Genomic DNA, 84,446 nt, shown 5'->3' on the forward strand with positions numbered 1-84,446 from the left:
CCGCTACGAACGCAAAGCCGAACACTTCCTGGCCTTCACCGCCATCGCCTGCAGCCTCATCTGCTACCGCAGACTCACCAAATGAGACGACGTCTAAGGCGGGGGCCTCGGGATCGGGAGGATGCCCTAGCCCGAGTGGCGCGCGATCGCGGGTCGGGGCTCGCGACCCCGGGCCGGGCCTCGCGGCGCGGTGGGGGTGGCCGCAGCCCCGCCGGCTGATCCGCGCCGACCGCCGAGCGGCCCGCCGGCCGGCCGGGTGCAGCCCGTCGGGTACCGGCTCGTGGCCCGTGCCTCCGGTGCCGCGCCCGGCGTCGAGGCCGGCCGCTCCCCGGTCAGGACCGTACCCGCGCCACCACACACCGTTCGGTAGCCCCGGTTCCGTTTGGCGAAGTGCCGCGGGAGTGGCCGCACACCGTCGTACGCTCCCTCCCATGCCGCTCACCCTCACCGTCCTCGGCACCGCCTCCCCCCATCCGGGCCCCGACCGGCCCTGCTCCGGCTATCTGCTGTCCGGCGGGGGAGCCGAGGTCTGGGTGGACGCGGGGCCCGGCACGTTCGCCGCGTTGCAGCGGCACACGGATCCCGCCCGCCTCACCGCGGTGTGGATCTCGCACCTGCACGCCGACCACAGCGCCGACCTGCTGTCCGCCGCCTACGCGTTCGCCTTCGGCGGCATGGCCCCGCCCGCGCCGGTCCCGGTGTACGCGCCGGGTGACTGCGCCCGGCGGCTGGCCGGCTTCTTCGGGCGCGCGGACGTCGACTTCCTCAAGGGCGTCTTCGACTTCCGGGACCTGTACGACGGCCACGACGTGCGGCACTGGAACCTCCGCCTCACCGCCCGCGCCGTCGCCCACGACACCGAGGCCTACGGGCTGCGCGCCGAGTGCCAGGGCAGCGTGCTGGCGTACTCCGGCGACAGCGGTCCCTGCCCCGCCCTCACCGAACTCGCCTCCCGCGCGGATCTGTTCCTGTGCGAGGCGGACGTCGACCGCCATCGCGAAGGCGAAGGGCCCGGGCCGGTGCACCTGACGCCGGAGGACGCCGGCCGTATCGCCCGTGACGCCCGCGTGCGGGAGTTGGTCGTCACCCATGTCGGGCCGACGCTGACCCGCGAAGTGGCCGCCGCCCGTGCCGCCGCCGTCTCCGGGCGGCCCACGCACATGGCGGTCGAGGGCGGCACGCGCACCGTCTGAGCCGCCCGCCCGCGCCCCCGCCCGCGCCGACATTCCGTCGCCGTCGGGGCATTGACGAGACGCGGACACCCTCCCTACCTTCGACGCGTCGCACTTCATACGTCATATATGAGACGCGATACATGATCCGTACTCCGTGACAGGTGACATCCGAGAGGGCCGCATGACCTCTGTCCCCGCCTCCGGCCACCCCCCTGCCTCCAGCCCCGTCCCCGTCTCCACCCCCGCTCCCGCCCCCATCCCGTCCCGCACGCAGTTCGTGCTGGACGCGATCAGGCACCGCATCCTCACCGGGCGGCTGGCGCCGGGGCAGGCTCTCGTCGAGACGGAGCTGGCCGCGCTGTTCGGGGTCTCCAAGACCCCGGTGCGGGAGGCGCTGAAGACCCTCGCGGGGACCGGTCTCGTCGTGATGAGCCAGTACAAGGGCGTCACGGTGCGCATGGTGGACGCGGACATGGCGCGCGAGGTCTACGACGTGCGGCTGCTGCTGGAGCCGGAGGCCCTGCGCCGGGCGGTCGGGCGCGGCGCTCCCCTGGAGGCCGCACGGTCGGCGCTGCGCCGAGCCGGCGAGGCCACCGACACCGCCGAACGGTCCCTCGCCAACCGGGAGTTCCACCGCGCCCTCTATCACCCCTGCGGCAACCCGTTGCTGGCCCGGATGCTGGACGAGGTCCGCGACCAGGCCGCCCTCGTCTCCGCCGTCGCGTGGGCGGCCGACCCGTCCTGGGAGCGGGAGGCCGCCGAGCACCGGGAGATCCTGCGGCTCGCGCTCGACGGCGACGCGGACGGCGCCGCCGGCGCCCTGCACGCCCACATCGCGTCCTTCGTGCGGCGTGCCTTCCCCGGGACCGGACCGGCGGCGGGCCGGGAATGAGCAGCGTGATGTTCGAGACCCAACGGGCGGCCCTCGCCGACGTGGTGGCCATCCCGGTGACGCCCTTCGCCGCGGACGGCTCCGTCGACCGGGAGGCCCACCGGACGCTGCTGCGGCGGCTGCTCGACAGCGGCATCGGCACCCTCACCCCCAACGGGAACACCGGCGAGTTCTACGCCCTCACGCCCGAGGAGCGCCGTCTGGTCACCGAGACGACCGTCGAGGAGGCGGGCGACCGTGCGGTGGTCCTCGCCGGCGTCGGACACGACCTGCCCTCCGCGATCGCCGCCGCCCGGCACGCCCGCGACGCCGGCGCCCGGATGGTGATGGTCCACCAGCCCGTCCACCCGTACGTCTCGGCCGCCGGCTGGGTCGACTACCACCGCGCCGTCGCCGACGCCGTGCCCGAACTGGGCGTGGTGCCCTACCTCCGCGACGCCCGGCTGCCCGGCGGCCGCCTCGCCGAACTCGCCGGCCACTGCCCGAACGTCATCGGCGTGAAGTACGCCGTACCGGACGCCGCCCGGTTCGCCGGCTTCGCCCGGGACGCGGGCCTCGACCGCTTCGTCTGGGTGGCGGGCCTCGCCGAGCCCTACGCGCCCTCCTACTTCTCCGCGGGCGCCACCGGCTTCACCTCCGGTCTGGTGAACGTGGCCCCGGCCGTCTCGCTGACCATGCTCGAAGCCCTCCGGTCCGGCGACCACCCGGCAGCCATGAGGGTCTGGGAACGGATCCGCCGCTTCGAGGAACTGCGCGCCGCCCACGGCTCCGCCAACAACGTCACCGTCGTCAAGGAGGCCCTCGCCGCGCTCGGCCTGTGCCGCCGGGACGTCCGCCCGCCGAGCCGGACGCTGCCCGAGGACGAGCGCGCCGAGGTCGCCGCCATCGCCGCCGCCTGGACGACCGGACGGCCGACGTGAACGCACCGCGCAGGCAGCCGGAAGACCTCAGAAGCCACCAGTGGTACGGCACCGACGGGCTGCGTTCCTTCAGCCACCGCGCCCGCACCCGACAGCTCGGGTACCTGCCCGAGGAACACCTCGGCAAGCCGGTCGTCGCGATCCTCAACACCTGGTCCGACATCAACCCCTGCCATGTCCACCTGCGCGAGCGCGCCCAGGCCGTCAAGCGCGGGGTGTGGCAGGCGGGCGGCTTCCCGCTGGAGTTCCCGGTCTCCACCCTCAGCGAGACCTTCCAGAAGCCGACCCCGATGCTCTACCGCAACCTGCTCGCCATGGAGACGGAGGAACTGCTGCGGTCGTACCCGGTCGACGGCGCGGTGCTCATGGGCGGATGTGACAAATCGACACCCGCCCTGCTCATGGGCGCCGCCTCCGTGGACCTGCCCGCCGTCTTCGTCCCGGCCGGGCCCATGCTGCCGGGCCACTGGCGCGACCAGGTCCTCGGTTCCGGCACCGACATGTGGAAGTACTGGGACGACAAGCGGGCCGGCCTCATCGGCGACTGCGAGATGGCCGAGCTGGAGAGCGGCCTGGCCCGTTCCCCCGGCCACTGCATGACCATGGGCACGGCGTCCACGCTCACGGCCGCCGCCGAGGCGCTGGGGGTGACCGTGCCCGGCGCGTCGAGCATCCCGGCGGTGGACTCCGCACACGACCGGATGGCCGCGAGGGCGGGACTGACGATCGTCGGCCTGATCCACCGGGACCGCAGGCTGAGCGAGATCCTCACCCGCGAGGCCTTCGAGGACGCGGTGACGACCGTCCTGGGCCTCGGCGGCTCCACCAACGCCGTGATCCACCTGATCGCCATGGCGGGCCGGGCGGGGGTACGGCTCACCCTGGACGACTTCGACCGCATCTCCCGCACGGTTCCCGTGCTCGCCGACGTCCGCCCGGGCGGGCAGCGCCACCTCATGGAGGACTTCCACTTCGCGGGCGGCCTGCCCGGCTTCCTCTCCCGGATCCCCGATCTGCTCCACCTGGACCGGCCGACCGTCTCGCACGACACCCTGCGCGAGCAACTGCGGGGGGCCCGCGTGCACGACGACGACGTCATCCGGCCCCGCGGCAACCCGGTCGCCGGCGAGGGCGGCGTCGCCGTCCTGCGCGGCAACCTCTGCCCGGACGGCGCGGTCGTCAAGCACATCACCGCCGAGCCCCGCCTGCTGCGGCACACCGGCCCGGCCGTCGTCTTCGACGACTACCGCACGATGCAGCGCACCATCGACGACCCCGCGCTCGGCATCACCGCCGACAGCGTGCTGGTGCTGCGCAACGCCGGCCCCAAGGGCGGCCCCGGCATGCCCGAGTACGGCATGCTCCCGATCCCGGCCCACCTGCTGAGACAGGGCGTGCGGGACATGGTCCGGATCTCCGACGCCCGGATGAGCGGCACCAGTTACGGCACCTGCGTGCTGCACGTGGCCCCCGAGTCGTACGTCGGCGGCCCGCTGGCCCTGGTCCGCACCGGGGACCTCATCACGCTGGACGTCGGGGCCCGCACCCTCCGTCTCCACGTGGACGACGAGGAGCTGGGGCGCCGCCGGGCCGAGTGGACGCCGCCGCCCGCCCGGTACGAGCGCGGCTACGGCGCCCTCTACAACGACCAGATCACACAGGCCGACACCGGCTGCGACTTCGAGTTCCTGGCCCGCCCGGGCACGGTGGCCGACCCGTACGCCGGCTGACCCGCCCCCACTGCCCCTGTCTGCCTGCCGGCCTCCTCGAACCGTGAGGGGGTGCGTCAAGCCCGCGTCATGCGCGAGTCAGGGCAGGGCAATGGCGCGCGGCGGGCGGTGAGTTGTGGCGCCACCGGGTGTGCGTATCGATCCCATAACAGGGCTCGCGGTGTGCTTGTGATGCGCGTAGACAATCCCTGAGCTGGTACATCACCATCCATCACCAGATCCGGAGAACCCATGCGGAAGTCCCTGAGAGCGGCCGCCGTCGCCGCCGCCTGTGCCGTCGCCGGTGCCGGGCTGTACGGCGCGGGCGCTGCCACCGCCGGCCAGTCCACGGCGAACTCCACCCACGAGCCCTACAACATCGGGCAGTTGGTGAAGGACATCGACGCCTACTACGGCACCACCGTCGACGGCAACGGCGTCTACCAGGCGTCCCCCGACAGCCCGTACGCCCAGGACCTGGCGCGCATCGACCACGACGCCGAGCGCTACATCGACAAGGCGGCCCGCAGGGCGCACCGCCACCACGAGAAGCCGGCCGTCGTCTTCGACATCGACGACACGCTGCTGCTCAGCCTCGACTACGAGAAGCGCTACAACTACACGTACAACTCGGCCACCTGGAACGACTACGTCAACCGCGCCGACCGCCCCGCCGTCTTCGGCAGCCCCGCGCTGGTCCGGTACGCCGAGTCCCGGGGCGTCGAGGTCTTCTACAACTCCGGCCTGTCGGAGGCGCAGCGGTCCGCCGCGGTCGCGAACCTGAGGAAGGACGGCGCCGACGTGAACCTCGACGCCGGCCACATGTTCCTCAAGGACGCGGCCAACCCGCCGGCCTACCTGAAGGACTGCGCGGCCCCGGGCGCCTGGAAGTGCACGACCGTGCAGTACAAGTCCGGCACCCGCAGACACATCGAGGACGACCTCGGGTACGAGATCATCGCCAACTTCGGCGACCAGTACTCGGACCTGGACGGCGGCTACGCGGACCGCACCTACAAGCTGCCGAACCCGACGTACTTCGTCTCCTGACGCCGCAGAGCGGGCGGCCCCGGCCGGCCGCTCGTACCGGGCCCCCGCCACCGGCGCCGCCACGCCGTGGCGGGGGCCCGCGCACGCGCGAGGGCTTCGGTCGGCCCGGTCCGGGTGCGCCGGGACCGCGGCCGGCCGGTTTCCGTTACACGGCGAAAACCTGAAACGGGCCCGGCGGGGGCACAATCCAGCCAGCATCCGCACACCGCCCCTCAGCCCCCGAGGAGTTGGACCATGACCGAGACGCAGAAGGCGGACCGGCGTCCGACCACCGCGCCACCCGCTCGCAACCGCGTGGACCGCTACTTCCGGATATCCGAGCGGGGATCCACGTTCGGCCGGGAGATACGCGGCGGCTTCGCCACGTTCTTCACCATGGCCTACATCCTCGTCCTGAACCCGATCATCCTGGGCAGCGCCAGGGACAAGTACGGCCACTCCCTCGACACCGGCCAGCTCGTCACCGCCACGGCCCTGGTGGCCTGCGTGATGACGATCGTCATGGGCGTCGGCGGCAACCTCCCGCTCGCCGTCGCCGCCGGACTCGGCCTCAACGCCGTCGTCGCCTTCCAGCTCGCCCCGCTGATGAGCTGGCCCGACGCGATGGGCCTGGTCGTGATCGAGGGCGCGGTCATCTGCCTGCTGGTCCTCACCGGGCTCCGGGAAGCGATCATGAACGCGATCCCCCAGCAGCTGAAGCAGGCGATCGGGGTCGGCATCGGCCTGTTCATCGCCTTCATCGGCTTCGTCGACGCCGGGTTCGTCAGCCGCATCCCGGACGCCGCGCACACCACCGTGCCCGTGCAGCTCGGTGCCGTCGGGCGCCTCACCGGCTGGCCCGTCCTCGTCTTCTGCGTCGGTGTGCTGCTCACCATCGGGCTGCTCGCCCGCAAGGTGAGGGGCGCGATCCTCATCAGCATCGTGACGATGACCGTCGTCGCCGTCGTCATCGACTCCGTCGCCGACATCAAGAGCTGGGGCCTGACCACGCCCAAGGTGCCGGACGAGATCGTCGCCGCGCCGGACTTCGGGCTGGTCGGCCACTTCAGTCCGGCCGGCGGCTTCGCCGAGGCTGGCGTCCTCACCGCCGTCCTGCTCGTCTTCACCCTCGTGCTGTCGGACTTCTTCGACGCCATGGGCACCATCGTCGGCATCAGCGCCGAGGCCGGGCTGCTGGACGAGAAGGGCCGGGTGCCCGGCATCGGCCGCGTCCTGTTCATCGACGGGGCCGCCGCCGTCGCCGGCGGTGTCGGCTCCGCCTCCTCCAACACCGCCTACATCGAGTCCGCGGCCGGTGTCGGTGAGGGAGCCCGCACCGGCTTCGCCAACCTGGTCACCGGCGGCCTCTTCGGCCTCGCCCTCTTCCTCACCCCGCTGCTCACCATCGTCCCGCTCCAGGCGGCGGCGCCCGCACTGATCGCGGTCGGCTTCCTGATGATGACCCACGTCAAGCACATCGACTGGGACGACTACGGGATCGCCGTCCCGGCGTTCCTCACCATCGTCACCATGCCGTTCACCTACTCGATCACCGACGGCATCGGCGCGGGCTTCCTCGCCCACGTCCTGGTCAAGACGGTGCTGGGCCGGGCGAAGGAGGTCAACTGGCTGCTCTGGGGGGTCTCGGCGCTGTTCCTCGTGTACTTCGCGATCGATCCGGTGGAGCAGGTGCTGGGGGTGAAGTAGGCCGCGGAGGGCGCCCTCCGCGGCCCTGCCTCAACTCTTCAGCGCCGCCTGCATCATCGCCTTGGCCACGGGCGCGGCCAGACCGTTTCCGCTGACCTCCGAGCGCGCCGCGTCCGACTGCTCGACCATCACCGCGACGGCGACCTGCTTGCCGCCGGACTTGCCGTACGAGGTGAACCAGGCGTACGGCGTCTTGCTGTTGTTCTCGCCGTGCTGGGCGGTACCGGTCTTGCCGCCGACGGTGACCCCGTCGATCAGCGCGTTCGTGCCCGTGCCCTCCTTGACCACCGTCTCCATGGCCGACTGCAGTTGCTCGGCGGTCGAGGAGCTGACGATCTCCCGGGTGTCCGCGCCGTCGTCGTAGTCGTGCAACACCTCACCACCGCTGTCGGTGATCTGCGACACCACGTGCGGCGAGACCAGCTTGCCGCCGTTGACTATGGCCGCGGACACCATGGCCATCTGCAACGGGGTCGCGGTGACGTCGAACTGGCCGATGCCGGACAGGGCGGTCTGCGCCTTGTCCATGCCGGAGGGGTAGACGCTCGGGTAGGCCCGCACCGGCACGTCCTGCTTCTGGTCGTTGAAGCCGAACTTCTCGGCCGTCTCCCGCACCTTGTCCTGCCCGAGCTGGACGGCCATGTGCCCGAAGACGTTGTTGCAGGAGTAGCGCAGGGCGACCCGGATCGAGGCGTTCTCGCACGGCGCGGACTTGCTCTCGTTCGGCAGCTCGTGCGTCGTGCCCGGCAGGAAGTAGGGGGAGGGGCTGTCGGTCCGCTCGTCCACGTCCTTGTACAGCCCGCTCTCCAGCGCGGCCGCCGCCACGACCAGCTTGAACGTCGAGCCCGGGGGCAGCGGCTGGCGCAGCGCGCGGTTGGTGAGCGGCTTGTCCTTGTCCGCGTTGAGCGCCTTCCACGCCGACCCGGCCGAGTTCGCGTCGGTCAGCGTGGTGGGGTCGTACGACGGGGTGGACACCGCCGCGAGGATCTTGCCGGTCCCGGGGTCGAGCGCGACGGCCGCGCCCTTGTTGCCGCCGAGCGCGCGGTAGGCCGCCTTCTGCACGGCCGGATCGATCGTCGTGAGGACGTTGCCCGGATCGGCGCGGCGGCCCGTGACGGTGTCCATCACCGTCTTGAGCTTGGCGTCCGTGCCGTTGAGCAGGTCCGTGTAGATGCCCTCCAGCTGGGTGGGCGCGTATGCCTGCGAGGCGTAGCCGGTCACCGCGGCGTACAGCTTGCCGTCCTTGTACGTCCGTTTGTACGCGAGGTCGCCGCCCTTCGTCCGTGCGGAGCCGGTGATCGCGTCCCCGGCCACGATGATGTTCCCGAGCGGCCGCGAGTACGTGGCGATCGCGTTGCGCCGGTTGTGGTTGTCGTCCGCGAGGGCCTTGCCGTCGTAGAACTGCACCCATGTCGCCCTGACCAGCAGAGCGAGCACGAGCAGCAGCGCGAAGACGGACGCCCGCCTGATCGTCTTGTTCATCCCGCCCGGAAGACGAGCGGGAAGGGGTCAATCGTTCCCGGACACCCGGCTTTCTCATCGAGCGTTCAGGAAACCGGATCGCCGGCGGCACCCCGGAAGGGCTCGGACGTGCAGGGTCTCCGTCCGGGAGGGCTCGGGCGTCCAGGGTCTCCGTCCGGGAGGGCTCGGGCGTCGAGGGTCTCCGTCCGGGAGGGCTCGGGTGTGCAGGGTCTCCGCCCGGGAGGGCTCAGACGTCGAGGACCAGGACGACCTCCTCGATCTCCCGGCCGCGTCCGTTGGCGTATCCCCGGGCCCGGACCGACTCGCGGAACCCGCACTTGCCCAGCACCCGCAGCGAGGCGGTGTTGTCGGCCGCCGCACGCGCGTACAGGGGCCGTTCGGGCACCTCGGCGAGCAGGGCCCGCAGGGCCGCCGTGGCCACCCCCCGGCCCCAGTACGCACGGTCGATCCAGTACGTCACCTCGCGCTCGCCCGGCTCGCCGTAGACGGCCGCGCTGCCCGCCACCCGTCCGTCGGACAGGACCGTGCGCACCACGTCGGAGGAGTTCCGCAGCCGGTCCCACTGGGCGTCGAAGGCGGCCCGGTCGCCCGGGTCCGGCGGGCCGAACGCGGCCATCCGGACCGCCTCCGGGTCGGTCATCTGCCGGAAGAACACCGGCAGATCGTCCTCCGCCACGGCCCGCAACGCGATCTTCATGGAACCGACCCTACGACCGCCAGCAACCCATGCCCACGACCGGCGCGAGGCTCCGGACGTCTGCCCCGCGCCGCCTGTTCCCCGGGCCCCGCGCCTGCCTGTGCCCCGCGCCGCCTGTGCCCCGGCGCCCCGCGCCCCCGGTGTCCCGGGTGCGCGGGGCGCCGGCTCAGAGCCTTCGGGTCGCGAGCGTCAGGCGGTCCCGGGCGTCGAACAGCGCGTCCCTGATCAGCTGTTCGTGGGCGGGGGTCAGCCGGGCCACCGGGACCGAGCAGCTGATGGCGTCGCGGGCGGGCGTGCGGTACGGGATCGCCACGCCGAAGCAGCGCAGGCCCAGCGTGTTCTCCTCGCGGTCGACCGCGAAGCCCTGCTCCCGGACCTGGCGCAGCTCCTCGATGAGCTGCTCGCGGTCGGTGATGGTGTGCTCGGTGAGCGCGGGCAGCGTCTCCGGCAGCAGCTTGCGCACCTGCTCGTCGGTGTACGTGGCGAGGATCGCCTTGCCGAGCGAGGTGGAGTGGGCCGGCAGCCGCCGCCCGACCCGGGTGAACGGGCGCAGGTAGTGCTGGGACTGCCGGGTGGCCAGATAGACGACGTTGACGCCGTCGAGGCGGGCCAGGTGGATGGTCTCCGTGGTGTCGTCGGAGAGCCGGTCCAGGGTCGGGCGGGCGGCGGCCACCACCTCGTCGCCGTCGATGTACGACGTGCCGACGAGCAGCGCCCGCACCCCGATGCCGTACCGGGTGCCCGTCGCGTCCGTCTCCACCCAGCCCAACTCCACGAGCGTGCGCAGCAGCATGTACAGGCTCGACTTGGGGTACCCCACCGCCTCCTGGACGGCCGCGAGGGAGTGCATGCCGGGCCGGCCGGCGAAGTACTCCAGCAGCTCAACGGTCCGTACCGCGGACTTGACCTGCGCCCCGCCGCCTGTGTCGCCTGCCGTCATCGCCTCTGACCCCTTCGTTCGACCAGGACCTGGATATTCGCGCACCCAGAAATGTAGTCTCCGAACAGCGTATTCATCACCAGAGACGGCGTTCAGTATATCGAACGCGACTGATCGGTGACCGAGGCAGTGCGGCCTTATTTGGGAGGGACCCGAGGTGGCAGCAGCACCAGTCTGGAGTGTCGACCCGCGCACCGGGAAGCAGCGTGAGCGGGTTGCGGTGGAGGCCACGGCCCGGGAGGTGGACGCGGCGGTGCGGGCGGCCCACGCCGCCCGCGACGGCCTCGCCGACCGGGCGGTCCGCTCCGCGTTCCTGCGCTCGGCGGCCGCCGGCCTGGAGGCGGCCGGGGACGGCCTGATCGAGACCGCCGACGCCGAGACCGCGCTCGGGCCGGTCCGGCTGACCGGTGAACTCGCCCGGACCGCCTACCAGTTGCGGGCGTTCGCCGACATCGTCGACGAGGGCGCGTTCCTCGACGTCGTCATCGACCACCCCGACGACACCGCGACCCCGCCCGTCCCGGACCTGCGCCGCCACAAGGTCCCGCTCGGCGTCGTCGCGGTCTACTCCGCCTCCAACTTCCCCTTCGCCTTCTCCGTCGCCGGCGGCGACACCGCGAGCGCGCTGGCCGCGGGCTGCCCGGTCGTCGTCAAGGCCCACCCCGACCACCCGGCCCTCTCCGAGCTGGTCGCCGGGGTGCTGCGCCGGGCCGCCGCCGAACACGGCATCGCCGAGGGCGCCGTCGGACTCGTGCACGGCTTCGAGGCGGGCGTCGAGCTGATCAAGCACCCGCTGGTCGCCGCCGCCGGTTTCACCGGGTCCGTACGCGGCGGCCGTGCCCTCTTCGACGCGGCGGCCGCCCGTCCGGTGCCGATCCCGTTCCACGGCGAGCTGGGCTCGCTGAACCCGGTGCTGGTCACCGAGGACGCGGCGGCCGAGCGTGCGGAGGAGATCGGCGCCGGACTCGCCGGGTCGATGACCCTCGGCGTCGGCCAGTTCTGCGTCAAGCCGGGTCTGGTGCTGGTGCCGTCCGGCGCGGGCGGCGACCGGCTGCTGAAGTCCCTGACCGACGCGGTCGGGGGCACCGGCGCCGGTGTGCTCCTCGACCACCGCATGCGGGACGCCTTCCTCGCCGGTGTGCGCGAGCGCGCCGAACTGCCGGGCGTGGAGGCCCCGGTGCCGCCGGGCGCGGGCGGCGAGCACACGGTCAGCGCCGGATTCCTGACGGTCGCGGCGAGCCGGCTGGCCGAGCCGGGCGCCGCCGACCTGCTGCTGGAGGAGTGCTTCGGGCCGGTCACCGTGGTCGTCCGCTACGAGGGCGAGACCGAGGCGAGGACGGTGCTGTCGCGGCTGCCCGGGAACCTGACGGCGACGGTCCAGCTGTCCTCGCGGGAGGCGGCCGGTGAGGGCCGGGGTGCGGCGATCCTCGCCGAGCTGACTCCGCTCGCAGGGCGCGTACTGGTGAACGGGTGGCCGACCGGAGTGGCCGTGGCGCCGGCCCAGCACCACGGGGGGCCCTACCCGGCGACCACCTCCACGTCCACCTCCGTCGGCGGCACCGCCATCGAGCGGTGGCTGCGGCCGGTGGTCTACCAGAACGCGCCGGAGGCCCTGCTGCCGAGGGAACTGCGCGACGACAATCCGCTCGGGCTTCCCCGGCGGTTCAACGGGGTCCTCGAGCGGTAGCACCGTGAGCGCGGGGCGGGACCGGCGATCCCTCCTCGGAACATCTGCTGCGACAATCGGACGATGGACGTGGAACTTCCCGAACTCCCCTTCCCCCTGCGGACGTACGGACCCGACGGCCACTGGGTCCACGAGGACGGTGTACTGAGCGGATGGGCCGGTCCCCGGCAGGACCGGTTCGTGCCGCCCACCGGGGAGGCCCTGGACCCCGCCTCCGACGCGCCCCGGCTGCTCGGGGCGCCCGAGGGGGACTTCCAGCTGATCGCGCGGGTCACCGTGGGGTTCCGGGCCGCGTTCGACGCCGGCGTGCTGTACGTCCACGTCGGCGAGCGGGCCTGGGCCAAGCTCTGCCTGGAGTACTCCCCGGACGTCCCCACCGTCTGCACGGTGGTCACCCGGGAGCACTCCGACGACGCCAACTCCTTCACCGTGGACGGCAGTTCGGTGTGGCTGCGGGTCAGCCGGACCGGGCGGGCGTTCGCCTTCCATGCCTCCCGGGACGGGGTCCGCTGGACCTTCGTCCGGCTCTTCACCCTCGGGGACGAGAAGGAGACGGGCGCCGCGCTGGTCGGGTTCATGACCCAGTCCCCGCTGGGGCAGGGCTGCGTGGTCACGTACGACCACATCGAGTTCAGGCCCGCCTGGCCGAGCGACCTGCGAGACGGAAGCTGAGGACGGACGTCAGCGTCAGCAGGACCGCGCTGATGCCCAGACTGAGCCGCATGCCCGCCTCGAAACCGTCGGCCACGAGCGCCCCGAACACCGCGATGCCCAGGCCGCCGGACACCTGCCGGGCCGCGTTGAGGACGCCGGCCGCCAGGCCCGCCCGGTCGGCGGGTACGGCGTCCATCATCGCTGCGGTGAGCGGTGGCACCGTCAGCGCGCACCCCAGCGCCAGCGGGATCAGCAGCGCGGCCACCAGCAGCGGCGGCGTACCGGCGTCGACGTACAGCAGCAGGAGCAGGCCGAGGACGGCGACGGGCTGGCCCACGAGCATCGGCAGCCGGGGGCCGTAGCGGCTCGCGAGCTTGCCCGCGACCACGTTCGTCACCGCGATCAGGCCCGTCATCGGCAGGAACATCAGCCCCGCGGTCAGCGCGGAGTGCCGCTGCACCTGCTGGAAGAAGAGGGAGAAGACGAACACCATGCTGTAGAAGGCCACACTGACCGCTGCTCCCGCCGCGACCGCCGTCGCCACGGTCCTGTCCCGGAACAGGCCGAGGGGCACCACCGGATGGGTCCGGCGCGCCTCGATGCGCAGGAACACGGCGCCCGCGACGAGGGCCACCAGCAGTGCCGCCCCGCCCGCCGTGCCGCCCTCGATCGCCGCGAACGTCAGGGCCGTCAGTGCCACCACCGCCGTCAGCTGGCCGGGCACGTCCAGCGGGGCCGGGCGGGGCCGCGAACGCGGGGCCCGGACCAGCAGCGCCAGGATCACCGCGCCCACCGGCAGGTTGACGAAGAAGACACCGCGCCAGTCCCAGACCGTGGTCAGCGCGCCGCCCGCCACCGGGCCGAGCGCCACCGCCAGCGAACCGCCCGCCGCCCAGGCGGCCACCGCGCGGGCCCGCCGCGCCGGGTCGGGGTACGCCTGCCGCACCAGCGCCAGTGACGCCGGGAGCACGACCGCCGCCGCCACCCCCTGCACGACGCGGGCGGTGATCAGCGGGGCCAGGCCGGGGGCCAGTCCGCAGGCCGCCGAGGCGAGCGTGAACACCGCGGTGCCGAGCGCGAACGCCCGGCTCGCCCCGGCCCGGTCGGAGAAGGCCCCGGTGGACAGCATCAGCGCGGCGAAGGACAGGGTGTAGGCGTCCACCACCCACTGCAGGCCGGACATGCCGGCGCCGAAGGTGGAACCGATCGCGGGCAGGGCCACGTTCACCACCGACGCGTCGAGGCAGATCAGCGCGAAACCGAGCAGGGCGGCGGTGAGGGTGAGGGAGGACGAGGGCCTCCTGGGCTCCAACCCGCCCCCGGTGAGGCCGACTTCCTCGACCTTCGGTATCTGGTTCGTTGACATGGTCTCCATGCTGCGGACCTGCGAGGCCGTACAGTAGTGACCTGAATGCCATGCGTCCGGAGGTTCTGGCCATGCCCGAGCGGCTCGCCCCACACCGCGTCACCGTCATCGCCCCGTCCCCCGTCTCCATGTTCAACCTCGCCATGCCGGAGATGCTGTTCGGCAAGGTCGAGGCGGACGGCCGGCCGGGCTACGAGGTGGTCGTCTGCACGGCCGAGCCCGGGCCCGTGCCCACGACCGGCGGACTCGACCTGTACGTCCCGCACGGTCTGGACGCCGTACGGCAGGCGGACACGGTGGTCGTCGCCGGCACGGGGGCGCCCTTCGAACCGGACCCGCGGATCGTGGCCGCCGTCCGCCAGGCGGCCGCCGACGGCAAGCGCATCGCCTCCATCTGCACCGGCGCCTTCCAGCTCGCCGAGGCGGGCTTGCTCCACGGCCGCCGGGCCACCACCTACTGGGCGCACGCCGACGAGATGCGCAAGCGGTACCCGCACGTCGACCTGCGCGCCGACGTGCTCTACGTGCAGGACGGCCCGATCCTGACCTCCTCCGGCTACGCGGCCGGCATCGACCTGTGCCTGCACCTCATCCGCACCGACTACGGCGCCGCCGTCGCCAACGAGGTGGCCCGCCGCGCCCTGGTCGCCCCGGTGCGCCCCGGCGGCCAGACCCAGTTCACCCAGACCCCGCTGCCACCCGAACGCGGCACCGCCTGTGCCGACACGCGCGGCTGGGCCATGCGCAACCTCGACAAGCCGCTCACGCTCACCGACCTGGCCCGGCACGCCGGAGTCTCCGTCCGCACCCTCACCCGGCGCTTCCACGCCGAGAGCGGGGTCAGCCCGCTGCAGTGGCTGCTGCACCAGCGCATCGAGCGGGCCAAGGAGCTGCTGGAGACCACCACCCTGTCCATGGACCAGTTGGCCGCCGCCTGCGGCCTGGGCACCGCCGACTCGCTGCGCGCCCACCTGGTCCGCCGCACCGGCCTCACCCCGAGCGCCTACCGCGCCCAGTTCAGCCGCCACGGCACCGCCCCGCAGACGGCGGCGTGACCGCGACGGCTCTCTGCGGCCGGGGAATGAAACCCGCTCATTGAATGTTCACGTACCGGCGCCGGGGAGAGCCCCCGTGCCCGTACGACCTGGAGAGCCGGAGAATGCGCGTCGAGATCTGGAGCGACATCGCCTGCCCGTGGTGCTACGTGGGCAAGGCCCGCTTCGAGAAGGCGCTGGCCGCCTTCCCGCACCGCGACGAGGTCGAGGTGGTGCACCGCTCCTTCGAGCTGGACCCCGGCCGCGCCAAGGGCGACGTGCAGCCGGTGATCACCATGCTGACCGCGAAGTACGGCATGAGCGAGGCGCAGGCCCAGGCCGGCGAGGAGAACCTGGGTGCCCAGGCCGCCGCCGAGGGCCTGGACTACCGCACCCGGGGCCGCGACCACGGCAACACCTTCGACATGCACCGCCTGCTGCACCTGGCCAAGGAGCACGGCAGGCAGGACGAGCTGATCCAGATCCTCTACCGGGCGAACTTCGCCGAGGAGCGGTCCGTCTTCACCGAGGGCGACGACCGCCTGGTCGAGCTGGCCGTCGAGGCGGGACTGGACGCCGCCTCGGTCCGCACGGTGCTCGCCGACCCGGACGCCTATGCCGACGCGGTCCGCGCCGACGAGCGCGAGGCCGCCCAGCTCGGTGCGAACGGGGTGCCCTTCTTCGTCCTCGACCGCACGTACGGCGTCTCCGGCGCCCAGCCCGCCGAGGTCTTCACCCAGGCGCTGGCCCAGGCCTGGGGCGAGCGCTCCCCGCTGAAGCCGATCGCCCAGGGTGACGCCGAAGCCTGCGGTCCGGACGGGTGCGCGGTCCCGCAGCACGGCTGAAAGCGCGGGCCGGCTCGGCTGAAACCGCGCGCCGGCACGACTGAAACCGCGGGCCGGCTCGGCTGAAACCGCGGGCCGGCGCGATGGAAGCCGCGGGTCGCGCGGCCGAAACCGCAGGTCGGCGCGGATGTATAAGGCTTGCTCACCGGATTCACGCGAAAATCCGCAATGGACGGCGACTTCACGGGGCCGCAGAGTGGTCCCATGGACACCACGGAGACGTTCGAGAGCCGCGTCCGCGCCGAGTTCACCCCGAAGAGCACGTACCTCAACACCGCGAGCAGCGGCCTGCTGCCCGTCCGTGCCGTCGCCGCCCTGCACGAGGCGGCGCTGCTCCGGGCCGAGGGGCGGCCACTGATCCCGCTCTTCGAGGACGTGGAGGCCTGCCGGGCCGCGTACGCCCGGCTCGCCGGCGTTCCGGCCACCCGGGTGGCGGCCGGCGCCTCGGTCGCCGCGCACACGGGCGTGATCGCGGCCTCGCTGCCCGCCGGCGCTGAAGTCCTCACCGCCGAGGACGACTTCACCTCCGTTCTCAACCCGTTCCACGTCCGCGGCGACCTCAAGGTGCGCACGGCCCCGCTGGAGCGGATCGCCGAGTCCGTCCGTCCGGGCACCGCGCTCGTGGCGGTCGGCGCGGCCCAGTCCGCCGACGGGCGCGTCGCCGACCTGGCCGCCCTGCGCGAGGCCGCCCGTGCGCACGGCGCGCGCACCTACGTCGACTTCTCGCAGGCCGCGGGCTGGCTGCCGATGGACGCGGGGGCCTACGACTTCACCGCCTCGGTCTCCTTCAAGTGGCTGATGGGGCCGCACGGGGCCGCCTTCCTCACCGTTCCCGAGGACTTCGGCGGGCTGACGCCGATACTCGCCGGCTGGGTCGCGGGCGAGGCGCCATGGGACAGCTGCTACGGTCCGGTCGCCCAACTCGCCGGCTCCGCCCGGCGGTTCGACCTCACCTACGCACTGCTCGGCTACGCGGGCCTGCGCCGCTCCCTCGACCTGGTCGAGGAGATCGGCGTGGCGGCGATCCACGCGCACGACGTGGGCCTCGCGGACCGGTTCCGCGCGGGGCTCGCGCGGCTCGGCCACGAGCCGGTGCCCGCACCCGGCTCGGCGATCGTCTCGGTGCCCGGCCTCGGCTCCCGGCAGGCCGGTCTGAGCCGGGCGGGCATCGAGGTCTCCGACCGCGCGGGTTGTCTGCGCGCGGCCTTCCACCTCTACAACACGGCGGCGGACGTGGACCGCCTGCTGGAGGCGCTGTCCGGCTGACACGACCGGGCCGGGGCCTCCCGTCCCACACGAGGAGGCCCCGGCCCGGTGGTCGGGGGTCACTGCACGGTCACGTCATCGCAGGAAGCGTCGCTCCGGGACCCGCGCTCACGTCACCGGAGTGAAGTCCGTCGCTCCGATGAACTCCGGCCGGCGCACCGGCGCCGCGAACGGCTCCACCGCCGTGTTCTCCACGCTGTTGAACACGATGAAGACGTTGCTGCGCGGGTACGGCGTGATGTTGTCGCCGGAGCCGTGCATGCAGTTGCAGTCGAACCAGGTCGCCGAGCCGGCCCTGCCGGTGAACAGCCGGATGCCGTGCTCGCCCGCCAGCGCGGTCAGCGCCTCGTCGGACGGCGTACCCGCGTCCTGCATCTGCAGCGACTTCTTGTAGTTGTCCTTGGGCGTCTCCCCGGAGCAGCCGAGGAACGTCCGGTGCGAGCCCGGCATGATCATGAGCCCGCCGTTGGTGTCGAAGTTCTCGGTCAGCGCGATCGACACGGACACCGTGCGCATGTTCGGCAGGCCGTCCTCGGCGTGCCAGGTCTCGAAGTCCGAGTGCCAGTAGAAGCCGCTCGCGCCGAAGCCCGGTTTGACGTTGATCCGGGACTGGTGGACGTACACGTCCGAGCCGAGGATCTGCCGGGCCCGGCCGACCACCCGGGGGTCGCGCACCAGCTCGGCGAACAGCTCACTGATCTTGTGCACCTCGAAGACCGACCGGATCTCCTGCGACTTCGGCTCCACGATGGAGCGCTCGTCGGCGCGGATCGCCGGGTCGGTGACCAGCCGGTCCAGCTCGGCGCGGTACACCTCGACCTCGTCCGGGGTGATCAGCTGGTCGATGGCGAGGAAGCCGTCGCGCTCGTACGCCTGCAGGTCGGCGTTCGGGATCGGGCCGGGCGTGTCCGGGGAGCCCCAGAGGACCGGGTCCTTGCGCGGGACGGTCACCTCGGTGGTGCCGCGGGTGGGGTACAGGTCGGTGGCGGTGGTCATGGTGGTCACTGGATGTCACACCCCCTCGGGCTCGGTGAGCAGCGGGTAGACGCCGTTCTCGTCGTGGTCCTCCCGTCCGGTCACGGGCGGGTTGAACACGCAGATGCAGTGGAAGTCCTCCTGCACGCGCAGCGTGTGCCGCTCGTGCCCGTCGAGGAGGTACATGGTGCCGGGGGTGATGGTGTACGTCTTCCCGGTCTCGTGGTCGGTGAGGTAGGCCTCACCCTTGGTGCAGACGACGGCCTCGACGTGGTTGGCGTACCACATCGACGTCTCCGTCCCGGCGTAGAGGATGGTCTCGTGCAGGGAGAAACCGACCCGTTCCTTGGCGAGGACGATCCGCTTGCTCTCCCAGGTACCGGACTCGGCCTTGACGTGGCGGTCGGTGCCTTCGACTTCCTTGAACGATCGGACGATCACGGTGGGGCTCTTCCTCCTGGTAGTCGGGCGGGTCAGACGGTTTCCCGGACGGCGCGGGCGAGGATGCTCAGCCCCTCGTCCAGTTCGTCGGGAGTGATGGTGAGGGCGGGCAGCAGCTTGACCACCTCGCTCTCCGGGCCGGACGTCTCGATGAGCAGCCCGAGTTCGAAGGCGCGCCGGGCGATGCGCGAGGCCCGGTCCTTCGCGTGGAACTCCAGGCCCCACACGAGCCCGCGACCGCGGTACTCCTTCACGTCGGCGAGGTTCTCCTCGGTGATGGAGATCAGCGCCTGCTCGACCTGCTCGCCACGGGTGCGGGTCTGCTTCTCCATGGCCGAGCCGTCGGTCCAGTACGTCTCCAGGGCCGCGGTGGCCGTGACGAACGCCGGGTTGTTGCCGCGGAAGGTGCCGTTGTGCTCGCCGGGCTCCCAGACGTCCAGCTCGGGCTTGAACAGGCACAGCGACATGGGCAGCCCGTAGCCGCTGATGGACTTGGAGACCGTGACGATGTCGGGCGTGATCCCCGCCTCCTCGAAGGAGAAGAAGGCGCCCGTGCGGCCGCAGCCCATCTGGATGTCGTCGACGATCAGCAGCATGTCCTGCCGCTCGCACAACTCCGCGAGCGCGCGCAGCCATTCGGGCCGGGCGGCGTTGATGCCGCCCTCGCCCTGCACGGTCTCCACGATCACGGCGGCCGGCTTGTTGAGGCCGGAGCCCTGGTCCTCCAGCAGCCGCTCGAACCACAGGAAGTCCGGGACCTTGCCCTCGAAGTAGTTGTCGAACGGCATGGGCGTGCCGTGCACCAGGGGTACGCCGGCGCCGGCGCGCTTGAAGGCGTTGCCGGTGACCGCGAGCGAGCCCAGCGACATCCCGTGGAAGGCGTTCGTGAACGACACGATGGCCTCGCGGCCCTTCACCTTCCGGGCCAGCTTCAGCGCCGACTCGACGGCGTTGGTGCCCGTCGGGCCCGGGAACATGACCTTGTACGGCAGGTCGCGCGGGCGCAGCACCAGATCCTGGAAGGTCTGCAAGAAGGAACGTTTCGCCGTGGTCGACATGTCCAGGCCGTGGGTGACCCCGTCGCGGGACAGGTAGTCGATCAGCGCCCGTTTCAGGACCGGGTTGTTGTGGCCGTAGTTGAGTGAGCCGGCACCGGCGAAGAAGTCGAGGTACGCGTGCCCGTCCTCGTCGTACATACGGCTGCCCACCGCACGGTCGAAGACGGTGGGCCAGCCGCGGCAGTAGCTGCGCACCTCGGACTCGACGGTCTCGAAGACGCTCAGGTCGGGCTGGGTGATGGTCACGGTGAATCGCTCCTCAGTGGGGGGTGGAGTCGGTCAGCGGGCCGATGCGGTACAGCACTTCTGGATCGTGCGGGCCGTCCGGGAAGAGGTCGGCGGGGAACAGCACCTCACGGGTGACCTCTGCTCCGTGCCGGGCGGCGAACGAGGTGAACAGCCGCTCGGAGGCGGTGTTGCCGGGGCTGATGGTCGTCTCGATCTCGGTGATGCGGCGCTCGGCGGTGAGCCGGGCGGTCAGTCCGTCCAGCAGCGCGGCGGCGATGCCGAGGCCCCGGTGGGCGGAGTCCACGGCCACCTGCCAGACGAGCAGGGTCCCGGGGCGGTCCGGCCGGACGTAGCCGGTGAGGAATCCGACCGGCTCCCCGCCCGCACCGCGCGCCACCGCCGAGGTGCCGGCGAAGTCCCGGCACCACAGCAGATAGCTGTACGAGGAGTTCAGGTCGAGGGTTTTCGAGTCCTTGGCCAGCCGCCAGAGCGCGGCTCCGTCGGCCATCGCCGGTCGGTCGATGAGTAGGTCTGCTGGTGCGGCAGTCATGCGGCACGAATTTAGCGAGGCGAATTAGGAAATGCACGGCTGATCTCGCCGTGCCGCGCAGCGACCTAGACGATATGCCCGATTTGTCATACGGAAAATCGGGACAAAGCTATTCCGCTGTGGAGTGTGTCACAACACGGAAACGCCCGGAAACCTGCCGGAAAACTTCCCCGTTTAGCTCTGCAAAAAGCGGGCAGAAGAAGACGGGAAGCTATCGTCCGGTGAATTGACGGGGAATGTGAAATCCAATTGAATTCCGGCTCCGGTCGTTCCGTCGATTCGTTTGCGCGTAATCCCGGCGCGGCCCTTGCGCCGGGCGTACCCCTGGGTGGGGTGAATCGGCGGCTAGCGCCAGGCCTCGTCCACGGCTCGCAGCGCGCCGATCGGATCCACCGCCACCCCCTGTTCGGCCAGCGCGGCGGCCAGTGCCGTCAGGGAGGCCCGCACCGCCCCCGGCGTCGCGTCGGCCCCGTAGTGGTTGACCCGGATCATCTCCTCGGCCAGCGCGCCCCCGCCCGCGGCCAGCGGCAGCGCCGGATCGCCCGCCAGCGCCCGGGCCACCAGCCGCGACGCGCCCACCCCCGACGGCACCCGCAGCGTCGTGGCCACCGGCGCGGCCTCCGCGGCCTCGTACACGTACGGCTCCAGGCCCCCGCCCAGTGCCACCGCGCCCGCCCGCGTGGCCAGCGCGGCGCGCCGGTGCCGGGCCATCACCGCGGCCGGGCCCTCCGACTCGATGCGTTCGAGGCATGCCTGCAGTGCCAGCATCTCCAGCTGCGCGGGGGCGTGCGGCAGCGTCCTGCGGCCCGCGTCGGTCCAGCGCTCCTTCCAGTCGAGCAGGGAGAGGTAGGAGCGGCGCGGCGCGTTCGGGTTCGCCGCCATCCGGGCCCACGCCCGCTCGCTGACCGAGATCGCCGACACGCCCGCCGGGCCGCCCATCGCCTTCTGCGCCCCGATCACGCACAGGTCCACACCCCAGGCGTCCGGCAGTACCGGCTCGGCGCCCACGGAGGCGACCGCGTCCAGGTAGAACAGCGCGCCCTGCTCCCGCACCGCCGCGCCGATCTCCGCGACCGGGTTGGTGTTGCCGGTCGCCGCCTCCGCGTGCACCAGCGACACGAAGTCGATCTCCGGGTGCGCGGCGAACGCCTCCCGCACCTGCTTGGCGGTCACCGCCGTGTGGAAGGGGACCGAGAGGTCGTGCACGGTCGCGCCGGAGTCGCGCAGCCAGTTGCCGAAGGTCTGCCCGTACGGGCCCGTGATCACGTTCAGGGCCACCGTGCCCGGACCGGCCGCCGCGCGGATCGCGCCCTCCAGCGGCAGCAGCGCCTCACCCTGGGTGATCAGCACGTCCTGCCGGGTGTCCAGCAGGCGGGCCACCCCGTCCTCGATGGCGGCGAAGCGCTCGGCACTCAGCGGAGGCAGGTCGAGGAAGGGGTGGGTCACGGCGGTGCTCTCTTCACTCTCGAGGGTCCACGGGGCCGGCCGGAGGCCGACGGGGACGAGAGTAACTCCCACCCCTCGGCCCCCTGCCGGGCGGCGACTTCTTAGGCCGGGCGGCTCCAAGGCCATCGGTTTGGTTTGAGAGGCCCAAACATCTCCTTATAATCGGAACCCACAGTTCCCTTATAGGAGATTCCCCGCCATGAAAACGCTCCTCGGGCGCCGGACCCGCCTTCTGGCCGCCACCACCGCGACCGCCGCACTCGTGCTCGTCGTGGCCGGCTGCTCCTCCAGCGACTCGGGGAGCGGCAAGACCACCGTCAAGGGTGTCCACCTCGCCAAGGCCGGCCGGCTGACCACCTGCACCCACCTGCCGTACCCGCCGTTCCAGTCGGTGATCGACGGCAAGGTGCAGGGCTTCGACGTCTCCCTGATCGACCTCGTCGCCAAGGACCTGGGCGTCAAGCAGCAGGTGCTCGACACCCCGTTCGAGAACTTCAAGACGGGTGCCTTCCTCAACTCCGGCCAGTGCGACCTGGCCGCCGCCGGCATGACGATCACCGCCGAGCGCAAGAAGAACGTCGACTTCTCCGACCCGTACTTCGAGGCCACCCAGGCCGTCCTCGTCGACAAGAAGAGCGGCGTGAACTCGCTCGCCGACGTCAAGGCCAAGGGCAAGAAGCTCGGTGCCCAGGCGCAGACCACCGGCGAGGACTACGCCAAGAGCAAGGGCTACGACCCGGTCTCCTTCCACTCCTCCGACGCGGTCCTCAACGGCCTGCGCACCGGCCAGGTCCAGGCCGTCATCATCGACTACCCGGTCGTCCAGGGCTGGCTGAAGGACAAGGCCAACGCGGACCGGTTCAAGGTCGTCGACAACCTCAAGACCGGTGAGCAGTACGGCTTCACCGTGAAGAAGGGCAACAAGGCGCTGCTCGACGCCATCAACAAGGCGCTCGCCAAGGCCAAGGCCGACGGCACCTACAAGAAGCTCTACGAGCAGTGGATCGGCCCGTACAAGGCCTCCGCCGCCTCGCCGGCCGGCTCCTGACCCGATGACCGACACGGACACGCAGATCCAGCCGAAGAAGCGGGGCCTCACCCGCCGCCAGAAGCGCCGGCTGTCCCGTGGGGCGCAGTACGCCGTCTTCGTCGCCGCCCTGGTCGCGTTCGCGGCCTCGGCGGACTGGGGGCGGCTGAGGAACCAGTTCGCGCAGGCCCACATCGCCGAGCAGATGTTCCCGGACGTCATCACGGTGGCGCTGAAGAACACCGTGCTGTACACCCTGTCCGGCTTCGTCGTCGGCCTGGCCCTCGGCATGCTCATCGCCCTGATGCGGCTGTCCTCCGTGGGGCCCTACCGCTGGGTCGCCGGCATCTACATCGAGATCTTCCGCGGGCTGCCCGCGCTGCTGATCTTCATCTTCGTCGGCGTCGGCGTACCGCTGGCCTTCCCGGACATCCAGTACCCGGGAGGAACGTACGGCAAGGTCGCCGTCGCGCTCGGCCTGGTCTCGGCCGCCTACATGGCGGAGACGATCCGCGCCGGCATCCAGGCGGTGCCCAAGGGGCAGATGGAGGCCGCCCGTTCGCTGGGCTTCTCGCCCGCCCGGGCCATGGTCTCGATCATCGTCCCGCAGGCCTTCCGCATCATCCTGCCGCCGCTGACCAACGAACTGGTCCTGCTCTTCAAGGACTCCTCGCTGGTGCTGTTCCTCGGCGTCACCCTGGAGGAGCGGGAACTGTCCAAGTTCGGCAACGACCTGGCCAGTACGACCGCCAACTCCACCCCGATCCTGGTGGCCGGGCTCTGCTACCTGCTCGTCACCGTTCCGCTCGGCTTCGTCGTCCGCCGCATGGAGTCCACGTCCCAGGAGGCGATCCGTTGAGCCGCCCGGAGATCCACGTCCAGGGCCTGCACAAGTCCTTCGGCGACAACCACGTCCTGCGCGGCATCGACCTGGAGATCGGCCAGGGCGAGGTCGTCTGCGTGATCGGGCCGTCCGGCTCCGGCAAGTCCACGCTGCTGCGCTGCGTGAACCTGCTGGAGGAGCCCACCGAGGGCAAGGTCTTCGTCGGCGGCACCGAACTCACCGACCCCGACGTGGACATCGACGCCGCACGCCGCCACATCGGCATGGTCTTCCAGCAGTTCAACCTCTTCCCGCACCTGAGCGTCACCGAGAACCTCACGCTGCCGCAGCGCCGGGTCCTCGGGCGGGACAAGGCGACCGCCGCCAGGACCGCCGCCGAGAACCTCGCCCGTGTCGGCCTCGCGGAGAAGGCGGACGCCTACCCGTCCTCCCTCTCCGGCGGCCAGCAGCAGCGGGTGGCCATCGCCCGGGCGCTCGCCATGGGCCCCCGGGTGATGCTCTTCGACGAGCCGACCTCCGCGCTCGACCCGGAACTCGTCGGGGACGTCCTCGCCGTGATGCGCCGGCTCGCCGAGGACGGCATGACGATGATGGTCGTCACGCACGAGATGACCTTCGCCCGCGAGGTCGCCGACCGGGTGGTCTTCATGGACGGCGGCGTGATCGTCGAGGACGGCAGCCCCGACCGGGTCATCGGCGACCCGCAGCACGAGCGCACCCGGCACTTCCTCTCCCGGCTGCTCGACCCGGCCATGGCCGAGGTCGAGGAGGAGAGCGCCGACCGGATGGACGGGGACGAACCGTAGGTCGTTAAGGTGCGATGCATGAGCGATGGCGCCGTGCTGCACGTGAAGGGCCGGGTCCTGGCGGGACCCGACGACGTCCGTGACGAGCTGTGGGTGGTCGGGGGGCGGATCTCGTACGACCGCCCCGCCGGCGCCCGCGACGTCACCACGGTGGCGGGCTGGGCGCTGCCCGGCCTGGTCGACGCGCACTGCCACGTCGGCCTCGGGGCGCACGGCCCGGTCGACGCCGACAGCGCGGAGAAGCAGGCGCTCACCGACCGGGAGGCGGGCACCCTGCTGCTGCGCGACGCGGGCTCGCCCTCCGACACCCGCTGGATCGACGAGCGCGACGACCTCCCGAAGATCATCCGCGCCGGCCGGCACATCGCCCGCACCCGCCGCTACATCCGCAACTACGCCTGGGAGATCGAGCCGGAGGACCTCGTCGCGTACGTCGCCCAGGAGGCGCGGCGCGGCGACGGCTGGGTCAAGCTGGTCGGCGACTGGATCGACCGCGGCCTCGGCGACCTCGCTCCCTGCTGGCCCCGGGCGGCGGTCGAGTCCGCCATCGCCGAGGCCCACCGGCTCGGCGCCCGCGTCACCGCGCACTGCTTCGCCGAGAACTCCCTGCGGGATCTGGTCGAGGCGGGCATCGACTGCATCGAACACGCCACCGGCCTGACCGAGGACCTGATCCCGCTGTTCGCCGAGCGGGGTGTCGCGATCGTCCCGACCCTCGTCAACATCGCCACCTTCCCGCAGCTCGCGGCCGGCGGCGACACCCGCTATCCCCGCTGGTCCGCCCACATGCGCCGGCTGCACGAACGCCGCTACGACACCGTGCGCGGCGCCTACGACGCCGGCATCCCCGTCTACGTCGGCACGGACGCCGGCGGCTCGCTCGCCCACGGCATGGTCGCGGCGGAGGTGGCGGAACTGGTCACCGCCGGCATCCCGCCCCTCCAGGCCCTGTCGGCGACCAGCTGGAGCGCCCGGGCCTGGCTCGGGCGGCCGGGACTGGACGAGGGCGCCCCGGCCGACCTGGTGGTCTACGACGCGGATCCGCGGGCGGACGTACGGGTGCTGGCGGCACCGCGACGGGTCGTGCTGAACGGGCGCGTGGTGGAGTAGCCGGCGAGCGGTGGAGCGGCGGGCGAAGCCGTGAACCGGCGGACCACTCCCGGGGCGCCGGGGAACGCCTGTGCCCGGTGATTCGAAGAGGCGTACTGAAACGCCTCTATCGAGTGAAGTGACCCCGGACGGCTGACCGTTCACCCACAGTGCGGACAAGGTTGACGAGTCCCAAGAACGTTTCGTCTGGGGGTCCCACCGCCTTGAACAGCAACAACTTCCGTATGCCCGCACGCCGTCTCGCCGTCGTCGCGACGGCCGCCGCGCTCACCGCGGCGCCCGCGGCCCTGGGCGCGAGCGCCGCGCACGCGACCGGTGGTCACGGCCGCGCCTCCGCCGTCGTCCTGCGCACCGGGCTCGACGTGTCCCTGCTCAACAAGACCGTCGAGGTCCCGCTCGCGGTCTCCCTCGACGACGTCCGGGCACCGCGGAGCGCCGACCGCGCCGCACTGTCCGCCCGGCTCGACGGTGTGGCCGGCGGCAAGCCGTTCACCGTGCTCGGTGCGGACGTCGCCCAGTCCCGGGCCACCGTGACGGACCGGCGCGCCGAGGGCTCGGTCCGGCTCGTCCACGCCAGGCTGCACGTGCCCGGCCTGCCCCTGCTGTCCCTGATCGAGGCCGACACGGTCACCGCGAGGGCGACCTGCGAGGCCGGCAGGGCGCCGGCCGCCTCGGCGAACGTCCTCGGAGCCGTCACCGTCCTCGGCAAGAGGGTCACGCTGACCGCCGGCGGCCCCGTCGAGGTGAAGGTGCCCGGTGTCGGCGAGGTCCGGCTCGACCTGGCCGCACGGCGGACCACGAGCCGCACGGCCGCCGCGACCGCCCTCGAACTCAAGGTCTCCGTCAACCCGTTGAGGCTCAATGTGGCCGACGTCGAGGGCACGGTCACGCTGGCCAAGGCCACCTGTGAGTCCCCGGCGGCCCCGCCCGCCGGGCATCCCGTGCCGAGCCACGACCCGGCCGCCGACGTCCGTCCCCAGGGCGCCCCGGCCGAGGCCGGCCTCGCGGAGACCGGCGGCAGCTCGGCGACCCCGTACATCGCGGGCGGCGCGCTCGCGCTGCTGCTGGTCGGCGGGGGAGCGGTGACGGCGGCCCGGCGCCGCAAGAACTGACCCCCCGCCGGGCCGGCCCCGGCGTGCCGCGGGGCCGGTCCGGCGCTGCGGGGCCGGTCCGGCAGGGCGCTCAGCCGGCCGGGGCGGCCGGGCCCGGGGGAGGAGTCAGTGCCGCGGACAGTGCGCGCAGGAATCCGTCCGACGTCACCCGGTCCCGCACGGCGATCCGCACCCATTCCGCGCCGAGCCCGGGAAACGTGTCCCCACGGCGCACGGCGTGACCGAGAGCGCGCAACCGTCGCCGTACCGCCGCCGCGTCCGGCATGCGCACCAGCACGAACGGCCCCTGGGCGGGCTCCACGACCCGCACACCGCGCGGCGCGAACGCGGCGAGCCCGGCCACCAGGTGGGCCCGGTCCGCGGCGATCCGGTGCGCCGCGTGGCCCGCCTCCGCCAGCGCCCGCGGTGCCACGCACGCCTCGGCCGCGGCCAGCGCCGGGGTGGACACCGGCCACAGCGGCTGGGCACGCTCCAGCGAGGCGACGATCCCGGGGGCGGCCAGCACGTACCCGATGCGCAGCCCCGCCAGCCCCCAGGTCTTGGTGAGGCTGCGCAGCACGACGAGGCCGGGCACGTCGGTCCGCCCGGCCAGCGCCTCCCGCTCGCCCGGCACCGCGTCCATGAACGCCTCGTCCACCACCAGGACCCGCCCGGGACGGGCGAGTGCGGCGATCACGCCGGCCGGATGCAGCACCGACGTGGGGTTCGTCGGGTTCCCGATCACCACCAGGTCCGCGTCCTGCGGCACCGCCGCCGGATCCAGCCGGAAACCGTCCTCCTCCCGCAGCAGCACCCGCTCCACCGTGTGCCCGGCGTCCCGCAGCGCCGCCTCGGGTTCGGTGAACTGCGGGTGCACGACGACCGGCCGGCGAACCCGCAGGGCGCGGGCGAGCAGCACGAACGCCTCCGCCGCCCCCGCCGTCAGCAGCACCCGCTCCACCGGCAGCCCGTGCCGCGCCGCCACCGCCGCCCGCGCGTCCCGCCCGTCCGGGTAGGCCGCCAGCGACGGCAGGCTGGCGGCGATCTTCTCGCGCAGCCACGGCGGAGGCGTGTCGGCACGGACGTTGACGGCGAGGTCCACCAGCGCGGCCCCGTCGTCCCGCACCTCGGCGTCCCCGTGATGACGGAGGTCGTCCCCGTGCTGACGCACGTCGTCCTCGTGCTGACGCACGTCGTCCCCGTCCTCACGCACGTCGTGCCCGGTGCCGCGGGCGTCCTCAGTGCGCATGGCTGTGCGAGTGCCCCCCGTGATGGTGGTGCCCGTGGTGGTGGCCGTCGTCGTCCGGATGGAAGTGCGGCTGCTGCGGCAGCCCCACCTTGTCCTCGAAGCCCGGCAGCGCGATCCGGTACACGCAGGAGTCGCAGTTCATCCGCAGATCGCCCTTCACGGCCTCCTCGTACCGCTCCAGCACCAGATCCAGCAGCTCCGGCTCCGGCCCGATGACGTCGGCCGAGCGCACCTCCGTCTCCGGATGCGCGGCCGCCCAGCCCTCGGTCTGCCGCCGCACCCGGTCCGGCAGGATCCCGGTGAACAGGAAGTACGGCAGCACGACGATCCGCTTCGCCCCCAGCCGCACGCACCGGTCCAGACCGCTCGGCACGTCCGGCGCCGCCAGCGACACGAACGCCGTCTCGACACCGGCGTACCCGCGGCCCTCCCACAGCAGCCGGGCCGCCTTGTGCACCTCGGCGTTGGCGTCCGGATCCGTCGAACCCCGGCCGACCAGCAGGACGGTGACGTCCGAGCGGTCCCCGGGCGTACGGGCCGAGCCCCCGAGCGCCTCGTCCAGCCGCCGCTCCAGCACGTTCAGCAGCGCCGGATGCGGGCCGAGCGGACGGCCGTAGGTGTACGAGATGCCCGGGTGCCGTTCCTTCTCCCGGGTCAGCGCCGCCGGGATGTCACCCTTGGCGTGCCCGGCGGACACCAGCATCAACGGCACGGCCGCGAACCGGCGTACGCCCTTGTCCACCAGCTCGGCGACCGCCTCGCCCAGCGGCGGCGGCGACAGCTCGATGAAGCCGCCCGCGACGGTCAGGTCGGGCCGGCGGCGCCCCAGCTGTCGCACGAAGTCGCGGAACGCCTCCGCTCCGGCGTCGTCACGGGTGCCGTGTCCGGCGATGAGCAGGGCGGGCGGGGTGGTCACGAGGTCTCCTCAGACGAAACGGGGTGGTACAGCAGGGCGTTGAGCGCGGCGGCGGCCACCGCCGAGCCGCCCTTCTCGGACACGTTGCTCACGGCGGGCAGTCCGCTGTCGCGCAACGCGGCCTTGGACTCGGCCGCGCCGACGAAACCGACGGGCAGGCCGATGACGAGTGCGGGGGAGGCGTCCAGCGTCAGCAGCTCCTCCAGGGCGGTCGGCGCACAGCCGATCACCCACAGGGCGCCCGGGCCGACCTGCTCGTGGGCGAGCCGGACCGCGTGCGCCGAACGGGTCAGCCCCGGACCGGACTTGGCGTCCTTCAGCCGGCACACGGTCTCCCGCCGGGTGATGCCGGCAGCGACCATCTCCACGTCCACGACGACGGGCGCACCGGCGTGCAGCGCCGCGTGGGCCCTGACCAGGTCGCCCTCGTCCATGACGAGATCGGCGGCGTACTCCAGGTCGGCAGCGGAGTGGATGACCCGCTCGACCACCGCCCGGGTCAGCGGCGGGAGGTGCGAGGTGTCCAGGCGGGCGCGCAGCCGCCGGAAGGACTCCTGCTCGATGGGGTGGACCACACGGTTCATCGGGTGCCCTCCCGCCCGGCGGCGGAGCCGCTCACCGGTGCGGCCTCCTGCCAGCGGTAGCCGCGCGGGGTCACCATGCGCCCCGCGACGGTGCGGGTCGCGGTGTTGCCCACGGTGACGACCGTCATCATGTCGACCGTCGCCGGGTCCAGCCCGGCGAGGGTGGTGACCCGGCTGGACCCGTCAGGCCGGGACGCGTTGCGCACGACACCGACCGGGGTGGCCGGCTCCCGGTGCTCGGCGAGGATCGCGAGCGCCTTGGGCAGCTGCCAGTCGCGGCCCCGGGAACGCGGGTTGTAGAAGGTGACGACGATGTCCGCCTCGGCGGCCGCCCGCACCCGGCGCTCGATGACCTCCCACGGCGTGTGCAGGTCGGACAGGCTGATGGACACGTGGTCGTGGCCCAGCGGCGCCCCCAGGATCGCCCCGGCGGCCAGTGCGGCCGTCACCCCGGGCACCCCGACCACGTCGATGTCGTCGGACGCCTCGGCGAGCGCCGGGGAGGCCATGGCGTACACGCCCGCGTCCCCGCTGCCGATCAGCGCCACCGCGTGCCCGCGCCGGGCCTCCGCGACGGCCGTACGGGCCCGCTCCTCCTCCGCGCCGAGCCCGGACTCCAGCACCCGGGTGCCCGGCCGCAGCAGATCGCGGATCTGGTCCACGTACTGGTCGAGCCCGACCAGCACCGAGGCCCGCCGCAGCTCGGCCGTCGCGCGCGGGGTGAGCAGGTCCCGGGCGCCGGGCCCGAGTCCGACCACGGCCAGCCGGCCGCGCCCCGGGCGCCGTACGACGGCACAGGTCGCCCTCGCGGGCTGCCCGTCGGCACGCCGGGACTTCCGCTTGGGCACGAGGAGTTCACCGCCGCGGACCAGCGCGGCCGCCTCGGCGACCGACGGCGTGCCGACGGCCGCGAGGGGCGCGTCGGACGGGTTGGGCACCTCGACGGCCGCCAGCTCCCCTGCGGAGTGGCCCACCAGCGGCACCCCGAGCCGTTCGGCGGCGGCGACGAGGCCGGGCTCCGCCGACTTGGCGTCCACGGTGGCCAGTTCGGCCACGGAACGCGGCGAGAGACCCGCCTCGCGCAGCGCCGCCTCGATCAGCCCCAGCACCTCCTCGGCCGGGGCGCCCTTGGACGCGCCGACCCCGACCACCAGGGACGGCGGCCGGAGCAGCACCTCCCGCTCGCCCGGTTCGACGGCGCGGTCGGTGAGCCGGACGGTGTACGAGCCGTGCGGTGCGGTGGGCAGCGGCGGCAGCGGCCACGGCACCTCCGCCTCCAGCGCGACCGCCTCACCGTCCAGCAGGGCACGGGAGACCGTGGCGACCGCGCCCTCGCAGGGCAGCCCGAGGGTGTCCAGGCCGGGCAGCCCGGCGGCGTCCGTGGCGGTCGTCACGACGGGCTCGGCACCGAGCACCTCACCGACCCGGCGGGCGAGTTCGTTGGCGCCGCCGCCGTGCCCGCCGACCAGCGAGACGGCGAACCGGCCGCCCTCGTCCACGCACACCACACCCGGGTCGGCGCTCTTGTCGCCGAGCAGCGGGGCGAGCAGTCGTACGACCGCCCCCGTGGCGAGGAAGCAGACCAGCTGCCCGCACTCCGCGAACGCGGTCCGCACCGCCTCCCCGACGGGACCCTCGTACACCCGGGTACGGTCCGGCCAGGCCGCGGCCAGCCGGTCCCGTGCCGCCGCCCCCGCCACGGTGGCGGAAATGAGGCCGATCACTGCGCAACTCCTTCACTGGGCAACGGGGTTCTGACACCCCAGAGCAGAAACACCGGATTCGTGGCCGCCAGACGCGTCACGTCACCCGGCAGCGGTGCCAGCCGCGACGACTGCAGCAGCACCCCCGCACAGCCGAACCCGGCGGCCGTCAGCGCCTCGCGCGCCGCCGGCACCCGGTCCAACGCGGCCACGGCGACCACCACGGTCCGCCGGGCCCGCCGGGCACACGCGGTCACGACGGCGGGCAGCTCGCGCCCCCCGCCGCCGACGAACACCGCGTCCGGATCGTCGGCCAGCCCGGACAGCGTCTGCGGCGCCGTGCCGTGCACCACGCGTACGTCCACGCCGTGGGCCCGCGCGTTGTCGTGGACGCGCTGCACCCCGTCCGGGGCCTTCTCGATCGCGACGACGGCCGCGCCGAGCCGTGCGCACTCCACGGCCACCGAGCCCGAACCGGCACCCACGTCCCACACCAGGTCGCCCGGGCGCGGCCCCAGCCGGGCCAGGGCCAGCGCCCGCACCTCGAACTTGGTGATCATCGAGTCCCGGTGCGCGAACTCGTCCTCGTCCAGCGCCCACCGGGCCGGGCCGGACGGCACGCCGGCGACCGTGCGCACCGCGCCGAGGGCCCGTGCCTCGTCCAGGCAGAGCACCACGTTCACCGCCGTACCCCAGTCCCGGGCCGCCGCCTCGGCGGGCGTCACCCGCTCCACGCGCTCCCGCTCCGGGTCGCCGAGCGCGCTGGCCACGACCAGGACCCGGTCGCCGTCCAGCGCGGCACCGAGCTCGGCGGGCCCGGCCCCGGGGCCGGTGAGGACGGCCACCTTGGGGTGCGCCCGGCAGACGTTCACCGCCGTACGCGGATCCCGGCCGTGCGCGCTGACCACGACGGCGTCGTCCCAGGGCAGCCCGATCCGGGCGAACGCCGTGGCCACCGAGGACACCCCCGGCCGCACGTCCAGCAGCCCGGCCCCGAACCGCTCGGCCAGGGCCCGCACGATCCCGAAGAAGCCGGGGTCCCCGGACGCCAGCACGACCACCGGCAGTTCCTTGCCGACGTACTCCGCGATCGCGTCCAGGGCCGGCGCCAGCGGGCCGAGCACGATCCGTTCGGCGCCCCGCGGCGGCCGTACGGCGTCCAGGTGCCGGCGCCCGCCGACCACCAGCGCGGCCCCGGCGAGCACGTCGTCCGCGGCGGGCGCTCCCGTCCCGGTGCCGACGACCGTGATCAACTCTTCGCCCCCCGCTCGCGCAGCGCCCGCCGTGCCTCCGGATCGGCCTTGCGGTACCCGTGGAAGTGCCCCGGGTGGTACAGGTGCGAGCGGGTGCCCTCGGCGTCCAGCGCCGGTCCCACCAGGAACAGCGTGTGCTTCCAGAGCCTGTGCTCCTTGACCGTCTCCTCCAGCGTGCCGATCGTGCACTTCTCGACCAGTTCCTCCGGCCAGGTCACCTGGTGGGCGACGATCACCGGGGTGTCGGTCGGGTAGCCGCCCTCGAGCAGCTCGCGCACCAGCTGCCCGCTGCGCGCCGCCGACAGGAAGACCGCCATGGTCGTACCGTGCCGGGCGAACTCACGGACCTCCTCGCCGGGCGGCATCGGCGTCTTGCCGCCGCCCAGCCGCGTGAGCACGACGGACTGCGCGACCTCCGGGATCGTCAGCTCGCGCCCGGCGAGCGCGGCCACCGCCGAGAACGACGACACCCCGGGCACGATCTCCGTCCCGATTCCGATCCGCGCGCACCGGTCCAGCTGCTCCTGGGTGCCGCCCCACAGCGCCGGGTCGCCGGAGTGGATCCGGGCGACCTTCAGCCCCTCGGCGTGCGCCCGCCGGTAGACGGCGACGACGTCCTCCAGGGACATGGTGGCCGAGTCCAGGATCTCCGCGTCCTCGCGCGCGTGCCCGAGGACCTCCGCCTGGACCAGGCTGGCCGCCCAGATCACCACGTCCGCCTCGGCGATCGCGCGGGCGGCACGGAACGTCAGCAGGTCGGCGGCGCCGGGGCCGGCACCGACGAACGTCACCTTGCCGGTGGGGGCATCGGCCATGGGAAGGGTCCTCTCGTACGGGATCACCACTCGGAAGCGGGTGAAATCTCAGGGTGTGGCGGGGTATGGACGGCGCCGGATGTGCGCGAAGGCACCTCCATCGGATAGCAAGTGCCTATGGCGGTCTTCGTCGCGCTCGGCGCGTTCCTGATGACGCTGGCCGGCGGCTGGACGGCACAGCGCGTGACCGACCGTCGCCATCTCGTCCTGGGACTGGCCGGCGGCCTGATGCTGGGCGTGGTCGGCCTGGACCTGCTGCCGGAGGCGCTGCACGCGGCCGACCGGGAGGTCTTCGGCGTGCCCGCGGCCCTGCTGCTGTTCGTGACCGGGTTCCTGGTGGCCCACCTGGTGGAGCGCACCCTGGCCGCGCGCCAGGCGGCGCACGGCGGCGCCGAGCACGACCACCGGGCGCCCGAGGTGGGCCTGACCGCGGCCGCCGCGATGGTCGGCCACAGCGCCATGGACGGCGTGGCGATCGGCGCGGCCTTCCAGGTGGGCGGCGGCATGGGCACGTCCGTCGCGCTCGCCGTGATCGCGCACGACTTCGCCGACGGCTTCAACACCTTCACCGTCACGAGCCTGTACGGCAACGCGCGCCGGCGTGCGGTCGGCATGCTGGTGGCCGATGCCTGCGCCCCTCTGCTGGGCGCGCTGTCGACCGTCTTCTTCCACATCCCGGAGCCGGTGCTCGGCGGCTATCTCGGCCTCTTCGGCGGCGTCCTGCTCTATCTCGCCGCCGCCGAGATCCTCCCCGAGGCCCACCACGAGCACCCCGCCCGCTCCACCCTGCTGTGCACGGTCGCGGGCGCGGCCTTCATCTGGCTGGTGGTCGGCATCTCCGGCGGCTGACCGCACCGGCGGCCACCCGCCCTCCGGTGCCCCGCACCGCACGCCCCGCGGTCCGGCGCGCCGCACACCTCGCGCCGTGTGCCGCCCGGCCCGCGGCCCGGCGTGCCGCACGCTTCCGCGCCCCGCCCGGCTCACAGTTTCCCGCCCCGGCCGCCGTCCCGGCGCGGGGGCGCGATCAGCGTCGACAGGTACGGCAGCGGCGTCCCGTCCAGCTCGGCCGCCGGCCGCACCGACTCCTCCGGCAGCCCCAGCGCCGAACCCCACACCGCCTCCCCGAGCCGCCCGGTCTCCCGCAGCGCCTCGGCCACCTCGGCCGCCTGCCGCCCGAACTTGTACGCGACGACGGTCCCCGGCCCGGCCAGCGCCTCCTTCAGCACCGCGGAACCGGCCGTGACCGGGACGAGGGTCAGCGGCTCGGTGCCCTCCGTCAGCACCGCGCCCGAGCGCGCCGCGAGGTCCTGCATGGCGGTGATCCCGGGCACGGTCTCCACGACGACGCCCGGCACCAGCTCGGTGATGGTCTGCGCGAGATAGGTGAAGGTCGAGTACACGTTGGGGTCGCCGATGGTCGCGAAGGCGACGGACCGCCGCCGCCCCAGCAGTTCGGCGACCCGCGCGCCGGCCGCGTCCCAGGCCGCCTCCCGGCGCGCCCGGTCGGTCCGCTCGTTCAGCGCGAACACCACCCGGACGACCTTGTCCTCGGGCACGTAGTGCAGCACGGTCGCCTCGGCGCGCCCCCGCTCACCCGAGTCCATGACGGGTACGACGACGACGTCGGCCGAACGCAGCGCGTTGACCCCCTTGACGGTCACCAGCTCCGGGTCCCCGGGACCCACCCCGACCCCGACCAGCCTGCTGCTCATGACGCCTGGCACCTCTCCACGAACCGACGGGCGACACCGGGCTCGGACGCCCAGTGCGTGTGCAGATAACTCGCGTGCACGCCCTGCTGCACGAAACCTTCGACCCGCCGCCGGGGTGTCAGCACCCCCCAGGCGGGAGCCTCACCGGCCCCGGGATCGACGACCGTGCGGTGGAACTCGTGCCCCCGCATCCGCGTCCCGGCCGGCGCCAGCACGCTGTCGCCGACGGCCACGGCGTCCCGGTAGCCGAGGGTCAGCCGCTCGCTCATCCGCGCGGTGGCGTCCAGCACCCCGCACATCGGCAGCCCGTCCAACTCCCGGCACAGATAGAGGAGTCCGGCGCACTCGGCGGCCACGGGGGCACCGGAGAGGGCCAGTTCGGCGACGTCCTTGCGCAGTCGCTCGTTGGCGGACAGCTCACCGGCGTACACCTCGGGGAAACCGCCCCCGATCACCAGCCCGGCCGTGCCTTCGGGCAGTCGCTCGTCCCGGAGCGGGTCGAAGGTGACGACCTCGGCGCCGGCCGCGGCGAGCAGCTCGGTGTGCTCGGCGTAGGAGAAGGTGAACGCGGCGCCGCCGGCGACGGCGACGCGCGGCCCGCTGCCGGGCGCCGGCGCGACCCCGGGGGTCCAGGGGGTCCAGGGGGCGGAGTCCCCCGGCAGCGGACCGGCCGCACGCGCGAGTGCTTCCAGAGCGGCGAGGTCGCACCCCGCGGACACTAGCGCGGCCATCGCCGCCACCGAGTCCACCGCGTCGGTGCGGCGCTCGGCGACCGGCACCAGCCCCAGATGCCGCGACGGCGTCTCCACCGGGGCCGCCCGCCGCAGCACACCGAGGACGGGCACCCCCGCCGAGTCCAGCGCCTCCCGCAACAGCGCCTCGTGCCGGTCCGACCCCACCTTGTTCAGGATCACGCCCGCGACCCGCACCTCGGGGTCCCAGGAGGCGAACCCGTGCACCAGCGCCGCCACCGACCGCGACTGCGAGGAGGCGTCGACGACGAGCACCACCGGCGCCCGCAGCAGCTTGGCGACCTGCGCGGTGGACGCCAGCTCACCCTCCCCGGCGGCCCCGTCGTACAGCCCCATCACGCCCTCGACCACGGCGAGATCGCATCCCCGCGCCCCGTGCAGGAGGAGCGGGGCGACCAGCTCCGGACCGCACAGGTACGCGTCCAGGTTGCGCCCCACCCGCCCGGTCGCGAGCGCGTGGTACCCGGGGTCGATGTAGTCCGGCCCGACCTTGTGCGGGGACACGGCGAGCCCCCGCGCGGCGAACGCGGCCATCAGCCCCGTGGCGACGGTGGTCTTGCCGCTGCCCGAGGAAGGCGCGGCGACGACCAGCCGAGGCACCGACGACCTCACCACTCGATGCCCTTCTGGCCCTTCTGCCCCACGTCCATGGGGTGCTTGACCTTGGACATGTCGGTGACCAGGTCGGCGAAGTCCACCAGCTTCTGCGGCGCGTTGCGCCCGGTGATCACCACGTGCTGCGTGCCGGGGCGGTTGCGCAGCACCTCCACGACCTCGTCCGGGTCCACCCAGCCCCAGTGCATCGGGTACGCGAACTCGTCCAGCACGTACAGCCGGTACGTCTCCGCGGCCAGGTCCCGCTTGACCTGCTCCCAGCCCTCCCGGGCCTTCTCCTCGTTGGTCGCGTTGTCGCCCTGGAGGTCCCGCTGGACCCAGGACCAGCCCTCGCCCATCTTGTGCCAGGCGACGGTGCCGCCCTCACCGCAGGCGCCGAGCACCCGCAGCGCGTTCTCCTCGCCGACCTTCCACTTCGCCGACTTGACGAACTGGAACACCCCGATCGGCCACCCCTGGTTCCAGGCGCGCAGCGCGAGCCCGAACGCGGCGGTGGACTTGCCCTTGCCGACGCCCGTGTGCACGACGACCAGCGGACGGTTCCGGCGCTGCCGGGTCGTCAGCCCGTCGTCCGGCACCACACTCGGCTGTCCCTGCGGCATTACGCGGCCCTCCTCGAAGTCCCCTGCACATCCCGGACCAGCCCGGCGATCGAGTCGGCCCGCAGCTCGTCCAGCGTGACGGCCGTACCGCCCAGCTCACCCGCGAGCCGCCCGGCGAGCCCGAGCCGCACCGGCCCCGACTCGCAGTCCACGACCACCGAGGCGACCCGCCCGGCCGCGAACAGCCGTGCCGCCCGCCCCGCCAGAGCCACCGGCTCGGGCCCGCCGGTGGCGCGGCCGTCGGTCACCACCACGACCAGCGCCCGGCGCGCCGGATCCCGCAGCCGCTCCACCCGCAGCACCTCGTGCGCCTTCAGCAGCCCGGCCGCCAGCGGCGTACGGCCGCCCGTCGGCAGCGACTCCAGCCGGACCGCGGCCGCGTCCACCGACGAGGTCGGCGGCAGCGCCACCTCGGCCGCCGAGCCCCGGAAGGTCACCAGACCGACCTTGTCCCGCCGCTGGTAGGCGTCGAGCAGCAGCGACAGCACGGCACCCTTGACGGCGCCCATCCGCTGCCGTGCCGCCATCGACCCCGAGGCGTCCACCACGAACAGCACGAGATTGCCCTCGCGCCCCTCCCGGGCCGCCTGCCGCAGATCGTCCCGGCGGATCACCAGCCCCGGCCCGGACCGGCCGCGCGCCCGCTGGTGCGGGGCGGCGGCCTGCACGGTCGCCGCCAGATGCAGCTTGGTCAGCGCGCCCCGGGGCCGCCGGGCCCCGGTCGTGCGCCCGTGCTCGGTGCGGGCCCGCGACCGCCGCCCGGCGGCACCCTCGCCGAGGCCGGGCACGCTCAGCACCTTGGTCCGGAAGGGCTCGGCGGACCGTGCCGGTGCCTGCTCACCCGAACCGGCACCGGCGGGCTGCGGCTCGCCGCCCTCACCCGGCTCCGGCCGGGCGGCGGTGTCCCCGCCCCGCGGATCCTCGTCCGGCTCCGGCTGCCCGCCGCCCCCGCCGGGGCCGCCCGGACCGGGATCGTCGTCGCCGTCGTCCCCGTCGGCACCGGAGAACTGCTCCAGCGTCTCGTCCAGCCTGTCCTCGTCCAGGCCCGGCGCGTCGAACGGGTTGCGCCGGCGCCGGTGCGGCAGCGCGAGCAGCGCGGCCTGCCGCACGTCCTCGGCCAGCACATCCGTCCGCCCGGCCCAGGCGGCCAGCGCCGTCGCCGTACGCGCCATCACGATGTCGGCCCGCATGCCGTCCACCTCGAAGGCCGCGCAGGTCGCCGCGATCTGCCGCAGCGCCCCGTCGCCCAGCCGCACCTGAGGCAGCAACTCCCGGGCCGCCACGATCCGTTGCCGGACGGCGGCCTCCTCCTCCGCCCACCGGGCGGCGAAGGCCGCGGGGTCGTCGTCGTACGCCAGCCGGCGGCGCACCACCTCCACCCGCCGGTCCGGCTCGCGGGAGGCCGCGACCTCCACCGTCAGCCCGAACCGGTCCAGCAACTGCGGCCGCAGCTCGCCCTCTTCGGGGTTCATCGTGCCGACGAGCAGGAAGCGGGCCGCGTGCCGCACCGAGACACCCTCGCGCTCCACGTACGAGGCGCCCATCGCCGCCGCGTCCAGCAGCAGGTCGACCAGGTGGTCGTGCAGGAGGTTGACCTCGTCCACGTACAGGATGCCGCGGTGCGCGTCGGCCAGCAGGCCCGGCTCGAACGCCTTGACGCCCTCCGCCAGCGCCCGCTCGATGTCGAGCGCGCCGACCAGCCGGTCCTCGGAGGCGCCCACGGGCAGCTCGACCATGCGCGCCGGGCGCGCCGAACCGCCGCCCGGCTCGTGCGGCCCGTCCGGGCAGGCCGGATCGGGGGCCGCCGGGTCACAGGAGAACCGGCACCCGGGCACGACGGCCACCGCCGGCAGCAGCGCCGAGAGGGCCCGTACGGCCGTCGACTTGGCCGTGCCCTTCTCGCCGCGCACCAGCACACCGCCGACCGCGGGGGAGACCGCGTTCAGCAGCAGCGCGAGCCGCAGATCGTCCTGGCCGACCACGGCCGTGAAAGGGAAGGGGGTGGTCACTGGTCGCCCTCCAAGTCGCCTTCCAGCTCCAGATAGGTGGCGCGCAGCCGCTCCAGGGTCTCCGCGTCCGGTTCGGCCCACAGGCCGCGGTCGGCGGCCTCCAGCAGCCGCTCGGTGATACCGCGCAGCGCCCACGGGTTGGACTTCTTCATGAAGTCCCGGTTCTCCGGGTCGAAGACGTACTCCGCGCTCAGCTTCTCGTACATCCAGTCGTCGACCACGCCCGCCGTGGCGTCGTAGCCGAACAGGTAGTCCACGGTCGCCGCCATCTCGAAGGCGCCCTTGTAGCCGTGCCGGCGCATGGCCGCCATCCAGCGCGGGTTGACCACCCGGGCGCGGAAGACCCGGTGGGTCTCCTCGCCGAGCGTGCGGGTCTTCACCTGGTCCGGTACGGCGCTGTCACCGACGTACGCCTCGGGGCTGGCGCCCGTCAGGTGCCGGACCATGGCGACCATGCCGCCGTGGTACTGGAAGTAGTCGTCGGCGTCGACCAGGTCGTGCTCACGGGTGTCGACGTTCTTCGCGGCGACCGCGATCCGCCGGAACGCGGTCTCCATGTCACCGCGCGCCGCCCGCCCGCCGAGCCCGCGCCCGTACGCGTAGCCGCCCCACACCGCGTACACCTCGGCGAGATCCGCGTCGGAGCGCCAGTTGCGGGCGTCGATCAACGGCAGCAGCCCGGCGCCGTACGCGCCCGGCTTCGAGCCGAAGACACGGGCCGTCGCGCGCCGCCGGTCGCCGTGCGCGGCGGTGTCCTCGTCGGCGTGCGCCTTGACGAAGTTCTCCTCGGCCGGCTCGTCCAGCTCCGCCACCGCACGCACCGCGTCGTCGATCAGCCCGACCACGTGCGGGAACGCGTCCCGGAAGAAGCCGGAGATGCGGACCGTGACGTCGATGCGCGGGCGCCCCAGCTCCGCCAGGGGGACCACCTCGAAGCCGGTCACCCGGCGGGAGGCGTCGTCCCACACCGGACGGCAGCCCAGCAGCGCCAGGATCTCGGCGATGTCGTCGCCCTGCGTGCGCATCGCCGAGGTGCCCCACACCGTCAGGCCCACCGACTTCGGGTACGCGCCGGTGTCCTGGAGGTACCGCTGCACGAGCGAGTCGGCCAGCGACTGGCCGACCTCCCAGCTCAGCCGCGACGGGATCGCCTTGGGGTCGACCGAGTAGAAGTTCCGGCCCGTCGGCAGGACGTTGACCAGACCGCGGGTCGGCGAACCGGAGGGGCCCGCCGGGACGTAGCCGCCGTTCAGCGCCTTGAGGATGTGACCGATCTCGTCGGTGGTGCGGGCGAGCCGGGGGACCACCTCGGTGCAGGCGAACTCCAGCACCGCGACCGCCTCCGCCACTTCGGCGCCCAGGACCTCCCGGACGAGCGGCGCGCACCCGGCGACCGCCCAGTCCCGGGCCTCCATCCCCTCCGCGAACCGGCGGCACAGCTGCTCCAGCAGGTCGATCGCGTCGGCCGCCGAGCGGGCCGGCCCCGCCACCAGGTCCGTCAGCTCCACCGGCACCTTCACCGGCGCGCCCGGCTCGGCGAGCAGCTCCTTCTCCACGAGCCCGAAGTGTCCGGCCAGCGAGGCGCGCAGGCCCGGCAGCGCGTTCGCCTGCCCGCCCCACACCTGCGAGGCACGCAGCACGGCGAGGACCAGGTTCACCCGGGGCTCGCCCACCGGACCGCCGCCGAGGACGTGCAGCCCGTCCCGGATCTGCACGTCCTTGATCTCGCACAGATAGCCGTCGATGTGCATGACGAACTCGTCGAAGTCGTCGTCGCCCGGCTGCTCGTCCACGTGCAGGTCGTGGTGCAGCTCGGCGGCCTTCACCAGGGTCCAGATCTGCGCCCGCACGGCCGGGGCCTTCCCCGGGTCCAGGTCCGAGACGAGCGCGTACTCGTCGAGCAGCTGCTCCAGCTTGGCCAGGTCGCCGTAGGTGTCGGCGCGGGCCATCGGCGGGACGAGGTGGTCGACCACCGTGGCGTGCCCGCGCCGCTTGGCCTGGGTGCCCTCACCGGGATCGTTGACGATGAACGGGTAGATCAGCGGCAGCTCGCCGAGCACCGCGTCCGGTGCGCAGCCGGCGCCGAGGCCGAGGCCCTTGCCCGGCAGCCACTCCATCGTGCCGTGCTTGCCCATGTGCACGATCGCGTCCGCGCCGAAGCTGTTCTCCAGCCAGCGGTAGGCCGCCAGGTAGTGGTGCGACGGCGGCATGTCGGGGTCGTGGTAGATCGCGATCGGGTTCTCGCCGAAGCCGCGCGGCGGCTGGATCATCACGACGACGTTCCCGAACCGCAGGGAGGCCAGCACGATGTCCTCGCCGTCCACGTACAGGTTGCCCGGCGGCTCGCCCCACGCCTCCAGCATGCCCTCGCGCAGCTCCGGTTCGAGCGTGTCGAACCACGCGCGGTAGTCGGCCAGCGGCACCCGCGCGGGCGCCGCCGCCAGCTGCTCCTCGGTGAGCCACTCGACGTCGTGGCCGCCCGCCGCGATCAGCCGGTGGATCAACTCGTCCCCGTTGTCGGGGTATTCGCTGAGGCCGTAGCCCGCCTCCCGGAGCGCGTCCAGGACGCGCACCGCCGAGGCGGGGGTGTCCAGGCCGACCGCGTTGCCGACGCGCGAGTGCTTGGTCGGGTACGCGGTGAACACGAGCGCCAGCTTCTTGTCCGCGTTCGCCTTGTGCGCCAGCCGGGCGTGCCGTACGGCGATGCCGGCCACCCGCCCGGCCCGCTCGGGGTCGGCGACGTACACCGGCACGTCGTCCGGACCCTGCTCCTTGAAGGAGAACGGCACCGTGATCAGGCGTCCGTCGAACTCCGGGATCGCGACCTGCATCGCCGCGTCCATCGGGGAGAGCGCGGCGTCCGACTCGTCCCAGGCGCTCCGGGACGAGGTCAGGCACAGGCCCTGCAGCACCGGCACGTCGAGGTCGGCGAGCGCCCCGACGTCCCAGGCCTCCTCGTCGCCGCCGGCCGAGGCCTGCGAGGCGTGCGTGCCGCCCGCGGCGAGCACGGTGGCGATCAGGGCGTCGGTCCGGCCGAGGATCTCGTACAGCCCGGCGTCCGCGCCGCGCAGCGAACCGCAGTACACCGGCAGGGCGTTGGCGCCGTGCGCCTCGATCGCCTCGCACAGCGTGTCGACGAAGGCGGTGTTGCCGCTCAGCTCGTGGGCCCGGTAGAAGAGCACGCCCACGGTGGGGCGGCCGGCCCGGGCCTCGTACGCGCCGTGCACCCCGAACTCCGGCATCGCGCAGGGCTCCTCGAAGCCCTCGCCGGTGAGCAGCACGGTGTCCGACAGGAACCGGGCCAGCTCGGTCAGGTTCGCGGGGCCGCCCTCGACCAGGTACCTCAGTGCCTCCGCCACGACACCGGCCGGCACGGACGACTCGGCCATCAGCTCGGCGTCCGGCACCGCCTCACCGCCCAGCAGCACGGTCGGCACGCCGGACGCCTTCAGCGCGGCCAGCCCGTCCTCCCACGCCCGCTTGCCGCCCAGCAGCCGTACGACGGCGATGTCGGCGCCCTCGAGGAGGCCCGGCAGCTCACCGGGGACGTCCACCCGGGTCGGGTTCCCGATCCGGTACCCGGCGCCGGAGGCACGGGCCGCCAGCAGATCGGTGTCGGCGGTCGACAACAACAACACTGTGCTCATGCGGGCGCTCCCGGTGGGATGAAAGGCAGTCCTTGCGGCGCGCCGGACTCGATGAGCCGCCAGAGCGCGTCCGTGTCCGCGTGCTGTTCGATCAGGTCGCCGAGCCGGTCGAGCTGCTCCTCGCGCAGCGCGGCGAAGGATGTGTCCGGGGCCGGCACGAAGCGGCGGCCCGCGGCGGCGGCGACCTCGCGCAGGAAGGCCCGCCGGAAACCGTCCGACTCCAGGGAGCCGTGCCAGTGCGTGCCCCACGTCTGGCCGACCCGGCAGCCGTCCAGGAAGGGGGCGCCGCCGGTCACCTCGGCGACCCCGTGATGGATCTCGTACCCCTCGACCTGCTCGCCGAGGGCCTCGCCGACGGGCCGGGCGAGGGTCTTCCCGCGGGCGAACCGCACCCGTACCGGAAGCAGGCCGAGACCGCCGACCTCGCCGGCCCGGGACTCCACGTCGTCCTCGATGTGCTCCCCGAGCACCTGGAATCCGCCGCAGACGCCGAGGATCGGCCGGTGCTCGGCGGCCCTGCGGGCGAGGGCGTCCGCCAGCCCCCGCTCCCGCAGCCACCGCAGCGCCCGTACGGTCCCGCGCGTGCCCGGGACCACCACGAGGTCGGCGTCCGCCAGTTCCTCCGGCCGGTCCACGAACCGCACCACGACACCCGGTTCGGCCGCCAGCGCGTCCACGTCCGTGAAGTTGGACATCAGCGGGACCGCGCACACCGCGACCCGCAGCACGTCCTCGCCGACCGGCGGGGCGACGGCGGACTCCCGCACGGTGCCCCGCAACGACACCCGCAGCCCGTCCTCCTCGTCGATGCCGAGGCCGTGCCGGAACGGCAGGACGCCGTACGTGTGCCGCCCGGTCAGCCCGTGCAGCATGTCGAGGCCGGGCCGGAGCAGGGAGACGTCGCCGCGGAACTTGTTCACCAGGAACCCGGCGACCAGTTCCTGGTCCTCCGGCGAGAGCAGGGCGACGGTCCCGAAGAAGGAGGCGAAGACACCACCGCGGTCGATGTCGCCGACGACGAGCACGGGCAGCCGCGCACTGCGGGCGATGCCCATGTTGACGATGTCGGTCCGCCGCAGGTTGATCTCGGCCGGGCTCCCCGCCCCCTCACAGATCACCGCGTCATACGTGCCCCGCAACTCGGCCAGGCAGTCCAGCACCGTGCCCAGCAGCCGCTGTTGCCGGCCACCGTGGTAGCCGCGCGCGCTCATCTCGCCCACCGGCCTGCCCATCAGCACCACTTGACTGCTCTGCTCGCCACCGGGCTTGAGCAGCACCGGGTTCATCAGCGCGGTCGGCTCGACCCGGCACGCCTGGGCCTGCATGGCCTGCGCCCGCCCGATCTCCGCGCCCTCCCGCGTGACGAACGAGTTGAGCGACATGTTCTGCGCCTTGAACGGCGCCACCTTCACGCCCCGGCGCACCAGCCAGCGGCAGATGCCGGCCGTCACGACGCTCTTGCCGGCGTCGGAGGTGGTGCCGGCGACGAGGAGACCCCCGCTCACTTCCCACGTCCCTTCACGAGTCGGCGCGCGGCGACCGTGGCGCCGAGCGCGAGCAGGCCGACGCGGCGGGACAGCCGTACCGCCCGGTCGATGTCGGTGACCCGCACGGCGCGCCCGGTCCGTCCGTTGAGCACGGGGCGGTGCTCGATCCGGCCGCCGTAGGACAGCGTCCCGCCCAGGCGCACCCCGAGGGCACCCGCGAACGAGGCCTCCACGGGCCCGGCGTTGGGGCTCGGGTGCCGGTGCGCGTCGGCCTTCCAGGCGCGCAGGGCGCCGCGGGGATCGGGCCCGGCCGCCGCGGTGAGCACGGCGGTCAGCCGGGCCCCCGGCCAGCCGGCGAGGTCGTCCAGCCGGGCGGACGCCCAGCCGAAGCGCCGCAGGCGGGCCGACTTGTGGCCCACCATGGCGTCGAGGGTGTTGACCGCCCGGAAGCCGAGCAGGCCCGGCACGCCGCCCACGGCACCCCACACCAGCGCGCCCACGACGGCGTCCGAGGTGTTCTCGGCGACCGACTCGACCACGGCCCGGGCGATCCCGTCGGCGTCCAGCGCCTGCGGGTCCCGGCCGCACAGATGGGGCAGCCGCGCCCGGGCCGCCTCGACGTCGCCGGCCCGCAGGGCACGCCCGATCAGGTCGGCCTCCCGGGCGAGCGAGGTACCGCCGACGACGGCCCAGGTGGCGGCGGCGGTCAGCGCGACGGACGCGACGGGGGAGGGGCGAACGGCGCGTGCCGCCACGGCCCCGAGAGCGACGGCGCCACCGGCGCACACGGCGGTGTGCAGCGCGCCCCAGCCGCGGTGGTCGTGCCACAACGCGCCTTCCACGGCCGTGGCCGCGCGCCCGAACACGGCGACCGGGTGCCCGCGGCGCGGATCGCCGAGGAGCAGGTCACCGAGAAGGCCGGCGGCGGCGCCGTACGCGTAGCAGCGATCGGCACCCATCGGCTCAGCCGGCCGTGGGCACAGGAGCGGGCCTGGTACTGGTCCTTCGGCAGCCGAGCATGGCGATATGGGTCCTCACTCAGGGTGTCCGCGCCCTGGTTCGACGAGATCCGGCGGTGAGAGTTCCTGGCTCCCGGGGTTCTTCCCCGGTGACAGTGGCGGGACCGCGCCGGATTCGCACCGGCTTCCTCTCTTGCCGCCGTACATGGCCCGGGCAGTCCACCACGTGTCCGGAAGGGCCGTCAACCTGCCTTTGACCTGCGCGGGGAGAGTGTGCCCATCCCCACACCGCGGGGCGCCCGAGCATGCCGAAAGGCTCCCCTCCGCCACAACTGGAGGGGAGCCTCGGTGCGTTCGGCCGTGCGCCGGCCACGGTGGTCCTGCCGCGGTGGTCCGGCCGGGCCGGTACGCGACGGTCAGGCCTTGGCCACGATCAGGTAGATGCCGTACGCCACCGCCGCCGCGCAGGCCGCGAAGCAGACGTAGGCGCCGGTGACGGCCGCAGTGGCCGAGCCGCCCTGGGCCGCGGCCTTCTCGCGCCGCGTCAGGCCGTTGATGCCGAGGGTGAACAGGGCGACCAGACCCACCGTGAACACGAGGCTGGTGCCGAAGACGGAGCCGAGAGCCGCCCAGTCGATCTTCATGATTCTTCCTTCAGTACCGGGTGCTCGGGGTCAGACCCTGGCGGCCGGCGGGGTCGCCGGGGCGGCGGGCTTGGGATCGGCGGTCTGCTGCGGGAAGGCGAGGGCGGGATCCTCGGCCAGCACACCCGCCGGGGGCGGGATCACGGCGGCGATGGCGGCCGTCACCACGCCGGCCGGCTCCTCGGCCCCGGGGGCGACGTTGGTGTGGTCGACGACCTCGCGACGGGAGATCTTCCAGATGGTGGCGCTCGCGGCGACCAGGAAGACGGCGACGGCGGCGGTGCCCCAGTCACCCAGGTTCGTGACGGACTCGGCGCCCGCGCCGACCAGCGCGGCGGCCGGAAGGGTCAGGACCCAGGCGACGGCCATGCGGGTGGCGGTGGACCAGCGGACCACACCGCCCTTGCGGCCCAGACCGGCGCCCATCACCGAGCCGGAGACGACGTGGGTGGTGGACAGGGAGAAGCCGAGGTGGGAGGAGGCCAGGATGGCGGTCGCGGCACTGGTCTGGGCCGCGAAGCCCTGGCGCGGCTCCAGGTCGGTCAGGCCCTTGCCCATGGTGCGGATGATGCGCCAGCCGCCGATGTAGGTGCCGAGCGCGATCGCCAGGCCCGCGGAGAGGATGACCCAGGTGGGAGGGTTCGAGCCGGGGGCGATGGAGCCGCCCGCGATCAGCGCGAGCGTGATGATGCCCATCGTCTTCTGGGCGTCGTTGGTGCCGTGGGCGAGGGAGACCAGGCCCGCGGAGGCGATCTGGCCGGCGCGGTAGCCCTTGCGGGTGGCCTCGCCCTCGGCCTTGCCGCCGATGCCGTAGGAGAAGCGGGTGGCCAGCATGGCCGCGACGCCCGCCACGATCGGCGCGGCGACCGCCGGCAGCAGCACCTTGGTGACCAGGGCGTCACCGTGCACGGCACCGAGGCCCGCGGAGGCGACGGTGGCGCCGATCAGACCGCCCATCAGGGCGTGGGAGGAGCTGGAGGGGAGGCCCACCAGCCAGGTCACCAGGTTCCAGAGGATCGCGCCGACCAGGGCGGCGAAGATGACCTCGGGACGGATGCCGGTCTCGTCGACGAGACCCTTGGAGATCGTGTTGGCGACCTCCACCGAGAGGAAGGCGCCCACCAGGTTGAGGGCGGCGGACATGGCCACTGCGATCTTGGGCTTCAGGGCGCCTGTGGAGATGGTGGTGGCCATCGCGTTCGCTGTGTCGTGGAAACCGTTCGTGAAATCGAACGCAAGTGCGGTTATCACCACAATCGCGAGGATCAGCGAGAAGCTTTCCATTTACCCAGGCAATCGTTCGAGGTCGTTGGCTGCTCGAACGTAGGCAACCTGGGTGAACGGAAGATGAACTGGGGCAGGACTGGTGGTGTCCGTGATGACGACTTGCGGTTCCGTCCGCCGTGATCCTGTTCTCGGCGGCCCAGGCGCGCCTTGGTCACCGGGCTCGCGCGAGGGCCTGCAGCCGGGCCGCCGACCCGTTGAAGAGATTTTGGTCACCCGGCAGTCTGCCCTTGCTGGCGTACTGCCAGAACGTCCAGTACCGCCAGCCGCCCGGCAGCTTCCCCGCGGCCGAGGCGCCGTGCCGGGCGATCCACAGGGCGTGGGAGGAGGAGAAGGCGCGGCTGTTGCCGGTGCAGAGCTTCCACCACTGGGTCGTCGTGTAGATCACCGGGCGCCGTCCGGTCTCGTGCTTGATCTCGTCGCTGAACGAACGGATCCAGCGGACCATCTGCTTCCGGCTCAGCCTGTAGCACTTGTGCTTCTTGTCGTACGGGTTGTACTCCATGTCCAGCGCGGGCGGCAGCGTCCAGCCGTCCGCCCGCCAGTCGCCGCCGTGCCGCACGAAGTACTCCGCCTGCCGGGCGCCGGAGGACTTGTCCGGCCGCGCGAAGTGGTACGCCCCCCGGATCAGGCCGGCGTCACGGGCCCCGTCGTACTGCTGTGAGAAGCGGGGATTGCGGTAGCCGGTGGACTCGGTCGCCTTCACGTAGACGAACCGCGCGCCCTTCGCCCGGGCGGCCGGCCAGTCGACCCGCCCCTGATGGGACGACACGTCGTGCCCGCGGGGCAGCTTCGATGACAGAGTCGGAACACGCGTCTGCGTGGAGCCCGACTGCAGGGAGTCCGCCCGGGCCGAGCCCGCTTGCGGGGAGTCCTCCTGAGCGGGGCCCGCTTGCGTGAGGTCCGTCTGCGCGAGGTCGGCGGTCCGCATGGAGTGTGCCTGTCGAGCGCCGGCTTCCCGGGGGTTCGGTGACGCGGCGGCGGTGCCGGTCAGGGCCAGTGCCGCCGTGGCTGCCACGAGGACACCGGCGCGGTGACGGACGAAAGTGCGTTCATGGACCATGCATCGTCTCCCCGAGGTGGCGGGCGGAGGATCACCGGACGGGCAAAAGATCATTGAAGGCCCGGTGCGCCCCGGATCGACGCTCATCCGCGGGGGTTCGCGGCGATTCATAATGTTTTGAGGAGATATTCGCCCGTTCGGGGCAGAGACCCTCAGGGCCGTCCCCCGCGGGGAAACCAGGCCCCCTCCCGTCCCCGGACGGCAGGCCCACTCCCGCCGTCCCCGGGGGGCAGGCCCACTCCCGGCGCGGTCTTGTACGGCAGGCCCGTGCCGCGCGTATCCGGAGGGCAGGCCCGTGCCGCGCGTATCCGGAGGGCAGGCCCGTGCCGCGCGTATCCGGAGGGCAGGCCCGTGCCGCGCGTACCCGGAGGGCAGGCCCACTCCTCGCGCGCGGCCTCGTTCGGCGGGCCCGTGCCGCGTGGCCCGGTACGGCGGGACCGCCCCGCGCTCATCCGGAGGGCAGGCCCGACGTGCGCATCCAGAGGTCAGGCCCGTCGCGCGCACGTTCGGAGGGCAGGCCCGTCCCGCCGTCGGCTCGTGGCTGGGAGGATCGGCGCATGGCTGAGCAGCGACGGGAAACGTCAGGGGAAGCACCGGACGGCGGGCGCCGGGAAGCGGGGCCCGGCGCGGGGGCCGGTGGACCGGGGGAGCCGGCGGCCGGCCCCGCCGCGGCGGACGGGGAGGCGGGGCGGACCTGGCGGGCACTGGTCGCGACGGCACGCCGGACCGTCGCCGACGGGCTGGTCGTCGGCACCTCCGGCAACGTCTCCGCACGCGTCGGCGACCTCGTGCTGGTCACCCCGTCGGGGGTGCCCTACGACCGGCTCACCCCGGACGACATCACCGGCGTCGACCTCTCCGGACGCCAGGTGCTCGGCACCCTGGTACCGACCAGCGAACTGCCCATGCACCTCGCCGTCTACCGCACGACCGACGCCCGCGCGGTGGTCCACACCCACGCCGTGCACGCGACGGCGGTCTCCACGCTCGTGCCCGAACTGCCCCCGGTCCACTACATGACCGGTGCCCTCGGCGGCCCCGTCCGCGTGGCCCCCTACGCCACCTACGGCAGCGACGAGCTGGCCGACAACATGCTCGGCGCCCTCGCCGGCCGCTCCGGCTGCCTGCTGCAGAACCACGGCACGATCACCTACGGCGCCGGCCTCGACCAGGCCTACGACCGCACAGCCCAGCTGGAGTGGATGTGCCGCCTGTGGCTGACGGCGTCCTCCGTGCCGGGCCTGACGCCGTCCTTGCTCACGGAGGCACAACTGGCCGAAGCCGGGGCACGCTTGAAGGGGTACGGCCAACGGAGGTGACCCCTTGCTCCCCAGCCCGCTGCTCCGACGGTTTCTCGACCGGCTCCCCTCGCCCGCCGACCCGCTCTCCCCGCTGCTCGACCGGCTGTCCCCGGGCCGTGGCCCGTCGTCCGTCGACCGGCTCTCTGTGCTGCTCGACCGGCTGTCCCCGGGCCGTGGCCCCTCGTCCGCGCACGGTCCATCGGTCCTGCGCGACGGTGCCCGGTCACCGCGTACCGGCCGGGGACTCCCGCACGCCCTCGCGGCGGGGAAGGTGCCGCGAAGCCTGGTGCCGGCACGGCCGTCACCCCGTTCGGCTCTTCCGCTGGCCGGGGGCCGGGCCCGCCATGACACTGGACGCGTGGGCCCAGGGAAAGCGACCGCCACCGCGATCAGCGCCGTCCTCGCCGCCGGCATGGCCTCCGTGGCGGCGGGCCGGGTCGCCAGCGACGCCGCGCTGAAGGCGCCCGCGGGGCGGCCCTTGCCCACGGAGCCCCGGCTCACCGTGCACGGCACCGAGCCCGGCCGGATCACCCTCACCCGCGATCTGGCCTCCCTGCGCCCCGGCGTCTACGGCCTCGCCGGTGACGGCTCCCACGCCGTCGTCGGGCCGGTCCAGGAGGAGTACCCGCACACGGCCGACACCGTCGTACGCCGCCTGGACCGCGTCACCCACGGCACCTTCGCCCCCGGCGACCAGGTGTGGCTCACCCCGAACCTCTACGTCGGCGATCCGGGCTCCGCGCTCGGCCTCGACCACGTCGACGTCGAGGTGCCCGGTGAACTGGGTGCCCTGCCCGCCTGGTTCCTGCCCGGCCACCGGGACACCTGGGTGATCGCGGTGCACGGCCTCGGCACCACCCGCGAGCAGGCCATGAACCTCATGCACTTCCTGCACTCGCGCCGCCTGCCGGTCCTCGCGCTCGCCTACCGCGGCGACCCCGGCGCGCCACGCTCGCCGGACGGCCTGAACCACCTCGGCGAGACCGAGTGGCGGGACGTGGACGCGGCCATCCGTCACGCCGTCCGCCACGGCGCCCGCCGGGTCGTCCTGCTCGGCTGGTCCACCGGCGCCACCATGGCCCTGCGCGCCGCCGAGCACTCCGCCGTGCGCGAGCGCATCTCCGGGCTGGTCCTCGACTCCCCGGTGCTCAGCTGGGAGGCGACGCTGCGCGCCCTGGCCCGGGCCCGCCGCACCCCCCAGCCGCTGCTGCCGCTCGCCGTGCGGGCCGCGCAGGGCCGGGCCTGCCTGCCGCCCTCCGACGGGACCGGCGCCGTCGAGATCGCCGACCCCGTCCGGCTCGCCGTGCCCACGCTGATCGTCCACGGCCCGGACGACCAGGTGGCCCCGTGGGAGTACTCCCGCCGCCTCGCCCGGCGCCGCCCGGACCTGGTGGCCCTGCACACCGTCTCCCGCGCCCCGCACGCGGCGATGTGGAACGCGGACCCGAAGGAGTACGAGGAGCGCCTGCGCCGATTCCTGACCCCCCTGATGTGAACCCCGCCACCTCACCGCTCCTGGGCCGAGGGCCCCACCCCGGCCTTCCGCCCCCTTCCTCGCGTGCCGGCCCGTCCGGGCCGCGTCCCTTTCTTTCCGGGCCCGGGCCGCTACGCCCGATCCCTACGCGCCACGGGGCCCTCGGCCGCCGCGCCCCCCGGCTGTTCCGCCCGCTCGGCCGCCCCGGCGCCTCCGCACGGACCCTCGCCTCCCAGACCTCTCGCCCCGTTCCGGTTCAGGGCTGAGCCGATGGCCTGATTGCGTCTGCCCGGGCCGCTCCCGGGCCCTTGTCCCGGGCCGCCCCGGCGCCCGCCGTGGCATTCCGTTTGGGTTTTCGGACCGTCAACCGGAAGACTGCACCCGTGACGTCCCGTATCCCGCGCGACTCCAGGCTTCGACTCGTCCGACCGCGACCCCTGGCCGCCGCCCCCAGAGCTGTGAACCAGCGGCGCCCGCGCCGCCCCGCACCCCGGCCGCCGGAGGGCACCCCCGCCCCCGCCGAACTGGCCAGAACGGCACGCACCCGCCTGGCCGGCCCCGTCCGTGTCGCGCGCTGGGCCGACGCCGCTCTCGGCCCCGGCAGCGACGCCGCCACCACCGACGGCAAGGCCACCCTCTCCGCCGCCACCGCCGAACGGGCCGCCGCCGAGCTGGGGCTGAGCGCCTCTCAGGTCCGCGCCGACTGGGACACCGCCCGACTCGCCGGACTGGTCGAGGTGCACGGCGACAGCGCCCGCCCCGGCTGGCGGCTGCGCGCCTGGAACCGCGACGACAGCGCCGTACTGCGCGGCTGGGTCGCCCTCTTCGACGCCTGGTCGCTCGCCCACCCCGAACCCGAGGGACACGAGCCCGCCGCCGTCGCCGAGGTCGTCTCGGCCATGCCCCAGGTGCTCTCGCTCCTCCAGCTGTCCGCCGGGCCGGTCCCGGTCGAGCAGCTGCTGGACCTGCTCCAGCAGCGGGTCACCGAACTGCGCACCGAACGCTGCGAGGTCCCCTACGGGCCCGCCACCGAGCGGCTCGCCGGGTCCCCGAGCCCCGCCGAGCCCGCCCCGGTCGCCGACGCACCGCTCGCGCCCCTGCTCGACTGGGCGCTGCGGGCCCTCGCCTCGGTCGGCGCCCTGACCTACGGCGACGGCCAGGCCACGCTCACGCCGCTGGGCAGCTGGGCGGTCTGGGTCAAGCTGGAGCAGATCTGCGTGGCCGCGCAGAGCCCCGCCGGAAACATCGAGCAGTCGGCCGAGGACATGCTCCGCGGCTGCGCCCAGCTCCGCCCCAACGCCGCCCGCGCCGAGTACCGGGCCTGGCTCGCCGCCCGCCCCGTCGGCAGCGCGGTCACCGAGCTGCTCGACGCCGCCCGCGGCGAGGACGCCCTGCTGCGCGGGCTGGCCTTCGAGGCGCTGCGGGTCGTCGGCGCGCCCGCCGAGCCCGACGTACGGGCCGTCGTGGACGAGCCGGCGCTCAGACCGTACGCCCTGCTCTGGCTGGCCGAGCACGACGGCGTCGACGCGGAGGACGCCCACGAGGCGCTCACCCGCGAGGAGGCCACCTGGCTGTGGGTGGACACCGCCGCGGCCGTCGCCGACCACGGCGAGGCGCCGATGCTGGTCCGGCACCTGGAGTCCGCGGTGCAGCCCACCGTCCCCCAGCTGCTCGACGAGGTCCGCGCCGTGGGGCACCCGCGCACCGTGCAGGTCCTCGTCGCCCTCGCCGCCGCGCATCCCGACCCGGCTCTGGCCAAGGCCGTCCGGCGGGCCGCCTTCCAGGTGCACACCGGGGGATGAGCGGCCGGAGCCCGGCTCAGGCCCCGATCTCCGGGGCGTAGGTGCCGAAGCTCCAGATGTTGCCCTCGGCGTCCCGGGCCGTGTAGTCCCGCGAGCCGTAGTCCTGGTCCGTCGGGGGCATCAGGATCTCCACCCCGTGCTCCACGGCCCGCTCGTGGTGGGCGTCCACGTCGTCCACCACGACGTACACCGCGCAGGGGCCCGCGTCCTTCATCAGCGCGTCGAAACGGCCGCCGCGGCCCTTGGAGCCGATCATCACCGCGCCGCTGCCCTGGACCAGCTCGGCGTGCATGATCCGGCCGTCCTGCGTCTCGTACACCGACAGCTCGGTGAAGCCCAGGGCCTGCGTCAGCGTCCTGATCGCCGCCTTCGCGTCCGCGTACAGCAGCGTGGGGTAGATGCTCGGCCGTCCTGCGCCCGTGCCCGCCATGCCGATCACTCCTTCGTGCGTCGGTCCCGTGGCCTGCCGCCCGGTTTCGCAGCCGCCACCGACGACGCCTCAGCGGAAGGTGTCGCACCGGTCCATGTCGCCGGTCCGGTAGCCCTGTTCGAACCACTGCTGCCGCTGCTGCGCCGACCCGTGCGTCCACGTGTCCGGCGTCACCCTCCCTTGAGACCCCTGCTGGATCCGGTCGTCGCCCACGGCCGCGGCGGCGTTCAGGCCGTCGCGGATGTCGGCGGGGGTCAGACGGGTGATCAGCGGCCGCCCGGTCGACTCGTCCGGGGTGGTCGTCGCGTGCCGCGCCCACACGCCCGCGTAGCAGTCCGCCTGCAGCTCCGTGCGCACCGAGTTGCTGTTCGCACCGGTCAGCCCGTCCTGGGAGCGGCCGAGGACGCCCATCAGATCCTGCACGTGGTGGCCGTACTCATGGGCGACGACGTACGCCTGCGCGAAGGGGCCGCCGGTGGCGCCGAACTTCGTCCGCAGGTCGTCGAAGAAGCCGAGGTCCAGATAGACCTTCCGGTCGCCCGGGCAGTAGAACGGCCCGACCGCCGAGGACGCCGTACCGCACGCGGTGCCGACGCGGCCGCCGAACAACACCGTCGGCGAAGGGGTGTACGTCGCGTGGCGCCGCCGGAACTCGTCCGTCCAGTAGTCCTGCACGCTGTTGACGACCGCCACGATCCGGCAGTCGTCCCGGGTGTTGGCGTCCCGTCCGGTACGGCAGGTCTGCTGGACCTGCTGGAGCGAGGAGGAGGTCGGCCCCGGGGTGTCCCCGCCGGAGGACAGCCCCAGCTCGTCCGGGCCCACGCCCAGGAACAGACCCAGCAGAAGGGCGATCAACCCGGCGACGCCGCCACCGATGGTCGCCCGGCCGCCCGGGATCCGGCTGCCGCGCACATCCTGCACCTCGGAGGTGTCCAGGTTCGCGTCGTCGTCGAACTGCACGCGTCACCGCCCTCCGCCCGCGCCGTCGCGCTCGTCGTCCGGAGCCTTGCGCATCTCTACCCGTCCTGTCCTCGCACCGCCGGACGAACACCCGAACGGGCGACTTGCCGACTCCGCCCCGCCCGGGCACCGGGACCCGCCCACCGGTCACGCCTAGTCTCTGCGTCGATCCAAGGCCGGCGAAAGGGGAAGCGTTGCCCGCCCCGCCACCCGGCCCACCCTCACCCCGTCCCCTCCGGCGTCCGGCCTCGACCACCGCCGCACACCCGCCACCTCCGGGCCCCCACACCAGGGCCCCGGCCCCCACCGGCTCGCTTGCCCCGGCCCCCACCGGCTCACACGCCCCCGCCCGCGACGGCGCCCATGCCCCGGCCCTCACCGGGTCGCACGGCGCGGCCCCTGCCGGCTCCCACGCCCGGCACACGGCCCCTGAGGACTCCCACACACCGCAGCCGGCCCCCGCCCACTCCCACGCCCCGGCTCCCGCCGGCTCCCCCGCCCTGGCTCCTGCCGACTCCTACGCCCCGGTTCCCGCCGGCTCCCGTACCCCGGCTCCCGTCGGCTCCCGCATCCCGCGGACCGCCCCCGTCCCGGCTCCTGCCGACGTCCCGGCTTCCGCCGGCTCCCACGCCCTGGCTCCTGCCGACGTCCCGGCTTCCGCCGGCTCCCACGCCCTGGCTCCTGCCGACGTCCCGGCTTCCGCCGGCTCCCACGCCCCGGCTCCTGCCGACGCCCCGGCTCCCGCCGGCGCCCACGCCCTGGCTCCCGCCGACGCCCCGGCTCTCGTCGGCTCCCGTACCCCGGCTTCCGCCGGCTCCCGCATCCCGCGGACCGCCCCCGGCCCGGTGCGCCGAGTCGCCGGACTTCTTCTCGTGCTCTGCGTCCTGGGCGCGGCGTACGACGCGCGTCCCGCGCCCTACGGGGACCGTCTCGTCCGTTCCGCGCCCGGTGAGCGGCAGTCGTACACCGTGAAATGGACGCCACGCGCACGTGACGGCGCGGTGGCCGCCTACGACACCCGCAGGGGCACGCTGCGGTGGCGGTACGCGCGCGCGGGGCACCGGCCGGTTGCCGTGGTGAGCGTGCGCGGGCAGGTGATCGCCCTCTGGGACGACGGACTGCTCACCGGGACCGACGGCCGCTCGGTGCGCTGGCACCGCGCCCTGCCCGACACCGCCGAGTGGCTCCCGGCCCAGGGCGGCACCGGGGTCCTGCGCCCCCTCGGGCGCGGCATCCTCGCGGTGGTCACCCCGCGCCGCGTCACCGCCTACCGCACCGCCGACGGCGATCTGCGCTGGGTGCTCCCCGCGGGGGAGGGCTGCCTGTTCCGGCCGGAGCGGGCCCTGCACCGCGGGGCCGCCCTGCTCGTCGCCCAGCCGTGCCCGCGCGCCGCCTGGACCGGGCAGGTCGTGGCCGTGGACGACCTGGGCCGGATCACCCCGGACCGCCGGCCCCTCGGCAACGATCTTCCGGGGCGCGGCCCGGACACACGTACGTAGGAAAACCGCTTGCACGCCCCCGTTAGACTTCTCCCCATGGCCATTCTCCTCGCGCATTAGACGGCGGGAACGTCCTCGCCGCCCACCCGCCAATCCCTGTACGCCCTGGAGTCTGTCCGTGATCTCCGCCTCCGGTATCGAGCTGCGCGCCGGTGCGCGCGTCCTCATCGAGAACGCCACCTTCCGTGTCGCCAAGGGTGACCGCATCGGTCTCGTCGGCCGCAACGGCGCAGGCAAGACCACCCTCACCAAGTGCCTGGCCGGCGAGGGAATCCCCGCCGGCGGCACGATCACCCGCTCCGGCGAGGTCGGCTACCTGCCCCAGGACCCCCGCACCGGCGACCTGGACGTCCTCGCCCGCGACCGCGTCCTGTCCGCGCGCGGCCTGGACGTGCTGATCCGCAAGATGCGGGAGAACGAGCAGCGCATCGCCAACGGCTCGGGCGCCACCCGCGAGAAGGCCCTCCGGCAGTACGAGCGCCAGGAGACCGAGTTCCTCACCAAGGGCGGATACGCCGCCGAGGCCGAGGCCGCCACGATCGCCGCCGCGCTCAACCTGCCCGACCGCGTGCTCGGCCAGCCCCTGCACACCCTCTCCGGTGGCCAGCGGCGCCGTATCGAGCTGGCCCGCATCCTGTTCTCCGACGCGGACACGCTGCTCCTGGACGAGCCGACCAACCACCTCGACGCGGACTCGATCGTCTGGCTGCGGGACTACCTGAAGACCTATCGCGGCGGCTTCATCGTGATCTCCCACGACGTCGACCTGGTCGAGACGGTCGTCAACAAGGTGTTCTACCTGGACGCCAACCGGTCCCAGATCGACGTCTACAACATGGGCTGGAAGCTCTACCAGCAGCAGCGCGAGGCCGACGAGAAGCGCCGCAGGCGCGAGCGGGCCAACGCCGAGAAGAAGGCCGCCGCACTGCACTCGCAGGCCGACAAGATGCGCGCCAAGGCCACCAAGACGGTCGCCGCGCAGAACATGGCCCGCCGTGCCGACAAGCTGCTGTCCGGCCTGGAGGCGGTCCGCCAGTCCGACAAGGTCGCCAAGCTGCGCTTCCCGGAGCCCGCGCCCTGCGGCAAGACCCCGCTGACCGCGGAGAGCCTGTCGAAGTCGTACGGCTCGCTGGAGATCTTCACCGACGTCGACCTCGCCATCGACAAGGGCTCCCGGGTCGTCATCCTCGGCCTCAACGGCGCCGGCAAGACCACCCTGCTGCGCCTGCTCGGCGGAGTGGAGAAGCCCGACACCGGCCAGGTCGTGCCCGGCCACGGCCTCAAGCTCGGCTACTACGCCCAGGAGCACGAGACCCTGGACCCCGGGCGCACGGTCCTGGAGAACATGCGCTCGGCCGCCCCCGACATGGACCTGGTCGAGGTCCGCAAGGTGCTGGGCTCGTTCCTGTTCTCCGGCGACGACGTCGAGAAGCCCGCGGGCGTCCTCTCCGGCGGCGAGAAGACCCGTCTCGCGCTCGCGACCCTGGTGGTCTCCTCGGCGAACGTCCTCCTGCTCGACGAGCCGACCAACAACCTCGACCCCGCGAGCCGCGAGGAGATCCTCGGCGCCCTGCGCACCTACAAGGGCGCGGTCGTCCTCGTCACCCACGACGAGGGCGCCGTCGAGGCGCTCCAGCCGGAGCGGATCATTCTGCTGCCGGACGGCGTCGAGGACCTGTGGGGTGCCGACTACGCGGATCTCGTCGCCCTGGCGTGATCGAAAGCCTGATCCACTGAGTATGGATCATTCGGCCGAGCCGTGATCCATCATCTGTGTGAGATCTCCTGGTATCAGGGTGTGTCCTACACGGATTTTCCGGCCGATCCCTTGGCGGTCAAGGGATCGGCCGTCTCGCGTCCCTGACCTGGCCATTCATGGAGCCACCCGTTCGGCCCCGCGGTTCAGGTTCTCTGGAATCCCTCATTCCCCTTGTGGGGATGTGCTCCTGTCGTCACAACGATGTCTCACGGACCTTGCCGAATGGGTGGCCATCACGCCCCGGAGGGGTGATCATGAGGGGACCAGAGCGCACTTCCCATGAGGAGGCACGGGTGGCCGAGACTCTGAAGAAGGGCAGCCGGGTGACCGGCGCCGCGCGCGACAAGCTCGCGGCAGACCTGAAGAAGAAGTACGACTCCGGTGCGAGCATCCGGGCACTGGCCGAGGAGACCGGCCGCTCGTATGGCTTCGTACACCGGATGCTCAGCGAGTCGGGCGTCACGCTGCGTGGGCGTGGCGGAGCGACCCGGGGCAAGAAGGCCGCAACGTCCTGACTCCGGGCGGCCCACCGGCTTCGATGGTGGCCACCCGGTCGGCGGACTGATCGACCGGGTGGTTACTGTGCAGTCACTTAAGCGTGCCCCCGCACGCGAGCGTGCCCATCGCACGTGCTGCTGACCGCACCCATCGGAGGCGCCCCATGGCTTCGCCCGACCAGGACCTCGCCGCTGTACTCGACAAGGACGGCGTACGGCTCACCGTCGACGACACGCTCGCCACGGTGACGCTGACCAACCCGGCCAAGCGCAACGCGCAGAGCCCCGCTCTGTGGCGGGCGCTCACCGAGGCCGGGCGGCTGCTGCCGGGCTCCGTCCGGGTCGTCGTGCTGCGCGGCGAGGGCAAGTCCTTCTCCGCCGGGCTGGACCGCCAGATGTTCACCCCGGAGGGGATCCCGGGCGAGCCGACCTTCACCGATCTCGCGCGCCGTGACGATGCGGGGCTCGACGCGGCCATCGCCGAATTCCAGGAGGCGTTCACCTGGTGGCGACGGAACGACATCGTCTCCATCGCCGCCGTACAGGGACATGCCATCGGTGCCGGGTTCCAGCTCGCGCTCGCGTGCGACCTTCGCGTCGTCGCCGACGACGTGCAGTTCGCGATGCGTGAGACGGCCCTGGGCATCGTCCCCGACCTGACCGGCACGCATCCGCTGGTCGGTCTCGTCGGCTATGCCCGCGCGCTCGAGATCTGCGCGACCGGGCGGTTCGTGGGGGCCGCGGAGGCGGTGGCCGCCGGGCTGGCCAACCTCGCCGTGCCCGCGGACGAACTCGACGCCGCCGCGAGCGACTTGGCGACGGCGCTGCTCGCCGCCCCGCGCGACGCGGTCGTGGAGACCAAGGCGCTGCTGCGGGGTGCCCTCGACCGGACGTACGACGAACAGCGTGCGGCCGAACGGGCGGCCCAGGCCCGGCGGCTGCGGGACCTGGCGGGCGTGGGCGAATGACCCCACGGACCGCCGGCCCATCGGTGTGACGAGCGCCGGGTTCACCGACGTGACGGGCGTCTGGCTCACCGGCGTGACGAGTGATTGGTTCACTGGCGTGACCGGCGTCCGGCTCACCGGCGTGACGAGCGCCGGGTTCACCGACGTGACGAGTGATTGGTTCACCGGCGTGACCGGCGTCTGACTCACCGGCGTGATGAGCGCCTGCCCCGGCGACGTGACCAGCGTCTGGCCCACCGGCGTGACCAGCGCCTAGCTCACGGACGTGACCAGCACCGCCACCGTCGGCCGGTCCTCCAGCGCGTCCCGCACCGCGGCGCGGACCCGCCGGGCCACGTCCACGGTCCGATGGTCCGCGCTCGCGGCCAGTTCGATGCGCACATGCCGGTGCGGCAGCGCCGCCTGCGTCGTGCGCTCCTCCAGACGCACGGGCCGGCCGAGACCGCCGAGCACCCCCGTCAGCGCGACCACTCCCGGTACGGACAGCGTGGCCGCGGCCACCCGGGCCTCCTGAGCGTCCGTGACCTCCCGGGCGGGCGTCGGCCGCTGTGCGCGTACCGCCGGGCCGGTCGCGTCGTCCGCCTCCAGCAGGTCCGTGACCCGCAGGTCCACCGCCGTCACGGCGAGACCGAGCCGCTGGTCCGCGGCCGCGGCCAGCGTCAGCCGCAGCCGGGCCGCCACCGCAGGCAACGGCTCGGCAGCCGCCACCGCGGAGCCCACCGCTCCCGCGATATCCGCCGGTTCCGTGGGACCCTCCGGTCCCGCAAGGTCCGCCGGTTCCGCGAGATCCGCCGCTCCCGCCGGGTCCGCCGGTCGCGTGAGACCCGCCGCTCCCGCCGGGTCCGCCGGTCGCGTGAGACCCGCCGCTCCCGCCGGGTCCGCCGGTTCCGTGTCACCCGCCGGTCCCGCAAGTGCCGCCGCTCCCGCGGAGCCCGCCGATTCCACGAAGTCCACCGGTGCCGTGGAGGCCGTCGTCACCGCGAAGTCCGCCGTCAGTCGCAGTGCCCCCGGCGGCAGCGCGCCCGGTGGAGCCGGTACCACGGACTCGGGCACCTCTTGCGGATCGTCGAGCGCGATCCGCAGCGCACCCAGCCGTACCCGTGGCGCCCCCTCCGCCACCGCCCGTCCGAGGACCGCGACCGCCGCGCTCTCGGCGATCCACGCGCCGTCGCCGGGTCCGCCGAGCGGCACCAGCCTTCCCAGCGCCACCTGTCGCCGTACCGCATCTCTCCAGCTGTCCGCCGTCATTCCTCCAGCCTGCCGTATCCGTGGCGCGCGGCCGGGGAACCTTGCGTACGGTGGCCGGAGGACGACCGAGAGGGACGTGCGGCGATGACCGACATGACGACGACCCCCGAAGGCGGCCACGAGCCGCTGCCGTCGACCCCCGGGGCCACCCGGCGCGGCGGAGGCGATCCGGCGTCCCGGGGCCGGACCACCATCGCCGACGGCGTCGTGGAGAAGATCGCCGGGCTCGCCGCCCGGGACGTCGTCGGCGTGCACGCGATGGGCAGCGGACTCGCCCGCACCTTCGGCGCCGTACGCGACCGGGTGCCCGGCGGCGGCAAATCGGTGACCCGGGGTGTGCGGGCCGAGGTCGGCGAGGTCCAGACGGCGCTCGACCTGGAGATCGTCGTGGAGTACGGCGTCGCCATCGCCGACGTCGCCCGCGCCGTACGGGAGAACGTGATCGCCGCCGTGGAACGCATGACCGGACTCGAAGTGGTCGAGGTCAACATCGCGGTCAGCGACGTAAAACTGCCCGAGGAAGAGGACGAGGAGCCGGAGCCGCGGATCCACTGAGGCCCGGCACCCGCCGCCGCCCGCCCGACGAACCGAGGAGTGCTGCATGAGCATGGCCGTGGTCGGCATGATCGCCGGAATGGCGCTGGGGTTCGCCGGCTACTTCGGTGGTTTCGGCGCCTTCCTGCTGGTGGCGGCCCTGGGCGCGGTCGGCTTCGTCGCCGGCCGGTTCGCGGAGGGGGACCTGGACCTCGGTGACCTCTTCCGCACCCGCGGCGACCGGCGCGACCGGCGCCGGTGACCGCCGTGCGGACGGAGACCGGCACGGCACGCCGACCCCTCGACCTGGTGCCGCCCGGTGAACGCGGCGCCACCCGGATCGCCGACCGGGTCGTGGCCAGGATCGCCGCTCAGGCCGCCCGCGAGGCGCTCGGCCCGACGCCCCCCGGCGCGACGCCCCCGCACGCCACGGTCGTCGTCCACCGGGAGAGTGCCCGCGTCCGCGTCGAGGTCGATCTCGGATACCCCTGCGACATCGGCGCCCGCTGCGCCGCCGTACGCCGCCGGATCACCGAGCGGGTGGGCGCGCTGACGAGCATGGACGTGCCGGAGGTCGCCGTCCTGGTGGAGCGGCTGCACCTGGCCCCGGTGCCCGGCGCCCCGCACGGGAGGACGCCGTGAGCGGGCCCGGGTCGAACGAGGACGCCGTGGGCGGGCCCCCGAGCGAGGACGGCGTCAGTGGGACCCGGCCGAGCGAGGACGTCGTGGGCGGCCCCCGGCCGAACGGGGACGCCGTGAGCGGGACCCGGCCGAACGAGGACGCCACGGGCGGGCCCCTGAGCGAGGACGGCGTGAGTGGGACCCGGCCGAGCGAGGACGTCGTGGGCGGCCCCCGGCCGAACGAGGACGCCACGGGCGGGCCCCCGGACGAGCAAGCCGTGGGCGGGCCCCGGCCGAGCGAGGGCGCCGTGCGAGGAGAGGCCGTTCCCGGCGCCCGTGAGGCCCCGCCGCCCCTTCCCGGTCCCGGCCGCCGTCTGTGGTCGGCGCGGCGGGTCCCGGCGGGCGTCGTCGCCCTGCTCGTGGCGGCCGGTGCGGGCCTGCTCCTGTACGACATCGCCGCCGTACGGGCCGGGCGTCCCGCCATGCGGTGGCGCCGGTTCCTGGCCCGGCAGCTCGCCGAGCGCCCCCTGGACGACGTCTGGGTGCTGACCGGTGCGGGCGTCACCGCCCTGCTCGGCCTGTGGCTGCTCGTGCTCGCCGGCACCCCCGGCCTGCGTGCCCTGTTGCCGATGCGGAGCCCGCACCCGGACGTCCGCGCGGGGCTGCGGCGCGACGCGGCCGCTCTGCTGCTGCGCGACCGGGCGATGGACGTCTCCGGCGTGCGGGCGGCGCGGGTGCGGATGCGCCGCAGGAGGGCGGACGTCCGGGCCGTCTCGCACTTCCGCGACCTCGACGACGTACACGCCGATCTGGACGCCGTGCTCACCGACGCGGTCCGGGGACTCGGGCTGGCCCGCCCGCCCGCGCTGCGGGTGCGCGTCCGCCGGCCCGGACGAAGGGACTGAGGCGGATGCGCGAGGGCGGCGTGAACCGTGTACTGACCGGCCTGGCCGGACTGTTGCTGCTGGCGCTCGGCGGATCGGTGCTGGCCGTCGGCCTGGGCGCACCGCCGCCACACTGGTGGATCCACTCCGGCGCGCACGACGTCCTGCTCAGCAGGGCCGAGCGCACGCGCTGGCGGAGCGCCGGCTGGTGGTGGCCGGCGGTCATCGCCGCCCTGGCGATCCTCGTGCTGCTCGCCCTGGCCTGGTTCGTCTCGGTCCTGCGCCCGCGCCGCCCGGCCGAGATCCTGGTCGGGACCGGCGACGGCGAGGGGGCCCGGCTGCGCGGCCGGGCCCTGCAGTCGGCGCTGACGCAGGACGCGGCCCGGCAGCCCGGCGTGGCCCATGCCCGGATCCATCTGCGCGGCCGGCGCACCGCGCCGACGGCGGCGGCCGGGCTGCGACTGGAGGCGGGCGTGGCCCCGGCGACGGCCCTGCACGACTTCACGGCCCGGGCCCTGGCCCACGCACGCCGGTCCGCCGGGCTGGCGTCCCTCCCGGCGGAGGTACGACTGGGCACCGCCAGGCACCGTGCCGGAAGGGTGACTTGACGGTCGGAGAGAGTCACTCGACCGTCGCCGGGAAGGCCGGCCTCAGAACCCGCGCCGCATACCGCCGTCGACCGGCACCATGATCCCGGTCAGATAGGAGGCCGCCGGAGACAGCAGGAAGGCGGCCACCTTCCCGAACTCCTCGGGCCTTCCGTACCGCCGCAGCGGGATCCGGGACTCGTTGGCGGCCCTGGTCGCCTCCGGGTCCGCGGACAGCCTGTCCAGCTCGCGCACGCGATCGGTGTCGATACGCGCCGGCAGCAGCCCCAGCACCCGGATCCCGCGCGGCCCCAGCTCGTCCGCCAGGGACTTGGCGAACCCGGCGAGTCCGGGCCGCAGCCCGTTGGAGATGGTCAGCCCCGGGATCGGCTCGTGCACCGATCCCGACAGCACGAAGCCGATGACACCGCCCTCGTCCAGCTCGGCCGCCGCCGCGCGAGCCATCCGCACCGCGCCGAGGAACACCGTCTCGAAGGCGTCCCGCCACTGCTCGTCGGTGTTGTCGGCGACGAAGCCGGGCACCGGCCCGCCCACGCTCACCAGCACACCGTCGAAGCCGCCGAAGTGCTCGCGGGCGGCCGCGATCAGCCGCTCGGGCGCCTGCGCGTCGGCGTTGTCCACGGCCATGCCCACCGCGTCGGGGCCCAGTTCGGCGGCGGCGTCGGCGACCCGCTGCTCGTCCCGCCCGGTGATGACCACCTTCGCCCCGTCCTCGACGAGCGCCCGCGCGGCCGCGTTGCCCAGCCCGCGGCTGGCTCCGGTGACGACGTACACCCGGTCCTTCAGTCCAAGATCCATGGCCCTATCCTGCCTCGTCCGCCCCGAACAGTGTGAGAGCGGTGCCGACCAGGCCGATGCGGCCGAACGCCTGCGGGGAGGTGCCGAGCTGACAGCCGTTCGACGGGGTCGTACCGCTCGGCCGGCAGGCCCACGTCGTTTGCACGGACCCACCAGCCGGTCGAACAGCTGCCGGCCCTCCTTCGCCCGGCCGGTCGACCCTTTCCCGGGCGGGGTCAGACGGTGGCCCCTGGCCCGTTTCCGGGCGGGTCACAGGGTGGCGCTTGGCCGGTTCCCGGGCGGGGTCAGACGGTGGCCCCTGGCCCGTTTCCGGGCGGGTCACAGGGTGGCGCTTGGCCGGTTCCCGGGCGGGTCACACGGTCTCGCTCGGCCCGTTCCCGGGCGGGTCACACGGTGACCGGTTCGCCCTTTTCCGGCTGCTCCTGCGCCGTGGCCTCCGCACGGTCGCGGATCTCGCGCCGGACCAGGCACCACCAGCCGACCGGAACCGCCGCGGCGAACAGCCACCACTGGATCATGTACGCGTAGTTCAGCGGGGCGTCCTCGCTGCCCGGGTCGGAGATCTGCTCCGGGGAGCCGCCCTTGGGCGCGGGCGCCGTCTGCTCGACATAGCCGCCGAGCACCTTCGCGCCGAGCCGCGGCGTCTCTGCCGCGCTGTTGATCAGCATGATCTGCCGGTCCGGGAGGCCCTTGACCGTCTTGATGCCGCTCGCGGCCGTCGTCTCGTCGGCCTTCAGCCGTCCGGTGATGGTGGTCCGGCCGGCCGGCGGGGCGGGGATCCGGGGGAAGGCGGTCTGCACGCCGGTCGCGGGGATCCAGCCGCGGTTGACGAGGAGGACGTGGCCGTCCGTGAGGACGAACGGGGTGAGGACGTGGAAGCCGACCTCGCCGTCGGAGCTGGTCCGGCGCCGGACGACGACCTCCTTGGCGGTGTCGAAGGTGCCGGTCGCGGTGACGGTGCGGTACTTCTCGGTCCTGCTCACCGTGTGCCCGGGAGAAGTCAGCTCCTCGACCGGGACCGGCTTGGCGTGCAGGGCGGCGGAGACCAGGTTGTTGCGGGCCGTGCGCTCCTGGTACCGGTGCTGCTGCCAGAAGCCCAGCCTGATCATCGTCGGGATCAGCGCGATCGCGACGAGCGTCAGGATCACCCACTGGCGGGACGACAGGAAGCGGTAGCGGTGCACCCCACGACGTTACCTCCGGAGCGTGGGGTGCGATGACGCGGGTACCGGGTCACACCCGGTCCACCACGCCCGTCCGTCCCTCCGCCCGGGCGCAGTGGGCGCCGCAGTACCAGTGGCCGTCCACCTCGACGCCCTGCCCGATGATCTGCACCCGGCAGTGCTCGCAGATGGGGGCCATGCGATGGATCGCGCAGGAGAAGCAGTCGAACACGTGCACCGCGCCCTGCGCGTGGACCTCGAAGGTCATTCCGTAGTCATTGCCGCAAACTTCGCATGTCGCCATGCGCCACAGAGTGGGTCCTCGCCGAGGCGAGGGGCGAGTGGCCACCGGGTGAGTCGCATGTCAACCACCCGTTCGTCCGATTACCTGCCGGTCGGGGATCCGGTCGCCCGCGCGGTCACTCCCCGGCGGGCTCCACGTCCCGGAGCAACTGCCCGAAGGCCGCCTCGTCCACGATCGGCGTGCCGAACTGCCGCGCCTTGACCGTCTTGGACGTGCCCGAGTCCGGGTCGTTGGTCACCAGCAGGCTGGTCAGCCGGGAGATGCCGGAGGCCACGTGCAGCCCGGCCTCGGTCGCCCGGTCCTCGAGCAGGTCCCGCTCCGTGGACGTGTCGCCGGAGAAGGCCACCCGCATGCCCTGTTTGAGCCGTCCGCCCTCTTCGTACCGGCCGGGGTTGGGGTGGGGGCAGGCGGGGCGCTTGCGGGACGGACGCCAGGTCCCGGGCCGGTAGGCGCCGTAACCGCCGGACGACTGCCGCGGCACCGGCCGGTCCGACCACTCCGTCAGCGGCCGGCACTCCAGCAGGGGCAGCCGTACGCCGCCTGCCGCCGCCGCGAGCAGACTGGGCCGGAACGCTTCCGCCAGCACGCGCGCGTCGTCCAGCGCGTGGTGCGCCCGCTGCTGCACGACCCCGAAGTGCGCCGCCAGCGACTCCAGTCTGAAGTTGGGCAGCGGCAGCCCCAGCTCCTTCGACAGCGCGATGGTGCACAACCGCTGGCGCACCGGGGCCTTGCCGCTCACGCGCGCGTACTCGCGCGCGATCATCTGCCAGTCGAAGACGGCGTTGTGCGCGACGAGCACCCGGCCGTCCAGGCGGGCGGCGAACTCCGCGGCGACGTCCGCGAACAGCGGTGCCCCTTCGAGCACGTCGCTCGTCAGGCCGTGTATCCACACGGGGCCCGGATCGCGCTCCGGATTGACCAGGGTGTACCAGTGGTCCTCCACCTCGCCGCGCGCGTCCAGGCGGTAGACGGCGGCCGAGATGATCCGGTCGTCCCGGGCAAGGCCGGTGGTCTCCACGTCAACGACCGCGTATCCCTGGGGATACGCGGCCGGCCACTGGGTGGGGGAGGACACTGCGGTCGCACGGTCTTCGAGCATGGTCAATGAGGATACGGGCCACGACTGACACCGCGGTCCCTCAGGGGCGGCCCCGGGGCACCGGAACCGTCCGGCCGCTCGGCCGCCGTACACGTGTGCCACCGTTCTGCCGCAGGTGCGCGGACGTCGTGGAGCGGGCGGGCGGGCGGGAACAACGGTCTCGGGCACCAGGGCCCGTCGCCCGGGGCGTCGTTGCCCCGATCGAGGGTTGCGGTGACGGCAATGTGCGGGTGTCGCTCCGTCAGGAGCGGCTCACGGAACCGCCGCAGGAGCCACCGGCCGGCCGGAGCGGCCCGCTGCTCACCGCGGGGGCGTCGCTGCCGGTGCGGTGGCCCGGTGAGTGCGATCCTCCCTGCTGTGACGGAACCCATCCACGACGAGGCCCACGGGGGCGTGCTCGGCTCGCGGCTGAACTGGCTGCGGGCCGCCGTGCTGGGCGCGAACGACGGCATCGTCTCGACCGCGGGACTCGTCGTCGGCGTGGCCGGCGCGACCGGGAGCCGGGCCGCTCTGCTCACCGCCGGTCTGGCCGGCCTGCTCGCCGGGTCGATGTCCATGGCGGCCGGCGAGTACGTCTCCGTCTCCACCCAGCGCGACTCGGAGATGGCCGCGCTGGCCACGGAGAGACGGGAGCTGACGGAGCAACCGGACCTGGAGCTGGAGGAGCTGACCGAGCTGCTCCGGGAGCGGGGCCTGTCCCGCGAGGTGGCCCGCGAGGCCGCCGAGCAGCTCACCGCGCGGGACGCGCTGCGCGCCCACGCCCGCGTGGAGCTGGGGATCGACCCGGACGAGCTGGCCAACCCCTGGCACGCGGCCTGGGCGAGCTTCCTGGCGTTCACCGTGGGCGCGCTGCTGCCCCTGCTGGCCATCGTCCTGCCACCGGCCGGCTGGCGGCTCGCGGTCACCGTCTGCTCCGTCCTGGCCGCCCTCGTCCTGACCGGCTGGACCAGCGCCCGCCTCGGCGCGGCGCACCCGCGGAGAGCCGTCCTGCGCAACGTCGCGGGCGGGGCGCTGGCGATGGGGATCACCTACGCGGCGGGCAGTCTGCTGGGGGCGGTGGGCGTGTGACCGGGGCAACGTGGTGGGCGGTGCGTCGGCGGCGGGGGTCGGCCGCACGGCGGGCAGCCCGCCCGGGAGGCGGCGGGCGGGTGACCGGCGCCGGTCACCCTGGGCGTCGCAAGCCCGGGCCACCGCGTACGGTGAAGTGTGCTCGACCACCCCTTCGAGCGCACCACGCGACCCCGCACGAGAAGGACCCTCGCCATGCGCGCCACCACCATCCACGCCCCGTTCGACATGCGCGTGGAGGACGTCCCCGAGCCCGTGGTGCAGCTGCCCACCGATGCCGTGGTGCGGGTGCTGCGCGCCTGCATCTGCGGCAGCGACCTGTGGGCGTACCGGGGCGAGGCGGCCCGGCAGCCGGGACAGCGCATCGGCCACGAGTTCCTCGGCATCGTCGAGGGGACCGGCTCCGAGGTGTCCACCGTCCGGCGCGGCGACCTGGTGGTTGCCCCCTTCATGTGGTCCGACGGCGTCTGCGACTACTGCCGCGAGGGCCTGACGACGTCCTGTGAGCACGGCGGATTCTGGGGTTCGGTGGGCTACGACGGCGGCCAGGGCGAGGCCGTACGCGTGCCGTTCGCCGACGGCACCCTCGTCCAGCTGCCCAAGGACGCGGCCTCCGACGAGCACCTGCTGTCCGCTCTGCTCACCCTGTCCGACGTCCTCGGCACCGGCCACCACGCCGCCCTCGGCGCGGGCGCCCGCCCCGGTGCCACCGTCGCCGTGGTCGGTGACGGCGCCGTCGGCCTGTGCGCGGTGCTGGCCGCCAGGCGGCTGGGCGCCGAGCGGATCATCGCGCTGGGCCGGCACGAGGCCCGCACCGACATAGCCCGCCGCTTCGGCGCCACCGACGTGGTCGCCGAGCGCGGCGAAGCGGCCGTCGAGGCCGTCCGTGAACTCACCCGCGGCCAGGGCGCGCACGCCGTGGTCGAGGCGGTCGGCACCGAGCAGTCCATGCGGACGGCCGTCGACATCACCCGTGCCGGCGGGGCGATCGGCTTCGTCGGCGTGCCCCACGGCAGCGGCACCGGCCTGGACCTCGGCGTCATGTTCGACCGGAACATCGCCCTGCGCGGCGGTGTCGCACCGGTCCGCGCCTACATCCCCGACCTGCTGCCCGACGTCCTGGCCGGCACCATCGACCCCTCGCCGGTCTTCGACCTGACCGTCGGCATCGAGGGCGTCCCGGACGGCTACAAGGCGATGGACCGGCGCACGGCCCTCAAGGTGCTCGTCACCAACGATCTCTGACCGGTCCCGCCTCCTCGCCGGCGCCCCAACGGGCCGTGTCCGAGCCCCAGGGCACCGGTGGCCTCGTCCGGCCCGCGGGACCGCCCGCGAAGGACACCGGCGACAGGGCGTGCCGCAGCCGGCCGAGCGGGCCGTCCGTCTCGGCCAGCCAGGCGTCCGGACCCTCGTACGGCGTCCCCGCGACCCGCGCCGGCGGGCCGAGGGGGCCGCTCGCCCCGGCCGGCCGGGCGTGCGGGCCCTCGTACGGCGCCCCCGGGGCCGGCGCCGGCCGTATCCCGTCCGTCAGCCAGTGCGCGGTCCGGGCGAGCGCCAGCCGCACGCACCGGCCGTGTCCGTCGTACGACCGCTCGGTCAGCGCCCGCAGCACGGCCGCGGCCAGCAGATAGCCGGTGCCGTGGTCCAGGGCCTGTGCGGGCAGCGCACCCGGCTCCCCGGCCGAGCCCTCGGTCACCGAGATGCCGGTGGCGGCCTGCACCAGGCTGTCGAACCCGCGCCGCCCGGCCCAGGGCCCGTACGCGCCCCAGGCCGAGACCTGCGCCACGACCAGGCCGGGCCGCCGCGCGATCAGCGCCTCCGGGGCGAGTCCGAAGCGGTCGAGGGCGCCCGGCCGGTAGCCGGTGACCACGACGTCCGCCGAGCCGAGCAACTCCTCGAAGCGGTCCCGGCCACTGCCCAGGTCGAGGGTCGCCGACCGCTTGCCGAAGCCCGTGTCGGCGTGCAGGTCCGGCAGCTCGGGCAGCCACGGGGCGTCCACGCGCAGGACGTCCGCGCCGAGCACGGCGAGCGTGCGCGTGGCGACCGGGCCGGCCAGCACCCGGGTCAGGTCGAGGACGCGCAGTCCGGCGGCGGGCAGCAGGGGAGTGGTGGCGGGCGCCGGCGGCGGGAGCTCGCGCGGGCGGGACGTCTCCGGGCGCTCCCGCTCGACCAGCGGCCGGGCTGCCACCTCGGCGCCCTGCTCGTGCGCCCGCCACTCCTGGGGGGTGCGCAGGGCCACGGCGAGGCCGCCGGCGCGGTGGACGGCCTCCTCCGCCGCCAGGGCGGGGAGTTCGGCGAACCGGGCGGCCACGTCCCGTACCGCGGGGTCCGCGGGCAGCCCCAGCGCGCCCAGCAGCCGCGACCGGTGGTGGGGGTAGTTGGCGTGCGTGCGCACCCAGCCGTCGGCCGTCCGCCAGAACCGCGACAGCGGTGCGAAGGCGACCGGGGCCCTTCCGTCGATCCGGAGGAGACGCTCGCTGTGGAAGGCGGTCGCGACCGCTCCGTCGTCGATCTCGACGCCGGGCACCGCGGCGAGCCCCGCCCGGCGGGCCGCCAGTTCCGCGGCCGCCAGCGCACACACGCCGACGCACGCCCGGGCCAGCTGCGGAACGGGAAGGCGCGCCTCGAGCGCGCCCTCCCGCTCCACCGTGGTCAGCCGCGCCAGACGGGCGGGGTCGCCGCCCAGCGCGGACCACGCGTACTTGATGTCAGTCATGACTGCACTATGCAGTATTGACTGAATCAATATGTGTCTCTGCCCGGCCATGGACGACCCGCCCGGCGGGGGTGTCCGGCCGGGCGGGGACGTCCGGCTCCGGCGGGCAGGGACCTACTCGGTCACCGCCGCCAGCGCGTCCGCCGTGCCCCAGCCGTAGAAACCGTTGCGGTTCCGCGTCCCCTCGCACACGGCGTCGACCTTGCCGTCGCTGTTGATGTCATAGGGGTCGGTGCACGGCGTGGCGTCGGCCTCCGCGTACAGCAGGGCCTTCACCAGGGCCGCGGGGGCGTGCGGATGCGTTGACTTGATCAATGCGGCCACGCCGGCCACGTGCGGGGTCGCCATCGAGGTACCGGCCATGTAACCCCACTTGCCGCCGGGCAGCGGGCCCAGGATGAGGCCGCTGGTGGCCGGGGACTGCGGCGCCTGGTAGGCCGTCGAGTCACCGCCGGGCGCGGCGATGTCGACCACGCCGAGACCGTAGTTGGAGAAGGACGACTTCAGGCCCTTGGCGCCGGTCGCTGACACCGTCACGACGCCGGGCAGCTGGGTCGGTATGTCGTAGCACTCGTGCGGGTCGATCACCCGGTCCGACGGGGTGCCGTCGTTCGGCGAGACCGGGTCGGTGATCGAGTGGGAGGCGAGGTCGTAGTTCTCGTTGCCCGCCGCCGCGACGTTGACCGTGCCCTTGCGTTCCGCATACAGCGAGGCCCGGGTGACGGCGTCCACGAGCGCCTTCTGGTCGGGGTCGGAGGCGCAGTTGAAGTACCACGGGTCGGTGTAGTAGCTGTTGTTGGTCACGTCGACGTGGTGCTCGGCGGCCCACACGAAGCCGCAGACCACGGCCTCGGTGTAGAAGTACCCGTTCGGGTTGGCGACCTTGATGCCCGCCACCTTGACGCCCGGCGCCACACCCGTGACGCCCACGCCGTTCTTCGCGGCGGCGATCTCCCCCGCCACGTGCGTGCCGTGCGGGCTCTCCGACGCGCTCGGCCGCCAGGCGCCGTCCGTCGTGTCCGGCTTGCCGGACACGCAGTTGGCGGAGGCCTGCCGGTCGAAGTTGGGCGCGATGTCCGGGTGGGTGTCGTCGACACCGGTGTCGATCACGGCGACCGTGACCCGCCGGCTGCCCAGGGTCTTCTCGTGCGCCTTGTCCGCCTTGATGGCCGGCAGGTCCCACTGGAGCGGCTCCAGCGGGTCCTGACCGTCGGCGGCCCGGACGCCGGCGACCTCCTCGGTGCCCAGCACCTTCGGCGTGCCCACGTCGGTGGTGGACTGGGCGGGCAGGGGCGCGTTGCGGGTGGCCCCGGCGGAGTCCACTCCGCGTACGGTCCGCATCCGCGCGGCGAAGCCGGGATCGGCCGAGTGGACGACGATCACGCCGATCCGGTCGTACGCGATCACCACCGACCCGCCGGCCCGGGTGATCGCCTGCAGCACGTGCGCCGGGACGCCGTGCCCCGGGCGGACGTTGACGACGTAGCTGAGGGCGGGTCCGTCGGCGGTGGCCGAGGGCGCGTCGTCCGCGGCGGAGGCGGTGACGTTCGGCAGGACCGCGAGTGCCGTCGCCAGGGCCATCCCGGCCGGGACGGCGAGTGCGCGACGGTACCGCGACTTGGGCGCTGTCATGGGTCGATTCTCTCCAGTTCGTTCTCGGTACGAGCGTGCCGTGCGGAAAGTCCTCGGGGAACACCCCCGCCGCGACGGCTACCTGACGGCGCGCAGGGCGTTGACGACGCCATAGCCGTAGAAACCGTTGACGTGCTCGTCACCGGCGCAGGTCGCGTCCACGATCCCGTCGCCGTCCCCGTCGTACGGGGCGGCCGGGCAGCCCGGGTTGTCCGCCTGGGCCTTCAGCAGGGCCCGCAGCAGAGCCGGAGTGGCGTGCGGGTGGGACGACTTCAGCAGCGCGGCCACCGCGGCCACGTGCGGAGAGGCCATCGAGGTGCCCTGCAGGAAGCCGTACCGGTCGTTCGGCAGCGTGGACAGGATGCGGCCGTTCTTCGAAGGGGTGTCCGGGATCTGGTACTTGTCACCGCCCGGCCCCGCCACGTCGACGACTCCCTCGCCGTAGCTGGAGTAGTAGGACTTGGCGCCCTTGACGCCCACCGCGCTCACGGTCACCACACCGGGCAGCTGGGTCGGGACGTCGTAGCACTCGTGCGGGTCGACCGTCCGGGTGCCCGGCGTGGAGTCGTCGGGGCTGGAGTCGTCCACCAGCGCGTGCGAGTCCAGGTCGTCGTTGGAGTTGCCCGCGGAGGCCACATTGAGCGTGCCCTTGCGCTGGGCGTACAGCTGGGCCCTGTTGACCGCGTCGACGATGGCACGTTGATCGGGGTCATCCATGCAGTTGTACAGCCAAGGATCAACGTAGTAGCTGTTGTTGGTGACCTCGATGCCGTGGTCGGCCGCGAAGACGAAGGCGCAGACCACGCTTTCCGGGTAGAACAGCGAGGTCGCGTCCGGCTGGGCCACCGTGATGCTCGCGACCTTCACGCCGGGGGCGACCCCCGCCACCCCGACGCCGTTGCGCGCCGCGGCTATCTCACCGGCCACATGGGTGCCGTGGTAGTGATCGGCGTCCGCCGGCCGCCACGCGCCGTACGTGGTGTCCGCCTTGCCGCTGACGCAGTTCGCCGACTGGGCGGCGGAGAAGTTCGGCGCTATGTCCGGATGGGTGTCGTCGACGCCCGTGTCGATCACCCCGACGGTCACACTCCTGCTGCCCGGATCGATCCGCGCGGCCCGGTCGGCGCCGATCGCCCGCAGATCCCACTGGTCCGCCTCCAGCGGCTCCTCGCCCGCCGCCGCGCCCCGGGCGAGCCGCGCGGCCTCCGCCTTGGACAGGACCTGCACCGCGCCCTCGTCCGTGGTCCCCGCGGCGCTCAGCGGCGCCGTGCGGGTGGCACCGGCCGAACTGACCCCGCGCACCGCACGGATCCGTGAGGCGAAGTCCGGGTTCGCGGAGTGGACCACGATCACACCGATCCGGTCGTAGGCCGCCACGACCGTACCGCCGTGACGAGTGATCTCCCCCCGCACGGACTCGATCGTGCGGTGGTCCGTGCGGGTGTTGACCACGTACGCGAGGTTCGGCCCGTCGGCCGCCCGGACCGCCGTGCTCCCGGTGGGCGCGGCGGAGGCCGCCGACGGCAGGAACCCGAGCGAGGCGGTCAGTGACAGAGCGACCGGCACGGCGAGCGCGAGCCAGCGTCTGGAGCGCAGATGAACCATGGGATCTCCACATCGTCCTGGATACGGAACCGCCCGAGACACAGGTGGTGCCCGGGCAGGTACATGGCGAGTGGTGCAGGGCGAAGCTATCTTCCGCGTCCTGTCTCCGAAAGAGCCCCTCGGACTTGAACCGCCCCACGCGTGGCGCCGTGACCGTGAACAGGGGGCCCAGCAGGATCGTGGCCCCCCGGAATCACGGCACGGAGTCGATTCATGACTGCCAGTAACGTGACTCCGTGCAGTCCAGTGAGGTCAGAGAACGCGTACGTCCGTCACCCGAGGAGACTCCGTGGCCACCGAGACACCGCCCCCCGCCACACCGGGGGCCCCGCTTCCCTCCACCGAGGAGTTCGTAGAAGTGCAGCAGAGCGCGGAGTTCGGAGAACTGCGCCACTCCTACCGCTCCTTCGCCTTCCCGCTGACCGTCGCCTTCATCGCCTGGTACCTGCTGTACGTCCTGCTGTCCAACTACGCGGGCGGCTTCATGGGCACCAAGGTGGTGGGCAACGTCAACGTGGCCCTCGTCCTGGGCCTCGCACAGTTCCTCACCACCTTCCTCATCGCCTGGTGGTACGCGCGGCACGCCGCCGCCAAGCTCGACCCCAAGGCCGAGGCCATCAAGTCCCGGACGGAGGGCCGAGCATGAGCCCCGTACCGCACACGCTGCTGGCCGCCGGCGAGGCGAGCCAGCACCGGACGCTGATCATCACGCTCTTCGCGGTGTTCGTCGCGGCGACCCTCGTCATCACCGTCTGGGCGGGCCGCCAGACCAAGGACGCGGCCGACTTCTACGCCGGCGGACGGCAGTTCACCGGATTCCAGAACGGCCTCGCCGTCTCCGGCGACTACATGTCCGCCGCGTCCTTCCTCGGCATCGCCGGCGCCATCGCCCTCTTCGGCTACGACGGCTTCCTGTACTCCATCGGCTTCCTCGTCGCCTGGCTCGTCGCCCTGCTCCTGGTCGCCGAACCCCTGCGCAACTCCGGCCGCTACACGATGGGCGACGTGCTGGCCTACCGGATGCGCCAGCGGCCCGTCCGCACGGCCGCCGGCACCTCCACGATCGTCGTCTCGATCTTCTACCTGCTGGCCCAGATGGCGGGCGCCGGCGTCCTCGTCTCCCTCCTGCTGGGCATCACCAGCGACGGCGGCAAGATCGGCATCGTCGCCCTGGTCGGCGTCCTGATGATCGTGTACGTCACCATCGGCGGCATGAAGGGCACCACCTGGGTCCAGATGGTCAAGGCGGTGCTGCTGATCGTCGGCGCCCTGCTGCTGACCTTCCTGGTCCTGCTCAAGTTCCACTTCAACGTCTCGGACCTGCTCGGCAAGGCCGCCGAGAACAGCGGCAAGGGCTCGGCGTTCCTCGAACCCGGCCTGAAGTACGGCGCCACGGGCACCACCAAGCTGGACTTCATCTCGCTCGGCATCGCCCTGGTCCTCGGCACCGCGGGCCTGCCGCACATCCTGATCCGCTTCTACACGGTGCCCACCGCCAAGGCCGCCCGGAAGTCCGTGATCTGGGCGATCGGCCTGATCGGCGCTTTCTACCTGATGACCCTCGCCCTCGGGTTCGGCGCCGCGGCACTGATCAAACCGGACGAGATCATCGCCTCCAACAAGGCGGGCAACACCGCCGCCCCGCTCCTCGCGCTCCATCTCGGGGGAGTGGACTCCAACTGGGGCGCCGTCCTGCTCGCCACCATCTCGGCCGTCGCCTTCGCGACCATCCTCGCGGTCGTCGCCGGCCTGACCCTGGCCTCGTCCTCCTCCTTCGCGCACGACATCTACGCGAACGTCATCAAGAGGGGCGGGGCCACCGAGAAACAGGAACTCGGCGCGGCCCGCTGGGCCACCGTCGGCATCGGCGCCGTCTCGATCGTCCTCGGCGCCCTCGCCCGCGACCTGAACGTGGCCGGCCTCGTGGCCCTCGCCTTCGCGGTCGCGGCCTCGGCCAACCTGCCGACCATCCTCTACAGCCTGTTCTGGAAGCGCTTCACCACCTCGGGCGCCCTGTGGTCGATCTACGGCGGCCTGGTCACCGCGGTCGGCCTGGTCCTGTTCTCACCGGTGGTCTCCGGCAAGCCGACCTCGATGTTCCCCGACGTCGACTTCCACTGGTTCCCGCTGGAGAACCCCGGGATCATCTCCATCCCGGTCGGCTTCCTCCTCGGCGTACTGGGCACCCTGCTGTCGAAGGAGGTCCCGGACGCCGGCAAGTACGCCGAACTGGAGGTGCGGTCCCTGACCGGCACGGGAGCGCACTGAGTGTTCGTACGGGCGGCCGCGTCGTGCGGGACTGTACGGTCCTACGACGCGGCCCCGCCCCACCTCGTGGGATCGGGCCGCTGTCGGCGTCAGTGGCGTCACGTAGGCTCACAGGTGACGGACGACTCACCGACGACTCAAGGTGACCGGGACGAGTGACCGGCAGAGGGAGGGGGCCCACGTGCTCATCGACACGTACGGCCGAGTGGCCACCGACCTGAGGGTCTCGCTGACCGACAGGTGCAATCTGCGCTGCACCTACTGCATGCCCGAGGAGGGACTGCAGTGGCTGGCCAAGCCCGACCTGCTCACCGACGACGAGATCGTGCGCCTGATCGACATCGCGGTCCGCACGCTCGGCATCGAGGAGGTCCGCTTCACCGGCGGTGAGCCGCTGCTGCGCCCCGGCCTGGTCGGCATCGTCGAGCGCGTGGCGGCGCTCGCCCCCCGCCCCCAGATGTCCCTCACGACGAACGGCATCGGCCTGAAGCGCACCGCGGCCGCCCTGAAGGCGGCGGGCCTGGACCGGGTGAACGTCTCCCTCGACACCCTCCGCCCCGACGTCTTCAAGACCCTCACCCGCCGCGACCGCCACAAGGACGTCCTCGAAGGCCTCGAGGCCGCCCGCGAGGCGGGCCTCACCCCGGTCAAGGTCAACTCGGTCCTGATGCCGGGCCTGAACGACGACGAGGCCTCCGACCTGCTGGCCTGGGCCGTCGAGCACGACTACGAACTGCGGTTCATCGAGCAGATGCCGCTGGACGCCCAGCACGGCTGGAAGCGCGAGGGCATGGTCACCGCCGGGGACATCCTCGCCTCCCTGCGCACCCGCTTCGACCTCACCGACGAGGGCGCGGACGAGCGCGGCTCGGCCCCGGCGGAGCGCTGGCTGGTCGACGGCGGCCCGCACCGGGTCGGCGTGATCGCCTCGGTCACCCGCCCGTTCTGCGCGGCCTGCGACCGCACCCGCCTGACCGCCGACGGCCAGATACGGACCTGCCTGTTCGCCACCGAGGAGACCGACCTCCGCGCCGCCCTGCGCTCCGGCGCCCCCGACGAGGAGATCGCCCGGATCTGGCGGCTGGCGATGTGGGGCAAGAAGGCGGGCGCGGGCCTGGACGACCCGTCGTTCGTGCAGCCCGACCGGCCCATGTCGGCGATCGGCGGCTAGGACGCCTCCGGCGCCTGCCAGTCCGCGAATTCCACGACGTCCTTCAGGAAGCCGCGCACCCCGAGGAACTGCGACAGATGCTCGCGGTGCTCCTCGCACGCGAGCCAGGTCTTGCGCCGCTCCGGCGTGTGGATCTTCGGGTTGTTCCACGCCAGCACCCACAGGGCGGGGGCGTGGCAGCCCTTGGCGGAGCAGATCGGCGTCTCGTCACTCACAGGTTCTCGTCACTCGCATATTCGTCTCGTGTTCGGCGCACGAGAACGGCCCGGAAAAGGCGACGCCGAGCAGCCACGGGGGGAGCTGCCCGGCGTCGGTCCGTCGCTCCGACGGGGGATGCGGAGCGCGTACGCAGTATGTCACGGGTCACCCGCCGCCCGGCACCGGAACTGCAGGATTGATCTGAGCTTTTCTTGAGCTTGCGTGGCATCGTTCCGCTTCCGGCACGCCCGCCGCAGTCGTGCGCGGCCGTCACGGTCACGCCCGCGCGCCACGGTCCTGCCGGCGCGCCATGGTCACGCCGGGGCCGACGGCTCACCCGGCACCCCGGCCGCCGGTTCGGCCCGCACGTCCTCCGCCGCGGGATCCGCCGGTTCGTCCTGGGGCCGCGGCGGCGCGATCGCCGGGCGCATCGGCGCGGTGACGAACGTCGAGGGCAGGGACGGCGGCCGTTCCCGGCCCGCGTTCGCGATCACCACGGCGATGTACGGCAGCAGCGCACCCGCCACCAGGGCCACGATCGCGACGTACCGTTCGACGTTCCACAGCGTGACCGCCAGGATGACGGACAGGGTGCGGATCGCCATCGAGATGACGTACCGCCGCTGCCGGCCCCGAACGTCCTCGGCGAGTCCCGTACGGGCGCCGGTGATCCGGAACACCTGGACGCCTCCGCCGTGCTGTCTCCGCGTCACGTTCCACCATCCGCCCGCATCGGACTCTCCCCGCCCCGTACCGTCGTCCGTTCCCGGCGGGGAGACCGGGCCAGGACACATTCCACGGTACGCCGGGTCGCCGCCGCCCACGAGACCGGGGCGCCCTCCGCCCGGGCCGGCGCCGCCCGCCCCGCACGTACGGGGGAACCCGACGTGCGCCGCACGGCGGGCCGACCCAGACTGACCGTACTGCTCACGTCGAGCCGTACGAGGAGGCAGCCATGGGCTGGTTGTGGGCGATCATCGTGGGATTCGTGCTGGGTCTGATCGCCAAGGCGATCATCCCGGGCAAGCAGCACAGTCCCCTGTGGCTGACCACCATCTGCGGCATCCTCGGCGCCATCGTGGGCAACGCCATCGCCCGCGCCGTCGGCGTCGAGGCGACCCGGGGCATCGACTGGAGCCGGCACATCTTCCAGCTCGTGGCGGCGATCATCATCGTCGCCGCCGTGGACGCCCTCTACATGGCGACACTGGGCAAGAGGAAGCACCAGCGGGCGTGAACCGGGGACCACGCTGAGGACAGGGCCCGGAAGGGGCGCGGCCGCGCGGGCCGCGCCGAAGCACCGCCGTCCGCGCCGGAGCGCGCCCCTCACCGCGTCACCCGGCGACGACCTCCACCGCGGCGAGGTTCTTCTTCCCGCGGCGCAGCACCAGCCAGCGCCCGTCCAGCAGGTCCTCCCTGGCCGGGACGGCGTCCTCGGAGGCGACCTTCGTGTTGTTCACGTAGGCCCCGCCCTCCTTCACCGTCCGCCGCGCGGCGGACTTGCTGGCGACCAGCCCGACCTCGGCGAACAGGTCCACCACCGGACCCAGCTCGGTGACCCGGACGTGCGGCACCTCGGACAGCGCCGCCGCCAGCGTCGCGCCGTCCAGCTCCGCCAGCTCGCCCTGACCGAACAGCGCCCTGGACGCGGCGATCACCGCGGCCGTCTGGTCGGCGCCGTGCACCAGCGTCGTCAGCTCCTCGGCGAGCGCGCGCTGCGCCGCGCGGGCCTGCGGCCGCTCCTCGGTCTGCCGCTCCAGCTCCTCCAGCTCCTCACGGGACCGGAAGGACAGGATGCGCATGTACTTGGCGATGTCGCGGTCGTCCACGTTCAGCCAGAACTGGTAGAACGCGTACGGCGTCGTCATCTCCGGGTCGAGCCAGACCGCGCCGCCCTCGGTCTTGCCGAACTTGGTGCCGTCGGCCTTCGTCATCAGCGGAGTGGCCAGGGCGTGCACGTCGGCGCCCGGCTCCAGCCGGTGGATCAGGTCGAGACCGGCCGTCAGGTTGCCCCACTGGTCGCTGCCGCCCTGCTGGAGCGTGCAGCCGTAGCGCCGGTACAGCTGCAGGAAGTCCATGCCCTGCAGCAGCTGGTAGCTGAACTCGGTGTAGCTGATGCCCTGGTCGGACTCCAGGCGGCGGGCCACGGAGTCCTTCGTCAGCATCTTGTTGACCCGGAAGTGCTTGCCGATGTCCCGCAGGAACTCGATCGCGGACAGGTTCGCGGTCCAGTCGAGGTTGTTGACCATGACGGCCGCGTTCTCGCCCTCGAAGGACAGGAACGGCTCGATCTGGCCGCGCAGCCTGCCGACCCAGCCGGCCACCGTCTCCGGGTCGTTCAGCGTGCGCTCCGCGGTCGGGCGCGGGTCGCCGATCAGGCCCGTGGCGCCGCCCACCAGAGCCAGCGGCCGGTGCCCGGCCTGCTGGAGCCGGCGCACGGTGAGCACCTGCACCAGATGCCCCACGTGCAGGGACGGCGCCGTCGGGTCGAAACCGCAATAGAACGTGACGGGACCGTCCGCGAGCGCCTTGCGCAAGGCGTCCTCGTCGGTGGACAGGGCGAACAGCCCACGCCACTTCAGCTCGTCGACGATGTCCGTCACGGTTCTCGTGTCTCCTCGGGGATCCTGGGGCGGTCGGGTGACAGCCGACTACGAGGTTATACGCCCTGGCTGACAGAGCTCATGTTGAAATCGGGGATCCGCAGCGCCGGCATCGCGGCCCGGGTGAACCAGTCGCTCCACTCCCGCGTCTTCTCCGTGCGCCCCGCTTCCACGGCCCGGCCCAGCAGGTCCACCGGCGACTCGTTGAACCGGAAGTTGTTCACCTGGCCGGTCACCTCGCCGTTCTCCACGAGGTAGACGCCGTCCCGGGTCAGACCCGTCAGCAGCAGCGTCGCCGGGTCGACCTCGCGGATGTACCACAGGCAGGTCAGCAGCAGCCCGTACCCGGTGTCCGCGACCATCTCCTCCAGGGAGCGGTCGGTCCCGCCGTCCAGGATCAGGTTGCCGGGTGCCGGGGCGACCGGCAGCCCGGTCAGGGCCGCGCTGTGCCGGGTGGTCGTCAGGTTCCTGAGCACGCCCTCGCCGATCCACTCGGTGGCGTGCGCCGGCAGCCCGTTGTCGAACACCGACTGGTCGCCGCCCGAGGAGTGGGCGACCACGAAGGGCGGGCACTCGAGGCCGGGCTCGTCCGGGTCGCTGCGCAGGGTGAGCGGCAGCTCGGAGAGCTTCTCGCCGACCCGCGTGCCGCCACCCGGCCTGGAGAACACCGTCCGGCCCTCGGCCGCGTCCCGGCCGGACGCCGACCACAGCTGGTAGATCAGCAGGTCCGCGACCGCGGTCGGCGGCAGCAGCGTCTCGTACCGGCCGGCGGGCAGCTCCACGCGCCGCTCGGCCCAGCCGAGCCGTACGGCCAGTTCGGCGTCGAGCGCCGCGGGGTCGACGTCCTTGAAGTCCCGGGTGGACCGGCCGGCCCACGCCGAGCGCGCGCGGTCCGGCGACTTGGCGTTCAGCTCCAGCGTCCCCGTGGGCTGGTCGTGGCGCAGGCGCAGCCCGGTGGAGGTACCCACGTACGTCGACACCAGCTCGTGGTTGGCGAAGCCGTACAGCTCCCGGCCGCCCGCACGCGCGCGTGCGAAGGCCTCGCCGAGCGCCGGGGCGAAGTCGGCGAACACCGCGGAGGAGGTCTCGACGGGCGCGTCCGTGAAGTCCGGCGACTCGGGCACGCCGCGGACCAGCGGCTGGGCGTCCTCGGCCGGCCCGGCCCCGCGCGCCGCCGCCTCGGCGGCACGGACCAGGGGTTCCAGTTCGTCCGCTGTGACGGCCGACCTGGACACGACACCGGAGGCGGTGCCCTCCCTGCCGTCCACGGTCGCGATCACGGTGAGCGTACGGCCGCGCGTCACACCGTTCGTGGTGAGCGCGTTGCCGGCCCAGCGCAGGTTGGCGGTGGAGTGCTCGTCCGCGATGACGACACAGCCGTCGGCCCGGGACAGCGCGAGGGCCTGCTCGACGACCTCGTGCGGCTTGTTGGTGCGGACGCTCATCGACCGGCCTCCTGCGTGGTGTTCAGAATGTTGACGCTCTTGAAGAGGGCCGAGGGGCAGCCGTGCGAGACGGCGGCGACCTGCCCAGGCTGGGCCTTGCCGCAGTTGAAGGCGCCCCCGAGGACGTAGGTCTGCGGGCCGCCGACGGCCGCCATGGACCCCCAGAAGTCGGTCGTCGTCGCCTGGTAGGCCACGTCCTTCAGCTGTCCCGTGATCCGCCCGTTCTCGATCTTGAAGAACCGCTGCCCGGTGAACTGGAAGTTGTAGCGCTGCATGTCGATCGACCAGGACCGGTCGCCGACGACGTAGATGCCCCGGTCGACCCCCCCGATCAGGCCCTCGGTGGACAGCCCGGCCGGGTCCGGCCGCAGCGAGACGTTGGCCATGCGCTGCACCGGCACATGGGCCGGGGAGTCGGCGTACGCGCACCCGTTGGACCGCTCGGACCCGGTCAGCCGGGCGATCCGCCGGTCCAGCTGGTAGCCCACCAGCGTGCCGTCCCTCACCAGGTCCCAGGACTGCGCCTCGACGCCCTCGTCGTCGTACCCGATGGTCGCGAGGCCGTGCTCGGCGGTGCGGTCACCGGTGACGTTCATCAGCTCGGAGCCGTACCGGAGCTTGCCCAGCTGGTCGAAGGTGGCGAAGGAGGTGCCGGCGTAGGCGGCCTCGTAGCCGAGGGCGCGGTCCAGCTCGGTGGCGTGCCCGACCGACTCGTGGATGGTCAGCCACAGATTGGACGGATCGACCACCAGGTCGTACAGGCCCGGCTCCACGCTCGGCGCCCGCATCTTCTCGGCGAGCAGCTCCGGCATCCGCTCCAGCTCGGCGTCCCAGTCCCAGCCCGTCCCGGTCAGGTACTCCCAGCCGCGTCCGGCCGGCGGCGCGAGGGTCCGCATCGAGTCGAACTCCCCGCTGGACTCGTCCACGGACACCGCCGTCAGCTGCGGATGCAGCCGCACCCGCTGCTGGGTCGTCACGGTGCCGGCCGTGTCCGCGTAGAACTTGTTCTCGTGCACGGTCAGCAGCGAGGCGTCCACGTGGTTCACGCCGTTCGCGGCCAGCAGCCGCGCGCTCCACTCCGCCAGCAGCGCGGCCTTCTCCTCGTCGGGCACCGTGAACGGGTCGATCTCGTACGCCGAGACCCACGTCTTCTCGGCGTGCACGGGCTCGGCGGCCAGCTCCACCCGCTCCTTCGACCCCGCCGCACTGATCACCTGCGCGGAGAGCTTGGCCATGGCCACCGCCTGGGCGGCGACCCGCGCGGCGGCGTCCATGGTGAGGTCCACTCCGGAGGCGAAGCCCCACGTACCGCCGTGCACGACCCGGACCGCGTACCCCAGGTCGGTGGTGTCCGACGATCCCGCGGGCCTCGCGTCCCTGAGCCGCCAGGACGCGCTGCGCACCCGCTCGAACCGGAAGTCCGCGTGCTCGGCCCCCAGCGCACGCGCGCGGGCGAGCGCGGCGTCGGCGAGGGCCCGTAGGGGAAGCGCCGTGAAGGCTTCGTCGATGGAATGAGGCACCGAGGTCTCCCTGCTGTCGTGGCCTGTGGCCTCCGATCATGTCGCGCGAGCGGTCCCGCGGACCACACCCTTTCGGTCCCGGAGCGGACCCGATCTGTAGGGACCCGACAGTGACACCCCCGCGCCACTGTCGGTGCCCGATTGCCCACGGCAGGGGCGCTACCGATAGGTTTTCGATGAAGCCGCCTGTCATCCAGGTGCCCGGGCGGATTGTCCGACCGCATCAGACCGCTATCGAAAGGGTGATCCGTTGAGCCGCTCGGTTCTCGTCACCGGAGGAAACCGGGGCATCGGCCTCGCCATCGCCCGCGCGTTCGCCGACGCCGGTGACAAGGTCGCGATCACGTACCGCTCGGGTGAGCCGCCGGCCGGTTTCCTCGCCGTCAAGTGCGACATCACCGACTCGGAGCAGGTGGAGCAGGCCTACAAGGAGATCGAGGAGCAGCACGGTCCCGTCGAGGTCCTGGTCGCCAACGCCGGCGTCACCAAGGACCAGCTGCTGATGCGCATGTCCGAGGAGGACTTCACCTCGGTCATCGACACCAACCTCACCGGCACCTTCCGTGTCGTCAAGCGCGCCAACCGCGGCATGCTGCGCGCCAAGAAGGGCCGCGTCGTCCTCATCTCCTCCGTGGTCGGCCTGCTCGGCTCGGCGGGTCAGGCGAACTACGCCGCCTCCAAGGCCGCCCTGGTCGGCTTCGCGCGCTCCCTCGCCCGTGAGCTGGGCTCGCGCAACCTCACCTTCAACGTCGTCGCGCCCGGCTTCGTCGACACCGACATGACCAAGGCGCTCACGGACGAGCAGCGCGAGAGCATCGTCTCCCAGGTGCCGCTCGGCCGTTACGCGCAGCCGGAGGAGATCGCCGCGACGGTGCGGTTCCTCGCCTCGGACGACGCCTCGTACATCACTGGAGCCGTCATTCCCGTTGACGGCGGACTGGGAATGGGTCACTGAACACCATGAGCGGAATCCTCGAGGGCAAGCGCATCCTGATCACGGGCGTGCTGATGGAGTCCTCCATCGCCTTCCACGTCGCCAAGCTCGCCCAGGAGCAGGGCGCCGAGATCATCCTGACCGCGTTCCCGCGGCCCACGCTGACCGAGCGCATCGCCAAGAAGCTGCCGAAGCCGACCAAGGTCATCGAGCTGGACGTGACGAACGGGGAGCACCTCGCGCGTCTGGCCGACGTCGTCGGCGAGGAGCTGGGCGGCCTCGACGGCATCGTCCACTCCATCGGCTTCGCCCCGCAGGACGCGCTCGGCGGCAACTTCCTCAACACGCCGTTCGAGTCGGTCTCCACCGCCATGCACGTCTCGGCGTTCTCCCTGAAGTCGCTGACCATGGCCTGCCTGCCGCTGATGCAGAACGGCGGCTCGGTCGTCGGCCTCACCTTCGACGCCCAGTACGCCTGGCCGCAGTACGACTGGATGGGCCCGGCCAAGGCGGCCCTGGAGGCCACCAGCCGCTACATGGCGCGCGACCTGGGCAAGCAGAACATCCGCTGCAACCTGATCTCGGCCGGCCCGATCGGGTCCATGGCCGCCAAGTCCATCCCCGGCTTCGGTGACCTGGCCTCCGTCTGGGACAGCCGGTCCCCGCTGGAGTGGGACCTGAAGGACCCGGAGCCGGCCGGCAAGGGCGTCGTCGCCCTGCTGAGCGACTGGTTCCCCAAGACCACGGGCGAGATCATCCACGTCGACGGCGGCCTGCACGCCATCGGCGCCTGACCGACTCCTGTACGGCGTCGGCGCCTGACCGGCTCCTGCCCGGCGTCGGCGTCCGGCCGGCTCTTGCACGCCATCGGCGCCTGACCAACTCCTGCAGGGCGTCGGCGCCTGACTGCCTCCTGCCCGGCGTCGGCGTCCGGCCGGCTCTTGCGTCGGCGTCCGACCGACGCCGGATCGCGGGCGGGTGACGCGTCCGCCGCCGGGCCGGTCCGGCGCGTCAGACCGGCCCGCGGGCCGACGCGGCACCGGTAGTCGGCCGGGGCCCGCACC

80 protein-coding genes and 1 riboswitch are annotated in these 84,446 nt (G+C 73.3%); of the genes, 39 read left to right on the forward strand and 41 right to left on the reverse strand.

What is annotated here, in order from left to right:
- Positions 1-431: 431 nt before the first annotated feature.
- The 6 genes from ABVB68_RS28920 (at position 432) to ABVB68_RS28945 (ending at position 7,432) form a co-directional block, all read left to right on the forward strand.
- Positions 432-1,193 (forward strand): MBL fold metallo-hydrolase, encoded by a 762-nt coding sequence (locus ABVB68_RS28920; protein WP_353604113.1) that lies wholly within the window; start codon positions 432-434, stop codon positions 1,191-1,193.
- 163 nt (positions 1,194-1,356) lie between these two features.
- Positions 1,357-2,067, forward strand: a complete 711-nt coding sequence (locus ABVB68_RS28925) for a GntR family transcriptional regulator (protein WP_353604114.1) — start codon at positions 1,357-1,359, stop codon at positions 2,065-2,067.
- Positions 2,064-2,987 carry a dihydrodipicolinate synthase family protein gene (locus ABVB68_RS28930; protein ID WP_353604115.1) on the forward strand — a complete coding sequence of 308 codons (924 nt, stop codon included), beginning with the start codon at positions 2,064-2,066 and terminating at the stop codon, positions 2,985-2,987. Before ABVB68_RS28925 ends, ABVB68_RS28930 begins: the two co-directional genes overlap by 4 nt.
- The gene (gene araD / locus ABVB68_RS28935; protein ID WP_353604116.1) at positions 2,984-4,717 is read left to right on the forward strand and encodes an L-arabinonate dehydratase; all 1,734 of its coding nucleotides are present in this window, start codon (positions 2,984-2,986) and stop codon (positions 4,715-4,717) included. The genes ABVB68_RS28930 and araD overlap by 4 nt, the downstream gene beginning before the upstream one ends.
- A gap of 231 nt (positions 4,718-4,948) precedes the next feature.
- Positions 4,949-5,746, forward strand: a complete 798-nt coding sequence (locus tag ABVB68_RS28940) for an HAD family acid phosphatase (protein WP_353604117.1) — start codon at positions 4,949-4,951, stop codon at positions 5,744-5,746.
- Positions 5,747-5,980: 234 nt separating this feature from the next.
- Complete coding sequence (locus ABVB68_RS28945; protein WP_353604118.1) at positions 5,981-7,432, forward strand: NCS2 family permease; 1,452 nt, start codon at positions 5,981-5,983, stop codon at positions 7,430-7,432.
- Positions 7,433-7,462: 30 nt separating this feature from the next.
- Here ABVB68_RS28945 and ABVB68_RS28950 read toward each other — a convergent pair whose 3' ends face one another.
- From ABVB68_RS28950 to ABVB68_RS28960, 3 genes are all read right to left on the reverse strand, one after another.
- Complete coding sequence (locus tag ABVB68_RS28950; RefSeq protein WP_353604119.1) at positions 7,463-8,914, reverse strand: peptidoglycan D,D-transpeptidase FtsI family protein; 1,452 nt, start codon at positions 8,912-8,914, stop codon at positions 7,463-7,465.
- 226 nt (positions 8,915-9,140) lie between these two features.
- Positions 9,141-9,611, reverse strand: coding sequence for a GNAT family N-acetyltransferase (locus tag ABVB68_RS28955; protein WP_353604120.1), 471 nt, complete (start codon positions 9,609-9,611; stop codon positions 9,141-9,143).
- 166 nt (positions 9,612-9,777) lie between these two features.
- Positions 9,778-10,551: an IclR family transcriptional regulator gene (locus ABVB68_RS28960; protein ID WP_353604121.1), complete on the reverse strand. Its 774-nt coding sequence runs from the start codon at positions 10,549-10,551 to the stop codon at positions 9,778-9,780.
- Positions 10,552-10,708: 157 nt separating this feature from the next.
- On the opposite strand from ABVB68_RS28960, the gene ABVB68_RS28965 reads away from it, so the two are divergent.
- Together ABVB68_RS28965 and ABVB68_RS28970 are read left to right on the forward strand one after the other, a co-directional pair.
- Entirely contained in the window at positions 10,709-12,238 is a 1,530-nt protein-coding gene (locus ABVB68_RS28965) for an aldehyde dehydrogenase (NADP(+)) (protein WP_353604122.1), read from the forward strand.
- Between the two features lie 63 nt (positions 12,239-12,301).
- The gene (locus ABVB68_RS28970) at positions 12,302-12,910 is read left to right on the forward strand and encodes a DUF1349 domain-containing protein (RefSeq protein WP_353604123.1); all 609 of its coding nucleotides are present in this window, start codon (positions 12,302-12,304) and stop codon (positions 12,908-12,910) included.
- Here the strand turns inward: ABVB68_RS28970 and ABVB68_RS28975 are convergent.
- Positions 12,870-14,258 carry an MFS transporter gene (locus ABVB68_RS28975; RefSeq protein ID WP_353604124.1) on the reverse strand — a complete coding sequence of 463 codons (1,389 nt, stop codon included), beginning with the start codon at positions 14,256-14,258 and terminating at the stop codon, positions 12,870-12,872. The genes ABVB68_RS28970 and ABVB68_RS28975 overlap by 41 nt on opposite strands.
- Before the next feature lie 50 nt (positions 14,259-14,308).
- On the opposite strand from ABVB68_RS28975, the gene ABVB68_RS28980 reads away from it, so the two are divergent.
- The 3 genes from ABVB68_RS28980 to ABVB68_RS28990 all read left to right on the forward strand — a co-directional run bounded on the left by ABVB68_RS28980 (position 14,309) and on the right by ABVB68_RS28990 (position 17,403).
- Entirely contained in the window at positions 14,309-15,313 is a 1,005-nt protein-coding gene (locus ABVB68_RS28980; RefSeq protein ID WP_353604125.1) for a GlxA family transcriptional regulator, read from the forward strand.
- Between the two features lie 104 nt (positions 15,314-15,417).
- Positions 15,418-16,137, forward strand: coding sequence for a DsbA family oxidoreductase (locus ABVB68_RS28985; protein ID WP_353604126.1), 720 nt, complete (start codon positions 15,418-15,420; stop codon positions 16,135-16,137).
- 204 nt (positions 16,138-16,341) lie between these two features.
- Complete coding sequence (locus ABVB68_RS28990) at positions 16,342-17,403, forward strand: aminotransferase class V-fold PLP-dependent enzyme (RefSeq protein ID WP_353604127.1); 1,062 nt, start codon at positions 16,342-16,344, stop codon at positions 17,401-17,403.
- 108 nt (positions 17,404-17,511) lie between these two features.
- Here the strand turns inward: ABVB68_RS28990 and thpD are convergent, their stop codons facing one another.
- From thpD to ABVB68_RS29015, 5 genes are all read right to left on the reverse strand, one after another.
- A complete protein-coding gene (gene thpD, locus ABVB68_RS28995) occupies positions 17,512-18,399 on the reverse strand; it encodes an ectoine hydroxylase (protein ID WP_353604128.1) in 888 nt (295 codons plus the stop codon).
- Between the two features lie 15 nt (positions 18,400-18,414).
- Positions 18,415-18,819, reverse strand: a complete 405-nt coding sequence (locus ABVB68_RS29000) for an ectoine synthase (protein ID WP_353604129.1) — start codon at positions 18,817-18,819, stop codon at positions 18,415-18,417.
- A gap of 32 nt (positions 18,820-18,851) precedes the next feature.
- Positions 18,852-20,123: a diaminobutyrate--2-oxoglutarate transaminase gene (gene ectB / locus ABVB68_RS29005; protein WP_353604130.1), complete on the reverse strand. Its 1,272-nt coding sequence runs from the start codon at positions 20,121-20,123 to the stop codon at positions 18,852-18,854.
- Positions 20,124-20,136: 13 nt separating this feature from the next.
- Positions 20,137-20,655 carry a diaminobutyrate acetyltransferase gene (ectA, locus tag ABVB68_RS29010; RefSeq protein ID WP_353604131.1) on the reverse strand — a complete coding sequence of 173 codons (519 nt, stop codon included), beginning with the start codon at positions 20,653-20,655 and terminating at the stop codon, positions 20,137-20,139.
- A 345-nt stretch (positions 20,656-21,000) separates the two neighbouring features.
- A complete protein-coding gene (locus ABVB68_RS29015) occupies positions 21,001-22,101 on the reverse strand; it encodes a pyridoxal-phosphate-dependent aminotransferase family protein (protein WP_353604132.1) in 1,101 nt (366 codons plus the stop codon).
- Between the two features lie 199 nt (positions 22,102-22,300).
- Between ABVB68_RS29015 and ABVB68_RS29020 the strand changes: the two genes are divergently transcribed.
- The 5 genes from ABVB68_RS29020 to ABVB68_RS29040 all read left to right on the forward strand — a co-directional run bounded on the left by ABVB68_RS29020 (position 22,301) and on the right by ABVB68_RS29040 (position 27,000).
- A complete protein-coding gene (locus tag ABVB68_RS29020; protein ID WP_353604133.1) occupies positions 22,301-23,149 on the forward strand; it encodes a transporter substrate-binding domain-containing protein in 849 nt (282 codons plus the stop codon).
- A gap of 4 nt (positions 23,150-23,153) precedes the next feature.
- Complete coding sequence (locus ABVB68_RS29025) at positions 23,154-23,987, forward strand: amino acid ABC transporter permease (protein WP_353604134.1); 834 nt, start codon at positions 23,154-23,156, stop codon at positions 23,985-23,987.
- A complete protein-coding gene (locus ABVB68_RS29030) occupies positions 23,984-24,778 on the forward strand; it encodes an amino acid ABC transporter ATP-binding protein (protein WP_353604135.1) in 795 nt (264 codons plus the stop codon). The genes ABVB68_RS29025 and ABVB68_RS29030 overlap by 4 nt, the downstream gene beginning before the upstream one ends.
- 18 nt (positions 24,779-24,796) lie before the next feature.
- Positions 24,797-25,888, forward strand: coding sequence for an amidohydrolase family protein (locus ABVB68_RS29035; RefSeq protein ID WP_353604136.1), 1,092 nt, complete (start codon positions 24,797-24,799; stop codon positions 25,886-25,888).
- Positions 25,889-26,091: 203 nt separating this feature from the next.
- On the forward strand, positions 26,092-27,000 hold the full coding sequence (locus ABVB68_RS29040) for an SCO1860 family LAETG-anchored protein (RefSeq protein ID WP_353604137.1): 909 nt from the start codon (positions 26,092-26,094) through the stop codon (positions 26,998-27,000).
- 70 nt (positions 27,001-27,070) lie between these two features.
- On the opposite strand, the gene cobC is transcribed toward ABVB68_RS29040, so the two are convergent.
- Genes cobC through cobM form a run of 6 tightly spaced genes read right to left on the reverse strand, consistent with a single transcriptional unit; the run spans position 27,071 to position 33,499 of the window.
- Entirely contained in the window at positions 27,071-28,228 is a 1,158-nt protein-coding gene (cobC, locus tag ABVB68_RS29045) for an Rv2231c family histidinol phosphate aminotransferase CobC (protein ID WP_353604138.1), read from the reverse strand.
- A complete protein-coding gene (locus ABVB68_RS29050) occupies positions 28,218-29,144 on the reverse strand; it encodes a sirohydrochlorin chelatase (RefSeq protein ID WP_353604139.1) in 927 nt (308 codons plus the stop codon). Before ABVB68_RS29050 ends, cobC begins: the two co-directional genes overlap by 11 nt.
- A complete protein-coding gene (locus ABVB68_RS29055; protein ID WP_353604140.1) occupies positions 29,141-29,728 on the reverse strand; it encodes a precorrin-8X methylmutase in 588 nt (195 codons plus the stop codon). Before ABVB68_RS29055 ends, ABVB68_RS29050 begins: the two co-directional genes overlap by 4 nt.
- Positions 29,725-31,452, reverse strand: coding sequence for a precorrin-3B C(17)-methyltransferase (gene cobJ, locus ABVB68_RS29060; protein WP_353604141.1), 1,728 nt, complete (start codon positions 31,450-31,452; stop codon positions 29,725-29,727). Before cobJ ends, ABVB68_RS29055 begins: the two co-directional genes overlap by 4 nt.
- Positions 31,449-32,684, reverse strand: a complete 1,236-nt coding sequence (cbiE, locus tag ABVB68_RS29065; protein ID WP_353604142.1) for a precorrin-6y C5,15-methyltransferase (decarboxylating) subunit CbiE — start codon at positions 32,682-32,684, stop codon at positions 31,449-31,451. The genes cobJ and cbiE overlap by 4 nt, the downstream gene beginning before the upstream one ends.
- Positions 32,681-33,499, reverse strand: coding sequence for a precorrin-4 C(11)-methyltransferase (gene cobM, locus ABVB68_RS29070; protein WP_353604143.1), 819 nt, complete (start codon positions 33,497-33,499; stop codon positions 32,681-32,683). Before cobM ends, cbiE begins: the two co-directional genes overlap by 4 nt.
- Before the next feature lie 117 nt (positions 33,500-33,616).
- Between cobM and ABVB68_RS29075 the strand changes: the two genes are divergently transcribed.
- Positions 33,617-34,348, forward strand: a complete 732-nt coding sequence (locus tag ABVB68_RS29075; protein WP_353604144.1) for a ZIP family metal transporter — start codon at positions 33,617-33,619, stop codon at positions 34,346-34,348.
- Between the two features lie 131 nt (positions 34,349-34,479).
- Here ABVB68_RS29075 and cobI read toward each other — a convergent pair whose 3' ends face one another.
- The 10 genes from cobI to ABVB68_RS29125 form a co-directional block, all read right to left on the reverse strand.
- On the reverse strand, positions 34,480-35,211 hold the full coding sequence (gene cobI / locus ABVB68_RS29080; RefSeq protein WP_353604145.1) for a precorrin-2 C(20)-methyltransferase: 732 nt from the start codon (positions 35,209-35,211) through the stop codon (positions 34,480-34,482).
- Complete coding sequence (locus ABVB68_RS29085; protein WP_353604147.1) at positions 35,208-36,578, reverse strand: cobyrinic acid a,c-diamide synthase CobB; 1,371 nt, start codon at positions 36,576-36,578, stop codon at positions 35,208-35,210. The genes cobI and ABVB68_RS29085 overlap by 4 nt, the downstream gene beginning before the upstream one ends.
- Positions 36,572-37,180, reverse strand: coding sequence for a cob(I)yrinic acid a,c-diamide adenosyltransferase (cobO, locus tag ABVB68_RS29090; RefSeq protein WP_353604148.1), 609 nt, complete (start codon positions 37,178-37,180; stop codon positions 36,572-36,574). The genes ABVB68_RS29085 and cobO overlap by 7 nt, the downstream gene beginning before the upstream one ends.
- Entirely contained in the window at positions 37,180-39,189 is a 2,010-nt protein-coding gene (locus tag ABVB68_RS29095; protein WP_353604149.1) for a putative cobaltochelatase, read from the reverse strand. Before ABVB68_RS29095 ends, cobO begins: the two co-directional genes overlap by 1 nt.
- The gene (gene cobN / locus ABVB68_RS29100) at positions 39,186-42,836 is read right to left on the reverse strand and encodes a cobaltochelatase subunit CobN (protein ID WP_353604150.1); all 3,651 of its coding nucleotides are present in this window, start codon (positions 42,834-42,836) and stop codon (positions 39,186-39,188) included. The genes ABVB68_RS29095 and cobN overlap by 4 nt, the downstream gene beginning before the upstream one ends.
- On the reverse strand, positions 42,833-44,341 hold the full coding sequence (locus ABVB68_RS29105) for a cobyric acid synthase (RefSeq protein WP_353604151.1): 1,509 nt from the start codon (positions 44,339-44,341) through the stop codon (positions 42,833-42,835). Before ABVB68_RS29105 ends, cobN begins: the two co-directional genes overlap by 4 nt.
- On the reverse strand, positions 44,338-45,282 hold the full coding sequence (locus ABVB68_RS29110; RefSeq protein WP_353604152.1) for a cobalamin biosynthesis protein: 945 nt from the start codon (positions 45,280-45,282) through the stop codon (positions 44,338-44,340). The genes ABVB68_RS29105 and ABVB68_RS29110 overlap by 4 nt, the downstream gene beginning before the upstream one ends.
- Before the next feature lie 98 nt (positions 45,283-45,380).
- Positions 45,381-45,521, reverse strand: a riboswitch (cobalamin riboswitch).
- 177 nt (positions 45,522-45,698) lie between these two features.
- On the reverse strand, positions 45,699-45,926 hold the full coding sequence (locus ABVB68_RS29115; RefSeq protein ID WP_353604153.1) for a hypothetical protein: 228 nt from the start codon (positions 45,924-45,926) through the stop codon (positions 45,699-45,701).
- Positions 45,927-45,956: 30 nt separating this feature from the next.
- On the reverse strand, positions 45,957-47,210 hold the full coding sequence (locus tag ABVB68_RS29120) for an inorganic phosphate transporter (protein WP_353604154.1): 1,254 nt from the start codon (positions 47,208-47,210) through the stop codon (positions 45,957-45,959).
- Between the two features lie 154 nt (positions 47,211-47,364).
- Positions 47,365-48,048 (reverse strand): lysozyme, encoded by a 684-nt coding sequence (locus ABVB68_RS29125; protein WP_353604191.1) that lies wholly within the window; start codon positions 48,046-48,048, stop codon positions 47,365-47,367.
- Between ABVB68_RS29125 and ABVB68_RS29130 the strand changes: the two genes are divergently transcribed.
- The 4 genes from ABVB68_RS29130 to ABVB68_RS29145 all read left to right on the forward strand — a co-directional run bounded on the left by ABVB68_RS29130 (position 48,043) and on the right by ABVB68_RS29145 (position 52,850).
- Positions 48,043-48,183 carry a hypothetical protein gene (locus ABVB68_RS29130; protein ID WP_353604192.1) on the forward strand — a complete coding sequence of 47 codons (141 nt, stop codon included), beginning with the start codon at positions 48,043-48,045 and terminating at the stop codon, positions 48,181-48,183. The two genes, ABVB68_RS29125 and ABVB68_RS29130, sit on opposite strands and share 6 nt — an antisense overlap.
- Before the next feature lie 647 nt (positions 48,184-48,830).
- Entirely contained in the window at positions 48,831-49,592 is a 762-nt protein-coding gene (locus tag ABVB68_RS29135; protein WP_353604155.1) for a class II aldolase/adducin family protein, read from the forward strand.
- 394 nt (positions 49,593-49,986) lie between these two features.
- Complete coding sequence (locus ABVB68_RS29140; protein WP_503006336.1) at positions 49,987-51,069, forward strand: alpha/beta hydrolase; 1,083 nt, start codon at positions 49,987-49,989, stop codon at positions 51,067-51,069.
- A gap of 362 nt (positions 51,070-51,431) precedes the next feature.
- Positions 51,432-52,850 carry a hypothetical protein gene (locus ABVB68_RS29145; RefSeq protein WP_353604157.1) on the forward strand — a complete coding sequence of 473 codons (1,419 nt, stop codon included), beginning with the start codon at positions 51,432-51,434 and terminating at the stop codon, positions 52,848-52,850.
- A gap of 16 nt (positions 52,851-52,866) precedes the next feature.
- On the opposite strand, the gene ABVB68_RS29150 is transcribed toward ABVB68_RS29145, so the two are convergent.
- Complete coding sequence (locus tag ABVB68_RS29150) at positions 52,867-53,280, reverse strand: VOC family protein (RefSeq protein WP_353604158.1); 414 nt, start codon at positions 53,278-53,280, stop codon at positions 52,867-52,869.
- A 69-nt stretch (positions 53,281-53,349) separates the two neighbouring features.
- Entirely contained in the window at positions 53,350-54,240 is an 891-nt protein-coding gene (ypfJ, locus tag ABVB68_RS29155) for a KPN_02809 family neutral zinc metallopeptidase (protein ID WP_353604159.1), read from the reverse strand.
- 872 nt (positions 54,241-55,112) lie between these two features.
- Here ypfJ and ABVB68_RS29160 point away from each other — a divergent pair.
- The 5 genes from ABVB68_RS29160 (at position 55,113) to ABVB68_RS29180 (ending at position 59,147) form a co-directional block, all read left to right on the forward strand.
- Entirely contained in the window at positions 55,113-55,739 is a 627-nt protein-coding gene (locus ABVB68_RS29160; protein ID WP_353604160.1) for a PQQ-binding-like beta-propeller repeat protein, read from the forward strand.
- 118 nt (positions 55,740-55,857) lie between these two features.
- Positions 55,858-57,456 carry a ribosomal protection-like ABC-F family protein gene (gene abc-f, locus ABVB68_RS29165; protein ID WP_353604161.1) on the forward strand — a complete coding sequence of 533 codons (1,599 nt, stop codon included), beginning with the start codon at positions 55,858-55,860 and terminating at the stop codon, positions 57,454-57,456.
- A gap of 335 nt (positions 57,457-57,791) precedes the next feature.
- The gene (locus tag ABVB68_RS29170; protein WP_010355597.1) at positions 57,792-58,013 is read left to right on the forward strand and encodes a helix-turn-helix domain-containing protein; all 222 of its coding nucleotides are present in this window, start codon (positions 57,792-57,794) and stop codon (positions 58,011-58,013) included.
- 146 nt (positions 58,014-58,159) lie between these two features.
- On the forward strand, positions 58,160-58,963 hold the full coding sequence (locus ABVB68_RS29175; protein WP_353604162.1) for an enoyl-CoA hydratase/isomerase family protein: 804 nt from the start codon (positions 58,160-58,162) through the stop codon (positions 58,961-58,963).
- Positions 58,964-58,988: 25 nt separating this feature from the next.
- Positions 58,989-59,147 (forward strand): hypothetical protein, encoded by a 159-nt coding sequence (locus tag ABVB68_RS29180; RefSeq protein WP_353604163.1) that lies wholly within the window; start codon positions 58,989-58,991, stop codon positions 59,145-59,147.
- A gap of 68 nt (positions 59,148-59,215) precedes the next feature.
- Here the strand turns inward: ABVB68_RS29180 and ABVB68_RS29185 are convergent, their stop codons facing one another.
- Positions 59,216-60,211: a nucleopolyhedrovirus P10 family protein gene (locus tag ABVB68_RS29185; protein WP_353604164.1), complete on the reverse strand. Its 996-nt coding sequence runs from the start codon at positions 60,209-60,211 to the stop codon at positions 59,216-59,218.
- An 84-nt stretch (positions 60,212-60,295) separates the two neighbouring features.
- On the opposite strand from ABVB68_RS29185, the gene ABVB68_RS29190 reads away from it, so the two are divergent.
- The 5 genes from ABVB68_RS29190 to amaP all read left to right on the forward strand — a co-directional run bounded on the left by ABVB68_RS29190 (position 60,296) and on the right by amaP (position 62,858).
- On the forward strand, positions 60,296-60,766 hold the full coding sequence (locus tag ABVB68_RS29190) for an Asp23/Gls24 family envelope stress response protein (protein ID WP_353604165.1): 471 nt from the start codon (positions 60,296-60,298) through the stop codon (positions 60,764-60,766).
- 46 nt (positions 60,767-60,812) lie between these two features.
- Complete coding sequence (locus ABVB68_RS29195) at positions 60,813-61,007, forward strand: hypothetical protein (protein ID WP_353604166.1); 195 nt, start codon at positions 60,813-60,815, stop codon at positions 61,005-61,007.
- Positions 61,004-61,387 carry an Asp23/Gls24 family envelope stress response protein gene (locus ABVB68_RS29200; RefSeq protein WP_503006332.1) on the forward strand — a complete coding sequence of 128 codons (384 nt, stop codon included), beginning with the start codon at positions 61,004-61,006 and terminating at the stop codon, positions 61,385-61,387. Before ABVB68_RS29195 ends, ABVB68_RS29200 begins: the two co-directional genes overlap by 4 nt.
- 200 nt (positions 61,388-61,587) lie before the next feature.
- On the forward strand, positions 61,588-62,271 hold the full coding sequence (locus ABVB68_RS29205) for a DUF6286 domain-containing protein (protein ID WP_503006337.1): 684 nt from the start codon (positions 61,588-61,590) through the stop codon (positions 62,269-62,271).
- Between the two features lie 5 nt (positions 62,272-62,276).
- The gene (amaP, locus tag ABVB68_RS29210; protein WP_353604169.1) at positions 62,277-62,858 is read left to right on the forward strand and encodes an alkaline shock response membrane anchor protein AmaP; all 582 of its coding nucleotides are present in this window, start codon (positions 62,277-62,279) and stop codon (positions 62,856-62,858) included.
- 42 nt (positions 62,859-62,900) lie between these two features.
- Here amaP and ABVB68_RS29215 read toward each other — a convergent pair whose 3' ends face one another.
- The 5 genes from ABVB68_RS29215 to ABVB68_RS29235 all read right to left on the reverse strand — a co-directional run bounded on the left by ABVB68_RS29215 (position 62,901) and on the right by ABVB68_RS29235 (position 66,222).
- The gene (locus ABVB68_RS29215) at positions 62,901-63,656 is read right to left on the reverse strand and encodes an SDR family oxidoreductase (RefSeq protein WP_353604170.1); all 756 of its coding nucleotides are present in this window, start codon (positions 63,654-63,656) and stop codon (positions 62,901-62,903) included.
- Positions 63,657-63,660: 4 nt separating this feature from the next.
- Positions 63,661-63,801 (reverse strand): hypothetical protein, encoded by a 141-nt coding sequence (locus ABVB68_RS29220; RefSeq protein ID WP_353604171.1) that lies wholly within the window; start codon positions 63,799-63,801, stop codon positions 63,661-63,663.
- Between the two features lie 241 nt (positions 63,802-64,042).
- Entirely contained in the window at positions 64,043-64,840 is a 798-nt protein-coding gene (locus ABVB68_RS29225; protein ID WP_353604172.1) for an SURF1 family cytochrome oxidase biogenesis protein, read from the reverse strand.
- Between the two features lie 49 nt (positions 64,841-64,889).
- Positions 64,890-65,123 carry a metallothionein gene (locus tag ABVB68_RS29230; protein WP_353604173.1) on the reverse strand — a complete coding sequence of 78 codons (234 nt, stop codon included), beginning with the start codon at positions 65,121-65,123 and terminating at the stop codon, positions 64,890-64,892.
- Positions 65,124-65,238: 115 nt separating this feature from the next.
- Positions 65,239-66,222: a DEDDh family exonuclease gene (locus tag ABVB68_RS29235; RefSeq protein WP_353604174.1), complete on the reverse strand. Its 984-nt coding sequence runs from the start codon at positions 66,220-66,222 to the stop codon at positions 65,239-65,241.
- A gap of 357 nt (positions 66,223-66,579) precedes the next feature.
- On the opposite strand from ABVB68_RS29235, the gene ABVB68_RS29240 reads away from it, so the two are divergent.
- The gene (locus ABVB68_RS29240; protein ID WP_353604175.1) at positions 66,580-67,290 is read left to right on the forward strand and encodes a VIT1/CCC1 transporter family protein; all 711 of its coding nucleotides are present in this window, start codon (positions 66,580-66,582) and stop codon (positions 67,288-67,290) included.
- Between the two features lie 195 nt (positions 67,291-67,485).
- Positions 67,486-68,535, forward strand: coding sequence for a zinc-dependent alcohol dehydrogenase family protein (locus ABVB68_RS29245; protein WP_353604176.1), 1,050 nt, complete (start codon positions 67,486-67,488; stop codon positions 68,533-68,535).
- Here ABVB68_RS29245 and ABVB68_RS29250 read toward each other — a convergent pair.
- From ABVB68_RS29250 to ABVB68_RS29260, 3 genes are all read right to left on the reverse strand, one after another.
- Positions 68,519-70,006: a CoA transferase gene (locus ABVB68_RS29250; protein WP_353604177.1), complete on the reverse strand. Its 1,488-nt coding sequence runs from the start codon at positions 70,004-70,006 to the stop codon at positions 68,519-68,521. The genes ABVB68_RS29245 and ABVB68_RS29250 overlap by 17 nt on opposite strands.
- Before the next feature lie 114 nt (positions 70,007-70,120).
- The gene (locus ABVB68_RS29255) at positions 70,121-71,638 is read right to left on the reverse strand and encodes a S8 family serine peptidase (protein ID WP_353604178.1); all 1,518 of its coding nucleotides are present in this window, start codon (positions 71,636-71,638) and stop codon (positions 70,121-70,123) included.
- Positions 71,639-71,716: 78 nt separating this feature from the next.
- Positions 71,717-73,243, reverse strand: coding sequence for a S8 family peptidase (locus ABVB68_RS29260; protein ID WP_353604179.1), 1,527 nt, complete (start codon positions 73,241-73,243; stop codon positions 71,717-71,719).
- 289 nt (positions 73,244-73,532) lie between these two features.
- Here ABVB68_RS29260 and ABVB68_RS29265 point away from each other — a divergent pair, with 289 nt between their 5' ends.
- From ABVB68_RS29265 to moaA, 3 genes are all read left to right on the forward strand, one after another.
- Positions 73,533-73,889, forward strand: a complete 357-nt coding sequence (locus ABVB68_RS29265; protein WP_353604180.1) for a DUF485 domain-containing protein — start codon at positions 73,533-73,535, stop codon at positions 73,887-73,889.
- Positions 73,886-75,511, forward strand: coding sequence for a monocarboxylic acid transporter (locus ABVB68_RS29270; protein WP_353604181.1), 1,626 nt, complete (start codon positions 73,886-73,888; stop codon positions 75,509-75,511). The genes ABVB68_RS29265 and ABVB68_RS29270 overlap by 4 nt, the downstream gene beginning before the upstream one ends.
- A gap of 181 nt (positions 75,512-75,692) precedes the next feature.
- Positions 75,693-76,682, forward strand: a complete 990-nt coding sequence (gene moaA, locus ABVB68_RS29275; RefSeq protein WP_353604182.1) for a GTP 3',8-cyclase MoaA — start codon at positions 75,693-75,695, stop codon at positions 76,680-76,682.
- Here moaA and ABVB68_RS29280 read toward each other — a convergent pair.
- Both ABVB68_RS29280 and ABVB68_RS29285 read right to left on the reverse strand, forming a co-directional pair.
- A complete protein-coding gene (locus tag ABVB68_RS29280) occupies positions 76,679-76,897 on the reverse strand; it encodes a hypothetical protein (RefSeq protein ID WP_353604183.1) in 219 nt (72 codons plus the stop codon). The genes moaA and ABVB68_RS29280 overlap by 4 nt on opposite strands.
- 297 nt (positions 76,898-77,194) lie before the next feature.
- Positions 77,195-77,674 carry a DUF3099 domain-containing protein gene (locus tag ABVB68_RS29285; RefSeq protein ID WP_353604184.1) on the reverse strand — a complete coding sequence of 160 codons (480 nt, stop codon included), beginning with the start codon at positions 77,672-77,674 and terminating at the stop codon, positions 77,195-77,197.
- A gap of 161 nt (positions 77,675-77,835) precedes the next feature.
- Here ABVB68_RS29285 and ABVB68_RS29290 point away from each other — a divergent pair, with 161 nt between their 5' ends.
- A complete protein-coding gene (locus ABVB68_RS29290) occupies positions 77,836-78,117 on the forward strand; it encodes a GlsB/YeaQ/YmgE family stress response membrane protein (protein ID WP_353604185.1) in 282 nt (93 codons plus the stop codon).
- 97 nt (positions 78,118-78,214) lie between these two features.
- Here ABVB68_RS29290 and tyrS read toward each other — a convergent pair whose 3' ends face one another.
- The 3 genes from tyrS to ABVB68_RS29305 are packed head-to-tail and all read right to left on the reverse strand — an operon-like array spanning position 78,215 to position 82,448.
- Positions 78,215-79,483 (reverse strand): tyrosine--tRNA ligase, encoded by a 1,269-nt coding sequence (gene tyrS / locus ABVB68_RS29295; RefSeq protein ID WP_353604186.1) that lies wholly within the window; start codon positions 79,481-79,483, stop codon positions 78,215-78,217.
- 56 nt (positions 79,484-79,539) lie between these two features.
- On the reverse strand, positions 79,540-80,928 hold the full coding sequence (locus ABVB68_RS29300) for a metallopeptidase TldD-related protein (protein ID WP_353604187.1): 1,389 nt from the start codon (positions 80,926-80,928) through the stop codon (positions 79,540-79,542).
- Positions 80,925-82,448 (reverse strand): TldD/PmbA family protein, encoded by a 1,524-nt coding sequence (locus ABVB68_RS29305; protein WP_353604188.1) that lies wholly within the window; start codon positions 82,446-82,448, stop codon positions 80,925-80,927. The genes ABVB68_RS29300 and ABVB68_RS29305 overlap by 4 nt, the downstream gene beginning before the upstream one ends.
- 250 nt (positions 82,449-82,698) lie before the next feature.
- Between ABVB68_RS29305 and fabG the strand changes: the two genes are divergently transcribed.
- Together fabG and fabI are read left to right on the forward strand one after the other, a co-directional pair.
- The gene (gene fabG, locus ABVB68_RS29310; protein WP_353604189.1) at positions 82,699-83,403 is read left to right on the forward strand and encodes a 3-oxoacyl-[acyl-carrier-protein] reductase; all 705 of its coding nucleotides are present in this window, start codon (positions 82,699-82,701) and stop codon (positions 83,401-83,403) included.
- 5 nt (positions 83,404-83,408) lie between these two features.
- Entirely contained in the window at positions 83,409-84,176 is a 768-nt protein-coding gene (gene fabI, locus ABVB68_RS29315; protein ID WP_353604190.1) for an enoyl-ACP reductase FabI, read from the forward strand.
- Positions 84,177-84,446 lie beyond the last annotated feature (270 nt).

Origin of the sequence: Streptomyces sp. NPDC096012, assembly GCF_040426375.1 — a bacterium.
GTDB lineage: Bacteria > Actinomycetota > Actinomycetes > Streptomycetales > Streptomycetaceae > Streptomyces.

Excerpts from the sequence above, each read along its gene's own strand:
- ABVB68_RS28920 (WP_353604113.1), top strand. The coding sequence starts at position 432 with ATGCCGCTCACCCTCACCGTCCTCGGCACCGCCTCCCCCCATCCGGGC.
- ABVB68_RS28925 (WP_353604114.1), top strand. The coding sequence starts at position 1,357 with ATGACCTCTGTCCCCGCCTCCGGCCACCCCCCTGCCTCCAGCCCCGTC.
- ABVB68_RS28930 (WP_353604115.1), top strand. The coding sequence starts at position 2,064 with ATGAGCAGCGTGATGTTCGAGACCCAACGGGCGGCCCTCGCCGACGTG.
- ABVB68_RS28940 (WP_353604117.1), top strand. The coding sequence starts at position 4,949 with ATGCGGAAGTCCCTGAGAGCGGCCGCCGTCGCCGCCGCCTGTGCCGTC.
- ABVB68_RS28945 (WP_353604118.1), top strand. The coding sequence starts at position 5,981 with ATGACCGAGACGCAGAAGGCGGACCGGCGTCCGACCACCGCGCCACCC.
- ABVB68_RS28950 (WP_353604119.1), bottom strand. The coding sequence starts at position 8,914 with ATGAACAAGACGATCAGGCGGGCGTCCGTCTTCGCGCTGCTGCTCGTG.
- ABVB68_RS28955 (WP_353604120.1), bottom strand. The coding sequence starts at position 9,611 with ATGAAGATCGCGTTGCGGGCCGTGGCGGAGGACGATCTGCCGGTGTTC.
- ABVB68_RS28960 (WP_353604121.1), bottom strand. The coding sequence starts at position 10,551 with ATGACGGCAGGCGACACAGGCGGCGGGGCGCAGGTCAAGTCCGCGGTA.
- ABVB68_RS28970 (WP_353604123.1), top strand. The coding sequence starts at position 12,302 with ATGGACGTGGAACTTCCCGAACTCCCCTTCCCCCTGCGGACGTACGGA.
- ABVB68_RS28975 (WP_353604124.1), bottom strand. The coding sequence starts at position 14,258 with ATGTCAACGAACCAGATACCGAAGGTCGAGGAAGTCGGCCTCACCGGG.
- ABVB68_RS28980 (WP_353604125.1), top strand. The coding sequence starts at position 14,309 with ATGCGTCCGGAGGTTCTGGCCATGCCCGAGCGGCTCGCCCCACACCGC.
- ABVB68_RS28985 (WP_353604126.1), top strand. The coding sequence starts at position 15,418 with ATGCGCGTCGAGATCTGGAGCGACATCGCCTGCCCGTGGTGCTACGTG.
- ABVB68_RS28990 (WP_353604127.1), top strand. The coding sequence starts at position 16,342 with ATGGACACCACGGAGACGTTCGAGAGCCGCGTCCGCGCCGAGTTCACC.
- thpD (WP_353604128.1), bottom strand. The coding sequence starts at position 18,399 with ATGACCACCGCCACCGACCTGTACCCCACCCGCGGCACCACCGAGGTG.
- ectA (WP_353604131.1), bottom strand. The coding sequence starts at position 20,655 with ATGACTGCCGCACCAGCAGACCTACTCATCGACCGACCGGCGATGGCC.
- ABVB68_RS29020 (WP_353604133.1), top strand. The coding sequence starts at position 22,301 with ATGAAAACGCTCCTCGGGCGCCGGACCCGCCTTCTGGCCGCCACCACC.
- ABVB68_RS29025 (WP_353604134.1), top strand. The coding sequence starts at position 23,154 with ATGACCGACACGGACACGCAGATCCAGCCGAAGAAGCGGGGCCTCACC.
- ABVB68_RS29035 (WP_353604136.1), top strand. The coding sequence starts at position 24,797 with ATGAGCGATGGCGCCGTGCTGCACGTGAAGGGCCGGGTCCTGGCGGGA.
- cobC (WP_353604138.1), bottom strand. The coding sequence starts at position 28,228 with ATGCGCACTGAGGACGCCCGCGGCACCGGGCACGACGTGCGTGAGGAC.
- ABVB68_RS29055 (WP_353604140.1), bottom strand. The coding sequence starts at position 29,728 with ATGAACCGTGTGGTCCACCCCATCGAGCAGGAGTCCTTCCGGCGGCTG.
- cobM (WP_353604143.1), bottom strand. The coding sequence starts at position 33,499 with ATGGCCGATGCCCCCACCGGCAAGGTGACGTTCGTCGGTGCCGGCCCC.
- ABVB68_RS29075 (WP_353604144.1), top strand. The coding sequence starts at position 33,617 with ATGGCGGTCTTCGTCGCGCTCGGCGCGTTCCTGATGACGCTGGCCGGC.
- cobI (WP_353604145.1), bottom strand. The coding sequence starts at position 35,211 with ATGAGCAGCAGGCTGGTCGGGGTCGGGGTGGGTCCCGGGGACCCGGAG.
- cobO (WP_353604148.1), bottom strand. The coding sequence starts at position 37,180 with ATGCCGCAGGGACAGCCGAGTGTGGTGCCGGACGACGGGCTGACGACC.
- cobN (WP_353604150.1), bottom strand. The coding sequence starts at position 42,836 with ATGAGCACAGTGTTGTTGTTGTCGACCGCCGACACCGATCTGCTGGCG.
- ABVB68_RS29110 (WP_353604152.1), bottom strand. The coding sequence starts at position 45,282 with ATGGGTGCCGATCGCTGCTACGCGTACGGCGCCGCCGCCGGCCTTCTC.
- ABVB68_RS29115 (WP_353604153.1), bottom strand. The coding sequence starts at position 45,926 with ATGAAGATCGACTGGGCGGCTCTCGGCTCCGTCTTCGGCACCAGCCTC.
- ABVB68_RS29120 (WP_353604154.1), bottom strand. The coding sequence starts at position 47,210 with ATGGAAAGCTTCTCGCTGATCCTCGCGATTGTGGTGATAACCGCACTT.
- ABVB68_RS29135 (WP_353604155.1), top strand. The coding sequence starts at position 48,831 with ATGGCTGAGCAGCGACGGGAAACGTCAGGGGAAGCACCGGACGGCGGG.
- ABVB68_RS29140 (WP_503006336.1), top strand. The coding sequence starts at position 49,987 with ATGGCCTCCGTGGCGGCGGGCCGGGTCGCCAGCGACGCCGCGCTGAAG.
- ABVB68_RS29150 (WP_353604158.1), bottom strand. The coding sequence starts at position 53,280 with ATGGCGGGCACGGGCGCAGGACGGCCGAGCATCTACCCCACGCTGCTG.
- ABVB68_RS29175 (WP_353604162.1), top strand. The coding sequence starts at position 58,160 with ATGGCTTCGCCCGACCAGGACCTCGCCGCTGTACTCGACAAGGACGGC.
- ABVB68_RS29185 (WP_353604164.1), bottom strand. The coding sequence starts at position 60,211 with ATGACGGCGGACAGCTGGAGAGATGCGGTACGGCGACAGGTGGCGCTG.
- ABVB68_RS29190 (WP_353604165.1), top strand. The coding sequence starts at position 60,296 with ATGACCGACATGACGACGACCCCCGAAGGCGGCCACGAGCCGCTGCCG.
- ABVB68_RS29195 (WP_353604166.1), top strand. The coding sequence starts at position 60,813 with ATGAGCATGGCCGTGGTCGGCATGATCGCCGGAATGGCGCTGGGGTTC.
- amaP (WP_353604169.1), top strand. The coding sequence starts at position 62,277 with ATGCGCGAGGGCGGCGTGAACCGTGTACTGACCGGCCTGGCCGGACTG.
- ABVB68_RS29215 (WP_353604170.1), bottom strand. The coding sequence starts at position 63,656 with ATGGATCTTGGACTGAAGGACCGGGTGTACGTCGTCACCGGAGCCAGC.
- ABVB68_RS29230 (WP_353604173.1), bottom strand. The coding sequence starts at position 65,123 with ATGGCGACATGCGAAGTTTGCGGCAATGACTACGGAATGACCTTCGAG.
- ABVB68_RS29235 (WP_353604174.1), bottom strand. The coding sequence starts at position 66,222 with ATGCTCGAAGACCGTGCGACCGCAGTGTCCTCCCCCACCCAGTGGCCG.
- ABVB68_RS29245 (WP_353604176.1), top strand. The coding sequence starts at position 67,486 with ATGCGCGCCACCACCATCCACGCCCCGTTCGACATGCGCGTGGAGGAC.
- ABVB68_RS29250 (WP_353604177.1), bottom strand. The coding sequence starts at position 70,006 with ATGACTGACATCAAGTACGCGTGGTCCGCGCTGGGCGGCGACCCCGCC.
- ABVB68_RS29255 (WP_353604178.1), bottom strand. The coding sequence starts at position 71,638 with ATGACAGCGCCCAAGTCGCGGTACCGTCGCGCACTCGCCGTCCCGGCC.
- ABVB68_RS29260 (WP_353604179.1), bottom strand. The coding sequence starts at position 73,243 with ATGGTTCATCTGCGCTCCAGACGCTGGCTCGCGCTCGCCGTGCCGGTC.
- ABVB68_RS29270 (WP_353604181.1), top strand. The coding sequence starts at position 73,886 with ATGAGCCCCGTACCGCACACGCTGCTGGCCGCCGGCGAGGCGAGCCAG.
- ABVB68_RS29285 (WP_353604184.1), bottom strand. The coding sequence starts at position 77,674 with ATGTGTCCTGGCCCGGTCTCCCCGCCGGGAACGGACGACGGTACGGGG.
- ABVB68_RS29290 (WP_353604185.1), top strand. The coding sequence starts at position 77,836 with ATGGGCTGGTTGTGGGCGATCATCGTGGGATTCGTGCTGGGTCTGATC.
- ABVB68_RS29300 (WP_353604187.1), bottom strand. The coding sequence starts at position 80,928 with ATGAGCGTCCGCACCAACAAGCCGCACGAGGTCGTCGAGCAGGCCCTC.
- fabI (WP_353604190.1), top strand. The coding sequence starts at position 83,409 with ATGAGCGGAATCCTCGAGGGCAAGCGCATCCTGATCACGGGCGTGCTG.